The 115,343-nt window shown below is 59.4% G+C and carries 90 protein-coding genes and 6 pseudogenes (2 of these 96 cut by a window edge); 57 read left to right on the forward strand and 39 right to left on the reverse strand.

What is annotated here, in order from left to right; genetic code table 11:
- The 9 genes from NFG57_RS08160 to NFG57_RS08200 all read right to left on the reverse strand — a co-directional run.
- Positions 1 to 378, reverse strand: the 5' portion of a protein-coding gene (locus tag NFG57_RS08160; protein WP_348815865.1) for a hydroxymethylglutaryl-CoA lyase. Its footprint begins 537 nt before the window's first position; 378 of the gene's 915 nt are visible here — the first part of the coding sequence; the start codon lies at positions 376 to 378; its stop codon lies beyond the left edge, outside the window.
- The gene (locus NFG57_RS08165) at positions 378 to 2,528 is read right to left on the reverse strand and encodes an acetyl/propionyl/methylcrotonyl-CoA carboxylase subunit alpha (RefSeq protein WP_348815866.1); all 2,151 of its coding nucleotides are present in this window, start codon (positions 2,526 to 2,528) and stop codon (positions 378 to 380) included. Before NFG57_RS08165 ends, NFG57_RS08160 begins: the two co-directional genes overlap by 1 nt.
- Entirely contained in the window at positions 2,525 to 3,391 is an 867-nt protein-coding gene (locus NFG57_RS08170; protein WP_348815867.1) for an enoyl-CoA hydratase-related protein, read from the reverse strand. The genes NFG57_RS08165 and NFG57_RS08170 overlap by 4 nt, the downstream gene beginning before the upstream one ends.
- Before the next feature lie 20 nt (positions 3,392 to 3,411).
- A complete protein-coding gene (locus NFG57_RS08175) occupies positions 3,412 to 5,019 on the reverse strand; it encodes a carboxyl transferase domain-containing protein (RefSeq protein WP_348815869.1) in 1,608 nt (535 codons plus the stop codon).
- Between the two features lie 12 nt (positions 5,020 to 5,031).
- Positions 5,032 to 6,201: an isovaleryl-CoA dehydrogenase gene (locus NFG57_RS08180; RefSeq protein ID WP_045994997.1), complete on the reverse strand. Its 1,170-nt coding sequence runs from the start codon at positions 6,199 to 6,201 to the stop codon at positions 5,032 to 5,034.
- 445 nt (positions 6,202 to 6,646) lie between these two features.
- The gene (locus tag NFG57_RS08185) at positions 6,647 to 7,150 is read right to left on the reverse strand and encodes a cupin domain-containing protein (RefSeq protein ID WP_045994996.1); all 504 of its coding nucleotides are present in this window, start codon (positions 7,148 to 7,150) and stop codon (positions 6,647 to 6,649) included.
- A 172-nt stretch (positions 7,151 to 7,322) separates the two neighbouring features.
- Positions 7,323 to 8,171 (reverse strand): substrate-binding domain-containing protein, encoded by an 849-nt coding sequence (locus NFG57_RS08190; protein WP_348815871.1) that lies wholly within the window; start codon positions 8,169 to 8,171, stop codon positions 7,323 to 7,325.
- A 50-nt stretch (positions 8,172 to 8,221) separates the two neighbouring features.
- On the reverse strand, positions 8,222 to 8,947 hold the full coding sequence (locus tag NFG57_RS08195; RefSeq protein ID WP_045994994.1) for an ATP-binding cassette domain-containing protein: 726 nt from the start codon (positions 8,945 to 8,947) through the stop codon (positions 8,222 to 8,224).
- Positions 8,944 to 9,642: an ABC transporter permease gene (locus NFG57_RS08200; protein ID WP_108132752.1), complete on the reverse strand. Its 699-nt coding sequence runs from the start codon at positions 9,640 to 9,642 to the stop codon at positions 8,944 to 8,946. The genes NFG57_RS08195 and NFG57_RS08200 overlap by 4 nt, the downstream gene beginning before the upstream one ends.
- 158 nt (positions 9,643 to 9,800) lie before the next feature.
- Here NFG57_RS08200 and NFG57_RS08205 point away from each other — a divergent pair, with 158 nt between their 5' ends.
- Entirely contained in the window at positions 9,801 to 10,691 is an 891-nt protein-coding gene (locus tag NFG57_RS08205) for a helix-turn-helix transcriptional regulator (protein WP_348815873.1), read from the forward strand.
- Positions 10,692 to 10,858: 167 nt separating this feature from the next.
- Here NFG57_RS08205 and NFG57_RS08210 read toward each other — a convergent pair whose 3' ends face one another.
- A complete protein-coding gene (locus NFG57_RS08210; RefSeq protein WP_253556070.1) occupies positions 10,859 to 12,175 on the reverse strand; it encodes an HlyD family type I secretion periplasmic adaptor subunit in 1,317 nt (438 codons plus the stop codon).
- Positions 12,172 to 13,944, reverse strand: a complete 1,773-nt coding sequence (locus NFG57_RS08215; RefSeq protein ID WP_348815874.1) for a type I secretion system permease/ATPase — start codon at positions 13,942 to 13,944, stop codon at positions 12,172 to 12,174. Before NFG57_RS08215 ends, NFG57_RS08210 begins: the two co-directional genes overlap by 4 nt.
- Positions 13,945 to 14,703: 759 nt before the next feature.
- On the opposite strand from NFG57_RS08215, the gene NFG57_RS08220 reads away from it, so the two are divergent.
- The gene (locus NFG57_RS08220) at positions 14,704 to 29,442 is read left to right on the forward strand and encodes a carbohydrate-binding protein (RefSeq protein WP_348815875.1); all 14,739 of its coding nucleotides are present in this window, start codon (positions 14,704 to 14,706) and stop codon (positions 29,440 to 29,442) included.
- Between the two features lie 677 nt (positions 29,443 to 30,119).
- On the opposite strand, the gene NFG57_RS08225 is transcribed toward NFG57_RS08220, so the two are convergent.
- Positions 30,120 to 31,490: an HlyD family type I secretion periplasmic adaptor subunit gene (locus NFG57_RS08225; protein ID WP_348815876.1), complete on the reverse strand. Its 1,371-nt coding sequence runs from the start codon at positions 31,488 to 31,490 to the stop codon at positions 30,120 to 30,122.
- Positions 31,487 to 33,295 (reverse strand): type I secretion system permease/ATPase, encoded by a 1,809-nt coding sequence (locus tag NFG57_RS08230; protein WP_348815877.1) that lies wholly within the window; start codon positions 33,293 to 33,295, stop codon positions 31,487 to 31,489. The genes NFG57_RS08225 and NFG57_RS08230 overlap by 4 nt, the downstream gene beginning before the upstream one ends.
- Before the next feature lie 522 nt (positions 33,296 to 33,817).
- Between NFG57_RS08230 and NFG57_RS08235 the strand changes: the two genes are divergently transcribed.
- The 13 genes from NFG57_RS08235 to sodC all read left to right on the forward strand — a co-directional run bounded on the left by NFG57_RS08235 (position 33,818) and on the right by sodC (position 51,357).
- Positions 33,818 to 39,955 (forward strand): carbohydrate-binding protein, encoded by a 6,138-nt coding sequence (locus tag NFG57_RS08235; RefSeq protein ID WP_348815879.1) that lies wholly within the window; start codon positions 33,818 to 33,820, stop codon positions 39,953 to 39,955.
- Between the two features lie 181 nt (positions 39,956 to 40,136).
- A complete protein-coding gene (locus tag NFG57_RS08240; RefSeq protein ID WP_045994856.1) occupies positions 40,137 to 40,319 on the forward strand; it encodes a hypothetical protein in 183 nt (60 codons plus the stop codon).
- A 19-nt stretch (positions 40,320 to 40,338) separates the two neighbouring features.
- Positions 40,339 to 40,632 (forward strand): hypothetical protein, encoded by a 294-nt coding sequence (locus NFG57_RS08245; protein WP_108195016.1) that lies wholly within the window; start codon positions 40,339 to 40,341, stop codon positions 40,630 to 40,632.
- 154 nt (positions 40,633 to 40,786) lie between these two features.
- Positions 40,787 to 41,551 (forward strand): AraC family transcriptional regulator, encoded by a 765-nt coding sequence (locus tag NFG57_RS08250; protein WP_348815880.1) that lies wholly within the window; start codon positions 40,787 to 40,789, stop codon positions 41,549 to 41,551.
- 370 nt (positions 41,552 to 41,921) lie between these two features.
- On the forward strand, positions 41,922 to 42,974 hold the full coding sequence (dctP, locus tag NFG57_RS08255) for a TRAP transporter substrate-binding protein DctP (protein ID WP_045994863.1): 1,053 nt from the start codon (positions 41,922 to 41,924) through the stop codon (positions 42,972 to 42,974).
- A gap of 64 nt (positions 42,975 to 43,038) precedes the next feature.
- Positions 43,039 to 43,683, forward strand: a complete 645-nt coding sequence (locus NFG57_RS08260) for a TRAP transporter small permease (protein ID WP_348815881.1) — start codon at positions 43,039 to 43,041, stop codon at positions 43,681 to 43,683.
- Positions 43,680 to 44,957, forward strand: a complete 1,278-nt coding sequence (locus NFG57_RS08265; RefSeq protein ID WP_108132764.1) for a TRAP transporter large permease — start codon at positions 43,680 to 43,682, stop codon at positions 44,955 to 44,957. Before NFG57_RS08260 ends, NFG57_RS08265 begins: the two co-directional genes overlap by 4 nt.
- 41 nt (positions 44,958 to 44,998) lie before the next feature.
- Complete coding sequence (locus NFG57_RS08270) at positions 44,999 to 46,033, forward strand: histone deacetylase family protein (protein WP_045994862.1); 1,035 nt, start codon at positions 44,999 to 45,001, stop codon at positions 46,031 to 46,033.
- Between the two features lie 91 nt (positions 46,034 to 46,124).
- Complete coding sequence (locus tag NFG57_RS08275; RefSeq protein ID WP_108132815.1) at positions 46,125 to 46,481, forward strand: RidA family protein; 357 nt, start codon at positions 46,125 to 46,127, stop codon at positions 46,479 to 46,481.
- 8 nt (positions 46,482 to 46,489) lie between these two features.
- On the forward strand, positions 46,490 to 47,701 hold the full coding sequence (locus NFG57_RS08280) for a class II histone deacetylase (protein ID WP_348815882.1): 1,212 nt from the start codon (positions 46,490 to 46,492) through the stop codon (positions 47,699 to 47,701).
- On the forward strand, positions 47,698 to 48,741 hold the full coding sequence (locus tag NFG57_RS08285; RefSeq protein ID WP_348815883.1) for a branched-chain amino acid transaminase: 1,044 nt from the start codon (positions 47,698 to 47,700) through the stop codon (positions 48,739 to 48,741). Before NFG57_RS08280 ends, NFG57_RS08285 begins: the two co-directional genes overlap by 4 nt.
- Before the next feature lie 450 nt (positions 48,742 to 49,191).
- On the forward strand, positions 49,192 to 50,550 hold the full coding sequence (locus NFG57_RS08290; RefSeq protein WP_306168734.1) for a Na+/H+ antiporter family protein: 1,359 nt from the start codon (positions 49,192 to 49,194) through the stop codon (positions 50,548 to 50,550).
- A gap of 273 nt (positions 50,551 to 50,823) precedes the next feature.
- Positions 50,824 to 51,357 carry a superoxide dismutase [Cu-Zn] SodC gene (gene sodC / locus NFG57_RS08295; protein WP_348815884.1) on the forward strand — a complete coding sequence of 178 codons (534 nt, stop codon included), beginning with the start codon at positions 50,824 to 50,826 and terminating at the stop codon, positions 51,355 to 51,357.
- 64 nt (positions 51,358 to 51,421) lie between these two features.
- Here sodC and NFG57_RS08300 read toward each other — a convergent pair whose 3' ends face one another.
- The 8 genes from NFG57_RS08300 to NFG57_RS08335 form a co-directional block, all read right to left on the reverse strand.
- A complete protein-coding gene (locus NFG57_RS08300; protein WP_348815886.1) occupies positions 51,422 to 52,243 on the reverse strand; it encodes an RNA methyltransferase in 822 nt (273 codons plus the stop codon).
- A 103-nt stretch (positions 52,244 to 52,346) separates the two neighbouring features.
- On the reverse strand, positions 52,347 to 53,633 hold the full coding sequence (locus NFG57_RS08305) for a GNVR domain-containing protein (RefSeq protein ID WP_348815887.1): 1,287 nt from the start codon (positions 53,631 to 53,633) through the stop codon (positions 52,347 to 52,349).
- Positions 53,630 to 53,839 carry a hypothetical protein gene (locus NFG57_RS08310; RefSeq protein ID WP_108132770.1) on the reverse strand — a complete coding sequence of 70 codons (210 nt, stop codon included), beginning with the start codon at positions 53,837 to 53,839 and terminating at the stop codon, positions 53,630 to 53,632. The genes NFG57_RS08305 and NFG57_RS08310 overlap by 4 nt, the downstream gene beginning before the upstream one ends.
- Before the next feature lie 650 nt (positions 53,840 to 54,489).
- Positions 54,490 to 55,779, reverse strand: coding sequence for a Wzz/FepE/Etk N-terminal domain-containing protein (locus NFG57_RS08315; RefSeq protein WP_348815888.1), 1,290 nt, complete (start codon positions 55,777 to 55,779; stop codon positions 54,490 to 54,492).
- A 680-nt stretch (positions 55,780 to 56,459) separates the two neighbouring features.
- Complete coding sequence (locus NFG57_RS08320; RefSeq protein WP_348815890.1) at positions 56,460 to 57,398, reverse strand: homocysteine S-methyltransferase family protein; 939 nt, start codon at positions 57,396 to 57,398, stop codon at positions 56,460 to 56,462.
- Positions 57,399 to 57,587: 189 nt separating this feature from the next.
- Positions 57,588 to 59,231 carry a chaperonin GroEL gene (gene groL, locus NFG57_RS08325; RefSeq protein ID WP_045994578.1) on the reverse strand — a complete coding sequence of 548 codons (1,644 nt, stop codon included), beginning with the start codon at positions 59,229 to 59,231 and terminating at the stop codon, positions 57,588 to 57,590.
- A gap of 69 nt (positions 59,232 to 59,300) precedes the next feature.
- Entirely contained in the window at positions 59,301 to 59,594 is a 294-nt protein-coding gene (locus NFG57_RS08330; protein ID WP_045994577.1) for a co-chaperone GroES, read from the reverse strand.
- Positions 59,595 to 60,099: 505 nt separating this feature from the next.
- Complete coding sequence (locus NFG57_RS08335; RefSeq protein ID WP_108447762.1) at positions 60,100 to 60,645, reverse strand: FxsA family protein; 546 nt, start codon at positions 60,643 to 60,645, stop codon at positions 60,100 to 60,102.
- 464 nt (positions 60,646 to 61,109) lie between these two features.
- On the opposite strand from NFG57_RS08335, the gene NFG57_RS08340 reads away from it, so the two are divergent.
- Together NFG57_RS08340 and NFG57_RS08345 are read left to right on the forward strand one after the other, a co-directional pair.
- On the forward strand, positions 61,110 to 61,871 hold the full coding sequence (locus tag NFG57_RS08340; protein ID WP_045994575.1) for an SDR family NAD(P)-dependent oxidoreductase: 762 nt from the start codon (positions 61,110 to 61,112) through the stop codon (positions 61,869 to 61,871).
- A gap of 42 nt (positions 61,872 to 61,913) precedes the next feature.
- The gene (locus NFG57_RS08345) at positions 61,914 to 62,996 is read left to right on the forward strand and encodes an Rpn family recombination-promoting nuclease/putative transposase (protein WP_348815893.1); all 1,083 of its coding nucleotides are present in this window, start codon (positions 61,914 to 61,916) and stop codon (positions 62,994 to 62,996) included.
- 120 nt (positions 62,997 to 63,116) lie between these two features.
- On the opposite strand, the gene NFG57_RS08350 is transcribed toward NFG57_RS08345, so the two are convergent.
- Positions 63,117 to 63,476 carry a ComEA family DNA-binding protein gene (locus NFG57_RS08350; RefSeq protein WP_308812428.1) on the reverse strand — a complete coding sequence of 120 codons (360 nt, stop codon included), beginning with the start codon at positions 63,474 to 63,476 and terminating at the stop codon, positions 63,117 to 63,119.
- Between the two features lie 317 nt (positions 63,477 to 63,793).
- Here NFG57_RS08350 and pyrF point away from each other — a divergent pair, with 317 nt between their 5' ends.
- Positions 63,794 to 64,495 (forward strand): orotidine-5'-phosphate decarboxylase, encoded by a 702-nt coding sequence (pyrF, locus tag NFG57_RS08355; RefSeq protein ID WP_348815895.1) that lies wholly within the window; start codon positions 63,794 to 63,796, stop codon positions 64,493 to 64,495.
- A gap of 100 nt (positions 64,496 to 64,595) precedes the next feature.
- Here pyrF and lapB read toward each other — a convergent pair whose 3' ends face one another.
- The 3 genes from lapB to NFG57_RS08370 are packed head-to-tail and all read right to left on the reverse strand — an operon-like array spanning position 64,596 to position 66,431.
- A complete protein-coding gene (gene lapB, locus NFG57_RS08360) occupies positions 64,596 to 65,774 on the reverse strand; it encodes a lipopolysaccharide assembly protein LapB (RefSeq protein WP_348815896.1) in 1,179 nt (392 codons plus the stop codon).
- Positions 65,775 to 66,080, reverse strand: coding sequence for a LapA family protein (locus NFG57_RS08365; RefSeq protein WP_045994572.1), 306 nt, complete (start codon positions 66,078 to 66,080; stop codon positions 65,775 to 65,777).
- A 54-nt stretch (positions 66,081 to 66,134) separates the two neighbouring features.
- Complete coding sequence (locus NFG57_RS08370) at positions 66,135 to 66,431, reverse strand: integration host factor subunit beta (protein WP_045994571.1); 297 nt, start codon at positions 66,429 to 66,431, stop codon at positions 66,135 to 66,137.
- Between the two features lie 238 nt (positions 66,432 to 66,669).
- On the opposite strand from NFG57_RS08370, the gene NFG57_RS08375 reads away from it, so the two are divergent.
- Together NFG57_RS08375 and NFG57_RS08380 are read left to right on the forward strand one after the other, a co-directional pair.
- On the forward strand, positions 66,670 to 66,972 hold the full coding sequence (locus tag NFG57_RS08375) for a succinate dehydrogenase assembly factor 2 (protein WP_045994570.1): 303 nt from the start codon (positions 66,670 to 66,672) through the stop codon (positions 66,970 to 66,972).
- 28 nt (positions 66,973 to 67,000) lie between these two features.
- Positions 67,001 to 67,549 carry a hypothetical protein gene (locus NFG57_RS08380; RefSeq protein ID WP_348815898.1) on the forward strand — a complete coding sequence of 183 codons (549 nt, stop codon included), beginning with the start codon at positions 67,001 to 67,003 and terminating at the stop codon, positions 67,547 to 67,549.
- On the opposite strand, the gene dinB is transcribed toward NFG57_RS08380, so the two are convergent.
- A complete protein-coding gene (dinB, locus tag NFG57_RS08385; protein ID WP_348815899.1) occupies positions 67,535 to 68,593 on the reverse strand; it encodes a DNA polymerase IV in 1,059 nt (352 codons plus the stop codon). The two genes, NFG57_RS08380 and dinB, sit on opposite strands and share 15 nt — an antisense overlap.
- Before the next feature lie 39 nt (positions 68,594 to 68,632).
- Positions 68,633 to 69,298, reverse strand: a complete 666-nt coding sequence (gene lexA / locus NFG57_RS08390) for a transcriptional repressor LexA (RefSeq protein ID WP_108132779.1) — start codon at positions 69,296 to 69,298, stop codon at positions 68,633 to 68,635.
- A 309-nt stretch (positions 69,299 to 69,607) separates the two neighbouring features.
- Between lexA and NFG57_RS08395 the strand changes: the two genes are divergently transcribed.
- From NFG57_RS08395 to NFG57_RS08430, 8 genes and pseudogenes are all read left to right on the forward strand, one after another.
- Positions 69,608 to 70,288 carry a TetR/AcrR family transcriptional regulator gene (locus tag NFG57_RS08395; RefSeq protein ID WP_045994566.1) on the forward strand — a complete coding sequence of 227 codons (681 nt, stop codon included), beginning with the start codon at positions 69,608 to 69,610 and terminating at the stop codon, positions 70,286 to 70,288.
- Positions 70,289 to 70,309: 21 nt separating this feature from the next.
- Positions 70,310 to 70,828 (forward strand): L,D-transpeptidase, encoded by a 519-nt coding sequence (locus NFG57_RS08400; RefSeq protein ID WP_348815900.1) that lies wholly within the window; start codon positions 70,310 to 70,312, stop codon positions 70,826 to 70,828.
- A 273-nt stretch (positions 70,829 to 71,101) separates the two neighbouring features.
- Positions 71,102 to 71,974 carry a decaprenyl-phosphate phosphoribosyltransferase gene (locus NFG57_RS08405; RefSeq protein WP_348815901.1) on the forward strand — a complete coding sequence of 291 codons (873 nt, stop codon included), beginning with the start codon at positions 71,102 to 71,104 and terminating at the stop codon, positions 71,972 to 71,974.
- Positions 71,971 to 72,942, forward strand: a complete 972-nt coding sequence (locus tag NFG57_RS08410) for a lysylphosphatidylglycerol synthase transmembrane domain-containing protein (protein ID WP_348815902.1) — start codon at positions 71,971 to 71,973, stop codon at positions 72,940 to 72,942. Before NFG57_RS08405 ends, NFG57_RS08410 begins: the two co-directional genes overlap by 4 nt.
- A complete protein-coding gene (locus NFG57_RS08415) occupies positions 72,939 to 74,240 on the forward strand; it encodes an FAD-binding oxidoreductase (RefSeq protein ID WP_348815903.1) in 1,302 nt (433 codons plus the stop codon). The genes NFG57_RS08410 and NFG57_RS08415 overlap by 4 nt, the downstream gene beginning before the upstream one ends.
- A complete protein-coding gene (locus NFG57_RS08420) occupies positions 74,237 to 74,992 on the forward strand; it encodes an SDR family oxidoreductase (protein WP_348815904.1) in 756 nt (251 codons plus the stop codon). Before NFG57_RS08415 ends, NFG57_RS08420 begins: the two co-directional genes overlap by 4 nt.
- A complete protein-coding gene (locus tag NFG57_RS08425; RefSeq protein ID WP_348815905.1) occupies positions 74,989 to 75,120 on the forward strand; it encodes a hypothetical protein in 132 nt (43 codons plus the stop codon). The genes NFG57_RS08420 and NFG57_RS08425 overlap by 4 nt, the downstream gene beginning before the upstream one ends.
- A 57-nt stretch (positions 75,121 to 75,177) precedes the next feature.
- Positions 75,178 to 75,444, forward strand: a pseudogene (locus tag NFG57_RS08430) (transposase); the annotation flags it as partial.
- Positions 75,445 to 75,456: 12 nt separating this feature from the next.
- Here NFG57_RS08430 and NFG57_RS08435 read toward each other — a convergent pair.
- Positions 75,457 to 76,348: pseudogene (locus NFG57_RS08435) on the reverse strand (IS30 family transposase); the annotation flags it as partial.
- Between NFG57_RS08435 and NFG57_RS08440 the strand changes: the two are divergent.
- Positions 76,331 to 77,011, forward strand: a pseudogene (locus NFG57_RS08440) (IS3 family transposase); the annotation flags it as partial. The pseudogenes NFG57_RS08435 and NFG57_RS08440 sit on opposite strands and share 18 nt — an antisense overlap.
- On the opposite strand, the gene NFG57_RS08445 reads toward NFG57_RS08440, so the two are convergent.
- The 4 genes from NFG57_RS08445 to pilB form a co-directional block, all read right to left on the reverse strand.
- Positions 76,977 to 77,678, reverse strand: a complete 702-nt coding sequence (locus NFG57_RS08445) for a transposase (protein WP_348815906.1) — start codon at positions 77,676 to 77,678, stop codon at positions 76,977 to 76,979. The pseudogene NFG57_RS08440 and the gene NFG57_RS08445 sit on opposite strands and share 35 nt — an antisense overlap.
- A gap of 338 nt (positions 77,679 to 78,016) precedes the next feature.
- Positions 78,017 to 78,346, reverse strand: a complete 330-nt coding sequence (locus NFG57_RS08450; RefSeq protein WP_348815908.1) for a DUF1153 domain-containing protein — start codon at positions 78,344 to 78,346, stop codon at positions 78,017 to 78,019.
- 354 nt (positions 78,347 to 78,700) lie between these two features.
- Entirely contained in the window at positions 78,701 to 79,840 is a 1,140-nt protein-coding gene (locus tag NFG57_RS08455) for a type II secretion system F family protein (protein WP_348815910.1), read from the reverse strand.
- 389 nt (positions 79,841 to 80,229) lie between these two features.
- Complete coding sequence (gene pilB / locus NFG57_RS08460; RefSeq protein WP_348815911.1) at positions 80,230 to 82,035, reverse strand: type IV-A pilus assembly ATPase PilB; 1,806 nt, start codon at positions 82,033 to 82,035, stop codon at positions 80,230 to 80,232.
- A gap of 377 nt (positions 82,036 to 82,412) precedes the next feature.
- Here pilB and NFG57_RS08465 point away from each other — a divergent pair, with 377 nt between their 5' ends.
- From NFG57_RS08465 to NFG57_RS08570, 22 genes and pseudogenes are all read left to right on the forward strand, one after another.
- A complete protein-coding gene (locus NFG57_RS08465) occupies positions 82,413 to 82,847 on the forward strand; it encodes a prepilin-type N-terminal cleavage/methylation domain-containing protein (protein ID WP_348815912.1) in 435 nt (144 codons plus the stop codon).
- Positions 82,848 to 82,943: 96 nt separating this feature from the next.
- A complete protein-coding gene (locus NFG57_RS08470; RefSeq protein WP_348815913.1) occupies positions 82,944 to 84,302 on the forward strand; it encodes an MBL fold metallo-hydrolase in 1,359 nt (452 codons plus the stop codon).
- Between the two features lie 96 nt (positions 84,303 to 84,398).
- Complete coding sequence (locus NFG57_RS08475) at positions 84,399 to 85,673, forward strand: oligosaccharide flippase family protein (RefSeq protein WP_348815914.1); 1,275 nt, start codon at positions 84,399 to 84,401, stop codon at positions 85,671 to 85,673.
- Between the two features lie 64 nt (positions 85,674 to 85,737).
- A complete protein-coding gene (gene pseB, locus NFG57_RS08480) occupies positions 85,738 to 86,736 on the forward strand; it encodes a UDP-N-acetylglucosamine 4,6-dehydratase (inverting) (RefSeq protein WP_348815915.1) in 999 nt (332 codons plus the stop codon).
- Positions 86,736 to 87,899, forward strand: coding sequence for a UDP-4-amino-4,6-dideoxy-N-acetyl-beta-L-altrosamine transaminase (gene pseC, locus NFG57_RS08485; protein WP_348815916.1), 1,164 nt, complete (start codon positions 86,736 to 86,738; stop codon positions 87,897 to 87,899). The genes pseB and pseC overlap by 1 nt, the downstream gene beginning before the upstream one ends.
- A 5-nt stretch (positions 87,900 to 87,904) precedes the next feature.
- Positions 87,905 to 88,609 carry a pseudaminic acid cytidylyltransferase gene (gene pseF, locus NFG57_RS08490; protein WP_348816164.1) on the forward strand — a complete coding sequence of 235 codons (705 nt, stop codon included), beginning with the start codon at positions 87,905 to 87,907 and terminating at the stop codon, positions 88,607 to 88,609.
- Positions 88,606 to 89,742, forward strand: a complete 1,137-nt coding sequence (gene pseG / locus NFG57_RS08495; protein ID WP_348815917.1) for a UDP-2,4-diacetamido-2,4,6-trideoxy-beta-L-altropyranose hydrolase — start codon at positions 88,606 to 88,608, stop codon at positions 89,740 to 89,742. Before pseF ends, pseG begins: the two co-directional genes overlap by 4 nt.
- The gene (pseH, locus tag NFG57_RS08500) at positions 89,739 to 90,260 is read left to right on the forward strand and encodes a UDP-4-amino-4,6-dideoxy-N-acetyl-beta-L-altrosamine N-acetyltransferase (RefSeq protein ID WP_348815918.1); all 522 of its coding nucleotides are present in this window, start codon (positions 89,739 to 89,741) and stop codon (positions 90,258 to 90,260) included. Before pseG ends, pseH begins: the two co-directional genes overlap by 4 nt.
- A gap of 6 nt (positions 90,261 to 90,266) precedes the next feature.
- Complete coding sequence (gene pseI / locus NFG57_RS08505) at positions 90,267 to 91,319, forward strand: pseudaminic acid synthase (protein ID WP_348815919.1); 1,053 nt, start codon at positions 90,267 to 90,269, stop codon at positions 91,317 to 91,319.
- 355 nt (positions 91,320 to 91,674) lie between these two features.
- Positions 91,675 to 92,721 (forward strand): polysialyltransferase family glycosyltransferase, encoded by a 1,047-nt coding sequence (locus NFG57_RS08510; protein WP_348815920.1) that lies wholly within the window; start codon positions 91,675 to 91,677, stop codon positions 92,719 to 92,721.
- 1 nt (position 92,722) lies between these two features.
- Entirely contained in the window at positions 92,723 to 93,946 is a 1,224-nt protein-coding gene (locus tag NFG57_RS08515) for an O-antigen ligase family protein (RefSeq protein ID WP_348815921.1), read from the forward strand.
- Between the two features lie 169 nt (positions 93,947 to 94,115).
- Entirely contained in the window at positions 94,116 to 94,247 is a 132-nt protein-coding gene (locus NFG57_RS08520) for a DUF1153 domain-containing protein (RefSeq protein WP_348815922.1), read from the forward strand.
- A gap of 27 nt (positions 94,248 to 94,274) precedes the next feature.
- Positions 94,275 to 94,421, forward strand: a complete 147-nt coding sequence (locus NFG57_RS08525; protein ID WP_348815923.1) for a hypothetical protein — start codon at positions 94,275 to 94,277, stop codon at positions 94,419 to 94,421.
- Positions 94,422 to 94,456: 35 nt separating this feature from the next.
- Entirely contained in the window at positions 94,457 to 94,765 is a 309-nt protein-coding gene (locus NFG57_RS08530; RefSeq protein ID WP_348815924.1) for a hypothetical protein, read from the forward strand.
- 53 nt (positions 94,766 to 94,818) lie between these two features.
- A complete protein-coding gene (locus NFG57_RS08535) occupies positions 94,819 to 95,130 on the forward strand; it encodes a DUF1153 domain-containing protein (protein ID WP_045995248.1) in 312 nt (103 codons plus the stop codon).
- A gap of 5 nt (positions 95,131 to 95,135) precedes the next feature.
- Positions 95,136 to 95,945 (forward strand): IS3 family transposase, encoded by an 810-nt coding sequence (locus tag NFG57_RS08540; protein WP_348816165.1) that lies wholly within the window; start codon positions 95,136 to 95,138, stop codon positions 95,943 to 95,945.
- Between the two features lie 41 nt (positions 95,946 to 95,986).
- Positions 95,987 to 96,445, forward strand: coding sequence for an integrase core domain-containing protein (locus tag NFG57_RS08545; protein WP_348815925.1), 459 nt, complete (start codon positions 95,987 to 95,989; stop codon positions 96,443 to 96,445).
- 87 nt (positions 96,446 to 96,532) lie between these two features.
- On the forward strand, positions 96,533 to 97,285 hold the full coding sequence (locus tag NFG57_RS08550; protein ID WP_348815926.1) for a WecB/TagA/CpsF family glycosyltransferase: 753 nt from the start codon (positions 96,533 to 96,535) through the stop codon (positions 97,283 to 97,285).
- Between the two features lie 3 nt (positions 97,286 to 97,288).
- Positions 97,289 to 98,671, forward strand: a complete 1,383-nt coding sequence (locus tag NFG57_RS08555; RefSeq protein WP_348815927.1) for an undecaprenyl-phosphate glucose phosphotransferase — start codon at positions 97,289 to 97,291, stop codon at positions 98,669 to 98,671.
- 526 nt (positions 98,672 to 99,197) lie between these two features.
- Positions 99,198 to 100,741, forward strand: a pseudogene (locus tag NFG57_RS08560) (IS3 family transposase).
- A 1,271-nt stretch (positions 100,742 to 102,012) separates the two neighbouring features.
- Positions 102,013 to 103,326: an O-antigen ligase family protein gene (locus NFG57_RS08565; RefSeq protein WP_348815928.1), complete on the forward strand. Its 1,314-nt coding sequence runs from the start codon at positions 102,013 to 102,015 to the stop codon at positions 103,324 to 103,326.
- A gap of 233 nt (positions 103,327 to 103,559) precedes the next feature.
- Positions 103,560 to 104,432, forward strand: coding sequence for a decaprenyl-phosphate phosphoribosyltransferase (locus NFG57_RS08570; RefSeq protein ID WP_348815929.1), 873 nt, complete (start codon positions 103,560 to 103,562; stop codon positions 104,430 to 104,432).
- Between the two features lie 193 nt (positions 104,433 to 104,625).
- Here NFG57_RS08570 and NFG57_RS08575 read toward each other — a convergent pair whose 3' ends face one another.
- Positions 104,626 to 105,645 (reverse strand): IS30 family transposase, encoded by a 1,020-nt coding sequence (locus NFG57_RS08575; protein ID WP_348815025.1) that lies wholly within the window; start codon positions 105,643 to 105,645, stop codon positions 104,626 to 104,628.
- 87 nt (positions 105,646 to 105,732) lie between these two features.
- On the opposite strand from NFG57_RS08575, the gene NFG57_RS08580 reads away from it, so the two are divergent.
- The 5 genes and pseudogenes from NFG57_RS08580 to NFG57_RS08600 all read left to right on the forward strand — a co-directional run.
- Positions 105,733 to 106,065, forward strand: coding sequence for a hypothetical protein (locus NFG57_RS08580; protein WP_348815931.1), 333 nt, complete (start codon positions 105,733 to 105,735; stop codon positions 106,063 to 106,065).
- Positions 106,062 to 106,817, forward strand: coding sequence for an SDR family oxidoreductase (locus NFG57_RS08585; protein ID WP_348815932.1), 756 nt, complete (start codon positions 106,062 to 106,064; stop codon positions 106,815 to 106,817). Before NFG57_RS08580 ends, NFG57_RS08585 begins: the two co-directional genes overlap by 4 nt.
- Positions 106,817 to 107,455 carry an HAD family hydrolase gene (locus NFG57_RS08590; RefSeq protein WP_348816166.1) on the forward strand — a complete coding sequence of 213 codons (639 nt, stop codon included), beginning with the start codon at positions 106,817 to 106,819 and terminating at the stop codon, positions 107,453 to 107,455. Before NFG57_RS08585 ends, NFG57_RS08590 begins: the two co-directional genes overlap by 1 nt.
- A 59-nt stretch (positions 107,456 to 107,514) precedes the next feature.
- A complete protein-coding gene (locus NFG57_RS08595) occupies positions 107,515 to 109,116 on the forward strand; it encodes a hypothetical protein (protein ID WP_348815933.1) in 1,602 nt (533 codons plus the stop codon).
- Between the two features lie 118 nt (positions 109,117 to 109,234).
- Positions 109,235 to 109,401 (forward strand): annotated as a pseudogene (locus NFG57_RS08600) (transposase domain-containing protein); the annotation flags it as partial.
- A 552-nt stretch (positions 109,402 to 109,953) separates the two neighbouring features.
- Here NFG57_RS08600 and NFG57_RS08605 read toward each other — a convergent pair.
- Genes NFG57_RS08605 through NFG57_RS08620 form a run of 4 tightly spaced genes read right to left on the reverse strand, consistent with a single transcriptional unit; the run spans position 109,954 to position 112,504 of the window.
- Entirely contained in the window at positions 109,954 to 110,805 is an 852-nt protein-coding gene (locus NFG57_RS08605; RefSeq protein WP_348816167.1) for an IS3 family transposase, read from the reverse strand.
- A complete protein-coding gene (locus tag NFG57_RS08610; RefSeq protein WP_045995248.1) occupies positions 110,769 to 111,080 on the reverse strand; it encodes a DUF1153 domain-containing protein in 312 nt (103 codons plus the stop codon). The genes NFG57_RS08605 and NFG57_RS08610 overlap by 37 nt, the downstream gene beginning before the upstream one ends.
- A 48-nt stretch (positions 111,081 to 111,128) precedes the next feature.
- A complete protein-coding gene (locus NFG57_RS08615; RefSeq protein ID WP_348815935.1) occupies positions 111,129 to 112,016 on the reverse strand; it encodes an IS3 family transposase in 888 nt (295 codons plus the stop codon).
- Complete coding sequence (locus tag NFG57_RS08620) at positions 112,013 to 112,504, reverse strand: transposase (protein ID WP_348815936.1); 492 nt, start codon at positions 112,502 to 112,504, stop codon at positions 112,013 to 112,015. The genes NFG57_RS08615 and NFG57_RS08620 overlap by 4 nt, the downstream gene beginning before the upstream one ends.
- A gap of 71 nt (positions 112,505 to 112,575) precedes the next feature.
- Between NFG57_RS08620 and NFG57_RS08625 the strand changes: the two are divergent.
- A pseudogene (locus tag NFG57_RS08625) lies at positions 112,576 to 113,220 on the forward strand (IS66 family transposase); the annotation flags it as partial.
- Positions 113,221 to 113,584: 364 nt separating this feature from the next.
- Here the strand turns inward: NFG57_RS08625 and NFG57_RS08630 are convergent.
- Entirely contained in the window at positions 113,585 to 114,916 is a 1,332-nt protein-coding gene (locus NFG57_RS08630; protein ID WP_348815937.1) for a PIG-L family deacetylase, read from the reverse strand.
- Positions 114,900 to 115,343, reverse strand: partial view of a glycosyltransferase gene (locus tag NFG57_RS08635; protein WP_348815938.1) — the 3' end only. 744 nt of this gene lie beyond the right edge of the window; only the last 444 of its 1,188 coding nucleotides appear in the window; its start codon lies beyond the right edge, outside the window — the gene reads right to left on this strand; it ends in the stop codon at positions 114,900 to 114,902. The genes NFG57_RS08630 and NFG57_RS08635 overlap by 17 nt, the downstream gene beginning before the upstream one ends.

Genomic DNA, 115,343 nt, shown 5'->3' on the forward strand with positions numbered 1-115,343 from the left:
ATCGAGCGACTCGGCGATGGAGCAGTTGATGTTCTTTTGCGAGAACGACTCCGAGGCCGCACCGAACACCGCCACCTCATCGACGCCGCACTCGATGGCCGCCTCCAGTCCCTTGAGGTTGGGGGTCAGCGCCGAATAGCGCACCCCTGGCTGGCCTTTGCCCTCTCGCATCAGGGCGGTCATCACCTCGCGGTGGTCGGCCATCTGCGGCACCCATTTGGGCGACACGAAGCTGGCCGCCTCGATATGGCGGTGGCCGGCCTTGGCCAGGCGTTCGACCAGCTCGAGTTTGGTCGCCGTGGTGATCGGGTCCGGCTCGTTCTGCAGGCCGTCGCGAGGCCCGACTTCGACGATGCGAACGCTGGCGGGAAGGGCCATCAGCGGGACTCCTTTTGCTCGGTTTCGGGCTGTGTCTCTGACTGCGCCTCTGTTGGCGACGCGCCGGCGTCGAACTCCAGCAGCACGTCGCCCTGGCCGACGGTGTCGCCGGCGGCGAAGTGGAAGCTGGCCACGGCGCCGTCGGCCGGGGCGGTGAGGGTGTGCTCCATCTTCATCGCTTCCATCACCATCAGGGCGTCACCCTTGGCAACGGCAGCACCGGGCGCAACCAGCAGCGCCACCACGGTACCGTGCATGGGCGCGGTCAGGGTCGACTCAACCTCGTGCTGGCCGTGGTCGATGGCGTCGATACGCCGCCAGTAAAGGCGGACCTCGCCCTCGGGGCTCGACAGCACGATCTCGTTGCGCTCCTTGCCTTCGCCCACCAGGCGCGCCTGCAGGCGGCGGCGGTGGCCGTCCAGGGTGATCGCCACGGCGTCGCCGGGAAGATCGGTGAGGCTCGCCGATACCTGCTGGACCTCGTCGCGATTGGCCCCGCTGATGCTGAGCTGCCAGGCGTCGTCACTGGCCCCATGACGTCCCTCGACCAGCGCCAGGCTCGCAGGCTCGGCGTCCAGCGCCTCGCGCGGGTCGCACAGGGCGATACGGATCTGGCGCGGGCCGTTCAGGCGAAAGCCGTCGTGGCGGTCCCAGGGCGAGTCGCTCTCGCACTCCCGAGACAGCTGATGCAGCGCCACCAGAGCGGCGCTGGCCAGGCTGTCCTGGTCGAGGCCGCGGGAGGCGAACAGGCTGTCCTCGTGGCGCTCGATAAAGCGGGTATCGAGGTTGGCCGCCTGGAAGTCCGGGTGGGTGGCCAGGCGCTGCAGGAAGCCGCGGTTGGTGACCACGCCACGCACGTCCAGGGCCGCCAGGGCGCGGTTCAGGGTCGCCAGCGCCGAGGCGCGGTCGGGGCCGTGGGTGATCAGCTTGGCCAGCATGGGGTCGTAGTGCATCGACACCATGTCACCGCTTTCGACCCCGCTGTCCAAGCGCACCCTGGTCGGGTCCAGCGAGGCGCCCTCGAGGTCCAGCGAAAAGTGGCTGAGCAGGCCGGTGGCCGGCAGGAAGTCCTGGTCGGCGTCCTCGGCGTAAAGCCGCGCCTCGAAGCTGTGGCCATTGATGGTCAGCTCATCCTGGCTCAGCGGCAGGCGCTCGCCCATGGCCACGCGCAGCTGCCACTCGACCAGGTCCTGCCCGGTGATCATCTCGGTGACAGGGTGTTCCACCTGCAGGCGGGTGTTCATCTCCATGAAATAGAAGGAGCCGTCCTGCCCCGGTGAGGCGTCGAGCAGAAACTCCACCGTGCCGGCGCCGACGTAACCGATCTCCTGGGCCGCGCGCACCGCCGCCTCGCCCATGGCCTGGCGCAGTTCCAGGGTCATGCCTGGTGCAGGGGCTTCCTCGAGCACCTTCTGGTGACGACGCTGCACGCTGCAGTCGCGCTCGAACAGGTAGACGCCGCCGCCGTGGCTGTCGCAGAACACCTGGACCTCGACGTGGCGAGGCTGGGTCAGGTACTTCTCGATCAACATGCGGTCGTCGTTGAAGGCTGCGCGGGACTCCCGTCGGCAGCCGTCCAGGGCCGCCTGGAACTCGTCGGCGTTCTCGACCACGCGCATGCCCTTGCCGCCGCCGCCGGCGCTGGCCTTGAGCAGCACCGGATAGCCGATGGCGTCGGCCTCGCGCTTGAGCAGGTCGTCGTCCTGATCATCGCCGTGGTAGCCCGGCACCAGCGGGACCCCGGCGTCCATCATGCGGGCCTTGGCGGCGGACTTGTCGCCCATGGCCTTGATGCTGGAGGCGGGCGGGCCGACGAAGACGATACCGGCGTCTTCGCAGGCGCTGACGAAGGCCTCGTTTTCCGACAGGAAACCGTAGCCGGGATGGATGGCGCCGGCGCCGCTGCGGCGGGCCGCCGCGATGACCTTGTCGACATCGAGATAGCTTTCCCGGGCCGGCGCCGGACCGATGCGGATCGCCTCATCGGCTTCGCGCACGTGGCGCGCGCCTTCATCGGCGTCGGAGTACACCGCCACCGTCTTCAGGCCCATGGCCCGGGCGGTGGCCATGACACGACAAGCGATCTCGCCACGATTGGCCACCAGCAGAGTGTCGAAGCGCGGCTGGCGGTCTGACGGATTCGAGCTCATGAGGCGCTCCCTTTTTTGCTGGTGGATGAGGGGGGGCTGGCGGATGAAGGGGGGCTGGTGGAAGAGGCGGTGTCGGCCCAGGCCGGACGGCGCTTCTCGAGGAAACTCGCCAGTCCCTCCTGGCCTTCGGCGCTGGTGCGCAGTTCACTGATGACCTGACAGGTGCGCTCGCGGGTGGCGTCGCTGTCGGTGTCCCTGGCGACTTCCGCCAGCAGGCCCTTGGTGGCCCGGCTGGCCTGGGGCGAGGTGGCCAGCAGGGTGTCGAGCATCGCGTCGATGGCGGCGTCGAGTTCCTCTGCGGCGACCACCCGGTGGACCAGGTCCAGTCGCTGGGCGGTGTCGGCGTCCATGACTTCGGCGCTGAGCGCGTAGCGGCGCATCTGACGGCTGCCGATGGCGCGCTGCACGTAGGGGCTGATGACCGCCGGCGACAGGCCGATGCGCACCTCGGACAGGCAGAACTTGGCCCTGTCGGAGGCGATCACGATGTCGCAGCAGGCGGCCAGGCCCACCGCGCCACCGAAGGCCGCTCCCTGGACCCGGCACACCGTCACGCAGGGCAGACTGTCGAGGCCGTGCATCAGGCGAGACAGCTCACGCGAGTCGGCCAGGTTGTCGTCGACGCTGTAGTCGACCATGCGCTTCATCCAGTTGAGGTCGGCGCCGGCGGAGAAGCTCTTGCCCTCTGAGCCCAGCACCAGCACTCGTACCTCGCCGCTGTCGGTGGCCTGGCGTACCTGATCCAGGTGGGCGTTGAGCTCGCCGATCAGGGCGTCGTCGAAGGCGTTGTGCACCTCGGGGCGGGTCAGGGTCAACCAGGCAACCCCCCGGGCGTCGATCCGTAGTTGGGACATGTCTGACATGGGATCCATCCTTGAGGGCATTACATGCGGAAGACGCCGAAGCGCGTCTGTTCGATCTCGGCATTCATCGCGGCGGCCAGCGACAGGCCCAGTACATCGCGGGTCTGGGCCGGGTCGATCACGCCGTCGTCCCACAGTCGGGCGCTGGCGTAGTAGGGATGGCCCTGGTGTTCGTACTGTTCGCGGGTCGGCTTCTTGAAGGCCTCTTCGTCCTCGGCGGACCAGGACTCGCCGGCGCGTTCGATCTGCTCGCGCTTGACCTGGGACAGCACGCCGGCGGCCTGCTCGCCGCCCATCACCGAGATGCGGGCGTTGGGCCACATGAACAAAAGGTTGGGCTCGAAGGCGCGGCCGCACATGCCGTAGTTGCCGGCACCGAAGCTGCCGCCGATCAGCACCGTGAACTTGGGCACCTTGGCGCAGGACACCGCGGTCACCAGCTTGGCGCCGTGCTTGGCGATGCCCTCGTGCTCGTACTTCGAGCCGACCATGAAGCCGGTGATGTTCTGCAGGAACACCAGCGGAATCTTGCGCTGGGCACACAGTTCGATGAAGTGGGCGCCCTTGACCGCGCTCTCCGAGAACAGCACCCCGTTGTTGGCGACGATGCCCACCGGATGACCGTGGATATGGGCAAAGCCGGTGACCAGGGTATCGCCGTAGTATCGCTTGAACTCGTCGAAGTCGGAGCCATCGACGATCCGCGCGATGACCTCGCGCACCTCGAAGGGCTTCTTGAGGTCGGTACCGACGATACCGTAGAGCTCCTCGGGGTCGAGGCTGGGCGGGCGCGGAGCGGCCATCGCCAGCTCGCCGCGCTTCTGCCAGTTCAGGCGGGACACGCAGCGCCTGGCGATCTGCAGGGCGTGGGCGTCGTTGTCGGCGTAGTGATCGGCGACCCCGCTGATCCGGGTATGGACGTCGGCGCCGCCCAGGTCCTCGGCGCTGATGGTCTCGCCGGTCGCGGCCTTGACCAGCGGCGGGCCGCCGAGAAAGATCGTGCCCTGCTCGCGCACGATGATCGATTCATCGGCCATGGCCGGCACATAGGCGCCACCGGCGGTGCAGGAGCCCATCACCACGGCGATCTGGGGAATTCCCTCCGCCGACAGGGTGGCCTGGTTGTAGAAGATTCGGCCGAAGTGGTCGCGGTCGGGGAACACCTCGTCCTGGCGCGGCAGAAAGGCACCGCCGGAGTCGACCAGGTAAACGCAGGGCAGGCGATGCTTGCGCGCGACTTCCTGGGCGCGCAGGTGCTTCTTCACCGTCAGCGGAAAATAGGTGCCGCCCTTGACGGTGGCGTCGTTGGCGACGATCACGCACTCGACGCCCGAAACGCGGCCGATGCCGGTGACGATGCCGGCCGCCGGCACTTCGGCGTCGTACACCTCATGGGCGGCCAGCGTCGACAATTCGAGGAAGGGCGAGCCCTCGTCGAGCAGGTGGTCGATGCGGTCGCGCACGAACAGCTTGCCGCGGGATTCGTGACGGCTACGGGCCTTGTCGCCACCGCCACGGCGGATGGCAGCGGTCAGTTCGGCCAGTTTGCCGACTTCGGCGCGCATAGCCGCGTCCCGGGCCTGGAAGTCCTCGGAGCGCGGGTTGATCTTGGTGTCCAGAATCGCCATGACCGGCTCCCCTTACTTGGATTCGTTGAACAGCTCACGCCCGATCAGCATGCGCCGGATCTCGCTGGTGCCGGCACCGATCTCGTAGAGCTTGGCGTCACGCAGCAGGCGCCCGGTCGGGTACTCGTTGATGTAGCCGTTGCCGCCGAGCAGCTGGATGGCGTCCAGCGCCACCTGGGTGGCCTTCTCGGCGCAGTAGAGGATCACCCCGGCGGCGTCCTTGCGCGAGGTCTGGCCGCGGTCGCAGGCGGCGGCGACGGTGTAGAGGTAGGCGCGGCAGGCGTTCAGGGTGGTGTACATGTCGGCAACCTTGCCCTGGACCAGCTGGAACTCGCCGATGGACTGGTTGAACTGCTTGCGCTCGTGGATGTAAGGCACCACCACGTCCATCGCCGCCTGCATGATGCCGATGGGGCCAGCAGCCAGCACGGTGCGCTCGTAGTCCAGCCCGCTCATCAGCACGCGCACGCCCTTGCCGACCTCGCCCAGCACGTTCTCGGCGGGGACTTCACAGTCCTCGAACACCAGTTCACAGGTGTTGGAGCCGCGCATGCCGAGCTTGTCGAGCTTCTGGGCGGTGGAGAAGCCGGCAAAGCCCTTCTCGATGATAAAGGCCGTCATGCCCTTGGAGCCGGCGTCAGGATCGGTCTTGGCGTAGACCACCAGCACGTCGGCGTCGGGGCCGTTGGTGATCCACATCTTGTTGCCGTTGAGGATATAGCGGTCGCCGTCCTTGCGGGCGCGCAGCTTCATCGACACCACGTCGGAACCGGCGCCCGGCTCCGACATGGCCAGCGCGCCCACGTGCTCGCCGGAGATCAGCTTGGGCAGGTACTTGGCCTTCTGTTCGGCGGAGGCGTTGATCTTCAGCTGATTGACGCACAGGTTGGAGTGGGCGCCGTAGGATAGGCCCACCGATGCGCTGGCCCGGGAGATCTCTTCCATGGCGATGCAGTGGGCCAGATAGCCCATGCCGGTGCCGCCGTCCTCGTCGGACACGGTGATGCCGAGCAGGCCCATGTCGCCGAACTTCTGCCACAGGTCGGCGGGGAATTCATTTTTCTCGTCGATCTCGCCGGCGCGGGGGGCGATCTCGTCGCGGGCGAAGGCATTGACCTGGTCGCGCAGCATGACCAGGGTTTCGTCGAGGCCGAAATCGAGAGGCGTGTAGGGGCTGAACATGATGGGCTCCGGGGCATCCTTGATGGTCGATACGGCGCCAGGAGGGGGCCGGACCATCTTTATTGATGGTGTTGGTGACGAGGTGAAACGGCACCGCAGGCGGTGAGCGTTCACGGGATGACAAGAAGACTAGGCAAGGTTTACGTTAACGTAAAGTGCAGCTTGTGATGCTTGCGACCAAAGTTGGTAGATAGGTGCGGGTAGTCGAGCGGCAGGTGCCCGGCAGTGGGTAGCCACCAAAAGCGCCAGACAACGCCTTCGGGTCAGGGCGATGGGGTGAACAGGGGGGCCGTGCGGTTCAGGTCGAGATCAGGATAATGGCAGTGGTTCAATGCCAGGCCAGATTCAGGGACGAGACCGGCAACGTCTGAGAAAGCGCGCCTGGCACGAGGCATGGAGCGATACGGCAAGGGTGAGCCGTCTGCCTCCAGGCACGCCCGTCCCATCAACCTTCGTCCTGCCAGTAGTCCACCGCGTCCTGGCGCATGCCGTAGTGTTCGAAGCTGCGCTCGGCCTTGTCGCCGCCCGGAGCGCTGCCGGCCAGTACACCAAACTTGCCTGAGTCGGGATACTCCATCACGTCCGGTGCGTTCATGCTGCTGATACACAGGTAGGTCAGGGGTTCGTCGGAGTCGTTGATGATCTGGTGGGCGCAGTCGGCGTCGCCGGCGGGGGCCGCGATCAGCTCCCCCTCGACGATGGGGTAGCGTTTCTCACCCAGACGCACGCTGCCCTTGCCCTTGAGCACGATGAACATCTCGTCATTGTTGTGATGGAAGTGGAAAGGCCAGGCGTGGCAGCCAGGTGCCAGGGTGACTCGGCGACAGCCGAGGTCGCGCATGCCCAGCACCGGCGTCAGGTTGATGATCTTGGCATCGACCTTGTCACCGTGCTGGTGGTCCTGGCGGGGGATCGGGCAGTGGCAGAGAGAGAGGATGCGAGCGCGCATTGAGGGTCCTTGTCGGTCATGGGGACGAACGAAGCACGCCGATCGCGTGCCTTCGCCCGTCTCGCGTCAATCCATGTATCAGCCTAGACCGAGATATATGACCCCGCTACGACCCTGGTCAGTTGACGTTGCTGCCTCGGGCGCGGCCGCCGGCTTCAGCGCAAGCCAGCGATTACTCGCTGTCGGCGTTGGGAAAGAACAGCTGCTGTCCCTTGACCTCGAAGTCGCCGATGGCCTGCTCGCCCGCCTCGGACAACAGCCAGTCGTGCCACTGGTCGGCCAGGTCGTGCTTGAGCTCCGGATGGCGCTCGGGTGACAGCTTGAGGCTGCCGTACTGGTTGAACAGCACCTCGTCCCCTTCGAACAGCAGTTCGAGATCCTGACGGTTGTCGAAGGCCACCCAGGTGGCACGATCCGACATCACGTAGGCACCCATGCCCGCCGCGGTGTTGAGGGTGGCCCCCATGCCGCTGCCCAGTTCACGGTACCAGTCGCCGCCGGGTTCGACCCCCGCCGACTCCCACAGCCGCAGCTCCGCCCGGTTGGTGCCGCTGTCGTCGCCACGGGAGGCGAAGGGCGACTCGTTGTCGGCGATCAGGTTGAGCGCCTCGGCGGCGCTGTCGGCGTCACGGATGCCTGCGGGATCCTCGGCCGGGCCGATCAGCACGAAGTCGTTGTACATGACGTCGGCGCGCTCGGTGGCGTAGCCGTCCGCCACGAAGGCTTCCTCGCCGGCGGTGTCGTGCACCAGCAGGCTGTCGGCGTCCCCGCGCCTGGCGATCTCGAAGGCCTGTCCGGTGCCCACGGCGACCACACGGACGTCGATGCCGGAGTCCTCGGTAAAGCTCGGGATAATGGCATCGAACAGCCCCGAGTTCTGGGTCGAGGTGGTGGAGGCCAGGGTGATAAAAGGGGGCTCATCCTCGGCCTGGGCACTGGTGGCGCACACCGCCAGACCGGCGACCAGCAGGGCGCCGGAGAGCAGAGCACTGGCAGGAGTGGAGTCTGGATATCTTGTCATGGGGGCCTTCCTTGCGTGGGTTGATCGGACTTCTGGATGGGGCAGGCCGCTCAATCGAGCAGCTCGCCGTGGACAAAGGCGTGGCCCTCGGCGGTGACCGGGGCGTCGAAGAAGGTCGCTGCCGGGCTCTGTTCGACCAGCCTGCCGTGGTGCAGCAAGATCACCTCGTCGGCCAGTCGGCGCGCCTGATGAAGGTCATGGCTGGTCATCACGATGCGTACGCCCTGGCGGTGAAAGTCGCCGATAGCGGCCTCCACGGCGCGAATGGCGGCGGGGTCCAGGGCCGAGGTGGGCTCATCGAGAAACAGCACCTCGGGCGACAGCAGCCAGGCCCGGGCCAGCGCCAGGCGCTGCTGTTCGCCGCCGGACAGCACCCTGGCCGGTCGCCGGGCGAGCGCCTCCAGACCAAACCGCGCCAGCGCCTCCCTGGCCCGTTCGCGGCGCTGACGCCGGGGCACCCGCTGCACCGCCAGGGCATACTCGAGGTTGGCCAGGGCCGAGCGTCTGAGCAGCACCGGGCGCTGGAACACCATGGCCTGGCGTGGCGCCGCGCCCTCCCACACCAGGCGCCCCGACGTCGGCTGCAGCAGACCATGGGCCAGGCGCATCAGCAGGCTCTTGCCGGCGCCGTTGGGCCCCATGATCAGGGTGCGGCGATGGCCCTCCAGGTTCAGCGACAGCGGCCCCAGCAGCGTCTGCCCACGGGATGCGTAGCTGACGCGATCGAAGTTCAGGCGTGGCGTCGTGGCCGGCACCGAAAGAGTCAGATGGGTCATCCGAGCTGCCTCCGCGTCGCTTCGCCCAGCAGATGCGCCAATGCATTGATGACCCCCACCAGTGTCAGCAACACGATACCCAGGCCCAGCGCCAGGGGCAGGTTGCCCTTGCTGGTCTCCAGCACGATGGCCGTCGTCATGACCCGGGTGACGCCGTCGATGTTGCCGCCGACGATCATCACCGCCCCGACCTCGGCGCTGGCGCGGCCAAAGCCGGCCAGCACCACAGTGATCAGCGACAGCCTGGCGTCCCACAGCAAGGTCGGAATACGGCGCCGCCGAGAAACCCCGATGGAGGCGAGCTGTTCGGCGTACTCGCCGTGGAGCTCCTCGACCTTCTGACGGGTCAGGGCCGCCAGGATCGGCAGCACCAGGATGACCTGGGCCACGACCATGGCGGTGGGGGTAAACAGCAGGCCCAGAGAACCCAGCGGCCCTGCCCGGGACAGCAATAGATAGACGGCGAGGCCCGCCACCACCGGCGGCAGGCCCATCAGGGCATTGAGGGTGACGATAAGAGGGGCTCGGCCTGGAAAGCGAAACAGCGCCAGCGCCGCCCCCAATGGAAAGGCCAGCAGGGCAGCGATGGCGACAGCGGTCAGCGAGATCTTCAGCGATAACCCGACGATATCGAGCAGGTCGGCGTCCAGACCGATGACGAGTTCAAGGGCAGTAAGGAAGGCAGAGTCGGTCATCGTGTCTCGGTCGATTTGGGGGCGTCGGGTGCTTGCCGTTTTCCGGTCTACCGGCATGATGTGATGATCTACTGCGGCGCGCACCCCATGGCCGTAATATATGCAGCCATAGATCACTTCCTGCAAAGTGACCCTCTACACCTTTTGGAGGTGACCCGATGGTCGAACCCGTCCTGCCTCGCTACCTCACCACCGCAGAGGTGGCCGACTATCTGCGGTTGAAGCCACGCAAGGTCTACGATCTGGTCCGCCAGGGGCAGATTCCCTGCACCCGTGCCACCGGCAAACTGCTGTTTCCACGTCATGCCATCGACCTGTGGCTGATGAATCACCTGGAGGGGGATCAGTCTTCCGCGACCGAGCCGCTGGAGGTGATGGCCGGCAGTCAGGATCCGCTGCTGGACTGGGCGATGCGCGAGAGCGGCTGTGGCCTGGCGAGCCTTTGCCTGGGCAGCGGCGACGGCATCCAGCGGCTGCTGGCGTGCAAGGCCATGGCGGTGGGTGCTCATCTGCTGGACGGGGCGGGGCGCTACAATGTGCCCTCGGAGCTTGGCCTCGGTGGCATGCGTGACCTGGTGGTGGTGCACTGGGCCAGACGTACCCAGGGGCTGATGCTGGCGCAGGGCAACCCGCTTGGCCTCAAAGGCCTGGGTGACCTGGCAAGGCCGGGGCTGCGTATCGGTCGGCGCCCCGAGGGCGCCGGCGCCCACCGCTTGCTGGGTTGGCTGCTGGAGCGGCAGGGCATCGAGATGGAGCGGCTGGATATGGTGGAGCATCCGGCGACAAGCGAGGACGACCTGGCGCTTGCCGTTGCCCAGGGCAGGGCGGACGTGGGGCTTGGTGTGGAGGCCGCAGCAAAGCGCCAGGGGCTTCATTTCCTGCCCCTGCACCAGGAGTCCTTCGACCTGCTGTTGCGGCGACGCAGCTATTTCAGCGATGCCCTGCAGCGGCTGTTCGCCTTCGCCCGGGGTGAGCGTTTACGCGACCAGGCGGAAAGCCTTGGCGGCTACGAGGTGTCGCGGATCGGGACGATTCGCTTCAACGCCTGATGCGAGGTCGTGTTCCGCCTTTTACGCGCGCAAGGGTGTCGCGTGAAAAGGCGGTCTCCTTTCTTACTCTTCCCGCATTGCCCGGGCGAGCATGTCGCCGATGTGCAAGTGGCTTGGCCACTTGTGGCGCCAAGCGCCAGCCACCAGTGACGCTTGCTTCCGCTTCGTTATTCCTCCCGCATTGCCCGGGCGAGCATGTCCACGATCGGCTTGGCGACGTAGCTGGCGAAGCTTCTTTCGCTGGTGCGGATCATCACCTCTGCCGGCATGCCGGCCATCAGCCGCATATTCTCGGTCATATCCTTCTCGCCGAGTTCGGTGACCTGGATGCGTACCTTGTAGTAGCGCTGGCGCGTCGCCTCGTCCTCGAAACTGTTGGCGCTGACGTGGACGACCTCACCGTCGATGACGTTGGACAGCCGCTGGTTGAAGGCGCTGAAGCGGATTTCCGCCGGTTGGCCAAGGTACAGATGGTCGACGTCGTGGTTGGCCACCTTGGCCTCGACGATAAAGCCGTCGCCAATGGGCACCAGGTCCATCAGCGGGTCGCCGCCGCGCACCACCGCGCCCAGGGTATGCACCTTGAGCCCGACCACGGTGCCCGCTACCGGGGCGGTGATCTCGGTGCGCTTCAAGGTATCGTTCAACGCCACCAGGCGTTCTTCAGCGTCGGCCACCTCGGCCTGCACCTGGCGCAGCGCCTCGCCGACCTGCTGCTGAAACTCCTGCAGGCGAATCTGCTTGTTCAGGGTGTTCTCGCTGATCTGGGCCCTGAGCCTGGCCACCTCGGAGACGTGACGAGCGTTGTCGCTCTGGTACTCCAGGCTCTCGCGCTCCATCTCGCGCATGCGCTGGCTGCTGATCAAGCCATCACGAAACAGCTTGCGGTGGTTGGCGACATCGCCGTTGAGGGAGTCGATTCGTCGCTGGGTGATGACCTGGGTCTCCTCGAGGCCGGTGATCTGCTCCTCGAGCTGGAGGATCTGCTGGTCGAGCGCCGCCAGGGTGCCCTCCAGCGAGTCGCGGCGTACCTCGAACAGCCGTCGTTGAACCTCCAGCACCGCCTGTACCCGGGCGTTGTCCGAATCGATCAGGGCCTGGGGGAAGACCAGCGTTTCGGCGCCGGACTGTTCGGCCAGCAGGCGTACTTCGCTGGCGCGGGCGATCAGGTACTCGGTCTCGACGATACGACTCTGGGCCATCGCCTGGGTGTCATCCAGGGTGATCAACGGTGCTCCGGCCTCGACCTGGCTACCATCCTCGACGTGGATCTGCTCGACGATGCCACCCTCGAGATGCTGCACCGTCTTGGTGAAGCTCTCTACCGACACCGAGCCTGGAGCCACCACCGAGACCGCCAGGCTGGCCATTACCGACCAGCTGCCGAAGCCGCCGAAGGCGACCAGCAGGATGATCAGGCCCATGCGCCGATAGCGAGTGTCCTGCAGCGGCAGGTCGTCCTGGGAAGGGGAGGGGCTGTTCATGATGAGGTCTCCTCACCGCCGCTGCGGCGGTTGACGGGGGAGCGCCCCCGGGCGCTGGGGTGCAGTGTGGTGACGCCGGGCGAGCGCCGTCCAGCGGTGGCCACGGCGGCCGCCGGCGTATTGCGGCGGGGCGGCGTCAGCGAGGCGATCTGGCCGTCCTTGAGCACCAGGATACGATCGACGTTGCTCAGCAGGCGTTGGCGATGGGTGATCACCAGCGCGGTGGTGCCCTGCTGGCGCAGTTGGAGCAGGCACTCGGCCAGGGCGGCCTCACCGGCATCGTCCAGATTGGCGTCGGGTTCATCCAGCACGATCAGCGCGGGGTCGCCGTAGAGCGCTCGGGCCAGGCCGATACGCTGGCGCTGACCGGCGGACAGCGCGGTGCCGCCGTGATCCAGATAGGTGTCATAGCCTTCGGGCAGCTTCAGCACCAGTTCATGCACGCCGGCACGGCGGGCGGCACGCACGACCTGCTCGGGGTCGACCTCCTGGAAGCGGGCGATGTTCTCGGCCACGCTGCCGTCGAACAGCTCGATGTCCTGGGGCAGATAGCCGAGGTAGGGGCCCAGCGCGGTGCGATCCCACTTGTTGATATCGGCGCCATCCAGGCGCACACAGCCAAGCTGAGCCGGCCATAGCCCGAGCACCACCCGGGCAAGGCTCGACTTGCCCGAGGCGCTGGGGCCGACCACGGCCAGGTGTTCGCCCTTGGCAAGCTTCAGGTCGATGTTGGTCAGGGTCGGCAGGCGCACGCCGGGAGGCGCGGCGCTGACGCCTTCCAGGCTGAGCTGACCGCGGGGCCGGGGCAGCGGCATGGTCGGCGGATCGGCGGGCACCTCGTCGAGCAACGCCTCGAGTCGTCCCTTGGCCGTGCGTGCCCCGGAAAAGCCCTTCCAGCCGTTGATCATCTGGTCGATGGGGGCGAGGGCGCGGCCCATCAGGATCGAACCGGCGATCATCATGCCAGGGGTCAGCTCGCCCCTGAGCACCAGAAAGGCACCGATGCCCAGGATCAGCGACTGGAACATCAGCCGCAGCACCTTGGAGGTATTGGTCAGCAGGCCCGAGCGATCGCTGGCCTGGGATTGCAGCACCAGGTATTCACGATGGCGCGCCGCCCAGCGGCCCTGGATGCCGGGCAGCATGCCCATGGCGTGCAGCACCTCGGCGTTGCGCAGGTTGCTGTTGGCCAGGTCCTGGGACTGCACGTGGCGACCGTTGGCCTCGGTCAGCAGTTGCTTGGTCATACGCTCGTTGATGACCGCGATGGTGGCCAGGATCACGCCAGCGCCCAGGGCAAACAGCCCAAACCACGGATGAAAGAGTGCCAGCACCCCGATGTAGACCGGTACCCAGGGCGCATCGAAGAAGGCAAACAGGCCGTTGCCGGAGAGGAACTGACGCAGGCTGGTCAGGTCGTTGAGCGGTTGGGCGGAGGGCTTGCCGGGACTCGCCAGGGTGCGCTTGAACATGGCGCTGTAGAGCCGGGGACTGATCAGCGCATCGAGGCGATTGCCGACCCGGACCAGGATGCGTGAGCGCATCAGCTCGAGCCCACCCATCACCAGAAACAGGAACACCACCACCAGCGTCAGCATCCACAGGGTTTCCTGGCTGCGGGTGGTCAGCACCCGGTCATACACCTGCAGCATATAGAGTGGCGGCACCAGCATCAGCAGGTTGATGAACAGGCTGAACAGGGCCACATAGCCAAAGCTGCGCCGGCAGAAGGCCAGCACCTTGCGCAGATCGTTGTGTTCCGCAGACATCTTCCCTCTCCCCCTGGACGTTACGTCATTTTTCTTGTTTGGCGAACATTGCGCCGTTTTTTTGAAAATCGGTTGGGCCATTTGCCTATAGATGGTGAATGTCGTGGGTCAACGCGGGCGTCGAATGACTAAAGATGTTATGCGGATTTTTCTACCTTGCAACTACTTTTCAGGGGCTTTTGCCTAGTTATTCTTTGGATTTTATTCCCCAGTTATCTGCGGGCTGTATCTCTGATTTTTTAATAGTGGAAATCTGAATATATATCCGATGTTGGCATAATAAAAGTCTCATATTGGAGTGTTGTTACGCTGGACTTCAAGGTGCCTTGTTTTTGGTTTTGGGGTGGTGGGTATACTGCACGCGTAAAGGTTAATAATTTAATAAAACGATTAAAAACAACTAGATATAGTACCGTTGATGAGGGTTTTTCTACCGTTTATTTCGCATGGTTAGCGCTGTCAAAAAAATCTTGATGTACCTCCGTCGGGTTATAGAATCAGAGAGAGCCATCTCTTTCTGGCTGCCGGTTCGTTTGTTGTCTCAGCGGAAGTTGGGGATTCGTCTGGGCGGACTGTAAAGCGGCGAGAGAGATCTTCGAAGAAAGTCGATGGGTTCTTGTTGGTAGTTGGTGGCAATCACTATCCAAAATAATCGTCAGGGGGCAGGCCATGTTTTCCATGTCATTTGTGAGCCGTGGGCAAAAGTCATTTCAAAAGCGTCTGGCAGATAAGGCGGAATTTCGGACAAAAGATTTCGAGATGCATGATCTGGTGGTCGCACCGCATCCTGGCCAATGGCGGGACGCGGTCGAAGCCGTGCGGATGACCTGGAAGGATGCCGCCGGCGCACAAAGCGTCTTCGAGCGTTTCGAACGGCCCTTTGTGTTTGACCATCTGCCGACGCCGCAACCGGGCAAGCTGGCCATGGTGATCGATGCCCTCGATGGGCAAGGGCAGGCTCTGGGCGGACTTCGTGCCGCCTTCGATGTGCTTATCGAGGACGCCGAGGCTGCCAGTGACGAAGAAGTCGCAGGCCCGAGTGGCCAGGTGGAAGCGGGGCAGGACGGTGAAGGTCTGGAAGCATCGGAACAAGCGTCTGGTGATCAGGGTATCCCGGCAGATGCAGCGCCGGCGTCGGCACCAGGCGCGCCTGCTGCGTCCGATAGCACAGCGCCTTTGGCAACCCCAGCATCAAGCTCGGCAGCAACCCCAGCAGCGCTTTCTACCACCCCAGCCGCAGCGCTTTCAGCCACCCCTTCAGCCACCCCCTCAATAGTGGCCGCGGCCGCACCGATCGGCTTTTCGCTGCGTATCCAGGCCGAGGACGATGACGCCAGCGACGGCGCCTCGGCCAGTATTGCCGGCGATACCGGAATCGCCGTGGTCAGTGATCCGGCTAACCCTGACGCCGCCGACGCCGAGGGCAACGCCTACGTGGACTACGGCAACGGCGTGGCCGGTGGCGAGAGCCTGACCTTCACCTTCGAGGCGCCGGAGGCCGGTGAATACGACCTGGTGCTGCGCTACGCCATGGGCGACGGCAACCGTCCACTGCGACTGGACGTCAATGGCGAGCTGTTCGACCGCATGTTCGACCTGCCCGCCACCGGCGATGATTTCACCAACTTCGAGCTGACCCAGCCGGTACGGGTGACCCTGGCCCAGGGCACCAACACCATTACGCTGACCTCCAACGGGGCCAGCGGGCCTAACATCGACTATCTGGAAATCACCGCCCCGGACCCCGATCGCTACGTGGTGCAAGGCGAGGACATGCTGCTGTCGCCCGCCGAGGACGTGAACGACAGCGGCACCAACCGGGTGGCGACGCTCGACAGCATCGCTGACTTCACCAACGGCAACGAGACCTTCCGGGTCGGCGCCGAAGGCGCAGGCTACCTGGACTGGGCGTTCGACAATGCCAATGCCACCGCTGACTTCACCCTGGACGTGGCCACCGCCGGCACCTACACGGTAAGCGTCACCTACGCTACCTCCAGCCCCCGTCCGCTGGACCTGATACTGGTGGACGGCGCGACCACCACCACCCTGGGCACCTTTGCCTTCGCGACAACCACGGCGCCGGACTACTACCCCGACGATGTCGAGTCCGACCTCGACGCTGCCAACCGGCCCAATCAGAGCAGCCAGTGGGAAGGCTGGACCGTCGAGACCCTGGAGGTCGACCTGGCTGCCGGTTCCAATACCCTGCGTCTGGGCGGCGGCTATACCAATGGCCCCAATATCGACAAGATCGAGCTGGCCCTGGTCAGCGCTGCGGCAACCAATCCAGTGATCGACCCGCTGGTGGTGCAGGCCGAGGACGCCGAGCTCGGCGTCGACAACGGTGCCGCCACCCTGGTGCGCGACGCCGAGAACCCCGAGAGTGGCGGCTTTGTCGGGCTGCGCCCGGACTACTCCGGCACCGGCTATGTGGACTTCGGCAGCGCACCCGGTGACAGCCTGACGTTCACCGTCAACGTGGCCGAGGCGGGTGACTACGACCTGAACTTCCGCTACGCCAGCAACGGGGCGCGCCCGCTGGATCTGTCGATCAACGGGGGAGACGCCTCGACCCAGGCCTTTGCCACCACCGATCCCAACGCCAGCAATGTCGATCCCGAGGGCTTCGATGTCTGGGGTTATCAGACCCTGACGGCGAGTCTGCAGGCCGGCGACAACACCATCACCCTGGCGATCCCGGCTGGCCGCAACAATGGACCCAACGTCGATCGTCTCGAGGTCACCACGGCGGGTACCGGTCCGGTCGGCGATGTCGAGGGCGACGAAGGTGACGACCTGTCGTTCGGCGCCGCTTCCGCCCTGATCAATGCCGACGCCGCTGCCTCGGCGGGTTTCAACGTAACGGGGCTGGATGATGACATCGTCTTCGTCGGCGTCAGCTTCGATGGCGGCGTCAACGTCGAGGAGGTCACCCCGGACGCCAACGGTGACTTCAGCCTCGACCTGTCCGGCCAGGCCGATGGGCCGCTGGCGGCCAGCCTGATCGCGATGGATGCCTTCGGCAACCGTGCGACTCGCGAGCTGTCATTGACGCTGGATACCACCGCCGACGAGGGTGCTGACCTGGCGCTCAGCGGCCCGGTCGATCCGGTAGCCGCGGATGACAGCGACGCTGTCACCTTCAACCTGGCGGGGATGGACACCGACGCCGATGTCGTCGAGGTAAGCTTCGACGGCGGCACCACCCGCACCCCGGTGGGTGTCGATGGCGGCAGCTTCCAGCTGGACCTGTCCGGCCAGGACGCCGGCACCCTGGACGTCACCCTTTACGTCACCGACGCCGCCGGCAACGAAGCCAGCACCAGCACCCAGGTCACCCTGGAAGCCGACGATGCCCCGCTGACGGTGGACTTCTCGGCGGGGGCGATCTCGTCCTACGGCGGCAACCAGGACAACCCGTCCCAGGGCACCGGTGCGGCGGTGGAAGACGCCGGCGCGACGCTCGCCCTGACCGACAACGTGTGGAAGCGGGTGGCCCTGGGCGAAAGTTACGAGATCACCGCCGACACCCGCCTGATGCTCGAACTCAGCGCCTCTGACACCCCGGTGTCGGAGATCATCGCGATCGGCTTTGACCTCGACGACAACCCCTTCAACGGTGGCAACAGCGCCTACCAGCTGGCCGGCACCCAGAGCCAGGGTGGTTTTGTCGACCTGCGTGGCCAGGGCGTCGATGACGACGGTGATGGCGTCGTCAGCTTTACCATCGATCTGTCGGCCCACGCGGGCACCACCATCGATTCGCTGGTGTTCGTCAACGACGACGACCTGGGCGCCAAGGGCAGCGCGCGCTTCTCCAACGTGACCCTGAGCGAGGCCACCACCGGCGACGTCAATCAGGCGCCGCAGGTGGTCGGTGGTGGCGTCGCCGACCTTGCCCTCGATGAAGGTTCCACCCTCGAGGTCGATCTGGCCTTCGAGGACCCCGACGGCGACGACCTGAGCTACCGCTTCGAGGTGGCCGACGCCGATGGTGCGCCTGTCGACGCCGCTGGTCTTGCCATCGACGGCAGCGTGCTGAGCGGCAGCCTGGATGGGCTGGAGCCCGGTGATTATACCGTTACCTTGTTTGCCGATGACGGTCAGATCGAGACCTCCGACAGCTTTGTGCTGACCATCGACAACGTCAACGACGCCCCGGTGGCGGAACCGGCGGCGCTGGAGCCGTTCTTCGGTGAAGTCGGCGAGGCCTTCGGTCAGGTGGCGATCGCCGACTTCGCGCCGCTGTTCTCCGACCCCGACGGTGACGACCTGACCCTGACGGTCGAAGACTTGCCGGCAGGACTCGAGGTGGTCAATGGCGTGATCCAGGGCACGCCCTCCCAGGGCGGCAACTTCAGCGTGACCCTGCGCGCCACCGATCCCGGCGGTCTGTCGGCGACCCAGGTGCTGGAGTTCCAGATCGAGGGCACCGATATCGGTGACGTCGTGACCATCGAGGCCGAGGCCTTTACCGACCTGGACGCCGACAACGTCATCGCCACCGGTAACGCCAGTGCCTCGGGCAATGAGCTGATCCGGGTGACCAGCAACGCGCCCGCCACCGTGGGAACCGAGCTTGCCGCCGCAGGCGTCGAGCCGGGCTGGTATCGCGTTACCCTGTACGTCTTCGACGAGACCGACGGTGAGGGTGAACTGACCCTGTCCATCGACGGCAATGCCCTCGAGGCGCGCAATCTGTCGAGCGACAGCCTGACCTCCGACGTCGTATTGAGCGACGACTTCGGCACCCTGGTGGGTAGTGGTGGCCGGGGCAACGCCGGTCAGAGCGGCAACCGCAAGGAGATCGTGTTCGAGACGCCGGTGGAGATTACCGCCGATTCGCTGCTGTCGCTGGAGCTTAGAGGCGAGGGCGGCGAGCTGATGCGCATCGACTCGCTGGACCTCCTGCGCATCGAGGAGCCGGTCAACAACGCCCCGACGATTGACGGACTCGACGACAGCGTCAGTGTCGATGAAAACACCAGTGCCGTGGCGACCCTGACACTGGACGACCTGGACGGTGACGCCCTGACGGTGACCCTCGAGGGAGCCGATGCCGCGCTGTTCAGCTTCGACGCCAATACCGGCGTATTGAGCTTCGTCAATGCCCCGGACGCCGAGCTCGCCGCTGACGCCAACGAAGACGGCGTCTATGAGCTGACGGTCATCGTCAGCGACGGCGAAGACAGCGTGTCCCAGGCGACCCTGGTCACGGTCAACGATGTCAACGAGAGTCTCTCGATCGGTGCAACCGCACTTGCCATCGACGAGAACCTGACCGAGATCGGGTCCATCTCGGTGCTCGATGAGGACGGTCAGCCGGCCACCCTGACGGCGCCGGTGTTTGCCATCACCGGTGGTGTCGACGCGCCGCTGTTCACCATCGACCCTGATACCGGAGCGCTGGCCTTCACCTCGGCGCGTGACTTCGAGCTGGCGGCGGACGCCAACGAAGACAACGTCTACGAGGTCGAGGTCAGCGTCAGCGACGGTGATCTTTCCACCACCGAGCTGGTGTCTGTCACCGTCAACGACGTCGACGAGGCGCCTTTCTCGCCCTTGAGCCTGCAGGCCGAGGACGGTGTGGTCGAGAGCTTCGATACCGACCCCAACAACACCGACACCCAGGTCCGCGACCCGGACAACCCCGAGGCGAACCAGCCCACCGGACTGCGTCCGGGCTTCAGTGGCACTGGCTATCTGGACTTCGGTGACACCCCGGGAGACAACGTCCGCTGGCAGATCGACGTGGCCCAGGCCGGCCAGTACGACATCAGCGTGCGCTACGCCACCAATACCGATCGTCCACTGGATCTGGTGATCAATGGCGGTGATCCGCTCGCCCTGGCCATGGTCAGTACCGACCCGGACGGCACCGGGCCTGAGGAAGGCTTCGACCACTGGCTGTTCGAGACCGTCACCGTGACCCTGGAGGCGGGCAGCAATACCATCGCCCTGGCGATCCCGGCAGGTGCCAATACCGGTCCCAACATCGATCGCATCGAGGTGACCGAGGGCGGCAGCGGCCCGATTGCGGAAGACGTCAGCGCTGACGAGGATGGCGATCTCGCCATCGTCGCCGACGACGATACCCTCGACGCCAGCCAGCTGGCGGCGGCGGTGTTCAATGTCTCGGGTGTCGATGACGACGTTACCACCGTCGAGGTGTCCTTCGACGGTGGCGCGACCCGCACCGAGGTGACGCCGGATGCCTCGGGCAACATTACCCTGGACCTGAGCGGCCAGCTCGACGACCAGAGCGGTGATCTCACCGTCACGCTGTTTGTCACCGACGCCGCCGGCAACGAGGCCAGCGCCACCGAAGTGGTCAGCTTCGAGGACGACGACGTGGTGGTGGCGCCGATCACCCTGCAGGGCGAAGACGCCGACATCGTCGACGTGGGCGGTACCGCCCAGGGCGAGGTCACCCGGCCGGTGGATGCGGACAATCCCGACGACTTCGGCAATCATCGTCCCGGCGCGGTGGGTGACGCCTACCTGGACTTCGGCTCCAACCCCGGCGACCAGATCACCTTCAACGTCAACGCGGTGGAGGCCGGCAGCTACACCGCCACCGTGCGTTATGCCAATGGAGGTGATGCCCCGCGGCCGCTGGATCTGACCGTCAACGGCGATGATCAGGGCCAGCTCGGCTTCCCCAACGCCACCGGCGCGGACGCCTGGAACGAGTGGCAGACCCTGGAAGTCGAGGTAGAGCTGGTCGAGGGCGCCAACACCTTCACCCTGACCATGCCCGCGGGCGCCACCGGCGGTCCCAACATCGACCAGGTGGTGTTCGACTTCAACGAGGCCGACGTCGGCACCCCGGCGTTCAACTTCGCCATCGAGGGTGAGGCGCTGACCATCGTCGACGCCGACGGCGACACCCAGGTGCGCGACGCCGACAATCCGGAAACCAACACCGCAGCCGGCCCCGACGGTCTATGGAATGGCTTCTCCGGTAGCGGTTACCTGGACATGGGCGCCGACGCCGGTGACGCCGCCGAGTTTCAGGTGAGCGTCGATGAGGCCGGCACCTACACCCTGGAGGTGCGTTATACCAACGCCGGCACCAACGGCGCCGACCGTCCCATGGATATCCTGGTCGACGGCCAGAGCCAGGGCAGCCTGGCCTTTGCCTCCACCGGAACCGACGCGGCCGGCTGGGAGAACTGGACCACCACCACCATCGAGGTGGAGCTTGAGGCCGGCGACAACACCATTCGTCTGGCCAATATCGGCAACGCTGGCCCCAACATCGACAGCCTGACGGTGAGTCGTGACGGGGTGGCACCGGATCGTCCGGTGGAGCCGGGCGATCGCTTCTCGGTCAAGATCAACTTCCAGCCCGAGGGCACCGCGGTGCCGGATGGCTACATCGCCGACAACGGCAAGGCCTTTGGCACCCAGTCGGTCACCGTCGACGGCCAGACCTACCAGTACGGCTGGGTCACCGAGGAGTCGATCTACGATGGCGATCCCGGCACCGAGCCGCTGGACATCAGTTCGCTGACCAGCGTCGCGGTCAATGATCGCACCGATGACATCGCCGGCCTCGACCCGCGTCAGGGAACCTACGCCCACTTCGACCAGCCGGGACCCAACTATGTGCGGGCCGGCTGGGAGATCGAGCTGGAAGACGGCTTCTACGAGGTCACCATCTCCATCGGTGATACCAGTGGGCCCTACGACAGCAACAACGTGCTCCATGCCGAGGGCGAGCTGTTCAACGACCCCTTCACCCCGTTCCGCCCGGATGACTTCCCGGCCGACACCAACCCGTCCAACGACACCGACGGCGTGCGCTCTGACCTGGTCACCCGCATCGTCCAGGTCACCGACGGTCGTCTGACCCTGGATTCGATGGGGCTCAACAATGAGAACACCGAGATCCAGTACATCGAGATTCAGGCCCTGCCGGACCTGACCCCTGGGGACGATCGCGACGCCGCCGAAGACTACGCCTTCTTCACCGACGCCCGGGCGATCGCCGGGGTCGGCCAGAACGAGGTGGAGGTGGATCTCGATCCGGATGACGGTGCCATTCCCACCGGGGTCGATCCGACCTCCGACATCTTTGTCGGCATCTCGGTGGTGGACGGACGTGGTGGAGCCCTGCTCGAAAGCCTCGGCGACGGCTCGATTCGGTTGTTCGAGACCGTTACCGGCCAGGAAGTCAGCTTCAACGCCAACACCACCGGCGGCTTCGATTCGCTGACCATCTCGCCGAGCCAGACCCTCAAGCCATTTACCAGCTACACCCTGGTGATCGACGGCTTCCAGGACCGTGGCCCCAACGACGATGCGAGCGCGCCGACCCGCGAGTTCCAGAAGTACACCAACACCTTCGTCACCGGCGCCGAGCCGGAGGTGGTCGCGCGCGACGTGGCCTTCAACGACGTGGTGGAACTCAACGGCGCCGCCGACGGAGCCTTCGGCTTCACCTCGCTGGAGATGAGCCCGGATGGCGCCTACATGTACATCGCCACCATCAGCGGTGAACTGTTGCGCTACGATGTCGACCCGGTCGACGGTTCGCTGTCCAATCGCCAGGATCTGAGTCTGCCCAACGACTATTTCGACCAGCCGGGACAGAGTCAGCAGCGCGGCATCATCGGTCTGGTGGTGGACCCCACCGATCCCAATGTGCTGTGGATCACAGACAACTATCCGATCCCGCTGACCGGACGCGACAACGGTGTGCCGGACTTCAGCGGACGGATCACCAAGATCACCCTGGACGATGGACCCGGCTTCTCCGGTACCGCCGAGGCCTATATCACCGGCTTGCCGCGCTCCAACGGCGACCACGTGACCAACAGCCTCGAGTTCCGCGAGAACCCGGACTACGACCCGGACACCAACCCGGACGTGCCGAGCCATCTGCTGTATCTGATCCAGGGCTCGAATACCGCCATGGGTGAGCCGGACAGCGCCTGGGGCAACCGTCCCGAGCGTCTTCTGAACGCCGCGGTGCTGGAAATCGATCCGACCCGCGACGTGTCCAATGGCCCCTTCGACGTCAGCACCGAACCGCTGCCCGACGATGGCCTGAACCGGCGCTTCGATGACCCCGATGGTCATCCCAAGGATGATCCCATCCCCATGGGCAACGGCGAGTTCCTGGTGTTCGACGATCGCGGCGTAGCCACGGTCCAGGACGCCAGTGGCAACGTGCTGGAAACCTACTACGACCCCTACGCCCCCGACGCGGTGTTGACGATCTTCGCCACCGGGGCGCGTAACGCCTACGACCTGGTGTGGCACTCCAACGGCTTCTTGTACGTGCCGACCAACGGCTCGGCGGCCGGTGGCAACGTGCCGGATGATCCCTCCACGCCGGAGAACGAGCGCTACACTGGTGTCGAGAAGCAGGATGACTACCTGTTCCGTATCGAAGAGGGCGGCTACTACGGCCACCCGAACCCGCTGCGTGACGAGTACATCCTCAACGGCGGCAACCCCACCGGTGCCAATGACCCCAACCAGGTCGACAAGTACCCGACGGGCACCAATCCCGAGGGCACCTACGACATCGCCGGGGTCTATTCGCTGGGCGAGAACCGCTCGCCCAACGGGGCGGTGGAATACACCAGCGGCGTGTTCGGCGGCAACCTACAGGGCAACGTGCTGTTCACCGAGTACTCCGGCGGTGACGACGTGCGCTCCATCACCCTGGACGCCAACGGCAATGTTATCGGCGACGATGTGCTGCGTGATCCCGACGGTAACGTCATCACCTACGTCGACCCGCTGGACATCATCGAGAACCCGGCTACCGGCCAGCTCTACCTGCTGACCCTCAACCGCGGCAACGGCCAGAGCCAGATCATTCGCCTCGACCCGGCCCCGGGTGGCACCACCGGTCCCGTCGATCCGGATCCCGATCCCGACCCCGTCGATGATCTGGTCATGGTGCTGGCCATCCAGGCCGAGGACATGACCCCGGATGACGGCACCTCGGTGGTCGTGGCCTCCGGTGCTGGCGCCGAGATCGAGATCCGCGACATCAACAATCCCGAGCCGAACCAGGCAGATCTGCCCAACGGCCTGCGCCCCGGCGCCTTCGGGGTCGATGGCAATGACGTCGACGATGACGGTGTGCCCGGCGGTTACGCCGACTTCGGTAGCACCAATGAGGACTTCATCACCTTCAGCTTCGAGCTGGACCCCGACCAGGCGGGCGACTCGGTGCTCAGGGTGCGCTACGCCAACGGCGGCAATGCCGATCGTCCTCTGGAGGTATTCGTCAACAACGTCTCGGTGGGCGTCGTATCCTTCCCGCCGCCCCAGGACCCGGCACTTGATGACGCAGACTCGCGCTGGGCCGAGTGGCTGACGGTGGATATCGATGCCGATCTGGCAGCCGGTCTCAACACGGTGCGCTTCCAGGCCACCGATAACACCGGGCCCAACATCGACCAGCTGGCGATCCTTCAGGAAGAAGGGGATGCAACGCCCGGCTTCACCCTCTACGAGGCCGAGGACGCCGCGCTCGGCGGGGCGGTAGTAGTCCCCGAGAGCCAGGACGACCGTAACGCCTCCGGTGACGGCTTCGTCGACTTTGCCGGTGCCGGGGACCAGACCATCACCTGGACGGTGAACGTGGACGAGGCGGGCAGCTACGAGATCGGCTTCCGCTACGCGCTGGCCGCGAGCAAGGCCGACCGTCCGCTGGGCCTGACCATCAACGGCAATGACCTGGGCCAGCTCAATTTCGTCGGCCAGAGCAACGACGACGAGACCGACTGGTTCTTCCAGGACGTGCTGGTCAACCTGGAAGCCGGCAGCAACACCATCGTGCTGACCGCGCCGAATGCAGTGGGCCCCAATATCGACCTGCTGCGGGTGCCGGACGACAGTGGTGACATCTTCATCCCGGTCTACGCCGATGTCTCCGATGGTGGCCGCATCGAGCTCGAGGATGGCAACAGTGCGCGTACCGTCAATGAGCTGACCGCCGACTTCTACTTCACGGTGGACAGCGACGGTCTCTATCGTCTGGACCTGGCGGCCAACGCCGGTGCCGATGACGGTGGCTCGCTGGCGCTGACCCTCAATGGGCAGACCATCGATAGCCTGGCCTATCCCGGGGTGGGTGACGCCGGCGAGCAGGGCGTCTACGTCGAGCTTCAGGCCGGCGTCGAGTACAACCTGCGCGCGGTATCCAGCGCCGATGGTGCCGATGACCTCGACTACCTCGACGTGTCGCCGCTGACCGGTAACGACAACGCCGATATCGAGGTGCAGAGCGGCGATGCTGCCTACTTCGCCAACCGCCTGCACTTCAGCTACCTGGAGAACAACAGCGCCTCGAACGACGATCGCGAGTTCAAGGACAGCGCCACGGTGACGATCTCCAATAGCGGCAGCGAGCCGCTGGAGATCCTCGAATCCGATATCGACGGGCCCTTCGTGCTGGCCGATCCGGGCGCGTTCGACGGCCTGACCCTCGCTGCCGGTGAGTCGCTCACGGTCACGGTGCTGTTCGACCGGGACGCCTATACGGCGCCGACCACCGACGCCGGGGATGGCGTGTTCGAGGGTCGCATTCGACTGGTGACCAATGACCAGGACTCGCCGGTGGCCGAGATCCACATGGCCGGCTTCTGGCAGGCTCGTGACGAGGGTGGCTGGGAACCCAACGTCAACGAGGTCTGGGAGGTGTTCGGCTTCGGCAACCAGATCGATGGTCTGGCGACCACCGGTGGCGGCCAGAACTCGGTGCTCAACGACTTCGACCTGTATCGGCCGGTCAACGACGACGAGGTGCTGTCGCGCTACTGGTCGCTGGCCGACGGCGTAAGCGAGGCCAAGATCACCCAGATCGCCGCCTACCACGGTGGTGGCGGGGCGACGCTGGGTATCCATGCGCCGGGCAACAAGAACCAGGACATCATCTTTACCAACCACCAGGGAGACAACAACCAGACGCTGTTGCCGCTGGTCAACAACGGTGACTTTGCCACCGCGACGTTCAGCCGGGATACCATCCCCGATGGCTGGGCCGGCGAAGAGGTCTTCGGCATCGAGATGGCCGGCCTTTCCACCGATCCGTCGCTCAACCCCCAGGGTGGAGGCACGCCGCCGGCGGACGCCGACGGTATCGAGCGGGGCTACACGGTGCGCATGTTCCGGGCGCTGGACGCCGACGGCAACGTGATCCCCAATACCTACCTGGGGATCATGGACTACACCGGCATCAACTACGACTACAACGACAACATGTTCGTGATCGAAGGGGTCAAGCCGGTGTCCGGTGGCTCGCTGACCGTGACCAACAACGACGGCGTGCCTTCCGACGAGCGGCTGGTGATGTCGCGCATCGAGAACCCGGTCAATGATGCCCAGGAGGTCCACGACGAGGTCACCATCACCCTGTCCAACGACGGCTTCGATGCCCTGACCATCGACGACGTCGAGGTCAGCGATACCTCGCTGTTCGAGCTGACCGAGGCGTTCAGTGCGGTGACCCTGGCGCCGGGCGAGTCGGTGGAGGTGACGGTGCGCTTTATCGCCGATGACCCCAACGACGGTTCGCTCTACGAGGCCAGCCTGATCATCAGCTCAAGCGACGCCGACGAAGCCGAGAAGGTGATAGAACTGGCCGGCATCAGCCAGAACCAGTCCGAGAGCGGCCAGGAGCCGACGGTGCAGGAGATCGTCAACGCCTTCGGCTACTCCACCGACGTGGCCCAGGGACAGATGAACCAGGGCGGCCTGGTGGAGGCCAACGGCGACGAGGTTCTGGCGCCGTACTTCCAGCGCGCCGACGGGGCCTCGCCGATCACCATCACCCAGCTGGCGGCCTACCATGGCCAGGGTGACATCGCCCGGCTGTTCATCCACGACGTCGACAGCCGCGACATCGACGAGATCATCGCCCATGACGAGGCCGACGGTCAGACCCTGCTGCCGCGTACCCTGAATGACGGCGACAACCTGGCGGTGGCGACCCTGGATCGTGACGACCCCTTCGGCTTCTATGCCGAGATCTCCGATCGTCCGGGATACATCTCCTGGTCCGATCCCGATGCCAACCTCTACGAGGACACCATCGATGCCATCGGTATCCCGGGGGCCAATCTCAACTGGGACGAGAACGACGGTCACCTGATCCGGGTGTACGTGGCCAAGGACGCCGACGGCAATGTGATCCCGAACACCTATATCGTCATCCAGGACTACGCGGGGGTGAACTACGACTACAACGACAATATCTTCCTTGTCGAGAACGTCACCACCTATGATCCGACCGGCGCCGAGGACGCCGACGGCAATGGCCGCGTGGACCTCTACGACGACGATGATGGCGACGGTACCCCGAACTTCCTCGACGATCCGACGCCGGTGGAACAGACCGCCTTCAACGACGACCAGAGCGCCTGGGCCGTCGGAGCGGACGGCCTGACCCTGGAGGCGAGGTTCTTCGACAACGGGGGTCAGGGAGTGGCCTACAACGACACCACCGACGCGCACCAGGGCGATGGCTTCCGCTCCGACGAGGCGGTGGACATCTCCAACGGTAGCCTGGCCATCGGCTATGTGGCCGACGGCGAGTGGCTGGAGTACACCCTGAACGTGGAGACGGCGGGCACCTATACGCTGAACTTCTCCACCTCGGCGGTCTCAGGTGGCAAGTCGATCACCGCGGCCTTCGAGCAGGATGGCAGCTTCTACACCGATGCCCAGACGCAGGCGTTGCCCAACACCGGCAGCTTCACCAGCTTCACCGAGGTGGGTCCCCTGACCTTCGATCTGGAAGAGGGTGAGCAGGTGCTCAGGCTGACGTTCAACGGCGGTCAGCTCGATCTGGCATCGTTCAGCCTGGATCTGGTGGAGCCGGTGGACGACGGTCAGGACCCGTTCAACGACACCCAGACGCCGTGGCTTGTGGACGCCGACGGTCTGACCCTGGAGGCGCGGTTGTTCGATAGCGGCGGTCAGGGGGTGTCGTACAACGACTCCACCGCGGCGCATCAGGGCAATGGCTTCCGCTCGGACGAGGCGGTGGACATCTCCACGCCGTCACTGGCCATCGGCTACATCACCGAAGGCGAGTGGGTCGAGTACACCATCAACGTGGCCGAGGACGGGCTCTATGATCTTGGTTTCCTGACCTCAATGGACACCAATTTCCCCGGGCCGCGCACCATCACCGCAAGCTTTGCCAAGGGCGGCGACAGCCCCTACGTGAGCGCCTCGCCGGTGGCGGTGAACGACACCGGTAGCTGGAGCAACTTCGTGCCGACCGAGACCACCCAGGTGGCGCTGGAGGCGGGCGAACAGGTGGTACGCCTGACCTTCAACGGCGGCTCCATGGATCTGGCGAGCTTTACCCTGGCGCCGGTGGGAGCGGTGGACGATGGCCAGCAGGCATTCACCGACGATGGCCAGCCCTGGCAGGTGGGCAGCGAGTTCAGCCTCGATGCGGTGAACTATGACGAGGGCGGACAGGACGTCGCCTACAACGACACCAGCGAGGCGCAGCTCGGCAGCAACGTGCGCGGCGAGGGGGTGGATCTGTCCAACGGCGGCAGCGCCATCGGCTGGATCGAGGATGGCGAATGGGTGGAGTACACCCTGAACATCGAGCAGGCGGGGACCTACGACATGGCCTTCCTGGCCTCGCTGGGTACCACCGGCGGTGGGCAGCGCTCGATTACCGCCAGCTTCACCAAGGACGACGGCACGCCCTACGCCACCGCCACGCCGGTGGGGGTCGAGCCCACCGGTGGCTGGACCAACTATGTCGAGACCGAAAGCACCCAGGTGACGCTGGAGGCCGGTGAGCAGGTGCTGCGCCTGACCTTCAACGGCGGGTCCATGGACCTTGAGGGCTTCTCGCTGTCACGGGATGGCCAGCAGGCGTTCAACGCCGGTGGTACCCCCTGGCTGGTGGACGCCGACGATGGCCTTGCGCTTGATGCGGTGCAGTTCGACGAGGGCGAGCAGGGCGAGGCCTTCAACGAGCTGAGTGCGGCGCAGTTCGGCAGCGACTTCCGCGATACCCCGGTGGATATCGTCGGCCAGGGTGAGGCCGTGGGCTGGATCGAGGATGGTGAGTGGCTCGAGTACACCATCAACGTCGAGCAGGCCGGTAGCCACACCCTGTCCTTCGTCACTTCTGGCCCCAATGGTGGACGCAGTATCACCGCCTCGGTGGAGCAGAACGGCAGTGTCTACGAGCAGGGCAGCGTCGACACACCGGTGACCAGCGACTGGGGCGTGTTCGTCGACACGGCGTCGATGACCCTGGATCTGGAGGCAGGCGTGCAGGTGCTGCGACTGACCTTCAACGGCGGTTCCCAGGACATCGCGTCCTTCGAACTGACCCGTGATCCGGACGCGGCGGCGGCCAACGCGGCCAGCGCCAGTCTGCTGCTGGCGGACGATCCGCTCGCCAGCCAGGCCGACGATGGTATCGACAGTCAGCCGATGAGCGACGATGTCGGGGTCCAGGGCGTTCAGCAGGACGACGCCGGCTTCTGAGGCTGAGGCTTGGAGAACAAGCCAAGGCGGAACAGAAAAACGAGGGAGGAAGCCATGTCAGGCCTCGGCAACGGGGTCTGACGACAAGAAAAATGGAGGAGGGAGGATGGCCGGGGGGCCACCCTCTGCTCCAGAAAGATGCAGCAGAGTCGCTGTCATGGAGTCCCGTGCCGGCAGGGAGCTGGCCCTGCGCGGACCGTCCCCCCCCTGAACCTTGGTCCGCGCAGTTCTTTTTCTTGCCATCATCGAGCCGAGTGGTCCAACTCGGTCCTCGTCATTTTGTTCTGCTTGATCCCAGTACTTGATCCTACTGCTTGATCCCTCTGGGGGGGGGCCTTCCTGGAACTGGCAGTCTGCGCGTGCGCATGGCGCCATCGAACCAGCGGTTTGGTGATTGCTCTTTCGTCATTCCTCACGCATGGCCCTAGTGAGCATATCGCCATTGAATCAGTGGTTTGGTGATTGCTCTTTCGTCATTCCTCACGCATGGCCCTAGTGAGCATATCGCCATTGAATCAGTGGTTTGGTGATTGCTCTTTCGTCATTCCTCGCGCATTGCTCTAGCGAGCATGTCGCCATTGAATCAGTGGTTTGGTGATTGGTCTTTCGTCATTCCTCACGCATTGCCCGGGCTAGCATGTCGCCATTGAATCAGTGGTTTGGTGATTGGTCTTTCGTCATTCCTCGCGCATTGCCCTAGCGAGCATATCGTTGATCGGTTTGGTGATATAGCTGGCGAAGCTTCTCTCCCCGGTGAGGATCATCACCTCTGCCGGCATGCCTGCGACAAGACGCATGTTGTCGGTCAGCTGGGATTTTCCCAGGTCGGTCACTCCGACACGGACCTTGTAGTAGCGCTGGCGGGTGGCTTCGTCCTCGAAGCTGTCGGCGCTGACGCGGACCACCTCGCCGTCGATGACATTGGACAGGCGCTGGTTGAAGGCGCTGAAGCGGATTTCCGCCGACTGGCCGGGGTAGAGGTGATCCACATCGTGGTTGGGGACGCGGGCCTCGATCACGAAACCGTCGCCGGCCGGGACCAGGTCAAGCAGCGGGTCGCCACCACGTACCACGGCGCCCAGGGTGTGCACCTGCAGGTCCACCACGGTACCCGCCACAGGGGCCGTGATTCGCGTGCGCGCGAGAGTGTCATTGAGGGCGACCAGGCGCTCTTCGGCGTCGGCAACCTCGGCCTGGACCTGACGTAGCGCTTCGCCCACCTGCTGTTGAAATTCCTGCAGGCGAATCTGCTTGTTCAGGGTGTTTTCACTGATATGGGCGCGCAGTCGGGCGATCTCCGAGGCGTGTCCCGCGTTGTCACTCTGGTACTCCAGGCTCTCGCGTTCCAGCTCACGCAGACGCTGGCTGCTGATCATGCCGTCACGAAACAGCTTGCGGTGGTTGGCGACCTCACCCTCCAGCGAGTCGATGCGTTGCTGGGTGATCGAACGGGTTTGCCCCAGGCCGGTGATCTGCTCTTCCAGTTGAAGAATCTGCTGGTCCAGGGCGGCCAGCGTATCGTCCAGCGATTGCCGGCGTACCTCGAACAGGCGCCGCTGCACGCCCAGCACCTCCTGAACCCGCGAATTGCTGGACGCGATCAGTTCCTGTGGAAAGACCAGGCTGTCGCTGTCGGCCTGTTCCGCCAGCAGTCTCACCTCACTGGCCCGAGTGATCAGGTACTCGGTCTCGGCGATGCGCTGTTGCGCCAGCGCCTGGGTGTCGTCCAGCACGATCAGTGGGTCGCCGGCTTCCACGTGATCACCGTCCTCGACCAGCACGTCGGCGACGATGCCGCCTTCCAGGTGCTGGATCGTCTTGGTGAAGCTTTCCACCGAGACCGAACCGGGGGCGACCACCGACACCGCCAGGTGAGCGGTGACCGACCAGACCCCGAAGCCGCCGAAGGCCACCAGCAGGATGGCAAGGCCCCAGCGTCGATAGGGCCGAAGGTCCACCGGTACTTGATTCTCAGGACCGGCGGTGGCCGAGCTCGAGTCGATGGCGGCGGTCTCGACGGGCACCGAAGTAGAGACTTGAGCGCTCATCGTGGTGTCCTCGAGCTGTTGGATGAAGGGGGATCCGTTGGCAGCGGGTTCGATGGCGCAACGCCGGACGGGGCTCGTTGAGAAGAGGGCGTGCCGGCACCGGCGACTTGCTTCACCACCCGTGCCGAGGACACCGTTCCCTTGAGTCTTGCCCCGCCGGCCGGGGAGGGAGGAGCCAGGGACGTCACTCGGCCGTTGTCGAGGAACATTACCCGGTCGACCTGGGCCAGCAGGCGCTGTCGGTGGGTGATCACCAGGGTAGTGGTGGCGAGCCGGCGCAGGCGGACCAGGGTTTCCACCAGGGCTCGCTCACCGCTTTCGTCCAGATTGGAATCGGGTTCGTCCAGCACCACCAGCGATGGTTCGCCGTACAGGGCTCTGGCAAGGCCGATGCGTTGACGCTGGCCGGCGGATAGACCCGTGCCGCCGTGTCCGATGGTGGTGTCGTAGCCTTCGTCGAGCTTGAGGATCAACTCGTGGACGCCGGCCAGGTGGGCTGCCTTGAGTACTGCGTCGGCGTCGACCGGGCCGAAGCGAGCGATGTTGTCTGCAATGCTTCCGGCCAACAGCTCCACGTCCTGGGGCAGATAGCCCAGGTGGGGCCCCAGCGTGCTGCGTTCCCAGCGCAGGATGTCGGCGCCATCGAGGCGTACGCATCCGTCGAGACTCGGCCAGATGCCCAGGGCTACCCGTGCCAGGGTCGATTTTCCCGAGGCACTCGGGCCGACGATGGCGAGTTGTTCGCCAGCCTTGAGGTCGACGCTGATCGCGTTGAGTGAGGCGACGGTCGCTCCAGGCGGGCCGGCACATACCTGCTGGAGGGAAAGCTGGCCCTTCGGGGCGGGAAGCGGCATCGGTGGTGATGGCGCCTCGCTGTCGATGAGTTGGCCCAGGCGTTCACGGGCGTTACGGGCGGCGATAAAGCTCTTCCAGCCATTGATCAGTTGATCGATGGGGGCCAGAGCTCGCCCCAGCAGGATCGAGCCAGCGATCATCATTCCTGGGGTCAACTCCGCCTTCAGTACCAGCCATGCCCCCAGGCCGAGGATCAGCGACTGGGACAGCAGCCTTAGTATCTTCGAAAGGTGGGTGAGTACACCTGAACGATCACTGGCCCGGGATTGCAGTGCGAGGGAGTCACGGTGCTGCGACTGCCAGCGTCGCTTTACGCTCTCCAGCATGCCCATGGCATGGAGCACCTCGGCGTTGCGCAAGTTGGCCGCGGTTTCGTCGCGGCTGGCGACCTGGTGGGCGCCAGCCTGTTTCAGCAGACCCCGGGTGCAGGCCTCGTTGATCGCGGCCAGGGCCAGCAACAGGATGCCGGCGGCCAGGGCAAAGAGCCCGTAGAGCGGATGAAACAGCGTCAGTACCCCCAGGTAGAGGGGGATCCATGGCGTGTCGAAGAAGGCGAGCAGGGCGGGGCCGGAGACGAACTGGCGCAGCGTGGCCAAATCATCCAGCGCCTGGGTCGAGGCGGCACCCGGACGGCGCAGGGCCTGATCGTAGATGGCCTGATGGACAGCCGGCTGGAGCCGTTCATCCAGGGCATTGCCGATGCGCACCAGCAGTCGCGAGCGAACCCACTCGAGTCCGCCCATGACGGCGAACAGGAACACCACGACCAACGTCAGCATGACCAGGGTCTCGACGCTGCGACTGGCCAGCACCCGGTCATACACCTGCAGCATGTATAGCGAAGGCACCAGCATCAACAGGTTGATGAACAGGCTGAACAGTCCGACGTCGAAGAGGCCGCGTCGGCAGCGAAGTATCGCCTCCCGAATATTGTAACGGGTGGGGGTCATGTAAAGGCGTCTCGTTTTCTGGATTTGCGGCGAAGTTCTGGTGGTGTTGGCAGCCGGAGCGAAGAGCGATGCCTGATGTCGTTTAGCACCTTGTCGTGCAGGGTGTCCGAAATCTGATGGAATGAAGTATGGAGTTGGCAGGGAGTGAGAGGCTAGGGAGAAGTTCGCCGAAACGACTTTTTTAGAGCTTACAAATCTATGTAAAACGGCATAAAAATGAAGAATCTCAATAGATGTTTCCGTATTCTTTTGTTGAATTTTTGAAGAATTCTGTGCTGTTTTTGTCGACGATTATTGTGAGGAATATTGAAGTCATTGTTTTTAGAGGGAGTAAATAGGTTTTCGGCCGCTTTTAGATGCGTCAAAAAAGTTCTGTTGTGGAAGGGCGAGTTGATCAAGACGAAGTAGTTGGATCAAAAAAAACCCTCAACTTCTGATGTTGGTGTAAGATATTTGCTATTTGTTTCCGAATGTAAAACGGTTTTCATGGGGTATGACATGTAGAAAATATATGGAGTCACCATGAGCAGTAACGATGAGATGGTCAGTCCGATCACGGGAAGAACCGCCCAGATGTTGGTGGTGCCACAGGATGCCGATCTTCTGGTTTGGCAGGCGGAAGAGGGCACCATCATCGACGTTGGCGGTAGACCCTCCGGCGCTGTCACCGAAGTGGTGTCGGGTAGCAACGCCAGGCCCGGTGCTGTCGACAATGCCTATGTGGATCTTGGCAGGGATCCCGGTGATGGTGTCCAGTATGACATCAGTGTCGATACGGCAGGCAGCTACCAATTGACCCTGCGCTATGCCAACGGCAGCAACAGTGATCGTCCGTTGGCGCTTCAGGTGGATGGCGGCGTCACGACGTCGGTGAGCTTTCCTGGAACCGGTGGCTGGAGCAGCTGGCAGGAGGTGACGGTCGAACTTGAGCTTGAGCCGGGTTCGCATCAGCTGTTTTTGTCGATCCCCACGGCGGAACAGGGTGGCGTGGGCCAGGGACCCAACCTGGATCAGCTGACACTGGTAAAGGTGGAAGACGAACCAGATCCCGACCCTGACCCAGATCCTGATCCTGATCCCGATCCCGATCCCGATCCTGATCCCGATCCCGATCCTGATCCCGATCCGGAGCCGGAAACAGGCATCATGTCGTTCGAGGCGGAAACCTTTACCATCGACGATCAGGAGTCGGATCCAGGCAGCCCGGCCGATACGACGGCGCGCCTGGAAGCCGATGGCGTGGATTCGCTCAGGCCTGGCTACAGTGGCGAGGGTTACCTTGACCTGGGCAACGATGTCGGCGATGCCGGGGTATTCGAAGTCACCGTGGAGGAAGGCGGCAATTTCCGACTGGACGCCCGCTACGCCAATGGAGGCAACGCTGATCGCCCCATGGCGCTCTACATTGATGGCGTCAGGGTAGGCGAGTTCGAGTTTGCTTCCACCGGGGCTGGTGATGATGGTTGGCAACGCTGGCGGGAAGAGTCGCTTGAACTCAAGCTCGAAGCCGGGACCCATTCTGTTCGCCTTGAGAATCTCACGTCAGGGGGGGCCAACCTTGACCTGGTCAAGCTGTCTCCGCTCGTCGTCGAGCCCGGCGAGCGTCCGACACTGAAGATCAACTTCCAGCCACAGGGGGCCGACGTTCCCGAGGGCTATGTCGCGGACACCGGCCAGGCCTTTGGAACACAGATGCTGGAAGTGGACGGCAAGACCTACCGCTACGGCTGGGTCACCGAGCAAAGCATTGCCGACGGAACTGAGAACGGCACCGATCCATTGTCGCTGGCGAGTCAGGGTGCTTTTACCCTGGTGGATCGCTCCGAGCGCTTCGTCGGCCTGGACCCGCGCCAGGCGACCTTTGCCCAGATGACCAGCGAGCGCGACGGCTTCGTCGATGCAGGCTGGGAAATTGAGCTGGAGCCCGGCTTCTACGAGGTGACCCTGTCGGTGGGCGACGCTTCCGGCAACTTCGACGCCTTCTACGGGGTCAATGCGGAGGGTGTTGCCTTCACCGATGCCTTTGCCCCAGGGCGTCCAGACGACTTTTCCATCGATGCGACGCCGACCAATGACACCGAGGGCCTGCGTTCGGATCTGGTCACTCGGGTGGTTGAGGTGACCGATGGTCGTCTGACGCTGGATGCGCTCGACGTCGACAGCAAGAACGTCAAGCTGCAGTATCTGGAGATCCGACCGCTGCCGGACCTGACTCCGGAAGATGACCAGCCAGCGAGCCTCGACTATGCGCACTTTACCGATGCCCGGGCCATCGCCGGTGTTGCTACCAATACCGTTGTCGTGGATCTGGACAGGGAAGACGGTAGCCTGCCCACCGGAGTCGATCCCACCTCCGATATCTTCGTCGGCGTTCAGGTGGTCGAGGGCCGAGGAGGCGCACTCCTGAAGAGCCTGAGCGATGGTTCGGTACGGTTGTTCGAGACCGTCACCGGCATCGAGGTGGCGTTTGATATCAACACCACCGGCGGTTTCGATTCACTGACCCTTTCCCCCAAGGAAACGCTGAAGCCTTTCACCAGCTATAGCCTGGTGATCGATGGCTTTCAGGATCGTGGCGACAACAGCGACAGCAGTTTGCCGACCCGGGAATTCCTGAAGTACACCAATACCTTCGTTACCGGGCCAGAACCGGATATCCTGCCCAGTGATGTGGCCTTCGAGGGAACGGTGGAGTTGAACGGTTCCGTCGACGGAGCCTTCGGTTTTACCTCCCTCGAGGTCAGCGCCGGGGGTGATGCGCTGTACGTGGTCAGCATGGGCGGCCAGATCGTGCGCTACGCGCTGGACCCTGAGGACGGCTCGCTGGGCCCCGGGGAGGCCCTGTCGCTGGCCCTGGATCCCTTCATGGAGCCCGACGCCGACGCCTTCAACAATCGGCGGGGTATCATCGGCATCGCGGTGGACCCGACCGATCCAAAGGTGTTGTGGGTGACCGACAACTATCCGATCCCGCTGTCCGGACGCGACACCTCGACCCCCGACTTCAGCGGGCGCTTGTTGAAGATTACCCTGGACGAGGGAGGCGACTTCAGCGGTAGTGCCGAAGTCTACCTGACCGGACTTCCCCGTTCGGTGGCGGACCACGTCACCAACAGCATCGAGTTTCGGGAAAATCCGGCGTTTGATGCAGAGGCGTCGCCCACTGAACCCTCGCATCTGCTTTACCTGACCCAGGGGTCCAATACCGCCATGGGGGACGGCGACAGTGCCTGGGGCAATAGGCCCGAACGTCTGCTGTCTGCGGCGGTGTTGGAGGTGGATCCGACGCGCTCGCCGCCCGCTGGTGGCTTCGATGTCACCACCGAGCCCCTGCCGGAAGACCAGACACGCTTCCTCGACGTCGACAATGACCTGAAAAATGCCCCCATTCCCATGGAGGAAGGGCGCTTTCTGGTGTTTGACGACAAGGGTGTCGCCAGCGTCCAGGACGCTGATGGCCTCGTGCTGGAGAGCTTCTACGATCCCTTCGTCGATGATGCCGTGGTCAAGATCTTCGCCACCGGGGTCCGCAACGCCTACGATCTGGTCTGGCACTCCAATGGCTACTTGTACACGCCGACCAATGGCTCGGCGGCGGGCGGTGCCGTGCCGGATGCCCCCTCGACGCTGATCGACGAATCGGCGACCAACGTGGTCAAGCAGGATGACTATCTGTTCAAGGTCGAGCAGGGGGGGTACTACGGCCACCCGAATCCTCTGCAGGACGAGTACATCCTTAACGGCGGTAACCCCACCCGGCTGGAGGACATCAACGAGGTCACGTCCTACGATCCAGGCATTGAGCCCGACCCCAACTATCGCATCGACGATGCCTACTCGCTGGGGGAGAACCGCTCTGCCAACGGCGCGACCGAATACGTCGGTGATACCTTCGGCAATGCCTTCAAGGGCAGTCTGCTGATCACCGAGTATTCCGGAGGAGACGACATTCGCTGGATCACGGTGAATGCCGAAGGCAAGGTCATCGGTGACGACGTTCTTCGGAATGCCGCCGGCAAGGTCATCACCTATACCGATCCTCTGGATATCATCGAGAACCCCGCCACAGGGCGCCTGTATCTGGTCACCCTGAACCGCCGGACCGGCGAGAGTCAGCTGGTCCGCCTGGATCCCGTCGAACCCATGTCGTCCGGAGGGGCCGGCACTGACTCGATGAGGATACTGGCAACCATCCAGGCCGAGGACAACACCCCTGACGACGGCACCAGCGCCACCATCAGCGAGGGCGGCGCTGCCGAGATCATCATCCGTGAAGGGATCGCCAGTGAGGTGCCGGGGCTACAGCCGGGCAGCTTTGGCAATGACGGCAATCTGGATGACAACGACGGGGTCGGTGGCGGTTACGCTGATTTCGGCAGGAACTCGGACGATGCCATCACCTTTGGCTTCACCCTGGAAGCCGGTGATGGTGGTGACACCGTACTGCGGGTGCGCTATGCCAATGGTGGCTTTTCGGATCGACCTCTCGAGGTCTTCGTCAATGGCCTGAGTGTGGGTATCGCCGACTTTCCACCGGCACCGGACAGCCTCGAGGGTTCCGACCGCTGGCGTTTCTGGATGACCCAGGATATCGAGGTGAACCTGACGCCGGGCGATGTCGAGGTGCGTTTGCAGTCGGTGTCCCGGGCTGGGCCTAACGTGGATCAGCTGGAAGTGGTGCACGAGCCTTCGCCCGGTTTCGGCATCTACGAGGCCGAGGATGCACTGCTCAACGGTCCTCGAGTGATCGAAGTGGGTGACGTGCGCGACGTCTCGGAGAACGCCTACGCCGACTTCAGGGGCACGCAAGACCAGACCATCACCTGGTCGATTCGTGTCGAAGACGCGGGAACCTATGAAATCGGTTTCCGCTACAACCTTTCTCAGACCAAGGCGGATCGACCGCTGTCTTTCAGTATCAACGGTGTAGCCCAGGATGAACTCGACTTCGCAGGGCTGAGTGAGAATAACGCTGACTGGATCTATCATAACGTGCTGGTCAGCCTGAAGGCGGGGATCAATACCCTGGTAGTGACCGCGCCGGCGGCGGTTGGGCCGGACATGGACCTGTTGTGGGTGCCCGACCAGTCGTTGGAAGCGATTCGGGCCGCCGTTCTCGGGCCAGCCGACGCCACCGATGGCGTGCGCATCGAGCTTGAGGATGGCATCTCGGCGCTCAGCGTCGACCCGCGAAGCGCTGACTTCTTCTTCGAGGTCGATACTCGAGGTCTCTACCGGCTCGATCTGGCGGCGAATGCCGGTGTGCTGCGTGGCGAGGATCTGGCCCTCAGTCTCAATGGCAAGCCGTTGACCGTGATGTCCTTTCCCGGAGCAGGAACGGCGGGTGAAGAGTCCTACTACGTCGAGCTGGAGCCCGGGATCGAGTACCGCCTGCACATGGTCTCCGATGATCTGTGCAGTCAGCGCATCGACTACCTGGATGTGACGCCAGTCGCCGTCACTGCCGAGGCCGTGGCCCACCTGGAGAGTGGTGACGTCAACTACTTCAGTGATCGCCTGTTGTTCAACTATCTCGATGAAAACGACTTTGGTGGCCCGGATCGGGACTTCAAGGAAAGTGCTACCGCCGTCATTTCCAATGATGGCAGCGACCCGCTGACCATTCTTGATGTCTCGCTGGATGGCCCCTTCGTGCTTGCTGACGCGGCGGCCCTTGAAGGGGTGACACTGGCACCGGGGGAATCGCTCGAGCTCGATGTATTGTTCGATCGCGCGAATTATCGTCCGCCCGCCAGCAACGCCGATGACGGCAGCTTCTTCGGGAGTCTGAGGCTGGTGACCAACGACGCCGATGCCCCGGTCCAGGAGTTGACGCTTGCCGGGTTCTGGCAGGCTCAGGATGAGGGCGGCTGGGAACCGACCGTCGACGAGGTCTGGAATGTGGCCGGATTCGGCAACCGGATTGGCGGTATTCCGACGGACGGTGGCGCCAGAGGCTCTGCCTTCGATGACTACGGTTTCTACCGCGCCGTCAGCGAGGAGGAAGTGCTGTCGCGCTACTGGACCCTGGCCGACGGGGTCGATGAAGCCAAGGTGAGTCAGATAGTCGCACTGCATGGGGCGGGTGTGGCTGCCTTTGGACTCCACGCCTTCAAGAATACCTCCCAGGATATCAAGTTGATCCGCCACGATGCGGACCAGAACCAGTCCTTTCTGCCGCTGACCTATCTTGATCGTCAGGAACCGGCAGCCACCTTCACCCGAGACGATATTCCTGACAATTGGGGAGGCAACGATCTGTTCGGCCTCGAGGTGGCCACCCTGTCCTCCGATCCCTCGTTGAATCCTCCCGGCAAGGGCAAGCCACCGGCGGATTCGCCGGATCTGGAGCGTGGCTACTATGTTCGCGTGTTCAAGGCGCTGGACGATGAAGGTAACGAGATTCCTGATACCTATCTGGTGCTTCAGGACTATTCCGGATCCAACCTCGACTACAACGACAACATGTTCGTTATCGAGGGTATCAAGCCGATGTACGAAGGCAACGGTGTCCCGCCGGAGGAAACCGACCAGGTGGTGCCATCGTCGCGCTTCACCGTGGCCGCCGAGCAGGGCGAGTCTGCGCAGGAAGTGCCCGATGTGGTCGATCCGCTGGATCTACAGGGCCTGCCCCAGCAGCAACCCGACGAACTGTTCTGACAGGCTTGCCACTGTCAATCGTGTGAATGCCGCTCCCCCGGGAGCGGCATTTTTCTGGGCGCCGGATCCAGAGAGTAGTTGTCGCTGTTGGCAGACACCGGGTGTTGCAGGGCGTCGACAGCGGCGAAAAGGCGACCTTTGCGTTAGGCTGGTGTCAATTTGAACGGAAGGAGTCATGCATATGCGAACCGCTGGATGGATTGTTTTCCTGGTGATGGCTGTGTTGATGGTGGGCTGCAGCTATGACCCCGCACGGGTCTCGCCGGAGCCACTGATCATCATCGATGACGATCATCGCGACCATCGAGATCATGACGGTGGCGACTTCTGTCCGCCGGGACAGGCCAAGAAGGGTCGTTGCTGAAGGTGGCCGGGAAGTGCGCATGAAGACAGTGAGTACAGCCGTACTTTTGCTGGTGCTGATGGGTCTTGCGGGATGCAGTTACGATCCCGCACGGATCAGTGCAGAGCCCTTGATCGTCGTCGACGACCATCGTGACCGCGACTACCACCGTGACCGCGATTACCACCGTGATGACGACTGGCATGATCGCGATTGGGACCATGACCGCCATCGCCACGATGATCACGATCATGACCATGATCGCTATTACGACGACCACGATCGGCGTGGCGACTTCTGTCCGCCGGGACAGGCCAAGAAGGGTCGCTGTTGACAAGACGCCGAGTCTGACAACGGCCGCCATGCCCCCGCCACAAGGATGCCCAGGCGACAAGCGTTGAGGTCGCGTGAAGCCGGGCGTTCGCCCCGGCTTGTCAGGCTGTTCGGTGAGCGGCATGGTAGAGGTATCTTCTTCAGGCGAGGCGATCGTGAGCCGGATCGATCTCAGGACCAAGACCCTGGCCAACGAGCACGTGTCCCACGTGCACGGCTACCACCAGTTGATTCTGCCCACCTGCGGCAGTACCGAACTATCCCTTGAGGGGCGGGAGCAACGGGTCACCGCCGAGCGTGGTTGCCTGATTCCAGGCAACTGCCATCACGACTACCTGGGAGACGGCAACAATCGTACCTTCGTGCTCGACGTGCCGGTGGTCTTCGGGCTGCCGGACGTCGACGTGGCCCGACTGTTCGAGCGACCGCGTTTCTTCGCGGTGCCCCCCGATCTGCAGCGACTTGCCGACAGCCTGATGCGGCAACTGGATCAATTCCCCACCCTGGGCAACGATATCGCAGCGCTTCTGTTACGCGCGCTCTATCTCCATCTGGAGGCTTCCAGCGAAACCTGTGCCCCAACACGATCGACGGGCGTCAGCGGTCGGCTCGATCTGCGTCTGCTGGACGACTGGATCGATAGGCACCTGGCCAGCGACATTCGCGTGGATGACCTGGCGTCCTTGTGCGCGCTCAGCCCCGGTCACTTCCACGCCAGCTTTCGCCAGGCCACCGGGATGACGCCGCAGGCCTATGTTCGCCGACGCCGGTTGAGCCACGCCCAGGCGCTGATCCGTCACAGCGAGTTGCCGCTGGGGCAGATTGGGGCGCTGGTGGGCTTTCGTGACCAGGGCAGTTTTTCCCGAGCCTATCGCAGGGTTCATGGGGTGGCGCCCTCCCAGGAGCGCACAGGTTTCTAAACAGCGATTCAGCCTCTCTCCGCTCTCGCGCTCAGCCACCTGTCACTTTTCTCCTCTCGTCGCGGTGACGTTGTGTCCGACGACACGGTTTGCCTGAGTCCCGGGCAAGGTTTTCGTAGTCTCGGGCAAGTTGACGATGGGTTTCGCGCATAGCCTGAAAAGGAGTCTCTCGGCGCCGGCCTTGATTCGGCGCCATCAACAATGACAACAACCATGACAACAACCGGAGTTACTGATGTCTTCGACCTCCCTTCCTGCCTCCGCCCGCACTGACGACCGCATTGCGGCTGACCGCCGCTCGCACGATAACCACGAGGTAGGCGCCCGGCGTGGCCGTGGCCAACGGGCCAGACAGCGGCGACGAGCGCCGATGCTGGCGCTCGCAGCGTTGCCGCTGGCGCTGATGGCGTCCCAGGCGCAGGCTCAGTCCTACGAGATGGCCATCGCTACCCTGATCCCCGAGAACCTGACCAACAACGCCATCTATCCTGCCCTGGTCCACTTCAAGGAGCTGGTGGAAAGTCGCACCGAAGGCGACGTCACCGTCAGCATCTTCGGTGGCGGCCAGATGGGCTCCGAGGTGGAGACCGGCTCCCAGGTCCAGGCCGGAGGCAGGGCGCTGCAGTCCGCCATTCTGACCTCCGGCGCGATGTCGTCGTTCTACCCCGAGTATCAGGCGGTGACGGCCCCCTTCCTGTTCGATGACTGGCGCCAGGCCTGGGCCTTCTTCGATGGCGAGTGGTTCGCCGACTTCATGCAGGGCGCCATCGAACAGGCGGACATGCGCTATCTGGGGACCTTCGATGATGGTGGCGGCTTTGTCGCCTTCACCAACAACGAGCGGCTGATCAAGACCGTGGATGACCTCGAGGGGCTCAACATCCGCACCGAGGAAAACCCGGCCCACGTCGCCACCATGGAGGCGCTGGGTGCCTCCGCCACACCGCTGCCGTGGGGCGAGCTGATCACCGCGCTGGAGACCGGACTCGCCGACGGTCAGTTCAACGCGCCGGTGATCAACACCACCTTCGGCCTGGATGAGGTGACCGACTACACCACCCTGACCGGGCACGTGTACAACAGCGCCAGCTGGATGGTCAGCGAGAGCTGGTTTCAGGAGCTGCCCGAGGAGCACCAGCGGGTCATCACCAACGCCGCCCGTGAGGCGGTCAGCCTGAGCCATGGCGCTTCCGGCATGCTGGCGACCGCCAGCTGGCAGACGTCCTGCGAGATCTTCGAGGAGTGCTACCTGATGCCGGCAGAAGAGCGCCAGCGCATGGCCGAGGTGGCGCGTCCGGCCTGGAAGAGCTGGATCGTCGATGACTTCGGACTCGACGCCGCCTTGATCGACGACCTGCTGGCCGAGGTCGATGGCCTGCGCCAGTCGCTGCCGCAAGAGGCCTACAGCCGCTACGGCCAGTGATTGTCGCGGCGGGGCGGCCAGGCCGCCCCGCCAGTGCCCACCGCCTTGCCCGAGTTCTCCTGTCATGTCATCACTGCGATCTCTTCAGGCCTGGCTCCAGCGCCTGAGCAACGGCGTCAATCGCCTCGCCATCGTGTTCTGCGTCGGCTGCGTCCTGGCCATGCTGGGTATTTCGTTCACCGGGTTTCTGTACACCCTGTTTACCGGCGGGGCGCTCAGCTGGACCTATTCCCTGGCCCGCCTGTTCCTGCCGTGGATCGGGCTCATCTCCTCGACCATCGCGCTGCATTCCGGCGAGCACGTGGCCATGACACTGCTGGTCAAGCTGCTGCCGCGCCCGCTGGTGGTGCCGGCAGCCGGCGCGACCCTGGCCGTCATCGGCGCGCTGGCGGTGCTGATGATGTTCTACGGCTGGGACTTCTTCTCCAACGCCCGCCAGAGCTACATGGTGTCCGACAGTATTCAGATTTCCTACAAGTGGACCACCTTCGCGGTGCCGCTGACCGGCGCCATCATCGCGCTGCATCTGGTGCACGGCTTTGCACTGCTCGAGCACTTCATCGACAGCGACGCGGTGATCGAGCAGGCGATCCATTCCAATGACAATGGCACCGGCAGCAATGCCGAGCAGGCGGTCGACAGCCGTGTCGAATCCTCCGATCCCTCTTCACCACAAGGCGACGCTGTCGCCCGGGAGCCACGCTCATGACCGCCGCGATTCTGGCCTTTATCCTGGTGTTGGCGATCGGCGCCCCGGTCGCCGTGGTCATGGCGATCTCGGGAGTTGCCGGGGTCTATGAGCTGGGCGGCGAGCGCCTGGTGGGGATCATCGCCGATCGCATGTTCTCCGGTGTCTCCGGCTACATGCTGATCGCCGTGCCGTACTTCATCTTTACCGCCGAGTTGATGAACCAGGGCGGGCTGACCCAGAAGCTGATCGCCTTCAACAATGCGCTGTTCGGTCGGGTGAGGGGGGCGTTGTCTCACGTCAACGTGACGGTGTCGCTGTTCTTCGCCGGGCTGACCGGGGCCGCCATCACCGATACCGTGGCGATCGGCAAGATCATGATTCCGGAGATGAAGAAGCAGGGCTACGACGCCGAATACGCGGCGGCGATCACCGCCTGTTCCTCGATCATCGGGCCGATCATTCCCCCAAGCGTGGTGATGGTGGTGTACGCCACCCTGCTGCGGGACGTCTCGGTCATCGACCTGTTTGCCGGAGGCATCGTGCCGGGCATTCTGATGACCGTGGCGCTGCTGGCCACCAGCATCGTGCTGGCCTGGCGGCGGGGCTACCCCAAGCAGGCGCCGACACCGCTGAAGATGGCTCTGCTGGCATTTTTCTCGGCGCTACCGGCCATGCTGGTGCCGTTGATCATCCTCGGCGGGATACTCTCGGGCATGACCACCATCACCGAAGCTTCAGGCTTTGCCGCAGTGTACGCGATCCTGATCGGCATGCTGTTCTATCGCAACCTGACTCTGGCCAAGGTGGCCCAGGCGCTCGTGACCACGGTCAAGTTTTCCGGTGTCGTGTTCTTTCTGCTGGCGACCTCGGCGGTACTCGGCTGGTTTGTCACCCGCTCTGGCGTCGCCCGGGAGGCGGCGAGCCTGATCACCTCCCTGAGCGATGTCGCCTTCGTGCAGATCTTGCTGGTGTGCCTGTTGCTGATCGTCATCGGCACGGTTATGGATGTACTGCCGGCGCTAGTGGTCATCGGCCCTGTGGTGGTGCCGGCGATGGTCAGCCTGGGCTTCGATCCACTGCACTTCGCCATCGTCATGATCGTCACCCTCAACATCGCCAACGTCACGCCACCGGTGGGCATGACGCTGATGACGGCGGCAAGAATCGCCCAGGTCCCCTACGAAAAGGCGATCCTGGCGTCGCTGCCGTTTTATACCGCCTTTATCCTGGTAGTGGTGTTGCTGGCGGGTTTTCCGGCACTATCGACATGGATCCCCTCGCTGCTCGACTGATGTGAGCAGTGACGGAGCGTCATCACCGGAGACAGATGCAGATGAAACTTTTCTACCATCCTGACCAGGAACGTCACGCGCCGCCTCAGTTCCTGAAGCGTGGAGCCCTCACCGATTCCCCCGAAGGGCCCCGCCGGGCGGAGCTTCTGAGCGAAGGCCTGGCCGAGGTCGGCCTGGCCCTGACCGCGCCGGCCGAGGTCGACAGTCCCACGCTCAGGGAGCGTCTCAAGGAGATCCACAGCGAGCGCTACCTGGATTTTCTCGAGACCATCCATGCCCGCTGGCAGGCGTTGCCGGACGCCACCGAATTCGTGGCGCCGAACGTCCATCCCTGCGGCGGCGGCAAGCACTACCCGCGCCATCCGGTGGGGCAGGTGGGCTGGCACATGCACGACATGGCCTGTCCGATGACCGAGACCAGCTTTCAGGGCATCCTGGCCAGTGCCGCTACCGCCCAGGCCGCCGCCGAGAGCATCGTCGCCGGCGGCGGCACCGCCTACGCTCTGTGTCGTCCGCCGGGGCACCACGCCGGCCCCGATCGTGCCGGGGGCTTCTGTTTTCTGAATAACGCGGCCCTCGCGGCCACGGTGCTGCGCGAGCATGTGTCCCAGGTGGCGATTCTCGATATCGACCTCCACCACGGTAACGGCACCCAGGACATCTTCTACGACCGTGGCGACGTCTGGACAGGATCGCTGCACGTCGATCCCAGCGACTTCTATCCCTACTACTGGGGCGGAGCCGGCGAGACCGGTATCGGTCCTGGACTCGGCGCCAACCTCAATGTGCCGCTGGCACTAGGCAGCGGTATCGAGGCCTTTCAGGCCGGTCTCGATGAGCTGCTCGACGCCATGGCGAGCTTCAGCCCGGACGCGCTGGTTGTGGCGCTGGGACTCGATGCCCACAAGGACGACCCGCTGGCGGGGCTGACGCTTGAAACCCCGGACTTCGTCGCCATCGGTCGCCAGATCGGTGAGCTGGGCCTGCCCACCGTGCTGGTGCAGGAGGGCGGCTATCCGACCGCGGCCTTGAGCCATAACCTGGCCGCCTTCCTGCGCGGATTCAACGACGCCTGACCATAGCTTGATAACGCCTGATACAGCCCTGAACAGCTCAATACTTAGCCCAACGATCATCCCGCGGATGATCTCCCACAAGGAAAACACCATGAGCCCGACCCTTCACGACAGCAACGACCGCATGAGCCAGATCGCCGTTCACAATGGCACCGTCTACCTCTCCGGCCAGGTACCGGCGGACGCCAGCCAAGGCATGCGCGGCCAGACCGAGCAGGTGCTGGCGCGAATTGACGAACTGCTGGCCAAGGCCGGGACCTCCAAGGATCGACTGATCTCGGCCCAGGTGTGGGTTACCGACATGGCCGAGTTTGACGAGATGAATGCCGCCTGGGACGCCTGGGTCAGCCCCGGTCGTCCGCCGGTGCGTGCCGCGGTGGAAGCGCGCCTGGCCCGGCCGGAGTGGAAGGTCGAGATCATGGTGGTGGCCGCCTTGCCCCAGGCCTGAGGTCACCCATGAGCCACAGCAAGACGACCGGTTTTTATTGGCACGAGCGCTGCTTCTGGCACGACCAGGGGGCGATCGGGGTATTTTCGGCGCCAGGGCCCTGGCTGCAGCCCCAGCCGGCCTCGGAGAGCCCGGAGAGCAAGCGCCGTCTCAAGAACCTGCTGGAGGTCAGCGGGCTGATCGACGAGCTTGAGGTGGTAAAGCCGCCGGCGGCCGGCCGCGAGGACCTGCAGCGCTTCCACACGAAAGACTACCTTGATGCGCTGGAGGCGGGTGATGCGGGCCTGGGTGGCGATGCCGGCGAGGCTGCGCCCTATCGCCCGGGCAGCCTTGCCAGCGCCCGGCAGTCCGCCGGGCTTGCCATCGCAGCGGTGGAGGCGGTGGCCCGTGGCACCCACGCCAGCGCCTATGCGCTGTGCCGTCCACCGGGGCACCACGCCGAAGCCGATCGCGGTCGCGGCTTCTGCCTGCTCGGCAATATTCCGGTGGCGGTGATGCGAGCGAAGGCACTGGGGCTGGTGCGGCGGGTGGCGATCCTCGACTGGGACGTGCACCACGGCAACGGCCAGCAGAGCGCCTTCTGGGACGACCCTGAGGTGCTGACGGTATCGCTGCACCAGGCCGGCAACTATCCGCTCGAGACCGGTGGCTTCGACGAGCAGGGCGGTGAGGGCGCGTCGGGGTCCTGCCTCAACCTGCCGTTACCGCCGGGCTCGGGGCTTGGTGCCTACGATTATGCGTTCGAGCGCCTGGTGCTGCCGGCCATCGAGGCCTTCGCGCCGGATCTGATCGTGGTGGCCTGTGGCTATGACGCCTGCGCCAAGGACCCGCTGGGCAAGATGCTGCTCAATAGCCATGCCTTCGGGCGCATGGCCCAGTCGGTCAAGGCGCTGGCTCAGCGATGTTGTGAAGGGCGCCTGGTGGTCGTCCACGAAGGCGGCTACTCGGAAGGCTATGTCCCGCTGTGTGGCCACGCGGTGATTCAGGCGCTGGCCGACAGCGACATCGGCGTGGATGACCCACAGAACGACGAGATCGCCGCCTGGGGCTATCAGGCACTGCAGCCCCACCAGCGTGAACTGATCGATGGCTGGCGGCGCGACTGGCCTGGGCAGATCACCGAGGCCCGCGTCGACAGCCAGGCTGAAGAGGCTATCGCCTGTGTCTGTGGCAGGGACAGCGACGCAAACAGGAACAGGGACAGGGAGCCAGGCACATGAGTGGACTGCACCAGCGCGACGGCTGGATCTGGAAGAACGGCGAATGGCTGCCCTGGCGGGAGGCCACGACCCATCTGCTGACTCATTCGCTGCACTATGGCATGGGCTGCTTCGAGGGCGTGCGCGCCTATCGTGACGACAACGGCAATGCCCGGCTGTTTCGGGTCCACGAGCATACCCGACGCCTGCTGGACAGCGCCCATATCCTCGACCTCGAGGTGCCCTGGAGCCATGGAGAGCTGATCGAGGCGCAGAGCCAGTGCCTGGTCCGCAATGGGCTGACCGATGCCTATCTCAAGCCCACCGTGTTTCTCGGTCCCGAGGGCCTTGGGCTGCGCGCCAAGGCGTTGAGCTGTCAGATGATGGTGGTGGCCTGGGACCTGGGACCCTACGTCAGCGCCGAGACCGCTGCCGTCGGGCTCAGGGCCCTGACCTCGTCCTGGGCGCGCCATCACGTCAATATCAGCGCCTGTCGGGCCAAGACCAGCGGCCACTACGTCAACAGCATGCTGGCATTGAATACCGCGGTGAAGGCGGGCTTTGACGAGGCGATCATGCTTGACGCCGAAGGCTACGTGGCCGAGGCCAGCGCGGCCAATGTCTTTCTCTATCGAGACGGGGTGTTGCACACCCCGGAGGTCACCTCCTGCCTGCAGGGGATCACCCGGGACAGCGTGATCCGATTGGCGCGTGAGGTGTTGGGCGTGGAGGTGCAGGAGCGCCGCATCACCCGCGATGAGCTGTACATCGCCGACGAGGCCTTTGTTACCGGCACCGCCGCCGAGATACTGCCGTTGCGGGAGCTCGATGGTCGCCATATCGGCGCCCGCGCAGGGGCACCCGGGGTCGCTGAGCCGATAGCCGCCGATAGCCTGACGGCAAGACTGCAGCGCCTGTATCGCGACGTCTGTCGAGGTCGGTTGTCGCCGGCGACCAATGGAGATCGCCATGACCTGGCGCGCTACGCCGACTGGCTGAGCCTGGTCCCGACGGATAGCGAAGTGGATATCGACACAGACAGCGATACGGACAGCGACTAGGTCGGTTTACACAACCAGGCGGCTGCACGATGGCCACAAAGAAAGGCGCCACGACCCTTGAGTCGTGGCGCAGCTAGCCGTCTTTCCTCCCTGGGGCAGCTTCCCTGTGCCCGTGTTGCTCCCTTGGCGCTTCCCGCGCCGTCGCCTCCGTGACGCTCGAGGGGCAGTGTCCCTTGCCCGGTGTCGCCTGAACACAGAGGTAGTATCGGCCAGGCGTGTGTCAGTCAGATAACCGCCTCATGACCCTTTGGTGACATCCCGGCCACAGGACTTTTCTGGTACCATTCGCGCCGCCTGTTACCGGCGAAATGCCCAGGCGCCGTCGCGTACGGCAGTCGAGGCCGTCTCGCCAGGCACCAGGCTTGGCACGAAAAGCCGGCGAGCGCCGGTGCTTTTCCGACAAGCCTCGATTGCGCAAACCCTCTCTCGAACATAAACCTGGATTCGTCTATGAACGCTGTAATCCTTGCCGTGCTGGTGATGGTGGGACTGTCGCTGGCGCGGGTCTCCGTGGTGCTGGCCCTGGTGGTAGGGGCGCTGGTGGGCGGCCTGGCCGGTGGTCTGTCCATCGAGGACACCCTGGCGGCCTTCAACGACGGTGTCGGTGGCGGTGCCAAGGTGGCGCTGGCTTACGCCACCCTCGGTGCCTTCGCCGTGGCGATCTCTCGCTCGGGCCTGCCGGACCTGCTGGCACGCCGCCTCATCACTCTGCTGGGGCAGGAGTCCAGCGCGTCCCGTCAGGCCACGGTCAAGTACCTGCTGATCGGTAGCGTGCTGCTGGTGGCGATCTCCTCCCAGAACCTGATCCCGGTCCACATCGCCTTTATTCCGATCCTGATTCCGCCGCTGCTCAAGGTGATGAATCAGCTCAGAATGGACCGCCGCGCGGTCGCCTGTACTCTGACCTTCGGCCTGACCGCGCCCTACATGTTGCTGCCGGTAGGCTTCGGGGCGATCTTCCTCAACGACATCCTGCTGGCCAACATCAACGAGGCTGGCGCCGCACTGGGCCTCGAGATCGACCGCGCCATGGTCCCCATGGCCATGGGCGTGCCGGTCGCCGGCATGTTCCTCGGGCTTCTGGTGGCGGTGTTCCTGTCCTACCGCAAGCCTCGGGTCTATGACGAGGTGGAGCTTGGCAATGCGCCGGCCCACGGCCATGGCCACGACCACAGCGAGATCGAGGAGCCTCACACCCTGGGCCTGATCATGTCGGTGATAGCGATCGTCGCTGCGCTCGGCATCCAGCTCTATACCGGCTCGATGATCCTGGGTGGCCTGGTGGGCTTTTCGCTGTTGTCCATGGGCGGCATCTTCCGCTGGCGCGAAGCCGATGATCTGTTCACCAGCGGCATGCGCATGATGGCCCTGATCGGCTTCATCATGATCTCGGCCTCCGGCTTCGCGGCCGTGATGACCGCCACCGGCGAGATCGAGACCCTGGTCAGCGCCAGCGTCGAGGTGATCGGCGACAACCGTGGCCTGGCGGCACTCCTGATGCTGCTGGTGGGGCTGTTCATCACCCTGGGCATCGGCTCGTCGTTTTCGACCATCCCGATCATCGCCGCCATCTTCGTTCCGCTGGCGGTACAGTTCGGCTTCTCCGATCTCGCGACGGTGGCCCTGGTCGGCACCGCCGCCGCCCTGGGTGACGCCGGCTCCCCGGCGTCGGACTCCACTCTCGGGCCGACCTCCGGCCTCAACGTGGATCGTCAGCATGATCATATCTGGGACAGCGTGGTGCCGACCTTCGTGCACTACAACATCCCGTTGATCGGCTTTGGCTGGCTGGCGGCGATGACGCTGTGATCGCCCACCGGAAAGCCCAGACGCCCGCGCTATTCGCGCGGGCGTTTTTTTGTGCGCCAGGCCCGGCCCGAACATCGACGTGTGAGCCGCCGCAATAGTGAAACATGAGTGCTACGGGTTGTGCAGATCCGTCGATATGGTCCACGCTGGGGGAGACTCATCGACCGGTGGGTCGTGGCGCTCCCGGGAAGATGAAGGAGTTATCGAGCCCAGGGCGCAGCAAGACACTTGTTCACAGATGGAGAGGATCGACACATGGACAGGAGCGACAAGATGTTGAAGGCACGCGTGTTTGCCGGATCGTGCTTGCTGGGGGCAGGCCTGCTGGTAACTGGCGCCGCCCACGCCGCCACGGAGGTGGAGATGCACAGCGTCAGCACCGACGGTATTGGCGACTCCCTCGGCACCATCAGTTTCGAGGATAGTGAGCATGGTCTCAGGATCACGCCCGACCTCGAGGGTCTGGACACCGGCATCCACGGCCTTCACGTTCACGTGAACCCGAGCTGCGAGCCGGCCGAGAAGGATGGCGAGACGGTAGCGGCGGTTGGCGCCGGAGGCCACTTCGACCCGGAGGACACCGGCACCCACCAGGGTCCCTACGGTGACGGCCACCTGGGTGACCTGCCGGCGCTGGCGGTGGGACAGCAGGGCGAGGCGACACTGCCGACCCTGGCGCCGCGCATCAGCGAGGATGACCTGGCAGGCCACGCCATCATGATTCACTCCGGTGGTGACAACTACTCCGACGAGCCCAAGCTCGGCGGTGGCGGTGCCCGCGTCGCCTGTGGCGTCATCGAAGGCTGATCGACACCACGCCCGACATGGCCATCCAGGCCCCGCTCAGGTGGGGCCTTTTGCTGTAGTGACGTCAGTCCTGGCGATCGTCGCTGGAAGTGGGCAGGTGTGTCTCGAGGGATGACAGCAGGCCGCGCAGCAGCGAGAGTTCCTTGCGCGTGGGCGTGGCCCGGGCGAACAGCGCCTGGAGCTGTTCCTCGGTGCGAGCGTGGGGCTGGGTAATAAAACCACTGTCGCGCATTACCCGGCCCAGATGTGCCTGAAAGTGGGCGACCTGCTCGCGGGTGGGCTGGCGCAGTCGGGACGGTGTCCCCGAAGTGGCGACGCTGTCGGTGTCGGTATCCGTGTCGGTATTGCTATCGACGGCGACATCGATATCAGGGCAGGGGAGTCGGCGCCAGGCCCGGCGCAACTCGTAGGCCAGCACCTGCACCGCCTGGGACAGGTTCAGGATGCCGTAGTCGGGATTGGCCGGAATGCTGACCTGATGCGAGCACAGGCGGATTTCGTCGTTGGTCAGGCCGAAGCGCTCGCGGCCGAAGACCAGTGCCACCGGGTCATGCACCGCGTCCTTCACCAGCGCCTGGGCCATCTCGTCCGGTTCGTCATAGTGGGGCAGTGGCAGGCTTCTCAGCCTGGCGCTGGCCCCGACCACCCTGACACAGTCATCGATGGCGTCCTCGAGACGTTCCACCACGCGGGCGTTTTCGACCACATCTGCCGCACCTGCGGCCAGGCGGGTGGCCTCTTCATCGGGAAAGACGCGTGGATTGACCAGCACCAGATCGGTAAGTCCCATGGTCTTCATCGCGCGAGCGGCGGAGCCGATGTTGCCGGGATGGTAGGTCTGGACAAGAACGATGCGCAGATTGGCGAAGGGCAAGGCTTGAGTCATGGAGCACGGCAACCGTCGATGGGAAAACGAGCGACACCATACCGCCACTTTCGCCCAAAGCGAAGGGGCCGCGATGGCGGCCCCTGAGACGGTGGTGGAAAGATCAGGCTGTCTGTGAACGATACCGCCTGAGGCTGCGGCTGAACGCCACCAGCATCACCAGCATCACGCCGAGCATACCCCCGAGGATCACGGCGAGCGCCATCACCAGGGCCTTGCCGGGGCCCTCGGGCTGCATTGGGCGATAGGCCACATTGACCACCTCGACGACGTGGATGTCGTCGGCGGTGATGCGGTTGGCCCTCAGCAGAGTGTTTTCCTGGCGTAGCTGGTTGTAGGCGTCAATGAACGCCGAGTCGCTCTCGCGAGACTTGAAAGCCTCGATACGTCGCTGGTGCTGCAACTGTTCGAGCTGCTTTTCGATCTGACGGATGGCCGGCGAGGAGATGGGCTGGTCGAGCCCCTGCTTCAATACCTCGCGCTCGGCCGCCAGGGCTTCGGTACCCAGGAAGTACAGTGGTAGATCATTGCCGATGCTGACGTTGTCGTAGACGATACGGGCGGCGTCATCGGCGTCTCCCAACGATAGTGGGGACGTCGGCTTGGTGATGCCGAGCATGCCGGCGATCTCTTCTGCTACTTCCAGGGTGCGAATGCGCTCTTCGCGGGAAGCGCGCTCCGCGGCGCGTTCGGCGGCAAGCTGATCCTGAAGCTCGAGCCGGCGAATCGAGTGCTCCTCGCTCATCCGCGTGACGGTCGCGTCAAGCTCGGCGTCGTAGGCCTCCAGGTGGGCTTCCATGTCTGCCTCATTGCGTGAAATGGCGCTGGCCAGGCTACGATCGACGCGCGCGAGCAGGTCTTCGGTGTACTGCCGCTGCGACCACTGGAAGTACTGGTTCAGCAATGCAGCGCCGTCGATATCTTCACGATAGGAGAAGCTAACCTCCCCGGGGCTACCGGAGGCGAGGTCGCCAGGCGCGACCTTCAGCTCTCGGAACTGCGTGCGAAGCACCGTGCCTTCGAGTTCCGGAGCGCTATCCTGCATCAGCATGTCGGCGTAGTCGGGGTGCTGGTCGAGGAAGCCGCGGAAGCGCTCGTAACTCCCCAGGCGGATCTCCAGTTCGGAAACGGCCTGCTGGGGAGTGATGGCAATCCCCGGAATGCGGTTGATCACATTGAGACCATCACTGGTCTCGGTGTAGGCGAGCGAAGAATGGTATGACGGTGTGGATGCCACCAGATAGAGCGTCGCCAGTGCGAGGCAGGTTGCCATGCTGACGGCGATCCAGCGCCATCCGTTGATCAGCATGATGGCAATGTCTCGCAGGTCAATCTCGTCAGAGGAAGGATGCTCAGGTTGATCGACGGCTTGGTGGTTGAAAGAGTTCATGTGTGAGGATTCCAGACAGCAAGCCTCGCCGTCAGAGCGAGCAGGTGAACGAGCAGGACAGACACTTCCGCAAGAAGAAAATGAGAGGTATCGACCAGGTCCAGATACAGCAGGAAGATGGGCGCAAGTGCCGCGGCGAGCATGATGGCCGCCGAGATATAGCGTCGTTCGCTGAACGCCAGAGCGCCCGGAAGCAGCAGCATCATGGGGGATGCCACCAGGTGTTTAAGTGTTGACATGGCGTTTATCAGCCCTGCGTGAGCCAAGGGATAGTGCTTATATGCACTTTATATTGCGGTTGAAAGTAGCAGGGCGAATGTAAGTATGTAAGTCTATGTTAACTTGAAATGCGCATAAGGACTGGTCGGTTTATTAAAAATACAACGTTTATATGCTGATATGAGTTTAATTGATTTTTTATGTGCTGATTCGATTGATCACCGAGGTGCTCTGTAAAACATGACCAACCAAGGTCTGACAACACGAATGGCACTGAGGCAGCGTGGTTTCCAGAGTGGGGTAGGCATATTGTTCCCACTTGATGCCAGCTTGACGTTCGCAGGCGCTATGCAGGATAAGCCATGATGCCCAGGTTGGCGCGCACCTGTTCAGGGAACCAAGGGTAGTGGGTCAAGCCGGGGTGGTGTCCAGCACGGTCAATGGTGCAAGGAGTGATCCGTTGTTCCCTTTGGCTCCTGAATTCAACCAATGAGCGTGACAGGCAAGGTGGGTAGGGACGAGGCGCTTCCCCGAGTCAGGCCATGATCTGACTCGGGGCTAGTGCTGGAGGACGGTGAGAGCCAGCGGATCGTGGCTAGGGGTGCAGCGCTGGCGCTGCCAGGTCGGGTTGGCAAGATCAAGCCCGCTGGGCCCTGTAGCGCTTGAGGCTTCGGCTGAACGATACACACATCACCAGCATGACGCCCAGCATGCTCCCCAGTATCACGGCAAGTGCCAGCACCAGGGCCTTGCCCGGGCCTTCCGGACGGTTAGGACGATAGGCCAGATTGACCACCTCGATGATGTCGATATCGTCGGCGGTGACGCGGTTGGCGCGCAGCAGGGTATTTTCCTGGCTCAACTGATTGTAGGCGTCGACAAACGACGAGTCGTCGGATCGTTGCTGCAACGCTTCGATTTGGCGCTGATGCCGCAATTGCGCGAGCTCTTTCTCGATTTCGCGGATGGCAGGCGTGCTGGCTTCCTGCTCCAGGCTTTGCTCGACGACCTCTTTTTCTGCGGCCAGTGCCTGGGTGCCCATGAAGTAGAGCGGCAGGCTTGTCGCGTTGCCGCTGTCACCGTGGCTAACTTGGGTTTGTCCGTTTTCGCCGAACGCCGGCTGTGAGGTGGGCTGGGTGATGCCCAGCCTCTGTGCGATGGCCTCTGCCTGGGTCAGAGTGCGAATGCGCTCCTGGCGAGACTTGCGCTCAGCATTCTTTTCGGCCTGAAGCTGGTCATCGAGTTCGGCAAGCTGAACGTCATGTTGCTCTTGCAGCCGTGTGATCTCGACGCTCACGCTGTCCCGGTAGGCTTCCAGATGTGCCTGCATCTCTTCACTATTGCGCGCCAGCGCCGTTTCCAGTGCGTGTTCGGCGCGCTGCGCCAGAACCTGGGCATATTGCCTCTCCGTCCATGCCAGATAGTCATTGAGTAGAGCAGCCCCCTGCAGCGACTCTGGATACACAAGGCTCAACTGGTGCGGACCTGTCCCGTCTTTGCCGGGACGTGTGATCGTTAGCTTGTCGAAGTAGTGAAGGCGCAGATGCTCATCCAGTGTCACGTCCTGTCCGTCGGCCTCCGACTGGGCGATGGACTGCCATTCGGGATGGTCGTCGATGAAGTCGCGCAGGTTGCCGAAGCTACCGAGCTTAAGTTCCAGTTCTGTCTGAGTGGAGGCCGCTGAGTAGTCGATGTCGGGCATCTCGTTGAGAAGACGCAGTCCTTCCGACGAGGGCGTGTAACTGGTCGACGCACGGTAGCTTTGCGGGGCTATGGTGACAAACACCAGGGCCAGCACCACGGCGGTGGCCACGCTGCCAAGGATCCACTTCCAGCCGTCAAGCAACATCAGGGCGATGTCGCGCAGGTCTATCTCATCATCGCGCCGATAGGAAAGCGCGGGAAGTTGGCTGTCGTGATCGGTCATCGCTGCGGCCTCCACAGTGCCAGATGCATGCTGTGGACCAGGCCATGGGTAACAAGATTGAAAGACTCCGCCAGGCGGGCGACGACCAGGCTCATCAGCCCCAGTGCTGATGCGACCAGCGGTGACAGCCAGGCAAGGAAGACGAGGGCGGCATGCAGGGAACGCCCACGTAACAGAGTAAAGCCCCCGGGAAGCAACAAGGCGATGGGGCCGAGAAGTAGTAGCCGAGAGGGTGACATCGGAAAGTCCTGATCGAGCGTTGAGGAATTGGCGGTCGATGAGTCATCGGTGTGCCACAGGGGCAACCTTCAAGGGCGGAAAACCACGGGCTATCTGCTGGGCGAACAGCCTAGCGACGTGGACGCGGCGCGACGCTGCTGTAGATCAGGAAGGGGGAAAGTACAGGTCGCCACGCTGCGTCGTCCTGACGAAGATCAAGGACGTCGCAGCCGTGGTCTGGGCTCTTGGGTGTCGTGCCGCTGACAGGGCGGAGCGAAGGGGAAGCGCGGCAGAACTCGTTGCTAGGCGCTGTCCGAAAAGTCGACGAGCGAAGGTTAGACAAGGCAAAAATCGGTGAGAAAGCGCAGTTTACGGGGTGTAAATGAGCATTTTGACCGGGCTGGCGCACCAGCCGATTTTTAACGCCGTATTACCGAGCGCAGGCACTTTTCAGACAAGCCCTAGTGATGGGCGGCCTGTTTCCAGGCATCTAGTGTTTCGATATGAGTCGGATGGATGCCGCAGCATCCGCCGATCAGGCTTGCTCCCAGGGAGTGCCAGCGCTTGGCGTAGTCCAGGTAGCCTGCCGGGGTCAGCTCCCGGTCTGCCGTCAAGGTGGTGTTGGCCCGGTGAGCATCGCCGATCGGCGAGAAGCTGTTGGCGTAGGCGCCCAGCGGGCGCGATAGCTTGAGTCGTTGCATGGCGTCGCCGGCGTCGACCAGTGCCTGCGCCATGACCTCCGGAATCGAGCAGTTGAACAGGATGGCGTCGGCGCCGCCCTGACATAGCTGTTGGGTCGCCTCGGCAACGGACTCTCCGGAGCGCAGGCGTGCGATGTCGGACACCTCGTCCTGAAGGGTGAGGGCGTACCAGCGAGGCTTCTCGGATGCCGCCAGGACCTCCTGCATGACCGAGATCTCGGCAAGACTCGACAGCGTCTCGGCGAGCCACAGATCCACGTGTGGGTCCTGCGCATGATACAGGGCGGTGGTGATCTCTCTGGCGCGGCCGGGGTCGAACAGATCGGGACGATAGCTGCCCAGGGCGGGAGGCAGGCAGCCCGCGACGCTAAGCGAGGCTTCTGGGGCATTGGCTTGCGACGGTGGCTGGACGGATTCATCCTGCCAGCAGCTTGCCGCTTGCGCTGCCAATCGTGCCGCAAGCGAAGCGAGTGCCGGCCCCTCTTCCCGATAGCGCCGCTCGCCAAGATGGAACGGCACGCAGGCGTAGCTGTTGGCAGTAATCACTCGGGCGCCGGCCCGAATAAAGTTGAGGTGGGCCTCGATGACCCGGTCGGGAGCTTCGATCAGCGCCTGGGCGCTCCACAAGGGCTGTGAGAAGGGGGCGCCGATACGCTTGAGCTCGCGCCCCATGCCGCCGTCCAGTAGCGTCAAATCCATGATGTTGCCTGCAAGTTGATCCAGCCGATAGTGAATCATGTCCCGGGGGCGGGAATAAATTGAAAAGTCCTCAACCTCTGGATGAGGCGGCTCGATGAATGGTGAAGAACAAAAAAGCCCTGCCATAAGGCAGGGCTTTGTGCGCTTGGGGTGCGCGGGTCGGGCAGCCGGAGCTGCCCGGGGCAGGCGTTACATCATGCCGCCCATGCCGCCCATTCCACCCATGCCGCCCATGTCCGGAGCAGCGTCCTTCTCGTCCGGATCGTCGGCGATCATGGCTTCGGTGGTGATCAGCAGGCCAGCCACGGAGCCAGCGGACTGCAGCGCGCTGCGAGTCACTTTGGCCGGGTCCAGCACACCCATCTCGAACAGGTCGCCGTACTCGCCGGTCTGGGCGTTGTAGCCGAAGTTGCCTTCACCGTCCTTGATGCGGTTGACGATGACGGAGGCTTCCTGGCCAGCGTTGGTGACGATCTGACGCAGCGGTGCTTCCATGGCGCGCAGAGCGATGGCGATACCGTGGGTCTGGTCTTCGTTGTCACCCTTGAGGCCAGCGATCTTGGTCAGGATGCGGATCAGGGCAGTACCACCGCCAGGCACGACACCTTCTTCGACCGCGGCGCGGGTAGAGTGCAGGGCGTCCTCGACGCGGGCCTTCTTCTCCTTCATCTCGACTTCGGTAGCGGCACCGACGCGGATGACGGCAACACCGCCGGCCAGCTTGGCGACACGCTCCTGGAGCTTCTCGCGATCGTAGTCGGAGGAAGTCTCTTCGATCTGGGCGCGGATCTGGTTGACGCGTGCTTCGATGTCACCGTCGTTGCCGGCACCATCGATGATGGTGGTGTTTTCCTTGGACATGGTCACGCGCTTGGCGGTGCCCAGGTGGTCCAGGGTGGCCTGCTCGAGGTTCAGACCTACTTCCTCGGAGATCACGGTGCCGTTGGTCAGGATCGCGATGTCCTGCAGCATGGCCTTGCGGCGATCACCGAAGCCAGGCGCCTTGGCGGCGGCGACCTTGACGATGCCACGCATGGTGTTGACCACCAGGGTAGCCAGCGCTTCGCCTTCGATGTCTTCGGCGATGATCACCAGCGGCTTGCCGGCCTTGGCGACGGCTTCCAGGGTCGGCAGCAGTTCGCGGATGTTGGAGATCTTCTTGTCCACCAGCAGGATGAACGGATCTTCCAGTTCCACCGCCATGGTGTCCTGGTTGGTGACGAAGTACGGGCTCAGGTAGCCGCGGTCGAACTGCATGCCCTCGACCACGTCCAGCTCGTCTTCGAAGCCACGGCCTTCATCGACAGTGATGACGCCTTCCTTGCCGACCTTCTCCATCGCCTCGGCGATGATCTCGCCGATGCGCGAGTCGCCGTTGGCGGAGATGGTGCCGACCTGGGCGATGGCCTTGGAGTCGGTGCAGGGCACGGACAGAGCCTGGATTTCCTTGACCGCAGCGATGACGGCCTGGTCGATGCCGCGCTTGAGGTCCATCGGGTTCATGCCGGCGGTCACGCCCTTCAGGCCTTCGGCGACGATGGCCTGGGCCAGCACGGTGGCGGTGGTGGTACCGTCACCGGCCACGTCGGAAGTCTTGGAAGCCACTTCCTTGACCATCTGCGCGCCCATGTTTTCGAACCGATCCTTCAGTTCGATTTCCTTGGCGACGCTGACGCCATCCTTGGTCACGGTCGGCGCGCCGAAGGACTTCTCCAGCACCACGTTGCGACCTTTCGGGCCCAGGGTAGCCTTGACGGCATTGGCCAGGACATCGACACCACGCGCCATGCGCTTGCGGGCATCATCAGAGAACTTGACTTGTTTCGCTGCCATTTTCTGTACTTCCTTAGAATCTAAGCGTCAAAAGTGAACGTTGAAACGAGTGAGTCTGCGGGGCAGGGCTTAGCCCTCGACGACCGCCAGGATGTCGGACTCGCTCATGATCAGGACTTCCTCGCCGTCGATCTTCTGCTTTTCGACGCCGAAGCCATCCTTGAAGATCACGGTGTCGCCGACCTTGACGTCCAGAGGACGCACGTCGCCGCTCTCGAGAATCCGGCCGTTACCGACGGCGAGAACTTCGCCACGAGTCGGTTTTTCCTGGGCGTTGCCCGGAAGCACGATGCCGCCTGCGGTCTTCTGCTCTTCCTCAACGCGACGGATGACGACGCGATCGTGCAAGGGACGGATGTTCATTGCTCACGTTCTCCTGATGGTTTTGCAAGGCCGGGGCATCCACCCCGGCGGTTCATTGTTCACTCTCGTCGTGACGCCCTGCGACTCGGCGAGAGCTGGAGGTCATTGCCGGGCTGCCGATGAAGTGGCAGGCCCTTGTCGGCCCTCCTGTCAATGGCGGGGGAGCGTGCTCCCTCACCGAAGCTTGGTGCTGCTCTGGTAAGTGGGGCTGGAGTGGGGGCTTTCAAGGGCTTGGATGAAAATTTTTTTGTCTTCTTGCATCCAAGGCTGACGGGGCCCATGAAACGGCATCGGCACCCCGAAGGGTGCCGATGCGTGGGACAAGACGATGATGCGGCAAGGGTGGGCCCGCCGCGCAAGCCTCGGGCTCAGTCCGAAAAGTCGACGAGCGAAGGTTAGACAAGGCAAAAATCGGTGAGAAAGCGCAGTTTACGTGGTGTAAATGAGCATTTTGATCCGATTTTTAACGCCGTATTACCGAGCGCAGACACTTTTCAGACAAGCCCTAGCGGCGTCGCTCATCCTTGCTGATAAATTCGCCCTCCAGCGGTTCTTCATCGCCGGCCGAACTTTCGCGCCAGCTGGTGTCATCCCGGCGGCGGCCGGAAGCCTCGTCCCATCCATCGGCATTGGCCTTGGGGCCCGCAAAGCCCCCTTCTTGGGTACCGCCGAAATGGGTGCCGCCCATCTGGAAGCCCTTCATGCGCACCCCGACCTTGGCCAGCGCCTTGCCCAGCAGGCGGCGAGCGTTGGGAATCAGGCACATGAAGCCGAGTGCGTCAGACAGAAAACCCGGCGCCATCAGCAGGGCGCCACCGAAGATCAGCGCGGCACCGGTCATCAGCTCCGAGGAGGGGATCTCGCCGCGTGACATCCGCTCCTGGGCGCGTGCGAAGGTGGCCACACCTTCGCGACGGATCAGGTGCAGACCGATAAAACCGGTGGCCAGCACCAGCGCCAGGGTGGACAGCAGACCGATTTCGCTACCCACCGAAAAGAGTACAGCGAAGTCGAGCAGGGCGAAGATGGTGAAGATAAGAAGAAAGGGCATGTCAGCTCCGCGTTGTGATCTCCGTTCAAGATGGGGGTGGCCACCTCGGAGTTCAAGCGTTGCTGTGGCTTTTGCTGGCCGCGCCTTTGTTTTGCTGGTGGCGCCTTCCTTTTGCTGCTGGCGGCGGCTTTCATTTGCTGGCAGCGCCTTGCCGACTCTGGCGCGGCCACTCGCGCAGTCGTGCTTACGGTTTCAGCCGCTCGGCGTGGCAAAGATCTTCTTTTTTTGCCCGATTCGGTCGCAGGGGGTTGCGCAGGCTTGCGCTAGACCAAGGAAGAGTGGCGGGGGTTTTGAAAGGTTGTCATGATGCGGTGCACCAATGGTTAGTGGGCTCATATGTGGTGCTTTGGTGTATCACGCGGCCGCTTTGCCTGGCGGCAGGTGCGGCCTGTCACGCCTTGGCGCCTTACCAAAAAACCATCTGAAAACGCGCGTGTATGACGCGTCTTGCAAGGGGAAACCGCATGCAACTCAACGATGCCCTGATCGCCATCACCGGCGGAGCCCGTGGACTCGGCCTGGCCATGGCGCACCATCTGGGACGCCGTGGAGCGCGGGTCGCGCTCATCGATACCGACAACGACCAGCTGGACCAGGCCGTCAATGGTCTGTTCGATGCCGGCATCACCGCCAGAGCGTTCGTGGCTAACGTGGCAGACGAGGCCTCTGTCACTGAAGCCTTTGCGGACATTCGCGAGCACATGGGGCCGCTCGACGGTCTGGTCAACAACGCCGGTATCCTGCGTGACGGCCTGCTGGTCAAGGCGCGCGACGGCAAGGTCGAAAAGACGCTGGGGCTGGACGAGTGGCAGGCGGTCATCGATGTCAATCTGACCGGTGTATTCCTGTGCGGGCGTGCCGCCGCCACGGCCATGATCGAGGATGATCGTCGGGGTGTTATCGTCAATATCTCGAGCATCTCGCGCGCCGGCAACATGGGGCAGAGCAACTATGCCGCGGCCAAGGCCGGCGTTGCCGCTCTGACCGTCACCTGGGGCAAGGAGCTGGCCCGTCATGGTATTCGCGTGGGCGCGGTGGCACCTGGCTTCATCGAGACCGAGATGACCGCCTCCATGCGTGACGACATGCTCGAAAAACTGACCGCAGGCGTGCCCCTGCGCCGCCTTGGCGCCCCTGCCGACATCGCCGAGAGCGTTGCCTTCATCTTTGACAACGACTACTTCACCGCCCGTGTCATGGAGGTGGACGGGGGGCTGCGGCTCTAGGTCTAGCCAAGGGAAGAGGCCGGCCGCCTGGCCGGGCACGCCATGAAAAACCAGCATGATCAAAGCTACAAGTTGCTATTCAGCGAGCCGAGGGTGATCCGAGACCTGCTGACCGGCTTTATCGGTGAAGACTGGATCGAGAAGCTGGACCTCGACTCGCTGGAGCGGGTCAGTGGCAGCTTCGTCACTGATGACCTGCGTGATCGCGAAAACGATGTCATCTGGCGCGCGCGCTTCGGTGATGAGTGGTGCTACGTGTACCTGTTGCTGGAATTTCAGAGCACGGTGGATCGTTTCATGGCGCTTCGCACCATGACGTACGTCGGGTTGCTCTACCAAGATCTGGTCAAGCAGAAACAGCTGACTCGGTCGGGCAAGCTACCGCCGGTGTTGCCTATCGTGCTCTATAATGGAGAGCGTCGCTGGAGCGCGCCTGTCAACGTTCGGGATCTCATTCAGGCAGGGCCTGGCAGCCTGGCGCAATACCGACCGGATCTGTCCTTTCTGCTATTGGATGAAGGTGCCCTCGTTGCCGACCAGCAGTTCTCCAGCGAAGCGCGTAATGTGGTGTCGGCCATCTTCCAGCTGGAGCATCACCGGAGTCCCGCAGATGCGGTTGAGCTGATCGGGTTGCTGGTGAAATGGTTGCAGACACCAGAGCAGGCAGATTTGCGTCGACACTTCGTCATCTGGATCAAGCGAGTACTATTGCCAAACTGGGTGTCAAATGAGGAACAGGGCGGATGGCAGGCCCTGAATGAATTGAGCGAGGTGCACAATATGCTGGCAGAAAGAGCCAAGCGGTGGCCTGAGCAGTGGAAGCAGCAGGGGCTGGCGGAGGGCCGTCGGGAAGGTCGCGAGGAAGGGCGTCAGGAAGGTCGCGAGGAAGGACGCGAGGAAGGTCGCGAGGAAGGTCGTCAGGAAGGGCGTCAGGAAGGTCGTCAGGAAGGGCGTCAGGAAGGTCGTCAGGAAGGGCGTCAGGAAGGGCGCGAAGAAGGCAAGCTAGAGGTAGCCCGCAATATGATTCAGCAGACTTCGCTGGATGATCAGACGATCGCGCAAGTGGCCGAGATTTCGATAGAACTGGTCAGCGAACTGCGAGAGCAAATCGAGCGCTCCAGCTGATGGTCTATCATGGCCTGTTGGTTGCTAACAGAAATCCCGTTGCCTGAAGTGTTGATTATTCCTCACCCCCACAAGCCCTCCGCAGCACTGCGCGGCGGAGGGCTTGGTTGCAGCCGGTGTCTAGCGCAGGCTGATTTCATCCTTGAGCCGAGCGACGGTGGCGTCACCGATGCCCTTTACTCGAGTCAGGTCCTCGATGGTGGTGAAGGGGCCATTGGCCTGGCGGTCTTCGACGATGGCCTGAGCCTTGCCTGGGCCGATGCCGGGGAGTTCCGCCAGCAACTCGACGCTGGCCTCGTTGATGTTGATCGGCTCGATACTCAGCTGCTCTTCGGCCATGACTGGCTGTGCCAGCAACATCCAGGTCAGTGCCAGTAGTGCGATAGTCCATAACCTGGACCGCTTGCTTGCGGAAAGGGTGCTCGAGTTGTCGTTCATCGATGGATGGCGAACAGCCTGTTGTGCGTTGTGGGTCTGCATCGGACATCTCCTTGGTGTTGAAAGTCGTCTTCATGACGTAGGGGGCTTGCCCCTTCGAGTCCGTTCGACGTGATGCCGTTGGGTCTCGACTTTCACCTTAGGCGCCGAGCGACGAATCCAGTTATAAGAAATTACTTATAAAAATATCAGTGGAATTAGATATTCAGATGAAGCCATAGGGCCGCGCGGAAGTCGCTTGGGCTGATATACTGCGGCGTTTTGGCGCTCCGGGTCCTGTGTCTCGCGACCGGGCCGGCTTGGCTCACGTCATGCAGGCCGCAGGTGCGCCCTTCGATTCCACTGTGCCGGAGGCCTCCGTGACTACCTCATCGCCCTTGATCATCGCACTCGATTATCCCTCCATGGACGCCGCGCTGTGCATGGCGGACCGACTGGACCCCGAGCGCTGTCGTCTCAAGGTTGGCAAGGAGCTGTTCACCCGCAGCGGCCCCAATGTGCTCGAAGCGCTGCATGGCCGGGGTTTCGAGGTCTTTCTCGACCTCAAGTTTCACGATATTCCCAATACCGTGGCGGCTGCCGTTCAGGCGGCGGCAGAGCAAGGCGTGTGGATGGTCAATGTTCATGCCAGCGGCGGCGCCCGCATGATGGAAGCGGCGCGCGAACGGCTCGATAGAGAGGGCCTTGCGACCCGCCTGATCGCGGTGACGGTGCTGACCAGCATGACCGCCGAGGAACTTGCAGCTACTAATGTTTCGGTAGCCCTGGACGAGCAGGTGGAGCACCTGGCGCGACTGGCCAAGGCCAGCGGGATGGATGGTGTGGTGTGCTCGGCGCAGGAGTCGGCGCGTCTCAAGGCAGCCTGTGGCGAAGACTTCCTCAAGGTCACCCCGGGCATTCGCCCGAGCTTTGCCCAGGCCGGCGATCAGCGCCGAATCATGATCCCGCGCGAGGCCATGGACGCCGGTAGCACGCACCTGGTGGTGGGAAGACCTGTCACTCAGGCAGAAGACCCGATGGCGGCGTTAGAGGCGATCGAGAAGGAGCTGAAAGAGGCGTAACCCAGTCGGAGTCGGCTGGTTACGATCCGGATCAAGTCAGGCAGAAGATCCGATGACGGCGTTAGAGGCGATCGAGAAGGAGTTAGAGGCCAAGTGACCGCTACTCTCCCTCTATACCGGTGATGGGTTTGGTGGTGCCCCAATTCCTGCATCTGGGGCACTGCCAGTGCAGGTGTTCACCTGAGAAGCCGCAGCGCCGGCAGCGGTGGCGGGGGAGCGCCTTGATCAGCGGCTGGGTGTGCTGGCGCAGCAGGTCGAAACGGGGATCGCCTTCGCTTGCCTCGCTACGCTGGTATAGCCCCATCAGGTAGTCCACCCCACCAAGGCTCGGCTCCTTCCTGAGCTGTTCGGTGATCAGCGCTATCGCCTCCTCATCACTCCCTCGCACCTGGCGCAGCGTCTGCGCCAACAGCAGCATTACGCTGGTGCAGGGATTCAGCTCCAGCAGCCGGTGCAGGTGCGCGATCAGTCCCTCTGCGTCGTCAAGAAGCTGATAGGTGCGTTCCAGCGGCTCAAGCAGCGTCGGGATAAAGTCGGCGTCCTGCTGGGGAATACGATCCAGATGCTTGAGCGCCTGGCGGTACTGGCCGGTGTCGTGGCACAACTCGGCCTGGATCATGTTGGCGCGGATGCAGCGTTCGTCGATGGAAAGCGCCTGCTTCAGGTGCTTTCTGGCGATGCCGTGGCTATTGGATGCTCGCGCCTCTGCGGCCAGTTCGCAGTGCCAGTGGGCAGCGGCCCGACGCAGGTCATCATGGCGTCGGGTCAACTGGGGAACGGCCTCGTCGATCGCCTGCTGCCATTCACCCTCGCGCTCGAACAGGTCCACCAGCAGCCGCTTGGCATGGTGGCGTACTTCGGCGTGGGTTTCTTCCTTGACCAGCCCCTTCAGCAGCCGTTCGGCGCGATCGTGCAGACCCAGCTGCAGAAAGTCCCGGGACAGCTCGAGCTGAACCCAGGCTCCCTGGAGGCCGTCCAGGAAAGGACGTGCGAGCAGGTTCTGGTGAATCTTGACGGCGCGGTCGGCCTCACCGCGAGAGCGAAACAGGTTCCCCAGGGTGACGTGAGTCTCGATGGTATCGCTGTTGACCTCCAGCGCAGAGATGAAGGTCTCGATGGCCCGGTCCTGCTGATCGTTGAGCAGGTAGTTCAGACCGACAAAGTAGTCGCGGTGAAGACTTGGGGCGGGGCGTTCTTGCTGTCGACTCTCCCGCCGGCCGAGCGCCCAGCCAATGGCGAGGGCGACGACCAGCAGGCCCAGCAGCAGAAGATCGGGCATTCAGGGAAGTTCCTTCATCTCCTGCACGCGAAGACGATCGAGTTCCTTGCGCTGCTGCTGGTTGTGGCGTTGGGCGCGAGTCAGCAGGGCGCGCAGCCGAATGTAGACGCCGCTCATCGCCAGCATGCCAAGCAGCACGCCGACAGCCAGGGAGGCCAGCAGCCACACCGACAGGGAGGCCTCGGGCAATTCGAACCAGATGAGGTTCAGCGGCAGGGCCTGTTGGTTGTTGGTCGCGAACAGGATACCGATGACCAGTACCGCCAGCAGAATGATGGCCATGATCAGGCCTTTTAGCCAACGCATGTGTGACTTCCCATAGTAAGACAAAGAGAACGGAGAGAGCGGTTGTCAGCGAACTCAGTAGCCCAGCGCACGGCTGGCGTCGACTTGTTCGCGCAACTCCTTTCCGGGCTTGAAGTGTGGCACGAACTTGCCTTCCAGCTCCACCGCTTCACCTGTCTTGGGGTTGCGGCCGACCCGGGGCTCCCGATAGTGCAGAGAGAAACTGCCAAAACCCCGTATCTCGACCCGCCCACCATCGGCGAGGGTATCGGTGATGTCATCCAGAATGAGGCGCACCGCGGCCTCGACGTCCTTGATCGACAGCTCCGGCTGCCGCATGGAGATCTGCTCTATCAGTTCGGACTTTGTCATCGGTTGTCTCCGTGAGTCCCACCTGGGTGTTGAGCGCTGGCCAAGCCAGTGGCGAAGGCCGTATCCGTCACAGCCTCTTGTTTTTAGATAGCATACTTTTCAAGTCTTGAGAAAACAACGCACTACATTCGTGGCAATGATCTTGCGCCGGGTCACCTTCGGGATACGCCGGCGGCTGCCTGGCGGATCGTGCTGCGGTATACTGAGGCCACACATTCCATCCCTGACGAGGTTCCCCTTGGATCAACCGTCTTCCGTGGCCTCCCGCCTCGAGGCCGAGCGCAAGCGACTGCACTGGCACTCCCGCCGTGGCATGTGGGAGCTGGACCTCTTGCTGCTGCCGTTTCTCGAGCATTGCTACGATGAACTCGACGAGGCCGATCAGGCCGCCTATCGCCAGCTGATCACCGAAGAGGACCAGGACCTGTTCATGTGGTTGATGCGTCGCGAGTGGCCGGAAGAGCCCAGCCGTCGCCGTATCGTGCAGATGATCGTGGACTATGCCGAGACCAGCGGTCACGGTCACAATCGGGGCCTCTGAGCAGCAGCATCTCTTCCAGGGGGCGCTGGTGGCGACCATCGCGCTGGTCGTCGCCGGCGCCACTCCCTCGCCGGTGGGGGCGCTACTCACCGCAGCTCTCTGCAGCAGACTGATTCACGCCCACCGCCATCCGCTTCAGGGTCAGCTAAGGTGCCTGGTCGAGAGTGAGCCAGCAGTGGCATCTGGGGTAACGCTGGTCGCCGTGGATGACGAGCAGGCCGAAGATACGGGCCTTTCCGTATGGCAGCGTCGGCAGCGACGCCTTCTGCGGGCCCTGAGTCAGGCGCTTATGCGCTGGTGGGGCAAGCCCAGGGCCCCGGTGCCTGGGCGTTGGCAGTGGTGTCCGTTGGCGTCATCTGCGGACAAATCCGTGAGGCTTTATTCGGATGACGCTGACTGGCGCGAGATCGAGCTGACCTGCGAAAGCGTCGGCGCCAGGCTGATTTCCCTGCGCTGGCAGGGGCATACCCACTGGCTGTGGCCCGATTCGATGACACCCGAAGAGCACCGCGTGCTGCGACGCTACCTGCTTGGCATGCCAGTGGCGTTGGGTTCTCAGACGTCAAAACGGCAATGACAGCTGTTGCCTGGCTTCCTGTGGCACCAGGCGCACGCCGACGCCGAGCAGGCGCACCGGGCGGTGGGCGCGTTGCCAGGCCTGGTCGAGCAGTTGGCGGTAGCTGGCGAGATCCGGCTCCAGGCCCTTCGACTCCAGGGTGGTGGTGGTGAAGTCGTCAAAGCGCACCTTGACGAACACGCCGGCCAGGGGCGGGCGACCATTGCGGTCGATGCGCGCCTTCAACTTCTCGCAGAGGGTGACCAGCGCCTGCTGGGCCGCGGCCAGATCCGGCAGGTCCCGGCCGTAGGTGCTTTCGACGCTGATCGACTTGCGTTCGCGCTCCACCTTGACCGGGCGCTCGTCGATGCCGCGGGCGAGTTCATAGAGGCGTCGCCCGAATTTGCCGAACTCGTCCAGCAGCTTGTCGATGGGCTGTTCGCGCAGCTCCTCACAGGTGGTGATGCCCAGCGCGTCCAGGCGGGCGCCGGTGGCGGGCCCCACGCCGTGAAGCTTGCGCACCGGCAGGGCCAGTACGAAGCTTTCTACCTGGTCGGGTGGTATCACCGTCAGCCCATCCGGCTTGTCCCAGTCGCTGGCGATCTTGGCCAGGAACTTGGACGGTGCCGCCCCCACCGACACCGTGATGCCGGTGCGCGCCAGACACTCCTCCTTCAGCCAGCGGGCCATCCAGGTGGCGCTGCCCTTGAACCCCTCGACATCGCTGACGTCCAGATAGGCCTCGTCCAGCGACAGCGGTTCGACCAGCGGCGTCAGCTCATGGAAGATCGCCTGAATCTGCCTCGACACCTCGCGGTACTTGTCGAAGTCCGGCGCAACCAGCGTCAGTTCCGGGCACAGGCGCAGCGCGCGGGCGGTCGGCATCGCCGAATGGATGCCGAACTTGCGCGCCGGATAGTTGCAGGTGGTGATGACGCCGCGGCCCTCGCGCGCGCCGCCCACCGCCAGCGGAATATCCTGCAGGGCGGGATTGTCGCGCATCTCGACCGCGGCGTAGAAGCAGTCGCAGTCGGCATGCAGAATCTTGCGTACGGGTGCGGGCATGGGCGGGCAGGCGCTGGCACGACGTCGGTGAAACGGCGACTAGCCCAGGGCCTGGCCGTTGCCACCGCGAATGACCCCAACCCCGACGCCCTCGATATCCAGGCTGTCGCGACGCAGGTCCAGGGTGATGGGCGCGAAGTCGGGGTTCTCGGCCTCCAGGGTGACCTGATGGCCGTCACGCTGGAAGCGCTTGACCGTCACCTCATCCTCCAGGCGTGCTACCACGATCTGGCCGTTGCGGATGCGCTCGGTGCGATGCACCGCCAGCAGGTCACCCTCCAGGATGCCGACGTCCTTCATCGACAGCCCGCGCACGCGCAGAAGATAGTCTGCGCGGGGGGTGAAGTAGTCCGGCGGCAGCGGGCAGTAGCGGTCGATGTGCTCGGCGGCGAGGATCGGGCTGCCGGCGGCGACCTCGCCGATGATCGGCAGGCCCTGCGAGGGGCTGGCTTCCTGGGGCGACTCGTTGGCGGCGCCGGAGTCGGCCTCCTGGGCCGGCAGGCGGATGCCGCGAGAGGTGCCGCGAATCACGCGAATCGCGCCCTTGCGCTCGAGCGCCCGCAGGTGTTCTTCGGCAGCATTGGGGGAGCGAAAGCCCAGGGCGCGTGAAATTTCCGCGCGGGTGGGCGGGTACCCCAGCTCGTTCATGGTCTTGACGATAAAGTCATAGACGTTTTGCTGGCGAGGGGTCAGGGGACGTGTCATGCGGCCTCCCACGGGCGGCGATGGAACAGGGTGGCTTGGCGGCGGCTTGCTGCCGACGCTTGCCAGTGCTAGGGGCGTCAATGCTCGCCCTTGGTGAAGTGTACAGTATGGATGTACATCCAGTAAAACCGCGAAAGGCCAGGAATAGTGTGCCAGGGCACTGGTGTAGTGGGCCGCCACCTGATGCATTCGTTTGAAACAGGGTGGAGCCAGGGTTGATTGTGCGAGAAGGGCGGCTCCCTTACACTCAAGCCAGTATTCAAACAATTGTTTCCAACTGCCCTTGACAAGACTGGACGGAGCCCGCGAATGGCCCAGACCGATACCGTGACGCGCATCCTGGACACCGCCGAGGTGCTTTTCGCCGAACGCGGCTTCGCGGAAACGTCGCTGCGCAACATTACCGGCAAGGCCAAGGTCAACCTGGCCGCCGTCAACTACCACTTCGGCTCCAAGAAGGCGCTGATCCAGGCGGTGTTCTCCCGCTACCTGGATCCCTTCTCCGATCGCTTTCATGCCGCCATCGATGAGCTCGAGCGCGGCTACGGTGATCGCGTGATTCCGCTGGAGGTGCTGCTCGAGACCATGGCCCGCACTGTGCTCGAGGTACCGGCCGAACGGCACAGCCTCAAGGTGTTCATGCGCCTGCTGGGGCTGGCCTACAGTCAGGCCCAGGGGCACCTGCGTCGCTATATCCAGGACCAGTACGGCACCGTGTTCACCCGTTTCGTGGCGCTGGTGCGCAAGGCCACGCCGGAGCTGCCGGACTCCGAGCGCTTCTGGCGTCTGCACTTTGCGCTGGGCACCGTGATCTTTACCCTGTCTGGGCTCGATGCCCTGCGCGACATCGCCGAGAAGGACTACGACGAGCATGTCTCGGTACGCGACCTGGTGCGCCGCATGATGCCGGTGGTGGTGTCAGCGCTGAAGGCGCCACTGCCGGAGCCGGCGCCGACGATGCCACCGGCGACCCGCGAGCCAACTGCATAAGCTGAGAAGGGAGTCAGGGTCATGCATACCCCGCAATTGGCAGCGCTTCCCCCCACCGAAGGTGTGTGGGTGGAGGTCGACACCGCGCGTCAGCAGCTGACGCTATGGCGGGGTGAAGACCCTGCCTGGCAATGCCTGGTGTCCACCGGTGCTGCCGGTACTGGCCAGCAAGAGGGCAGCGGTCAGACCCCGCTGGGCTGGCACCAGATCCGTGCGGCCATCGGTGAGGGGCAGCCTGCGGGCTGCGTCTTTCGTGGCCGTCGTCCCACCGGTGAGGTCTACAGCGAGGCGCTAGGCCAGGCCCAGCCAGAGCGCGACTGGATCCTGACCAGAATCCTCTGGCTCAGTGGTCTGGAGCCGGGCTTCAATCGTGGCGGCGACGTCGATTCCCAGCGCCGCTATATCTATTTTCACGGCACCCCGCCGGACAAGCCCATGGGGGTGGCCGACTCCCATGGCTGTATTCGCCTGCGTGACGACGACCTGTTGCGGCTGTTCGACGAAGCACCGCCTGGCACGGCGGTGTGGCTGCACGACTAGGTGGCTCGATATGAAAGGTCTAACGAACGGACGCCACTTCAGAAGCTCTTGGTGGAAGGACTCTTCGACTGGCTTTGCGAACAGTGATTTAGTTCATGCTCTGGTCTCGCTGACAACCCTGATCCTGAGGCGAATGATCTAGCTCGTGCGAGGCATCGCTGGGATCGAATTCTCTTAGAATTATCGCTATTATGCTGCACTGGCTACGTCTGTGCTAGGTGGTCGAAAGAAAAGTGCCTGTAAAATTAATGCTTTACGATATGGTTGCCGTGTATGCGTTCCTTTGTAAGTTTGGCGAGGCCCCACCAGTATCTCAAGAATGGCTTTGTGCTGGTCGGACCGCTGTTTGCACACCAGTGGGATCCGGTGACTCTCTCTCAAGCGCTGCTGGTCTTTCTGGCGTTCTGCTGCATGGCCAGCGGGGTTTATGTGCTCAACGACATTCTAGACGTCGAGGCTGATCGCGCGCATCCCGTAAAGTGTCGCCGTCCTTTGCCGAGCGGTACCATCTCGGTTGCGGCCGCGAAGCGGTTTCTATTGGGTTTGGTGGTGGGTTCGGTGGCGCTGGCAGTACTGGTCAGCGGCTGGGTCGCTCTATTCGTGGCTGCTTACTTCGTCATTAACATCTTCTATTCATGGTACTTCAAGCATGTGGTGATCCTCGATGTGTTCCTGATCTCATCTGGCTTTATGCTGCGCATTTTGGCCGGCACTGTGGGGCTGGGTATCGAGCCGTCCGCTTGGTTGCTGCTCTGCGGCCTGATGGTCACGTTATTTCTGGGTTTTTCGAAGCGCCGTGCGGAATTGCTTATGTTAGAGAGTAACGCGCAGACCAACGGAGGCCTTACTCGACGAGTGCTTGACGATTATAGTCCGGCGATGCTTGAGCAGTTCATAGCAGTTACTGCTGCTTGCACCATCTTGGCATACGGCATGTATACAGTTTCGCCAAGTACGATTGCCATGCACGGTAGTGATGGTCTGATCTATACCTTGCCCTTCGTGGTGTACGGCATCTTTCGCTATCTCTATCTGTTACATCACCGGTCTAGGGGTAATGATGCGGCCAAGGATTTGGTCACTGATCGCCACTTGCTGGCGACCGTCGTTGGCTGGGTGGGGTCGGCACTGTGGGTCCTCTCATGACGGCGAGCAAAAATCACCTTGAGGGGTGGCGGCTGCGAGCGCTAGTGATTTCCATTGTGGTGGCGGCAATAGGCTACCTTGCGTTTTCCCTATGGGGCGGCTGGAAAGAGGTATTGTCTGCCTTCGCGGAGATTGGTTGGCTGGGAACTCTGATCGTCCTGAGCCTATCGCTGTTGAACTATGCGCTACGTTTCGCTCGCTGGCAGCTCTACCTCAAGCAATTGGGCCATCGCGTGGCCTTTAAACCGAGCCTGCGGATCTACCTCAGCGGCTTTGCCCTGACCACTACACCGGGCAAAGCGGGTGAGGCCTTCAGGGGCGTGCTTCTCAAGCAGCGCGGGGTGCCATTTCCAACGACCTTTGCTGCTTTCGTTAGCGAGCGTCTATCTGATCTTGTTGCCATTGTACTGCTCACACTGTTGGGGTTGACCCAATATCCCCAGGCGCGCGGCATTGTACTTGCCGGAGTGCTGGGGATCCTGGTGGTGCTCGTCTGTCTGTCTAGCCAGTCGCTGTTAGACTGGCTGTACCGGTGGGCTGCAGATCGCGAGGGAAAGTTAATGGCCTTGGTAGCCCATATCAGTGAGACTCTTCATGGTGCGCGTTTGTGTCATCGTCCCCGTCTGCTGGGCGTGGCCACAGTGATTAGTGTGATTGCCTGGGGGGCCGAGGCACTGGCCTTCTATTGGATGCTGGGCTGGTTAGGCGCTGATATCTCGTTGTCGTTTGCCATCTTCGTCTACGCGCTGGCGATGCTGGCCGGCGCGCTGAGCTTTCTGCCGGGCGGTCTCGGCGGCGCGGAGGCGGTGATGGCCTCGTTGCTCGTCCTGAAGGGCATGACAATGCCCGCTGCCATCGCAGCGACGGTGTTCATCCGATTGGCGACGCTGTGGTTTGCTGTAGTTATCGGTCTGGTGGCGCTGATCCGCAGCCGGCACGGGGAAGTGCTGGCGGAGGGGGGGGCATGAGAGTCCCGAATTCCTGGAACCGCCTGCCGAGAGTGGAACCTGAGGCGATACATACCCTAACCCAGCGCAGTCGCGGCGTGCCGGACCATCTGCCTAGGCCGCTGCTGGCCCACGGCAATGGCCGAAGTTACGGCGACGTGTGTCTAACCGAGAGAGGGACTCTGCTGTTGACCCGAGGGCTCGACCGCTTCATGGAGTTTGACCCACAGCGAGGTGTCGTGCGCTGTGAGGCGGGAGTGACACTGGCCGAGATCCTCGCCTTGGTGGTGCCACGAGGCTGGTTCCTGCCCAGTACGCCAGGAACGCGACTTGCCACCGTTGGCGGCGCCGTTGCGAACGATGTACATGGCAAGAACCACCATGCCGTGGGCAGTTTCGGCCACTCTGTGCGTGCACTGGAGTTGTGGCGCAGCGATGGCAGCGTAGTCGAGTGCCGTCCGGAGGATGACAGTGGCTGGTTTGAGGCCACCATCGGCGGTCTGGGCCTGACCGGATTGATTCGCTGGGTCGATCTTCAGCTAATGCCCATCCAGAATCCCTGGATGTGGGTCGAGTCGCAGCGCTTCACCAACCTAAACGAGTTCTGGACGCTCAACCGTCGCGCCGAGTCCCGCTGGCCTTACACCGTGGCCTGGATCGACTGTCTGGCTAAAGGCAAGGCCCAGGGCCGGGGCATCCTGCTGGCCGGCCAGCATGCGGCGGCACAGGCCGAATTGCCGACTTTCAAGGAAGGCGGCAAACGCTTACCCATCGATCTGCCGTTCTCGCTGGTCAACGGCCTGAGTCTGCGTGCCTTCAATACCCTCTACTACCGCCAACCGGTAAAGCCCCAGGGGGCGCTGACCCACTATGTGCCGTACTTCTATCCATTGGATGCCATTCAGGGCTGGAACCGGATCTATGGGCGGCGGGGCTTCTACCAGTACCAGTGTGTGATCCCGCCCCTTGAGGCCGAGGCCGCCACGGCAGCGCTGCTCGACACCATCGCCAGGCGCGGCGAGGGCTCGTTTCTTGCCGTACTCAAGACCTTTGGGCATACGCCCTCACTGGGTATGCTGTCGTTCCCGCGCCCCGGCACTACCCTGGCCCTTGACTTCCCCAACCGGGGTAACAAGACACGGCGCCTTTTCGAGGAGCTGGATGCCATTGTGCGTGAGGCCGGTGGCGCTCTCTACCCCGGCAAGGACGCCCGCATGCCGGCGAGTCTTTTCAAGTCCGGCTTTCCTCATTGGGAGGCCTTTAGCGAGTACGTCGACCCTGGCTTTTCTTCCCGATTCTGGCAGCGTGTAACCTCATGAACTCCCTCAAACGTGTAATTCTCTTCGGGGCGACCTCCGCCATTGCCGAGCAGACCGCCCGGCAGCTGGTCGCCCAGGGTGCCTCTCTCTACTGCGTGGGGCGCAATCGCGACAAGCTGGTGGCCCTGATCGAGGACCTCAAGATCCGAGCGGGCGATCAGCAGCACATCGACGGTAGCGTAGCGGACCTTACAGACTGCTCTCAGCATGCTCAGTTCATCGATACCGCCGAACAGCAGCTGGGCGGCATCGACGGCGTGCTGATCGCCCACGGCACCCTGCCGGACCAGCAGGCCTGCCAGGCAGATAGCGCTCTGACTCGGCAGGAGATCGAGACCAACGCCTTGAGCGTGATCAACCTGCTGACCCTGCTCGCCAACCGCCTTGAACAACAGCAGCGTGGCGTGATTGCCGTGATCAGCTCGGTGGCCGGCGACCGGGGGCGGCAGAGTAACTATGTATACGGCGCTGCCAAGGGAATGATCACTCTGTTCCTCCAGGGGCTGCGCAACCGGTTGGCCAAGGCTAACGTCGACGTGGTTACCATCAAGCCTGGTTTCGTGGATACCCCCATGACTGCTGAGTTCGATAAAGGTGGGCCGCTGTGGGCCAAGCCCGAGCAGGTCGCCAAAGGCATCATCCAGGCGATGCAAAAGGGCAAGAACGAGGTGTACCTGCCGTGGTTCTGGTGGAGCATTATGCTGATTATCAAGCATATCCCCGAGGCTATCTTCAAACGGATGTCGCTATGAGCAAGAATGATGCCTCCAACGCCCGCCCCGTAGCTTTCTTCGACTTCGACGGTACCCTGACGACTGGCGATACGTTGATGCCGTTTCTCAAGTGCGTTGTCGGCACGCCAACTTACTACGCCAAATGATCTTGCCCACCAACAGTGGACACCCCGTTAAGGCAGTACACTGAACGAGGTGACCCCATGGCAAGGCAAGCAACGTCGATGAAGAAGACTCGCACCCGTTACTCCCAGGTCTACAAGGACGAGGCCTTGGCACTCGCTGACCGTGTTGGTACCAGTGCCGCCGCCCGCGAGCTGGGTCTTCAACCCAGCCAGCTCTACCAATGGCGAGCCAAGGCTCAGCAGCAGCAGAGTGCCTCGGCTCGCGAGCAGGCCTTGGCGGAAGAGAACGCGAGGCTCAAGCGTCAGCTGGCTGAGAAGTCGGAAGAGCTTGAAATCGCAAAAAAAGCCGCCTTGCGCTCAACCGGTCAATGCAACGGTGGTGGATAAGACTTCGGCAGGTGTCTTGTATCCCAGCGTTTTCCTGGGGCGCTCGTTAAGCCGCATGGCCACCTGATCAAGGTCTTGCTGGGTGAACGTGGATAGATCTGTCCCTTTTGGGTAGTACTGTCTTAGCAGGCGGTTGGTATTCTCGTTGGTTCCCCGCTGCCATGGGCTCTGAGGGTCGCAGAAGTAGACTTGAATATCGGTCGCAACCGTGAAGTCCTTATGTGCCGCCAGCTCTGTGCCCCGATCCCATGTCAGATATCCTCTCAGACCAGCCGGCAGCCGCTGGGCCTCTCTTATCAAGCCAGCGATCACACTGGTCGTATCCTTGCCATCCACCTGAACTAGCATGGTGAAGCGAGAGTGACGCTCGACCAACGTAGCAATGTGGGAATTTTTGGCACCGGTGATCAAATCTCCTTCCCAGTGCCCCGGAATCGCCCGGTCCTCCGCCTCTGGAGGACGTTCTCGGATGGACACCGCATCCCTGATCTGTCCCGCGGCTGACTCGTAGCAAGCTTGGAGCGGCGCATCATGCGCTTATAACGCAGATGCTGCATCAGTTCCTTCTTCAGTACACCGCGCGCTTGGATGTAAAGGCTGCGGTAAATCGTCTCATGTGACACCTGCATGCGCCGGTCTCTCGGGAAACGGAGTTTCAGCCAGCCCGAGATCTGCTCAGGAGACAACTGTAGTGCAAGCTTTTCCGCCACTAGCTGCCGCAGTTCGGGGACACAGTTGCCAGATGGCACACCTTAGGGCGTTTGGCATGCTCCCATGCAGCCTCATCAGTAGTACTGGCCCGATACTGGTCGCGTCCTCCATGGCGAGCGACTTCCCGGCTCACCGTGGAAACGTAGCGCCCAGGCTGACCCATGACCTGAACGATGCAGGCGTAGCCATCTGCCTCAATACCGTGGCCGCCAGCCAACGTCGGCAAAACTTGCGGGCGAAAGCCGCGCGTAAGTTCAAGGCCACGACGAACTCACGGCATGGCCTGCCCGTCGCACCGAATCTGCTGGAGCAAGACTTCAGTGCCACGGCGCCGAACCAGAAATGGGTCGGCGACATCACTTACCTGGCGACGGGTGAGGGCTGGCTCTACCTGGCGGTACTGATTGACCTGTATTCACGCAAGGTGATCGGCCGGGCGATGAGCGAGCGCATGACCGCTGACCTGGTCGGCGACGAGCTTCAGATGGCGCTGTGGAGCCGCAAGATGCCCAAGGGCGTCATCGTGCATAGCGACCGTGGTAGCCAGTATTGTTCGTCCCTGTACCAGTCGTCCCTGACCCGGCACGACCTCCGGTGCAGCATGAGTGCCAAGGGCAACTGTTACGACAATGCCTGCGCCGAGAGCTTCTTTCACAGTCTCAAGGTCGAGGCCATTCACGGCGAGCGACTCACGACCCGAGAAACTATGCGACGGCTGGTGTTCGAGTACATAGAGTTGGACTACAACCGGCAACGCCGGCACAGCGCGATCGGGATGATCAGCCCAGAGGTCTTCGAGGCTCGAATGATCGCTTACACCGGTGTCCACCAGTGCTGGGTAAGATCACCTTCATGCACACCCTTGGGCATAGGCGACGGGCGGCATATAGCCCAGTGAGCTGTGCGGTCTGACTTGGTTGTAGTGGGCTTGTCAACGTTAGTGAAGTTTGTCCGGATTTCATCAATTCAGATTGTCCGGTTTTTATCAGTGCTCTTTCATCGGCAAACCAGAGGGTCTTGGGCTGATCCTTGAGTAGATACGTCGTGGTCAGTGACGCATTGGCCGCCAGCAGCTCTTCCAGCTTCACCGCCTGCTTAGGTTTGAGGTTGTTGGCATTGCGCAGCAGCAGCCAGCGGCTGCCCTTGATGATCTTGCGGGCCGCCTTGTCATCGCGCAGCTGGTTGGCCTGGTCGACGCGCACCCGATCCATCACCTCGCGCCCGTATTTGGCCATCACGTGGAAGCGGTCATAGACCACCTCGGCATTGGGACATTGGTCCTTCACCTCGAGATCGAAGGCCGAGTTCATCTCCATGGCGACGGCCTCGATCTGCTCTCGCGCCTCGCCCAGCCACGCGAAGAACGGTCGGATCGCTTCATGGGAGCGGCCTTCCCCGATCCATACCACCTGTTGGGTGTCAGCGCAGGCGACCACGGTGGCGTAGCGCTGCCCCTTGTGAAGGGTGAACTCGTCCATCATCAGGCGCCGCAAGCGTGTCCAGTCACAGACCGGGCAGCGTAGGCGTCGCACCGGGACGTCGAGCTCTACTCGGTAGAGCAGCAGCGGTGCCTCACGGACGCGCCGGCGATACACGTCGTGTACCAGGAAACAGGCGTGGTCGCAGCCGCTACAGACAGGCAGAATCCGGTCTTTGGGCTCCAGCTAGAGCCGCAGCGTTTGAGCGTCCAGGAACTCGTGGTGGGTGACGGTGAAGCCTTTCCAGATCAGGCAGAGCGGGGTAGTATCCATAGCAACGGCGGTGTCCGTAGGCTGACGTTTTGGCGAATATCAGCTTACTCGGATTTACTGCCGTTTCTCTATCCTGCCTGTCTCACGCGCCTTGCCCGTTTCACGCTAATCTGCGATGAACCTTTTTTTAGCGCGTAGATCTGTAGGTGGGCCTCGCCCAGCGCCTCCTTAGTCTCCCGCAGATCGGACGCATACTGCTTGCGGATGTCCTTGGGGCGGGCCCGGAAACCGTTTTCCATGCTGCGCTGGGCCTCCTCGATCCAGCCTTCGACCTCGGAAAAGGTGAGGTCATGCTGCCGAGCCACTTCAGCGACGGTGATCTTGCCCTTGAAGATGTCCATGACCACGGCGGCTTTGCGCTTCGCAGTCCAGTGTTTGACGGTGGGTTCGTTGCTCATTGCGTCCTCTTGATTGCTGCACTATAGCCTGTGTAGCTCTGGAGGGGGTCATTTCAGTCCACCGCTACTGGATAAGATCAAACCCTTTACAATTGGCGGAAACAGGCAGAGCAAGGGGGCAGGTTTTGCCTTCACGTTCCTCCACACCCGATCAATGGACCAGACAGGAAAAGTTCCAGATCGTCCTGGAGACAGCCCCCATGAACGGGGCCGAGGCCCCACTGTCAGGATAAGTATCGTATCGTCTGACACCCTATTCCGATAACCCGTCAGGGGGCGAATGGAGACACCCGTGCGTCAACGTAGAGGGGTGAGTCGCATCGAGAATTGGCGCGCAGAAATGGCCTGCGTCGTTTAGATGACGTTGCCCAACTGGAAGATCGGTAGATACATCGCCAGCACTAGGCCACCCACCACCACGCCCAGCACCACGATGATCAGCGGCTCCAAGAGGCTTGTCAGGGTGTCGACGCGATCGTCCACCTCGCGCTCGAAGTGATCCGCCACCCGCGTCAACATGCTGTCCAGGGCGCCGGCTTCCTCGCCGATGGCCACCATCTGCAGTGCCAGTGGCGGGAATCGCCGCGTCGCCCGCATCGCCAGGTGGAGTCGCTGGCCACTGGCGACCTCGTTCTGCACTGCCGCCACCGCCTGTCGGTAGACGTCATTGCCGCAAGCGCCGGCGGCGGTCTTCAGCGCTTCCACCAAGGGCACGCCAGCGGCGAAGGCGGTGGCCAGGGTACGACAGAAGCGTGCCACCGAAGCGTTCTCCAGAATCGCCCCCACCACCGGTAGTCTGAGCGCCAGGCCGTGAGCGCCGAAGCGCGCCCTGGCCGAGCGCTTGATCCACCATTTCGCCGCACCGGCCATCACGCCTGCGCTTCCCAGCAGCACCAGCCACCATTGCTGGGCGAACTCCGAAAGCTCGATGGTCAGCCGAGTCAGCGGGGGCAGGCTTGCCCCGACGCCCTCGAACATCTGTTCGAACTGAGGCACCACCTTGATCAGCAGGATGGCGCTGACCGCGATGCCTACCGCCACTACGGTGGAGGGATACCACAGCGCCTTGCGAACCCGCGCCTTCAATCGCTCGCGCTTTTCCAGGTGGCCGGCCAGTCGCTCGAGCATGCGGTCCAGCGTACCCGACTGCTCACCGGCGGCGACCAGATTGACGTACAGCGCATCGAAGGTGAGCGGGTGGCGGGACAGCGCCTGGGCCATGCTGGCCCCGGCGCTGACGTCCATGCCCAGTGCCTGGACGACTAGCCGCATGGCTGGCTTTGAAAGGCTTTCGCCCAGCACGTGAAAGGCCTGCAACAACGGCACGCCGGCGGTCAGCAGGGTCGCCAGCTGGCGCGAGAACAGGGTGAGATCCCGGGGCGATATCTGGCGCTCGAAGCGCGCAAGCGTGCCGCCCTGGCGCAGCTTGCGCGGGATCACACCAAGCTGATGCAACTGGCGCTGGGCCTCGGGACGGCCGGTTGCCAGCAGCACCCCGCTGCGCCGCTGGCCCTGGCGATCCTCGCCTTTCCAGTGCCAGCACCTCTGGCGCGGATGCGGGGGTGCGGAACGGCGTGCACTGCGCAGGTGGTCGCGTGACCCGTTTGACTCGCTTGATCCGTTGGACCCAGTCGATCCCGCTGAAAGGTGGCTGTGGCCAGCGTGAGAACCCGATCCACCGGAGGCAGAAGAGGCTGGCTCCCCCGGCGTTGCATCAGGCGTGTAGCCACCCACCTGCCCGGGGGGCCTAGGAGGCGAGGCCGGCGAGGACGACGACATGGACGAAGAGGCAGGCGGAGCCGTAGAAGGCGAGCGATGACGAAAGGGCACGTGTCGGTGGACTCAAATGGTGGAGGTAAGGGCGGCGGTTTCATGCGGAGGTCTCATGCGGCGGTGATGCGGCAGACCTCGGCCAGACTGGTCACGCCTTCGAGCACCCGGTTAAGGCCGCTGCGACGAAGATTCGGGTAGCCCTGGGCGCGGGCCAGGGCGTCGAAGTCATCGGCGCTGCCCCCTTCCAGGATCAGCCGGCGCATGTGTTGGTCCACGGGCACCACCTCAAATAGCCCGACCCGCCCCTTGTAGCCCTGGGTGCAGTGACGACAGCCCACGGCCTCATACAGCTGGGCGCTGTCGGCCTCGGCCTGGTTCAGGCCCCGCTGCACTAGTACCTCGGCAGGAAGGGTGACCGGGGATCGACACTGGCTGCACAGGCGCCTCGCCAGGCGTTGGGCCACGATCAAGCTGACCGCACTGGCGATATTGAAGGCTTCGATGCCCATGTTCGAAAGCCGTGACAGGGTATCGGCGGCGGAATTGGTGTGCAGCGTGGACAGCACCAGGTGGCCGGTCTGGGCGGCCTTGATCGCGATCTCGGCGGTTTCCCGGTCGCGCACCTCGCCGACCATCACCACGTCTGGGTCCTGGCGCAGAAAGGCGCGCAGTGCATTGGCGAAATCCAGGCCAATGCGGGGCGCCACATTGACCTGATTGATCCCGGACAGCTTGATCTCCACCGGGTCCTCGGCGGTACAGATATTGCGCTCGACAGCGTTGAGCTGGTGGATGCCGGTGTACAGCGTCACCGTCTTGCCGCTGCCGGTGGGACCGGTGACCAGAATCATCCCCTGGGGACTTGCCAGGGCAGCCTCGAACAGCCGGCGCTGGTCCGGTGAAAAGCCGAGCTGCTCGATACCCAGGCGTGCCGACCTGGAGCCCAGCAGTCTAAGCACGATCTTCTCGCCGTAGACGGTAGGCAGCGAGTTGACCCTAAAGTCGATGTCCTCGCCATCGTCGAGCTGGACCTTGATGGTGCCGTCCTGGGGCAGGCGGCGTTCCGAGATGTCCATCCGCGCCATCACCTTAAGGCGCGAGGCGATGCGACCGCGAAGGTTAAGCGGCGGCTGGGCCACCTCGTGGAGTAGGCCATCGATGCGAAAGCGCACCCGAAAGGACTCCTCGAAGGGCTCGAAGTGGATGTCAGAGGCACGCTTTCTTACCGCGTCACGCAGGATGGTATTGACGAACTTCACCACCGGCGCGTCATCGGCCTGGTCGTTCAGACTGGAGCTGAGCCCGGAACCCAGCCCGGCATGGAGCTCCTCGTCTAGATCTGCATCCTGTTCAGTGTCGAAAGCCACGCCTTGGCCAGAAGCCAGATCCGATTGCCGTGACGGATGTATCTTCCCCGACCGTTCGTCGGCGCCCGCACTGTTTGCGCCTGAGGCACCAAGCGCGCCCAGAGCGACGGCGATGGCGCCATCATCGGGGCGATCGGCACCCAGGTAGGCGTCGAGCAGCATTCTAATCTGATCCAGCGGCGCCAGAGCCGGCTTCAAGCTCTTGCCGGTGACGAACTGCAGCTCACCCAGGCGAGCAAGAGTAGAAGGGTAGGGTACCGCCACGTGCAATTGATGATCATCGAGGCTAAGTGGCAGCACCGAATGCTCGCGCAACAGGGCTTCGGGGAAGTAAGAGAGCGCCGGCAGTTCGCTCGGTTCCAGCTCCTGTAGATCGACAAACGGCAGATCGTATTCTTCTGCCGCTGCTCGGGTCGCCGGCCCTACGCTCACCAGTTCATGCTCCACCAGGTAGCGCAACAGCGTGCTGTGGCGGTCCTGGGCCTCCCGCTCGGCCCGCAGCGCCGCCGGAGGACTCAATAACCCCTGTGACACCAGCCGTTGGGCCAATCCATTGTTTGGCCCCTTCGGCAAGCCGTTTCCGAACCCCTGGTCAAATGGCACAGCACCCTCCCTGGAAGTGGGCCCCATGATGGGCCCGATCACTCCCGTCGGCGACATCCTGAATCTAGCCGTCAGTCTACCCCGCGATAGAACGCCCATAGAGGCCGCACAGGCGGTTTTGTTATCCGAACCCGAATCGGCGTCAAGGTTTGGTCGTATAGCCCTCAGAGGCGCTCGCAGCGCCAAGTAAGATGCTCCGAACGCGGTAGGGCGGGGTTACGGGGGGTGATGGCCTCGCTCAGCGCCATTTTCGCCAAGCCGCGCCACCGGTCAGGAAGTGCACCACCGTGAAACGGCAAAAAAGCCAACAGGGAGCATCAAACATGGAAGACAGCAAAAGCAGTACCAGTACCAGTACCAGTCATTCAGAGCAGAGCGGTACCGTGATACCGGCAGGGCAGGGCGGCTTTACCCTGATAGAGCTGTTGGTGGTGGTGGCCATCATCGGGCTGCTGTCAGCCATCGCCATACCGCAGTACACCAACTTTCAGAAGCGTGCCGCGGTGAATGCCTGCAAGGAAGAGCTGGCGGCGGCCAGGACGGCGTTGGCGGTTGATGGCACCTTTGATGAAGCCTCGCCCGACATGGCTAATGCGTACGCGTGGTCTGCATGTCTGGATTCAAGTATTGCCTATACCGCTCCCACCACAACGGAAGAAGGTTCGCTCCTGGGCTGGCCATCCCCGAGCCAATTCGCGGTAGCAGAGAATGCCGCCACACTCGTCCTGCCAAAGGTGATTGATATCGATAGTCCTTGAGACCAGGCGGGGAAGCTCCAATCGCGTGTTCTCAAGCGCCCGGTAGCGGGCGTCGGGGCTTGTCACCCTGATTCAGGCAACAAGGAGCAGGTTCCATTGGAATATCCGTCCATAGTCCACCACGGTGGCGCCGATGGCGTCACCGGAAGCTGCCACCGGCTACAGATTTCTCCTGACCATGCCATCCTCATCGATTGCGGGCTATTTCAGGGAGAGGACCTCAAGGGCCAGTCCAGCTTCGAGCGACACCAGATCGAATTTCCGATCGACGACGTCATCGCCCTGGTGGTGACTCACGTACATATCGACCATATCGGTCGCCTGCCCTACCTGAAGGCAGCAGGGTTCAAGGGCCCCATCATCTGTACCCCGCCGAGTGCGCGGCTGCTGCCGCTGGTGATCGAGGATGCCCTTAAAATCGGCTTTACCCGTGACCGCAGGCTAATCGGGCGGTTTCTTGATACCGTTCAAATGCATCTTGATCCAAGTCCCTATGGCGCTTGGAAAAGCTTGCTGAACGATGAGCGTTACAAGGTCAAGGTGCGTCTACAGAACGCGGGGCATATACTCGGTTCAGCATACGTCGAAATTGATGTTGAGGACGAGCGCGCGAGTCTGGATAATCGCTACGTCTTCTCGGGGGACCTTGGGCCGCCCGACACTCCGCTATTGCCGGATCCCACACCATTGGAGCGGGCAGACGTGCTGGTGCTCGAGAGCACCTACGGCGATAGAAGGCATGAAGGTCGCAGGACGCGGCGCGCACAGCTCAAGGAAATGATTTATCGTGCACAGCGCGAGGGCGGTAGCGTGGTCATTCCAGCCTTCAGCATCGGCCGCACCCAGGAGCTGCTCTACGAAATCGAAACCCTCTTGCACGAGCGACAGGAAGGAGAGAAAGGCGAGCGCCCCCTGATCATTGTCGATTCCCCGCTGGCTGCCCGCTTCACCGAAGTATACCGAGACCTCAAGCCCTGGTGGGACACCGAAGCCAAGGCACGGCTCGACCAGGGCCGCCATCCCCTCAGCTTCGATGGCCTCGTCACCGTAGACAGCCACGACGACCATCTCGCCATGGTCGAGCACCTCGCCACCACCAACACCTGGGCCATCGTCATCGCCGCAAGCGGCATGGCCACAGGGGGCAGGGTGGTCAACTACTTGAAGCGACTCCTTCCTGATCCTCGCCACACCGTATTGTTTGTTGGATACCAGGCAGAGGGCACGCCAGGAAGGCAGATTCAGCGAGCGAAAAGTGGAAGCGAAGTTGTTCTTGACCGGGAGAGCGTGCTGGTGAGTGCCTACGTCAAGAGTATTTCGGGATTTTCCGCACATGCTGACCAGCAGGGTTTGGTTCAGTTTGTTTGTGGGGCAGAGAATAGGATTGGCCAAATTAGATTGGTGCACGGAAGTTCAGCAGCCCAAGAAAGTCTACGAAAACATTTGAAGCGCTAGATTTATTGCTAAAGGTTTCTAATCTTATGGACCGGGATTCTTAGCTTAAAATAGCGGCATAGTCTTTTCTTTTTCTGAAAATATAAGTGGGCCAGTATGCCTAGCGGATCAAACCTATTCTCAACCACCGTCTTTATACGGTTGGTGAATATTGGGCTACGAGGCAGCTCGCTTCTTGCAAAATTTCTCTTAATCTTTCTTATTGCTTATTATCTTGCTCCAAAAGAAGTGGCAATATATGGCCTATTGGTCGCTACAATATCGTATTCTATCTATGTAATTGGTTTCGATTTTTACGTATATACCACGCGAGAGCTTTTAGGTAGTAGATCCGATGAGTGGCTAAGATTGCTCCGTGATCAAAGTGTTTTCACGGTAATCGTCTACAGTATTATTCTCCCGCTGTTGTTTTTTTTGTTTATTGCAGATCTTTTGCCGTGGAAGGTTGCTCCATGGTTTTTTGTCTTGCTTGTGTTCGAACACTTAGCTCAGGAATTAAATCGATTGTTAGTCGCGATGTCGCGGCAGTTGTATGCGAGCATAGCCCACTTTCTGCGTTCTGGCGTTTGGGTGTTGGTTGTAGCAGTAATTTTCTGGTTGTATCCAAAGTTTCGCACCCTTGAAGTGCTGCTAATGGCGTGGGCGGTAGGTGGGGCACTCGCATGTAGCATGGGATTTGTGGCAATCGCCAGACTGGATCGAGCCTGCTTAAAGAATTCAATTGATTGGAGGTGGTTGGCTCAAGGTGTCAAAGTTGCCTTGCCCCTGCTTTTTGCAACGCTGGCAATACGAGCACTGTTTACGGTTGACCGTTACTGGTTGGAGGCAGTGGGCGGAGAAGAAGCACTTGCAGCTTATGTATTGTTTGCTGGGGTTGCTAATGCTGTGACGTCATTTTTAGATGCAGGCGTGTTTGTTTTCTTGTATCCGAAAATCGTAAGAGCTTTCCAAATAAAAGATTTGACGATGTTTGAGTCTGGAATGAAAAGTCTTTTTCGCCAGACGGTTATTGTTGCGTTGATGATGTGCGTGGCGGCCGCAGTGTTGATTCATCCGGTTTTAATGGTCTTAGGAAAGGAAGTGTATTTTAATCATGTGGGGATGCTCTACTTTTTGCTTTTTGCCACGTTTCTATTTGCAGTAAGCATGATTCCCCATTACGGGCTTTATGCTATGGGAAACGACAAGTCTATTATATGTAGCAATGTCGTTTCCGTCTTTGTATTCTTGGGGCTTGGCTTTATGCTTACAGAGACTTTTCCCGTCCTAGGGATTCCGGTCTCCCTCTGTGGTTCGTTTTTCGCTATGCTGGTACTAAAGGCCTTTTTCTATTACCGGTTAAAAAGACTGATGACTGTACGCTTTGGCTGAAAATGCGTTGCTAGGTTGAAATATAAAAAATCACTTTTTGATGGAACCAATAGAGTAAATTGCTATGTTCGATAATTCTTCAATTCTTGTGACAGGCGGAACTGGATCTTTTGGGCATACCTTTATCCCAATGCTTCTAGAGCGCTATAATCCCAAGCGCGTGATTATCTTTTCTCGTGATGAGATGAAGCAGTGGGAGATGGCCAAGAAATTCGAAGGTGACCCACGGGTGCGTTTCTTTATAGGGGATGTGCGAGATAGAGATCGTATTTATCGTGCACTAGATGGTGTCGACTATGTTGTGCATGCTGCCGCGACCAAGATTGTACCCACGGCTGAGTATAACCCATTTGAATGTGTGAAAACAAATGTCCAAGGTGCAATGAACCTGATTGATGCCTGTATCGATAAGGGCGTGAAAAAGGTGGTGGCACTATCTACAGATAAGGCAAGTAGTCCAATCAATCTCTATGGTGCGACTAAACTAACGTCAGATAAATTGTTTGTGGCCGGAAACTCATATGCTGGTGGACATAGTACCCGATTTGCAGTAGTAAGGTACGGGAACGTAATGGGTTCGCGGGGATCTGTGATTCCTTTCTTTATGTCGATTAGGGATAAGGGGGAGTTGCCTATCACCGACGAGCGCATGACTAGGTTTATGATTTCGCTCGAACAGGGCGTGGAGCTGGTCTGGCACGCGTTTGATGATATGGAAGGTGGTGAAATCTATGTGAAAAAAATTCCGTCAATGAGAGTTACCGATCTAGCGCGAGTTGTTGCCCCGGGTGCCAAGCAAAAAGTGGTGGGTATTCGGCCTGGGGAGAAATTGCATGAACAAATGATTGGTGCGGAGGATGCTTATTATACATATGAGTATCCCGAGCATTATAAAATTCTTCCGGCTATTAACAGCTGGGACATGGATGCTAACCGTATAAAAGATGGGAAACGAGTCCCTGAGGGATTCGTGTATGCAAGTGATAATAATGAAGAGTGGATGGCTGAGGAAGAGCTTCAGTCTTGGATTAACAATAATTGGGAAAAAATCGGAGCAATTTGATGATACCGTACGGGCGCCAAGATATCCGGCAGGATGATATAGATGCAGTGCGCGAAGTACTGCAATCAGATTTCTTGACTCAAGGGCCTATGGTCCCAAAGTTCGAGAATTTGCTCTCGGAAAAAGTTGGTGCCCGCTATGCTTTGGCGGTAAATAGTGCTACTTCTGCCTTGCATATTGCATGTATGTCATTGGGGCTGAGAGAAGGCGATTGGCTTTGGACTTCGCCCATCACTTTTGTCGCATCGGCAAATTGTGGTCTATATTGTAACGCTAGAGTGGATTTTGTAGATATTGATCCTAAGACATATAATATTTGTCCATTGGCTCTAGAAAAAAAACTGCAAAAAGCAGAGCTTTCCGGCTGCCTTCCGAAAGTCGTTGTGGCTGTTCATTTGTGCGGACAGCCATGTGACATGAAAGCTATCTACAGCCTGAGTCAAAGATATGGGTTCAAGGTGGTTGAAGATGCATCGCATGCCGTTGGTGGCCGGTATAAAGACGAGGAAATAGGAAGCTGCAAGTACTGCGATATTACTGTGTTCAGTTTTCACCCAGTCAAAATCATCACTACTGCAGAAGGTGGGATGGCCCTGACGAATAATGATAAACTTGCGGAGCGAATGAGCCTTCTGCGTAGCCATGGCGTGACCCGTGATCCTAAACTGATGACGCATGAAGCCGATGGTCCTTGGTACTACCAGCAAGTCGACTTAGGCTTTAACTATAGGATGACGGAGTTACAGGCGGCTTTAGGAGTGACACAGTTAGAGCGACTAGATTCCTATGTGGCGGCACGGCATTCACTAGCGGTTCGTTATGACCGATTGCTTTCTGCACTGCCTCTGACCACGCCCTGGCAGCACCCTGACAGCTATTCTGGGCGCCATCTCTACGTCATCCGACTGGAACTTGCGTCGATTAACAAGAGTCAACGGCAGGTTTTCGAGACGATGCGGGCGTTGGGTATAGGCGTTAATATCCACTATATCCCGGTGCACACCCAGCCCTATTATCAGGGACTCGGGTTTAAGTCAGGTGACTTTCCGGAAGCTGAGCGCTATTACGCTGAAGCCATTAGTCTGCCCCTGTACCCGACGATGACAGAAACCCAGCAGGATGAGGTGGTCGAGGCTTTGCGGCGGGCGCTTGAGGAGGCTTGAGTGATATGACGCAGTGCATAGCGGTACTTCCCGCTCGTGGCGGCAGCAAGCGTATTCCGCGAAAGAACATTCGTGAGTTCGCAGGAAAGCCTATGATTGCCTGGTCAATTGAGGCTGCCCTCAAGAGCGGGTGCTTCGATCGAGTGATTGTGTCCACTGATGATGACGAGATCGCCGAGGTGGCCGTAGCATGGGGGGCTGAGACTCCCTTTCGACGGCCTGCATTCCTCTCTGACGATCACAGCGGTACTATTCCAGTCATTGCTCATGCAATTGACTGGCTGGGGGAAGAGGAAAGGGTGAGACCAGAGGCGGTGTGTTGTCTCTACGCCACGGCACCATTTGTGAAAGCAAGGGACTTGCATAGGGGCTTCATGGCACTGAAAAGCGAAGACGCTGACTATGCCTTCTCTGTAACCAGCTACGCCTTTCCGGTTCAGCGGGCTTTGAGAATTGATAAGGATGGCTACGTAGCCATGTTCCAGCCTGAGCATTTCCTCACACGCTCTCAAGACTTAGAGGAGGCTTACCACGACGCTGGCCAGTTTTACTGGGGGCGAGCAGCTGCATGGTGCGCTGGCACGCCAATCTTCTCTGAAAGGGCTCGGCCGGTATTTCTGCCGAGACATCATGTGCAAGATATCGATACCCAGGAAGACTGGGAGCGAGCTGAGTGGCTATTCCGTGCCATGTTGGCGGAAGATGCATGACAGCATCCACTCAGAAGGTACACATTGTTGCTTTTCGCGTTGATGCCTCGCTCGAAATTGGCACTGGGCACGTAATGCGCTGTCTGACGGTCGCCAAGACTCTCCAGTCCGCTGGTGCGCAATGCTATTTCTTGAGTCGCGAACACTTAGGACATCTCTGTGATCTAATTGAGGAGCATGGTTTTTTTACGTATCGCCTCCCCACACCCGGCCTAACTGATAGAGCCACGACTAGCGGCAGGGAGGGGCCAACTCATGCAAGATGGTTGGGCACTACATGGGAGCAGGATGCCGTGCATTGTCGATCCATTTTGACGGAGTTATCTCCAGATTGGCTGGTAGTTGATCACTATGCACTAGACGTGCGCTGGGAAGCTGCTGTGCTCCCGTTACAATCACGTCTCTTCATCATCGATGATCTAGCTGACCGGCCTCATTGCGCCGACCTTTTATTGGATCAGAACTTGGGGCGTCGTGCTGCGGACTACTCCAGACTACTAATGAAAGACTGTCAATTACTTGTCGGACCAGCGTTTGCGCTTCTGCGATCCGAATTTTCAGAGCTTCGTAAGTTTAGCCTTGCTCGGCGGAACAGGGAAACTCGCCTCAAACGCCTATTGATAACTATGGGGGGGGTCGACAAGGACAATGTGACCGGTTTAGTAATTGACGCTTTGAAGTTTTGCAAGCTGCCAGATGATATCGAAATTACAGTGGTATTGGGCGCCACCGCACCTTGGTTGAAAGAAGTGAATGCCAGTGCAGATCAACTACCTTGGTCAATAAATGTAGTAAGCAACGTGCCAGATATGGCAAGACGCATGGCTGAAGCGGATCTCGCCATCGGTGCCGCTGGCAGTACATCTTGGGAGCGATGTTGCTTGGGTCTGCCCACTTTAATGCTTGTATTAGCTGAAAATCAGCGCCCTATAGCCCGGGCTTTGAATGCTGCTGGGGCGGCAATTAGCCTGAGTACTACAGATCGTCTATTCTATGAGCTGCCTGATTGTCTATATAAGGTGCAGGCACCCGGCGTCCTGTCGAAAATGAGTAGCTTATCAGCTAAGCTTACGGATGGAGAGGGCGTGAAGAAGCTTTTTCACATCATGCAGCAGGAGAATTCGTTGACATGAAATCGCTTTTAGTTCATTTGCGTCCAATAGAGGAGGCCGATTTAGCTAAAGTTCGTCGATGGCGTAATCATCCTGAAGTAAGCCGGTATATGTACACCCAGCACGAGGTCAGTCAGGCAGAACATTTGGCTTGGTTCCAAAGGTCTCAGGAAGACCCGTTTAGGCACCTTTTAGTGTGTGAATATGGGGGGGAATCTTTTGGCTTCGTGAATATCCATCTTGAGAACCCTGACGCGCAGCGTGCGACATGGGGTTTCTATCTCGATCCCCTTTCACCTAGAGGAAGAGGGCAGGCGATGGGTCACGCAGCTTTAGTATATGCTTTCGAAGAGCTGAAGCTTCACAAACTGTGTGGCGAAGCACTAGCTTACAACGAGCGCTCGCTGAAATTTCATAGAAGTTTAGGGTTCACTCGTGAATCTCACCTTCGCGATCATCATTTCGATGGTCAGTACTATCATGATGTCATTGGCTTCGGCTTGCTCCGCAGCGAATGGCTAGCCCATCGAGGAGCTTGACTAGACATGACGCTACCCAATATCGAGATAGCGGGTCGTAGAATCGCAGCCGATCAACCACCCTATATCATCGCCGAACTCTCTGCTAACCATAATGGCAAGCTTGAAACGGCTATGCGTATAATCGAAGAGGCTGCCTCGGCCGGGGCAGATGCAATTAAGCTCCAGACATACCGTCCTGAGACCATTACTCTTGACTGTGATAGCGATGACTTCAAAATAAGTGATGGATTGTGGGCTGGGCGTACCCTTTATGAGCTTTACCAAGAAGCGCACATGCCCTGGGAATGGCATCATCCACTCTTCGAATATGCCAAGAAGCTCGGTATCACAATTTTCAGTTCGCCGTTTGATAACACCGCAGTAGATCTTCTTGAAGACCTTGGGGCTCCCGCCTACAAAATTGCCTCTTTTGAAGCTGTGGACCTTCCTTTGATTGAGTACGTAGCCAGAACAGGCAAACCAATGATTATATCAACTGGGATGGCTGACTGCGACGAAATCCAAGAGGCAGTTGATGCCGCCCGCGGTGCCGGGTGCCAACAGTTGGCTATTCTTCAGTGTGTCAGTGGTTATCCGGCTCCGTCCGAAGACTATAATCTGCACACCATAACCGATATGATGGGGCGTTTTGGGCTGGTCACAGGGCTTTCCGACCATACTCTCGACAACACTACTGCAATTGCCAGCGTAGCACTCGGTGCTAATTTGATTGAAAAGCATTTTACGTTAGATCGAAATGGTGGAGGGCCCGATGATAGCTTTTCACTCGAGCCTGCGGAGTTGGAGAAATTGTGCGTTGACACTAAGACCGCTTGGCATGCTCTTGGTAAAGTAAATTATGGTCGAAAATCCAGTGAACATGGGAATGCGAAGTTTCGAAGGTCGCTTTACTTCGTCAAAGATATGAAGGCAGGAGAGCGAATTGATGAGAGCGCAGTCCGAAGCGTTCGTCCCGGATACGGTGTTGCTCCAAAGTTTTTGACTGATGTTTTGGGTAAGAAACTTAAAAATGATATTTCTAAAAATCAGCCGGTTCGCTTCGATGATTTAGCATGATAGGCATTGGGGGGTTGAATGTTATGTGTGGTTGTGGTGCCTCGCTTAGTCCGTTGACGAGAGGAAGCTATCTTTCCTTGGTTCATAGAATAACTGTAGTGTCTCGGATGATCGCATAGCCCGGTGTCCACATTTGTTGGGCAAAATCACCCCCAAAAACGACTGGGATATCGGACGCCGACACAGGTGTTCCTAGGGTGTATTCGGGAGTCGTGGATACCGCAAGTGCTGCGCTTATTGCTTGAAATCAAGGGAAAAAGTCAGCCCATAATTGTTGAGTAAAGTTAATATGATTATTGGAAGAGACTTCTGGCCCTAGTCATAAAAGTCATGTTTATTTAGAGTTCAAGTAGTAGTGAAAAAATTTTATATTTTTGATATCATCACGACATTCCATTTGATAAGCGCCTTGGCTTTTTGTTTTTCTAAAGCTAATAGAGGTGATGTCGTAACAGCCTATTACGTTAAAGATATGGATAGTAAATACCAACTGTCCGACTTTGAGTTTGTTGATGAACAGGGGGTTTTTATTAGAATAAAGAAACAAGAAAAGCATACCGGAGTGTTAACAATTATAACGCCAATTTGGAGAAGGTTTAAAGCGTGTGGGGAACTTGATTTAACTGTCTATTTGGGGCATCACACCTACTATAAACCTTCAGTAACTCAGATGATAGAGGATTTTTATTTGTTACCGAGGTGTAACTTTAAGTCTTTTAGTTTTGAGGAGGGTATTGGAACTTACAACAGTTACGCGCAAGAAAGAGGAGTCGCTATTCGAGAAAAGAAAAGATTTTTTGCAGTAAAGTTTATTCTAAAAAAAATCCTTAAGTCGAAACTTTTTTTAGATTATGAGTGGGGGATTTTTTCGCGGAAAAATGGTGCCAGGCGCTATTATCAAAAATCCGTAGATGCTATTCTGAATTATTACTACCTTCCGCGAAAAAAAATAGAAGAAATTAACAATTTGATCAATATTAATATCTCCGATAGGGTTTTATACTTTACTAGTCCCTTTGTTCGTGTTGGTGTCATGTCAGATCATGAATATAGGTTGTTTTTTAAAGATGTCGTCGACTACTTTAAAAGGAGAGGTACACTCTTAGCTATAAAACCACACCCACTCGATAATTTCTGTTATTCTGAAGTTGCACCTGAAGCACTAGTTGTTGATATAGATATGCCTGCCGAGTTAATGATCAAAAAATTTAATATTACTAAGGTTGCAGGGATTAATTCGACGGCTCTTTTAACAGCGAGTCTAATTTTTAACTGTTCTTCCATAAACTTGGTGGAGCTTCTTCCTGAGAGTGTTAAGAAAAATATAGCTCTGGGGAATAATTTAGAAGAAATATTTGAAAGGGTTGTTATCAAAAGTGATGATTGGGATAAAATGCTATAAGTTGTCTTTTTCCTTTTTTGTGGCTGCATTGTCAGCTTTGTTACTTTACGTGTCTGGATTCTTAGAGTTAGCCACATATTTTGATCAAAGAAGTGCAAGGGCTTTAATGGTTAGTATGATCTGGTTGCTGTCCCTTGTTGTTTTTATTTATAATATTCGTAATATTAATGAGATATCACCGTTCCATATTATTTTTATTATTTTTACTGTTTATGCAACCCTAGTCGCGGTAGTAAGGGGGGGTACGGTTGATGCTATATCACCTCTTTTACGTCTTTCAACATATATGATGTTTTCATTGGTATTCTTTAATTTACTTAATAAAGAAGAAAAAAGAGTAATTGTAAAGCTTCAGGTGTTCTTCTTGGTATTTGCTTTATGCTGTATATGCCAAACTATATATGACTATATATTTGGGCGTAGTATTTTAATGAACGGGGCAAATAGATATTTTGGAAGTGTTGGTAGCCCTGTAGGCTTTGCTGCGATATGTTTTGTTAATCTCTGTGCGTCCTGTTACTTCTGGATTAATCTAAGAAAAAACAGCTGGTTGATAGTTTCAATATCTTTAGTTCTTGTTGTTTTTATGACTGCTACAAGAGCAACTTCAGTTGTTGGTATTTTTGTGTTGTTATTCGCTGTTTTTATTTATTTGAGGAAGCCCTATAAGATTGTTTTTTGTATTCTTACTCCGTTCTTTATAGTGCTTGTATATTATTTTTTTGATGTGTTTTTCAGGGTCGAAGATATTGGTGCTATAAGTAGACTGATGAAAACATTAGATGGAGATGCATTAGATAATTCTTCGTCTTTCAGGATGTTTATTCTAGACACTGTTTCTGATAACATAACTATTGATGAGCTTCTTTTTGGCAATGGATTGGGAAGCTTTAATTCTTGGTTTCTTGATAAAACAGGTATAAATGGTGTCGCACCACACTTTGAAGTTTTGTGGATTGTCTTCGAATTTGGCCTTGTTCCATTTGTTATTGTGTTTATATATTCTCTTTCCTTGTTATTGATATCTTTTTTAAACTACGTGGAGGGGGTAGTTCGCTCAGATAATTTTTTTATTATTTTGATGGCGTTGCTTATTCCTCAAGTTTTCTTACAGCTTTCCAACCCGTTTTATTTTTACCAGTTTGTTGTGCTATATTCATTGATTTCCTCACTGGCCCTGTCGAAATTAAATATAGAATGTTTCCGTATAATTAGGAGCAGGTGAGGTGACCTCCTCAAGACCTGCACAGCCTATAGCGCAGCCATCATGAGAACAGAATGAGTGACGGCCCCCTGGCCGCAAATTCTGAGTGCAACACCTGACTGAATCCGTAAGGCTGAAGTGATCCCCTCCATAGCTGCACAGGGTATAGTGCAGTCATCAGGAGGACAGGATGAGCGACAACAACTCCATCAAACGATGGACCGCGAAGCGCAAGGCCGCCGTGGTGATGGACATCTTCAAGGGCAAGACTACGACGGCTGAAGTTGCTCGCCAGTACGATCTCACTGTCTCTGAGATCTAGGGCTGGATCGATGAGGCCCAGCGCAGCATGGAAAACGGGGTTAAGGCCCGCCCCAAAGACATCCGTGAGCTGTATGAGTCCGAGCTCCGGGAGACCAAGGAGGCAATGGGCGAGGCCCATCTGCAGATCTATGCGATAAATAAATTCAAGCGCCTGCTCGACGAGAACTCGTAAGGTCGCTGCGGGCGCAACTGGCCGAGGAAGGCCATGTGGTATCGCTCATCAAGCTCTGCCGCTGGCTGGGATTCACCCGGCGCAGCCTGTATTACCGGCCCAAATCGCGGAAGCGTGCCATCAATGCCGTCTTGGCGGTGCGGGTGAAACTGGCCCTGGAGGGGTTCCTCTCCTATGGCTATCGCCGCCTGGCGTGCGTCTTAGGAGAGAACCGCAAGCCGATCCAGCGCATCCTGAAAATGAAAGGCTGGCAGGTACGCAAGCGGCCACAAGGCTTCCGACCGCGTGCCAGGAGCTTGCCGTCAGTCACGTCACGGCCAGATGACCGCTGGGCGACGGATTGAAGTGACCCCCTCCATAGCTGCACAGGGTATAGTGCAGTCATCAGGAGGACAGGATGAACGACGACAACCCCATCAAGCGATGGACCGCGAAGCGCAAAGCCGCGGTGGTCATGGACATCTTCAAGGGCAAGACCACCGTCGCTGAAGTGGCTCGCCAGTATGACCTCACCGTCTCCGAGGTCGAAGGCTGGATCGATGAGGCCCAACGCAACATGGAGAACGGGTTCAAAGCCCGCCCCAAGGACATCCGTGAGCAGTACGAGTCCGAGCTCCGGGAGACCAAGGAGGCACTGGGCGAAGCCCATCTGCAGATCTATGCACTAAAAAAATTCAAGCGCCTGCTCGACGAGGACGAGAACTCGTAAGGTCGCTGCAGGCGCAACTGGCCGAGGAAGGTCATGTGGTATCGCTCGTCAAGCTCTGCCGCTGGTTGGGACTCCCCCGGCGAAGCCTGTGTTACCGGCCCAAGCCGCGGCGCCGTGTGATCAATACCGAACTGGCTAGCAGGGTGAAGCTGACTCTGGAACGATTCCCTACCTATGGTTATCGTCGTCTGGCGTGCGTGTTGGGAGAGAACCGCAAGCCTATCCAACGCATCCTGCAGTTGAAGGGCTGGCAGGTGCGCAAACGACCCCAAGGCTTCCGGCCACGTGCCAGGAGCTTGCCGTCAGTCGCTTCAAGACCTGATGAGCGATGGGCAACTGATCTGACTCACGTGTGGTGTGGAAAGGATCGACGAGCCAGCTTGGCGGTGATTATCGACTGTTGCACTCGGGAGATCCTCGGCTGGCGATTATCGGACAATGGCAGTAGCAAGACCGCCGAGGCCGCGTTGGAAGAGGCCCTGGTGCATCGATTCGGCGCCTTGGGCCGAATTCATCAGCCCTTGGCACTGCGGTCCGATAACGGCCTGGTCTTCAGCAGTCGCCACTACACGGGCACGGTGAAGGCCTACGGACTCACCCAGGAGTTCACGACACCGTACACGCCGGAACAGAACGGGCTCGTAGAGCGCTTCTTCCGCTCCCTGAAGGAGGAGTGTATCTGGCTGCATCGGTTCGAGTCGCTGGGACAAGCCAGGGCAGTGATCAACCACTGGATCCGGTTCTACAACGAAGAACGGCCACATCAGTCTCTGGGCTATGTGGCACCCCGAGCACACCCTGCATTAGCTGCGTAGGGTGTGCAGAAACTAGGGGGTCATTACAGGATCTCACGCACGTGTGGTGTGGAAAGGATCGGCGAGCCAGCCTGGCGGTGATCATCGACTGCTGCACAAGAGAGATCCTCGGCTGGCGATTGTCGGACAACGGCAGTAGCAAGACCGCTGAGGCCGCTCTGGAGGAGGCGCTGATCTATCGACTGGGAGCGCTGGGGCGCGTTCAGCTACCGCTACGCTCCGACAAAGGTCTGGTCTTCAGCAGCCGGCACTACACGGGCACGGTGAAGGCCTATGGTCTCACCCAGGAGTTCACGACGCCGTATACACCGGAACAGAACGGACTCGTGGAGCGCTTCTTCCGATCCTTGAAAGAGGAGTGCATCTGGCAGCATCGCTTCGAGTCGCTGGGCCAAGCCAGAGTCGTGATCGATCGTTGGATCCGGTACTACAACGAAGAGCGACCACATCAGTCTCTGGACTATGTGGCACCCCGAGCGCACCTCGCATTAACTGGATGAGGTGTGCAGAAACCAGGGGGCATTACATACCAGTCTAAATATTAATTGATAGATCGCTTTGGTTTATAACGAGATCGGTTTGTCGTAGTGAATCACTTTAAAATATCTACTATGAGCAAAATAGAAAACATTTTTGAAAAAATTAAAAACTCAAACAGAGAAAGTTTAAACCCACCTGCAGAAGGGTTGATAACTTTTTTGAACAACTTTTCTTACCTAAAGGCTAGGGAGAATTTAGGGACTTACAGTGATTTTGATAGAATTTATTGTGATGGTTTCTTTTTGTGCTTGTTAATTAGAATAATTGGAGTTGAATGCAAAAGGGTAAGCTTCGATATGACGTCGCTGGCACCATTGGTTTTCGGCGATGCTGAACGGAAACGAAAAACCGTGTACTTAGTGGGGGGGGAGCCTGGAGTTGTTGAAAGAGCTAACCAAGTGCTTTCTCGCGAATTTCCTAGAATATTGGTGGTTGGTACCAGGCATGGTTATTTCAACGACAACTCAGAAAGAATGGAAGCTCTAAAAAATATATGCAGTATTAAACCAGACATTGTTGTAGTAGGCATGGGTGCAGTGATTCAAGAAGATTTTTTGAAATCGCTAAAAACATGTGGGTGGCGTGGTGCTGGTTATACTTGTGGTGGTTTTTTTCACCAAACTGCCAAGTCTGGAATCGAATATTACCCGAAATGGGTTGATAGGCTTAATTTAAGGTGGCTTTATAGAATAATAGACGAGCCTAAATTGTTTAAAAGATATTTTTTCTATTATCCACTTTCTCTAATTATGTTTTTTTATGACGTTTCTTTGTTCTCTTTCAAGAGTGGTGGTAAATAACTCATGTTTTTAAAGAGAAGATCATTTTCATATCAATTTCCACCACAGTTTTTTGCACCCATCGTTGATGGTTTAATTGTTGTTTTTAGTTCTCTGCTTTCGTACTATCTAAGATTTTCTGAAATATCTCTACATGATAGATATGTTTTGGCGACTGCAGTTATTACTTTGTTGGTGATAATTTTTAACAATGCGCTAGGAATTTATGAGAAATGGCGTATTCCCCAGATATTTTCGACTGTAGGTAATTTAACATTTGTTTTTTTTATTGTTGGTGTTGTTGTCTCCTCGATTATTTTCTTTGCTGATGCTTCGACGCGCTACTCGCGGCTCTGGGTGGGCTTGACGTTATCCATAAGCTTCCTCATTATTGTTAGCCTTCGGATTGCACTGCAATATCTACTTAAAAAAGCAAGATTACGGGGGCGTGCACGACGTTCGGTTTTTTTAATTGGACCTGGGGTAAATCTTCTCGAAATAGCCCGTGGAATGAGAGCATCGCCTGGAGAGGGATTCTCAATTGCTGGTGTCGAGCGAATAGTTAACACACTGGATGAAAAATGTTTAGATAGAATCGTTAGACGTGTTGATAGTACTAACGCTTCTGAGGTTTGGATTTGCGTTCCCTTAGAAATGGGAAGTGCAGTACGAAAAATACTTTATGCGCTGCGAAACAACACATCTGACGTCAGGTTCTTGCCCAGCTTTCGTGATTTACATTTGTTGAACCACCGGATTACTGAAGTTGCTGGAAGGGCTTCAATTGACCTCAGTGTAACTCCCATGAGTGGGCTTTCGCGTATTGCTAAGCGAACAGAGGACATTTTTTTAGGGACTATTATTTCAATTTGTATAGTCCCCTTATGTATTGTCATAGCTTTATTGATCAAAACTACATCAACAGGTCCTGTTCTTTTCAAACAGTATAGAACAGGCTCTAATGGTAGAAGATTTAAAGTGTATAAGTTTAGAACTATGGAGGTTCATTCCGAAACCTCTGGTGTAATCACTCAAGCTGCAAAGAATGATCCTAGGGTCACCAAATTAGGCCGTTTTTTAAGGAGAACGTCGCTTGATGAGCTTCCTCAGTTCTTCAATGTCCTCCAAGGGCGGATGTCGATTGTTGGGCCCCGCCCACATGCTTTAGAACATAATGATTATTATAAAGAACTTGTTGAGTCCTATATGCGAAGGCATAAGGTTAAGCCGGGAATAACTGGCTGGGCTCAAGTAAATGGTTTTCGCGGTGAGACTGATACGATCGTAAAGATGGAGTCAAGAGTTCGCTATGATCTATGGTATATTGATAATTGGAATATTTGGCTAGATCTTAAGATAATTTTCATCACCATTTTTAAAGGGTTCTTTGGCAAAAATGCTTATTGAGTGTATAAACCTTAGCAGTAGTAGTAAGGAGATGGACTCGTGTGGCATCAACTAAGTACACTGGTACAATGAAACAAATCTCCTATTCCATAGTATGACTAACTTAGTGCGAGCACTCTAATACCCGTTCTACCTCACTTATTTGTAGTTGGCTGATGAAATTATATTGGGGTAATGACCAGTAAGATGAGACGCTGTTTTTTAAATTATTTATGGAGGCAGCCCGCTTGTCTGAATTGAACCACTTCAGAGCTATAGTGTAGCCATGACGAGGACTGAATGAGTAACGAAAATCCCTTCAAGCTATGGATCAAAAAACGCATGATCGCTGGGGTCATATACATCTTCTTGGACAAGTGTCGACGCCGGAGCTACAAGCCCGTAGATGATTAAAATAGATTGTCGCCCCCGACCCGCATGGCCTTCTCTATGTTGGTGACGAAGCCTCCAAGACCCCCACTGCCAAGCTAGTTGGAGCCTCAGCAGCTGTTAGACTCTGAACCATGTGGGGCGTGATGAGGTTCCAATGAAGTACTCCGACGAGCGCCGAGAAGCCATCCTCAAGAAGCTGCTCCCGCCACATAACCGCACGGTGGCGGAGGTGGCCCAAGAAGAAGGTATCTCAGTAGCCACGCTATACAACTGGCGTAAGAAGGCTCGCCAAGCGGGCCGTTTGCTACCTGACCAGAGCGATGATGCCGAGGGCTGGAGTTCGCAGGACAAGTTCCACGCAGTGCTGGAGACGGCGGCCCTCAGTGAAGCCGAGCGTGCCGAGTACTGCCGGCAGCGCGGCCTCTATCCTGAACAGATTCAGCGCTGGCGGGCGAGCTGCGAAGGCGCCAACGACCGGAGTGAAGTCGCCTCCAAGCAGCAGAATGAAGCCCGCAAGGCGGACCGCCAGGAAAACAAGGATCTCAAGCGTGAGCTGCGCCGCAAGGAGGCCGCTCTCGCGGAAACCGCAGCCCTCTTGGCGCTACGAAAAAAGGCCCGAGCGATCTGGGGGGACGAGGACGAATGATCAGCACTTCAGATCGCCAGGACGCCGCACAGCTGATCGATGAGGCGCGTGCCGAGGGAGCCCGCCTGCAAACCGCGTGCGCAGAGCTCGGCATCGGTACCAACACCTACCGCCGCTGGGGTTGGGGCGGTCAAGATCGACGGCCTCAGGCCGTGCGACCTGTCCCGCGCCATGCCCTGTCACCTGAAGAGCGTCAGCAAGTGCTGGAGATTTGTCATCGTCCCGAGTTCGCCAGCCTGCCGCCTGGGCAGATCGTGCCGCGGCTGCTGGACGAGGAAGGACTATACGTGGCGTCAGAGTCCAGCTACTACCGCATCCTCCGGGCGTGCGGCGAGCAGCACCAGCGTGGCCGCGCTCGTACCCCACGCCCAAAGGGGGATCCTCAGCGACACCGCGTGACACGCCCCAATGCCTGTTGGAGTTGGGACGTGACGTACTTACCGACCCGGGTGCGTGGGCAGTTCTACTACCTCTACATGATCGTCGACATATACAGCCGCAAGATCGTTGATGCCGAGGTCTTCGACCAGGAGTCCATGGGCAACAGCAGCGAGGTCATCCAGCGCGCCGTGTTGCGCGAAGGCTGCATCAACAAACCATTGGTGTTGCATGCTGATAATGGCTCCGCCATGAAAGGGTCGACGCTTCAGGCGACCCTGCAGCGACTGAACATCACCCCGTCGTACAGCCGCCCCCGAGTCTCTAATGACAACGCCTTCTCGGAGTCGCTGTTCAGGACATGCAAGTACCGGCCTGACTACCCGCCGGACGGCTACGAGAGCCTGTCAGCGGCGCAGCAGTGGGTGACCGACTTCTTGCGCTGGTACAACCACGAGCACCGCCACAGCGCCATCCGCTTCGTCACCCCAGAGGAGCGGCATGCCGGCCAGGATGACGAGGTTCTGGCAAGGCGGGATGCCATTTATGATGAGGCGAAACGGCAACATCCCGGACGGTGGAGCGGCGCTACCCGCAACTGGACGCCACGTCGGACGGCCTGGCTGAACCCCGATCAGGAAGATCCAATCTTCATGCAGGATCAGCGGTTATAAGCCGCGTGATCCCGTGTTCCAACAAGCTTGACAGGCATCGGATACCTTCTTCTTGGGCCACCTCCGCCACCGTGCGGTTATGTGGCGGGAGCAGCTTCTTGAGGATGGCTTCTCGGCGCTCGTCGGAGTACTTCATTGGAACCTCATCACGCCCCACATGGTTCAGAGTCTAACAGCTGCTGAGGCTCCAACTAGCTTGGCAGTGGGGGGCCGGGCGGTGCCGAACACCTTCACCACCCGCGCCAGGGCGGTATCGGGACCGGCGCGCATATCCAGCGGCTCGGTGGCCAACCAGATCTCATCGATACGGATCATGACAGCAGATCGCGAAGCATCGTCAGACAGCTCTCGGCGGCTGACACGGGCCACTCCACGGTCACTGGCCCCCGAGAGTGCGGGATCGTGAGTCGGATATACTTCGTCTCCTGATGCTGGGTGGCCGAAGGGGCCAAGGGGCTTGCCATAGGTAGCAGGTCAAACGGTGGGGTGTCGCCCCCCGGCTTCCGCCGACGAGCATCACGGATCCACTTGTGTACCAGGTTGGCGCTCAGGCTATGTTCCAAGGCAACCCCAGCCACGGAGGCATCGGATTGCTGGCAGGCTTCGACGACCTTGGCCTTGAACGCAGCGGTGAAGCGGCGACGCTTCCGGGGCGTTGCCAACACGCTTAACTCACTCATGATAGGTGTCCATTTATGAATAGGTGGACACTTACCGTCTCGGAATTCGGGGCTCAGCGGTAGATGGGTTCACCGGACGCTTACGTTTAGCAGTCATTCCTACAAAGGAAAGGTAATGGCCTCTGGTCTAAGTCAGGAGTTCACGACGCCATTAGACCGTTACAGAATGGTTTTGTAAGGCGCTTATTTCGGTCTTTGAGGAGGAGTGAATCTGACTCCATCGCTTCGAATCTTTGGTCCAAGCGTAGGCCATCATCAATCGCTGAATTAGGTACTATAACGAAGTATGGCCACACCTGCTTCTGGGCTATGGGGCACCCCAAGTACACCTAGTGTTAGCGAATAGCGTGTGCAGAAACCAAAAAATGTATTACTCCGTTCCTGTATACTTAGAGTGTTTTAGATCGTAGCAGAAAATTCTGGAGGTCAGGCTCGTGCTCTGGAATCATGAGGGATGCTGTGCTTGAAAGAGCAGCATCAGATCTAATACCAGTTATCTTTTTTCATTTTAGCAGGAACCGCTGGGTGCTTGCTAGATTAAGCTTTTAGACAAATCCTTTATAGGGTCAATAGGGAATAGGTGGTAACTTAATGTTAGATTTTCCTAGGTCATGGTATTGTCCAAAAAAATTATATAATATTGGTGTTTTTTTACTATTCCTCTATGCGTTCTTTGGAATTCTTTGGCACGAAGTCGGTGGTAAGGCTGGTACCTTAATGGCAGTTATTGGCCTAGTGGCATTAATTAAATATGCCAAAGAAATTCGTGGATCGTATGTTTTGTTACTGTTTTTGTCCGCAATAGTTCTGCAGTCTGCTTCATGGTTATCGGGATATATACACCACCCAGAGTGGGTTTCTGAGATGCCGCAAATTGACCGGCTGGGGAAGCTTTTTATATTTATTTCGGTCGCTTGGTGGCTCGGTGGTAGTACGAAATATACTTTAACGGTTTGGCTGGTTTCTTTTCTTGGTTTCTTAACTGCAAGCGTATGGCACCCAGGGATTGAGGAATGGATACGTGGTATAAATGGCGAACGCGTCGGTTTCGGTATTAGAAATAACCAGCATGGTTCAATGTTGTTCGGTACTTGCCTAATAGGCTGGGTTGTATTTTCTACGAGAATCTGTAATTTCGGTGAGAAAGGTTGCGTATTGAGATTTTCTATTTGGCTAATAGTGTTTGTCATTTGCGCAACCGCTGTTATTATTGGTCAAACTAGAGCAGTTTGGCTTGCCTTGGTATTGTCTGCATTATCCTCTATTGTTGTTTTCTTTGTGTATTGTATCTCCTATAAGAATGTATCGATTTGGCGATCGTTTATATGGTTAAGTTTTGCTCTAATATTTGTCTTTATAGTTGCATTTATCTTCAGGGACCTTTTTATTTCTAGGTTGAGTGACGAGTCTTGGATTGTTAAACAGGTGATGGATGGTAACGTTTCTAGTATACCTGCTACTAGCATCGGCACAAGACTACATAGTTGGATTGCTGCTCTAGAATGGTTTAAAGATAGGCCTTTACTTGGTTGGGGAGGCCAGGCTCGTGGGCTAGTAATAGATCATAGTCCCAACCTTCCTGACTTTATTAAAGAAAATTATGGTCATTTACACAATTTTACAATCGAAGTGGTGGTTGCTTATGGTGTTTTAGGGTTTCTTCTTATGATGCTATTGGCTTTGTGGATGGTATATGCGGTTTGGTGTTCTTGGAAAGCGGGAATAATGCCGAATGATATGGCATTATTTTTAGTGACCTTTTTTGTGTATTGGGCAGTGGTTAACCAGTTTGAGTCATACAATTCTTTTAGTACAGGCGTGTATGTACATAACGTGATATTAGGTGGGGTGGTTACACACTATTGGAAGTATAAATATGGTGGAGTTCCTCTAAAACATTGTTAATGCTTTGAAGATTTGCTTAATCATCATGTGGCGAAGTATTTCGCTGGAGCTATTCAATAAGATGAAAAAATTAGGCATAATTAAATTCATTAAACGTTTTAATACTGCTTCTGGAAAAAATTTCATATTATGAGTATTAAATTTCACATGAAATTTACCACCGTAGATACCCACATTAATGTCGTGAGCTGTCTAATCGCCACGAAAGCTGCTATGTCGTTGGTAGTGGTTTGATGCGTTCGTTGATTCAGCTCCTAAGGCCTCACCAATACATTAAAAATGGTTTTGTTCTGGTGGGGGCTCTATTTTCTCACCAATGGGATATAATTACTCTTTTTCATGCATTGTTAGCATTTTTTGCTTTTTGTTGTATGGCTAGTGCAGTTTATATTCTTAACGATATTTTGGATATAGAGGCCGATCGAATACATCCGGTTAAGTGTCACCGACCATTGCCGAGTGGAGCTATATCGAGAGATGCTGCAAAGCGTGTATTGCTGGCACTAGTCGCCATGTCGCTGGTGATTTCCCTTTTTGTTAGCTATTGGGTTGTTTTTTTCGTAGTAACATACTTTGTGATAAATATTTTTTATTCGTATAGCCTTAAACATGTGGTAATACTTGATGTTTTCTTAATATCTACAGGGTTTATGCTTCGTATATTAGCTGGCACGCTTGGGCTAGACATTGCACCTTCTGTTTGGCTTTTGCTGTGTGGTTTAATGGTTACTCTGTTTTTGGGATTTTCTAAGCGTCGAGCAGAACTATTGATGCTGGAGAGCAATGAGAATAGCAGTAGTCGTCTAGCTCGGCGAGTCTTGGATGAATACAGTCCAGTTATGCTTGAGCAATTCATTGCTGTTACGGCGGCATGCACAGTTCTCTCTTATGGATTGTATACAGTTTCTCCGGAAACTATAGCTATGCATGGAAGTGATGATCTGATCTATACTTTACCATTTGTCGTCTATGGAATCTTTCGCTACGTTTATTTACTGCATCATCGATCAAGAGGTAATGATGCTGCAAAGGATCTTCTCACTGATCGTCACCTTTTGATCACCGTAGTCTTCTGGGTAATATCGACACTGTGGGTGCTTTCATGACTACGGCGGGGTATCAAATATCGGGCTGGCGTTTGAGGGCGCTTATCCTGTCCATTGCAGGTGCAACTATATGCTACTTAGCTTTCTCGCTTTTTGGAGGATGGCGGGATGTCTTGTCTGCTTTTGTCCAGATTGGTCTCCTGGGAACTGTAGTTGCACTAGGCCTTGGCGGTCTCAACCTACAAGCGCAACACTATTGGAGTGCCGGAGATCCGGGCACTGACTTCTGGAGAACCTCCGCGTATACCTCCAGAGGCGTCTTGGCGTTCAACGTCTCTCTAGGCCTGGTATTGAGTGAGTCTGCGATCTCATCGAGCTCCTCCTGGGTGTAGGTCGATAGGTCCGTTCCTTTGGGCAGATACTGTCGAAGCAGACCATTGGTATTCTCGTTAGACCCACGTTGCCACGGGCTGTGTGGATCGGCGAAGTAGATGGCTGTCCCGGTACGTTGGGTTATTTCGGCATGCTTGACCATCTCGCTCCCTTGGTCGTAGGTCATCGACAGCCGTAGTGAGCGTGGAACACGGTTCAATTTGTCACTAAAGCCGACCATCGCATCCGTCGCGGTCGTACCGTCCATTTTCACCAGTATGACGAAGCGTGTCGTGCGCTCAACCAACGTGCCTACGGCAGAACGGTTGCTGGCCCCCATGATGAGGTCGCCTTCCCAATGCCCGGGCATCAACCGATCTTCGATCTCAGGCGGCCGGAGATGAATACTGACCAAGTCAGGAGTTTGGCGGCGACGATCCTTGCCACGACTGCGTGGACGCCGCTTTCCCTTCCCCTGCCGAAGGCAAGCAATGAGCTCTTTTTTCAGCGAGCCTCGGGGCATCACATAGAGCGCGTTGTAGATGGCCTCGTGGGAGACCTGACGTGTAGGGTCATTTGGATACATGCGCTTCAGTGTGATGGCTATCTGCCTAGGAGACCAGTACTTGCGCAACAGGTAGGTCACCAGATCGAAGAGAGGCGTACCAAGGCGCAACTTAGATTGTCGTCGTGCTCGATGTCGCGTCAGCGTGGCCCTGAAACCCGCCAGACTGGCGTCGTAGCCAGCATGAGAAGGTACCGCATGCCGAGCCAGTTCTCGAGAAATCGTGCTGGCAGCTCTCCCAAGGAACTTGGCGATGGAGCGTATCGAGTGACCTTCACGCATCAGCATGATGGTGGCACGTTCTTCAGTAGTAAGGTGGTGGTAGCAATGAGTCATAGCGATAGCGTACCTGATCGATCAGGTGTTGCACTTGCTCATTGAGACCGCCGTGTCATACCGCCTAGAGAAGCCAAGGAGGCCACCATGGCTCTTCTCGATACTATCGCACGGCACGGAGAAGGCTCATTTCTAGCCGTACTGAAGACCTTTGGAGGAAAGCCATCGATAGGTATGCTGTCGTTTCCGCGCCCCGGTGCCACTTTGGCTTTGGACTTTCCGAACAGAGGTGAAAAGACCCTACGTCTTTTCAATGAGCTTGATGCTATTGTGCGCGAAAGTGGTGGCGCTTTATATCCTGGAAAAGACGCCCGTATGCCGGCCTATCTTTTCCGGTCTGGCTTCCCACAATGGGAAGCTTTCAGTGAGTACGTCGATCCCAACTTTTCTTCCCGTTTCTGGCAGCGTGTGACCTCATGAATTCTCTTAAACGTGTGATTATCTTCGGAGCGACTTCCGCTATTGCTACGCATACTGCTCGCCAATTAGTTGCCCAAGGAGCGGCGCTTCACTGCGTAGGTCGGAATCCTGAAAAACTAGATGCGCTTATCGACGACTTAAAAGTGCGTGCTGGCGACTCTCAGTATATCGGCGGCACTGTTGCAGATCTCACCGACCGAATGCAACATGATTGCATCATTAGAATTGCCGAGAAAAATTTGGGCGGGATTGATGGCGTACTGATTGCCTACGGTAGCCTTCCAGATCAATTGGCTTGTCAAGCGGATGCTCGCTTGACTATTCAGGAGATCGAGACAAATTCACTTAGTGTGATCAACCTCTTAACACTGCTTGCCAATCGATTCGAATTTCAGGAACACGGTGTCATTGCTGTTATTAGCTCTGTCGCCGGTGATCGCGGGAGGAAAAGTAATTATGTATATGGCGCGGCCAAAGGAATGGTGTCCATTTTCCTTCAGGGACTGCGCAACAGACTAGTAAAATTTAACGTTGATGTTGTCACTATCAAACCAGGTTTTGTCGATACTCCTATGACCGCAGGCTTTGATAAGTCTGGTATACTGTGGGCTAAGCCTGGTCAAGTTGCTGCCGGTATTATTAAGTCGATGAAAAAAGGAAGTGGTGAGGTGTATCTTCCTTGGTTTTGGTGGGGAATAATAAAGGTGTTGAAATGTATACCAGACTTTATTTTTAAACGGATGTCATTGTGATGTGTTGTGACGTTGTTAGTGCCAAGCCTGTTGCATTCTTCGACTTTGATGGGACTTTGACAACGGGCGATACCCTCATGCCGTTCTTGAAGTTTTTGGTCGGCTCTCCAATATACTACACTAAGCTTACTGTTAATAGTCATTATATTTTGGCTTATTTTTTAAAAGTTTTGCGGAATGATGTTGCTAAACGGCTTTTGCTAAAAGGGTATTTGGCTGGTTATAGACTCGGGCATCTTTATGAAAAAGGGCAGAAATTTGCTGATGAAATTATCCCTTTGATGCTTAGGCGAGAAGGGATGGAACTTGTCAAGTGGCATCAATCACAAGGGCATGATTGTGTACTTGTTAGCGCATCGTTCGATATTTATCTTAAAGCTTGGGCAAGGCGCGAAAATTTAAGTTCTGTGATCTGCACTAATTTGGAAGAGAAAGATGGCGGGTTAGTATCTGATACAATTTTCGGTAAAAATTGTCATGGAAACGAAAAATCGGAGAGAATAGCTAATTGGATTAAGAACCATAATCCATCGAAAACCTATGCATATGGAGATACTGCGGGGGACTTACCTATGCTAAGAACTGTCGACTATGGATTTATGTGGAACGAACGAAAGCAACAGTTTGTTCGTGTATAATTTACGTGCTTGTATCGTAGGTTTTTGTGGATGTTAATTTCGGCTGGGCGGACGTAAACATGGCATATGGAAAAATTAAGACATTTAATTGTTTTCTGTTGTTAATAATGTCTTTTTTAGTTGGTGTTTCTTTCTGGATTTTTTCAAGGTTTACAGTGGATGACGCTTTTATCACATGGAGGTATGGTAAGAACCTTGTTGAGCAAGGAGTTTGGGGTTATAATCCTGTGCATTTTGACTTGACTCAGGCATATACAAATCCTATTTATGCTGTCGTAAGTATTATTCCAGAACTTCTGGATTTAGATGTTGTTCTTTTCTTCAAAATATCTTCTTTGGCATGTATAGCTATATTTGCATTCTGGTTTTACCGTAAAACCAAGATGAGTGTTTTTGTTGCTTTCGTGTATGCTATTCCTGCTACTTTTATTCATGCGTTTAGTGGCCTAGAGACATTTCTATATGTTTGTTTGCTGACTGTGTTTTTTGTTTCATTAATAGAAGACGATTTTTTTAAAATAATCCTGTATTCTCTTGCTCTCTTTATGACAAGGCCTGAGTCTTGGATTCTATTAGCTTTGGTCCCGTTTTACTTTGCTCTTCCCAGGAAGTTGGATGAGCTTTCATTAGTAAAGGATTTTCGTTTTTTAACCAGTATCTTGTTATGTTTTGACTGCTATCGCCTCAAGAGGGCTCTTATAGCCTTTTTTCTGCTTGCTGTCCCTATGGCTTTTTATTTCTCGTTTCACAAGATTTACTTTGGTTACGCATTACCTAACACTTTCTATGTGAAGTCGGGGGGCGGGTTCCACTTACTTAATTTTCTATATTTCTCATTTGTGGCTTTTCCGATTTTTGGAATTTTGTTGGTGGGTAAGCACAGGGCTTTTTTAACGGCTTCGTTATTTTTCTTTGCTGTTATTTTTAGTTACTCCACGTCTACTCTTATGATGAACTATATCGATAGATTCGCTTTTCATATAATATTCCCCTCTTGCTTCATTTTAGTCTATATTGGAACCAATTTTTTTGATTACAATAGATCTGATTTTCGTGTTGGTTGTTGTAAATGGTGGAAAGGAATATGCTCTCGTAGTGTGTTAATTTCTATTGCTTTCTTTTGGTTCTTTGTTTTTTTTGTAAAGAATTTCTCTGTAACAAGCCTAGTGCATATTGCTAATTATTATCCCAGAGCTTTAGACGCGCATGCGCAATTGGGAAAAGCTATTGCTGTGGAGGCTGATGAACAGGGAATTGACTCGATGTCAATGGGGGATGCGGGTATGGCTGCTTATCACGCCGGCATTACTTCCTATGATAATATCGGGCTTGGAAGTTCGCTTGTTGCTCACGAGGGAGTCAACCAAAATACTTTAGATGCATATGAGCCGGAAGTTATTGTTTTTCACGCTTGGCCTACATCGATAATGTTTAGTTCCAATGGTCAAGATAAAATCTATTCTTGGGCTGAGGATCGGGGGTATAGGCATATATGCCAAGTTTATTGGAAGTCTAATTATACGCTTAACGTCTACTCGAAATATGAAGTTAATAATATTGAAAGTGTGTGTGAATCCAGCAGAATTGCTAACGATGTAGATGACTCTCTATATATAATACGAAATGCTAGTGTTGCTCCCTGGATCTACTGGAAAGGTTGAATCGGGGAGAGTATCTTTCCCAATATATCCAAAAAAGGCATCTGCTGAGTCTGATCATGTAATGACCCCTTGGGTTTTGTGCACCGTGTTTTAGCCGCGTAGGGTGTGCAGAAACTAGGGGGCATTACACCAGCACGCTGCCAATATCATGAGCCGGACCAGACTGCCAAGCTGAACGGCCATGAACCGCATGACTACCTGAAAGACGTACTGGCCTGGCTGCCAACCCAAACGGCCAGTCAGATCCACGAAATGCTGCCTCAGTACTGGCAGCCAGGCGGCTGATCACATGGTAAGCGATCCACAAACTTCATCTACCGGACTTGGTCACTCCCCATCACACTGAGGTTCTTCCTGCAGAGGAGAGCATCATGATGGAACTGAATGCCACGCAAGCCTTTTGGTTGGGCCATCTGTTTCATGCCTCATCTCGGTAGATGGGGCTTGGTAAGTATGCAAATGAGTAACAGCTCGATCTAGCGGAGCTGTTGGCGTGGGAAGAAGGCTTGGCTGTACAACGGATTCCCACGCCACCACGCCATCGACTTGCCCGGTTCGTCACCGTGGAGGTTTGCCAATGATTCACCCCCGATGCCTGTCAAGCTTGTTGGAACACGGGATCACGCGGCTTATAACCGCTGATCCTGCATGAAGATTGGATCTTCCTGATCGGGGTTCAGCCAGGCCGTCCGACGTGGCGTCCAGTTGCGGGTAGCGCCGCTCCACCGTCCGGGATGTTGTCGTTTCGCCTCAGCATAGATGGCATCCCGCCTTGCCAGAACCTCTTCATCCTGGCCGGCATGCCGCTCTGTAATGACCCCCTGATTTCTGCACACCCTACGCCGCTAATGCCGGGTGTGCTCGGGGTGCCACATAGCCTAGAGACTGATGTGGCCGTTCTTCGTTGTAGAACCGGATCCAGTGGTTGATCACTGCCCTGGCTTGTCCCAGCGACTCGAACCGATGCAGCCAGATACACTCCTCCTTCAGGGAGCGGAAGAAGCGCTCTACGAGCCCGTTCTGTTCCGGCGTGTACGGTGTCGTGAACTCCTGGGTGAGTCCGTAGGCCTTCACCGTGCCCGTGTAGTGGCGACTGCTGAAGACCAGGCCGTTATCGGACCGCAGTGCCAAGGGCTGATGAATTCGGCCCAAGGCGCCGAATCGATGCACCAGGGCCTCTTCCAACGCGGCCTCGGCGGTCTTGCTACTGCCATTGTCCGATAATCGCCAGCCGAGGATCTCCCGAGTGCAACAGTCGATAATCACCGCCAAGCTGGCTCGTCGATCCTTTCCACACCACACGTGAGTCAGATCAGTTGCCCATCGCTCATCAGGTCTTGAAGCGACTGACGGCAAGCTCCTGGCACGTGGCCGGAAGCCTTGGGGTCGTTTGCGCACCTGCCAGCCCTTCAACTGCAGGATGCGTTGGATAGGCTTGCGGTTCTCTCCCAACACGCACGCCAGACGACGATAACCATAGGTAGGGAATCGTTCCAGAGTCAGCTTCACCCTGCTAGCCAGTTCGGTATTGATCACACGGCGCCGCGGCTTGGGCCGGTAACACAGGCTTCGCCGGGGGAGTCCCAACCAGCGGCAGAGCTTGACGAGCGATACCACATGACCTTCCTCGGCCAGTTGCGCCTGCAGCGACCTTACGAGTTCTCGTCCTCGTCGAGCAGGCGCTTGAATTTTTTTAGTGCATAGATCTGCAGATGGGCTTCGCCCAGTGCCTCCTTGGTCTCCCGGAGCTCGGACTCGTACTGCTCACGGATGTCCTTGGGGCGGGCTTTGAACCCGTTCTCCATGTTGCGTTGGGCCTCATCGATCCAGCCTTCGACCTCGGAGACGGTGAGGTCATACTGGCGAGCCACTTCAGCGACGGTGGTCTTGCCCTTGAAGATGTCCATGACCACCGCGGCTTTGCGCTTCGCGGTCCATCGCTTGATGGGGTTGTCGTCGTTCATCCTGTCCTCCTGATGGCTGCACTATAGCCTGTGCAGCTCTGGCGGGGGTCACTTCAGCTCCTCTGGGGTGACGAAGCGGATGGCGCTGTGGCGGTGCTCGTGGTTGTACCAGCGCAAGAAGTCGGTCACCCACTGCTGCGCCGCTGACAGGCTCTCGTAGCCGTCCGGCGGGTAGTCAGGCCGGTACTTGCATGTCCTGAACAGCGACTCCGAGAAGGCGTTGTCATTAGAGACTCGGGGGCGGCTGTACGACGGGGTGATGTTCAGTCGCTGCAGGGTCGCCTGAAGCGTCGACCCTTTCATGGCGGAGCCATTATCAGCATGCAACACCAATGGTTTGTTGATGCAGCCTTCGCGCAACACGGCGCGCTGGATGACCTCGCTGCTGTTGCCCATGGACTCCTGGTCGAAGACCTCGGCATCAACGATCTTGCGGCTGTATATGTCGACGATCATGTAGAGGTAGTAGAACTGCCCACGCACCCGGGTCGGTAAGTACGTCACGTCCCAACTCCAACAGGCATTGGGGCGTGTCACGCGGTGTCGCTGAGGATCCCCCTTTGGGCGTGGGGTACGAGCGCGGCCACGCTGGTGCTGCTCGCCGCACGCCCGGAGGATGCGGTAGTAGCTGGACTCTGACGCCACGTATAGTCCTTCCTCGTCCAGCAGCCGCGGCACGATCTGCCCAGGCGGCAGGCTGGCGAACTCGGGACGATGACAAATCTCCAGCACTTGCTGACGCTCTTCAGGTGACAGGGCATGGCGCGGGACAGGTCGCACGGCCTGAGGCCGTCGATCTTGACCGCCCCAACCCCAGCGGCGGTAGGTGTTGGTACCGATGCCGAGCTCTGCGCACGCGGTTTGCAGGCGGGCTCCCTCGGCACGCGCCTCATCGATCAGCTGTGCGGCGTCCTGGCGATCTGAAGTGCTGATCATTCGTCCTCGTCCCCCCAGATCGCTCGGGCCTTTTTTCGTAGCGCCAAGAGGGCTGCGGTTTCCGCGAGAGCGGCCTCCTTGCGGCGCAGCTCACGCTTGAGATCCTTGTTTTCCTGGCGGTCCGCCTTGCGGGCTTCATTCTGCTGCTTGGAGGCGACTTCACTCCGGTCGTTGGCGCCTTCGCAGCTCGCCCGCCAGCGCTGAATCTGTTCAGGATAGAGGCCGCGCTGCCGGCAGTACTCGGCACGCTCGGCTTCACTGAGGGCCGCCGTCTCCAGCACTGCGTGGAACTTGTCCTGCGAACTCCAGCCCTCGGCATCATCGCTCTGGTCAGGTAGCAAACGGCCCGCTTGGCGAGCCTTCTTACGCCAGTTGTATAGCGTGGCTACTGAGATACCTTCTTCTTGGGCCACCTCCGCCACCGTGCGGTTATGTGGCGGGAGCAGCTTCTTGAGGATGGCTTCTCGGCGCTCGTCGGAGTACTTCATTGGAACCTCATCACGCCCCACATGGTTCAGAGTCTAACAGCTGCTGAGGCTCCAACTAGCTTGGCAGTGGGGGAGGCCCGCCAGGGCAACAGGTAGTCCTGTTTGACTACGATCCCAGCCGTGCCGGCCACGTACCTACGCGTCTGCTGGGAGACTTATGGGGGCGATTGGTGACTGACGGCTGGCAGGCCTACGCCAAAGTTGTCAGGGACAATGGCATCATCCATGGTAGTTGCTGGGCGCATGCTCGGCGCAAGTTTGTCGCTGCTCAAAACGTTCAGCCCAAGGGTAAGACTGGCAAGGCCGACTGGGCTCTGAATCAGATTCCCAAACTCTACGCCATCGAAAAACAAGCCGGAGAGCAGACGCCCGAGCAGCGCAATGCAATACGCAAAGTCAAAAGTGCTCCCCTCATTCGCCAGTTCCGTGACTGGCTCGACACATCTGTCGCCCAGGTATTGCCGAATAGCACCTTGGGCAGGGCAGTACACTATCTGGCCATCCAGTGGCCTCTGCTGGTGCGCTTTCTGGAGGATGACTACCTTCCCTTGGACAACAATCTGGCAGAAAATGCGATTCGTGCCTTTGTTGTTGGACGCAAGAACTGGTTGTTTAGCCAGACGCCACGCGGTGCCCATGCCAGCGCAGCCATCTACAGCCTGATAGAGACCGCTAAGGTCAACGGCCTCTCTCCCTACGACTACCTGCAATTTGTCTTTGCCACTTTGCCACTTTGCCACTTTGCCGACACTCGACCCCGAGACAGACATCGAGGTGTTGCTACCTTGGCGGTGGAAAGAGACCCTGCCGATCTGAGTAACCCTATTGCTGGCACTGAAGGTGGGTTGCTGGAGCGCTTACATCGCTTGCAACGGGTGATGGCCAGCCGCTTACTACCAAGCTCGCTGGTGATCAGACGTCGGCTCATGCTCGGGTAATGACGGGCATATATTTGGTATCGTTAGGTCTGGGTTAGCTATGGGTATCCCATGCTCTGCTTCACTTTGGTCGGTGAGCCGAGAAGAGGTCCGGCGCTGATCCTCTCGTTTCTACCTCGTGGTCCAAAGTGCTGCAGTTATTCTATGAATCCAAGGCAGAAACCAAGGGGTCATTACAGCGGGTCGGTTTAAATTTCAGTGCAATAAACACTTCATGTGATTTGACATGAGTTTGAAAGAAGTCATGTCCGCTGTAAGTTTTCCATTTTATTTTTGGTGCTCCACTAAATAGTTGCTTTGCCTTTCTTTTGAGTTGTCGTTCAAGCCCTGGCTTTCCTCCAAGATCGTGCATGGAGTGCAGTGCCAGGGCTTTTTGTTTCTGGGTTTCTATGCTCAGAGGAAAGCTGGTGATTTTGTCGTCGTTAGATGATGGTGTGCTGGCTTGGGCTGGCCATACGCCCGCACCGGCGTGAGCGGGCCCCCTAGGGAAGCCGCGGGTGCTCTTCAAATGGTTGGCGTAGAGCAGGAGGTGTTTGGGAGAGTGTCCGCAGTGTGCGATGGCGGACTGCAGGTGTCGGGTGCTGGCGATATGGTCGGGGTGAGGGTCGATGTCCGGGTGGGGCGTGATGATGGTTGTCGGTTTGATATTGTTCAGAAGCGATGCGAGGTCGCGCTGAAGATTTTCCCCTGTATTTTGCGCTTGCCCGTCGGTTGGGAGAGACAGGTTGTTCCATTGGCGATAGGCGTCGGGCGTGAGCGTCGGTGCCGAGTGTGAGGGCACGACGGTGTCTGGCTTTTCATGCAGCGCTGCAAGGGTGTCGTTGAAGTAGCCTAGCATGATGAGTTGCTCTGCCGGCACACCGGCGAGGAGCGGGGTGGTGGCGCTATTCCAGGCACGAATAAAGCCTTTGCGTTGTGAAGCCTCTTCGAGTGAATCATCGAGCCCTGGCCAATATTGCTTGTCGAGGCGCTTTAGGCGCTCGCCCGCGGTGATAGTGATGATCCAGGTGTTTTTGGGGTGCTGGCTGTAGACACCAAAGGCAGCGAGCTCAGCGTCATCAGGGTGGGGCGCGATGATAAGGATCGGTCCGCTCGCCAGGTCCGGATTGCGAAAACCCAGAAGGGTGGCATCGCGTTCTAGCGTCAGATGTTTCAGCGTTAGCTGGAGTTGGTCGAGTGACTCGATGCCAGTGAGGTTGATTAATCGCTTGCCGGTCTCGTTGGGCTCGAAGTACTGGGTAAAGAGTTCCGTAGGTTGACTGTTGCTTCGGTCGATGATTGTGACTGCAGGCAACTTCCAGCGAGACGTTGCCCGGTAGCGTATCTCCAGCATCCAGGTGTTGGGTCGAACATCGCCCGTGCTCAGTGCGGCAATGGCTGGGTCAGCCAACTGAATGATGCCATTGTGGTCGACGTTGGCCTTGCATTCCCAGTCGGGGGCAAGCGGCAAGTGGTGGTCACGCTGGATGGGCATAGATGCGTTCCGAAGGGGCTTCTGTCAGTGCCATAAGTTGCGCGATAACGCTTTGCGGTTCAAATGCTTTGATCATCTTCTCGTCGATGATGACAGGGTCTTTAACGGCTTCCAAAAGCTTTTCGGCAAGGCCAGCATCGCTGGGCTCGGCCAGCAATCTAGCCTGTGGGCCCGTCAACACCTCGCTGATGCCGCCTGGTACCTTGCAAGCGACGCACTGGGTGCCGAGGGCCAGGGCTTCGACCAAGACGATACCTAGTCCCTCGAAGTCGGAGCTGAGCACCAGGGCGGTTGCGTCTTTCATCCAAGGGTAGGGGTTGTCCCGTTGCCCCAGAAAGTGGACCCGGGCGGCAAGACCAAGACCCAGCGTCATCTCTTCCAGATGGCGACGTTCGGAGCCATCGCCAACGATGACCAGGTCGTGGTT

This window comes from Halomonas sp. H10-59 (assembly GCF_040070555.1).
GTDB lineage: Bacteria > Pseudomonadota > Gammaproteobacteria > Pseudomonadales > Halomonadaceae > Halomonas > Halomonas litopenaei.

Excerpts from the sequence above, each read along its gene's own strand:
- NFG57_RS08450 (WP_348815908.1), bottom strand. The coding sequence starts at position 78,346 with ATGAGCAACGAACCCACCGTCAAACACTGGACTGCGAAGCGCAAAGCC.
- NFG57_RS08465 (WP_348815912.1), top strand. The coding sequence starts at position 82,413 with ATGGAAGACAGCAAAAGCAGTACCAGTACCAGTACCAGTCATTCAGAG.
- NFG57_RS08420 (WP_348815904.1), top strand. The coding sequence starts at position 74,237 with ATGAACTCCCTCAAACGTGTAATTCTCTTCGGGGCGACCTCCGCCATT.
- NFG57_RS08335 (WP_108447762.1), bottom strand. The coding sequence starts at position 60,645 with ATGCCCTTTCTTCTTATCTTCACCATCTTCGCCCTGCTCGACTTCGCT.
- groL (WP_045994578.1), bottom strand. The coding sequence starts at position 59,231 with ATGGCAGCGAAACAAGTCAAGTTCTCTGATGATGCCCGCAAGCGCATG.
- NFG57_RS08280 (WP_348815882.1), top strand. The coding sequence starts at position 46,490 with ATGAGCCACAGCAAGACGACCGGTTTTTATTGGCACGAGCGCTGCTTC.
- NFG57_RS08520 (WP_348815922.1), top strand. The coding sequence starts at position 94,116 with ATGAGCGACAACAACTCCATCAAACGATGGACCGCGAAGCGCAAGGCC.
- NFG57_RS08215 (WP_348815874.1), bottom strand. The coding sequence starts at position 13,944 with ATGTCTGCGGAACACAACGATCTGCGCAAGGTGCTGGCCTTCTGCCGG.
- NFG57_RS08370 (WP_045994571.1), bottom strand. The coding sequence starts at position 66,431 with ATGACAAAGTCCGAACTGATAGAGCAGATCTCCATGCGGCAGCCGGAG.
- pseC (WP_348815916.1), top strand. The coding sequence starts at position 86,736 with ATGATACCGTACGGGCGCCAAGATATCCGGCAGGATGATATAGATGCA.
- NFG57_RS08400 (WP_348815900.1), top strand. The coding sequence starts at position 70,310 with ATGCATACCCCGCAATTGGCAGCGCTTCCCCCCACCGAAGGTGTGTGG.
- pseG (WP_348815917.1), top strand. The coding sequence starts at position 88,606 with ATGACAGCATCCACTCAGAAGGTACACATTGTTGCTTTTCGCGTTGAT.
- pseI (WP_348815919.1), top strand. The coding sequence starts at position 90,267 with ATGACGCTACCCAATATCGAGATAGCGGGTCGTAGAATCGCAGCCGAT.
- NFG57_RS08535 (WP_045995248.1), top strand. The coding sequence starts at position 94,819 with ATGAACGACGACAACCCCATCAAGCGATGGACCGCGAAGCGCAAAGCC.
- NFG57_RS08445 (WP_348815906.1), bottom strand. The coding sequence starts at position 77,678 with ATGATGGACGAGTTCACCCTTCACAAGGGGCAGCGCTACGCCACCGTG.
- NFG57_RS08275 (WP_108132815.1), top strand. The coding sequence starts at position 46,125 with ATGAGCCCGACCCTTCACGACAGCAACGACCGCATGAGCCAGATCGCC.
- dctP (WP_045994863.1), top strand. The coding sequence starts at position 41,922 with ATGCTGGCGCTCGCAGCGTTGCCGCTGGCGCTGATGGCGTCCCAGGCG.
- NFG57_RS08290 (WP_306168734.1), top strand. The coding sequence starts at position 49,192 with ATGAACGCTGTAATCCTTGCCGTGCTGGTGATGGTGGGACTGTCGCTG.
- NFG57_RS08185 (WP_045994996.1), bottom strand. The coding sequence starts at position 7,150 with ATGCGCGCTCGCATCCTCTCTCTCTGCCACTGCCCGATCCCCCGCCAG.
- NFG57_RS08350 (WP_308812428.1), bottom strand. The coding sequence starts at position 63,476 with ATGCAGACCCACAACGCACAACAGGCTGTTCGCCATCCATCGATGAAC.
- NFG57_RS08180 (WP_045994997.1), bottom strand. The coding sequence starts at position 6,201 with ATGTTCAGCCCCTACACGCCTCTCGATTTCGGCCTCGACGAAACCCTG.
- NFG57_RS08165 (WP_348815866.1), bottom strand. The coding sequence starts at position 2,528 with ATGAGCTCGAATCCGTCAGACCGCCAGCCGCGCTTCGACACTCTGCTG.
- lexA (WP_108132779.1), bottom strand. The coding sequence starts at position 69,298 with ATGACACGTCCCCTGACCCCTCGCCAGCAAAACGTCTATGACTTTATC.
- pseF (WP_348816164.1), top strand. The coding sequence starts at position 87,905 with ATGACGCAGTGCATAGCGGTACTTCCCGCTCGTGGCGGCAGCAAGCGT.
- NFG57_RS08345 (WP_348815893.1), top strand. The coding sequence starts at position 61,914 with ATGAAAAACCAGCATGATCAAAGCTACAAGTTGCTATTCAGCGAGCCG.
- NFG57_RS08365 (WP_045994572.1), bottom strand. The coding sequence starts at position 66,080 with ATGCGTTGGCTAAAAGGCCTGATCATGGCCATCATTCTGCTGGCGGTA.
- NFG57_RS08235 (WP_348815879.1), top strand. The coding sequence starts at position 33,818 with ATGAGCAGTAACGATGAGATGGTCAGTCCGATCACGGGAAGAACCGCC.
- NFG57_RS08205 (WP_348815873.1), top strand. The coding sequence starts at position 9,801 with ATGGTCGAACCCGTCCTGCCTCGCTACCTCACCACCGCAGAGGTGGCC.
- NFG57_RS08570 (WP_348815929.1), top strand. The coding sequence starts at position 103,560 with ATGCGTTCGTTGATTCAGCTCCTAAGGCCTCACCAATACATTAAAAAT.
- NFG57_RS08610 (WP_045995248.1), bottom strand. The coding sequence starts at position 111,080 with ATGAACGACGACAACCCCATCAAGCGATGGACCGCGAAGCGCAAAGCC.
- NFG57_RS08310 (WP_108132770.1), bottom strand. The coding sequence starts at position 53,839 with ATGATGCTGCTGCTTCCGGGCGCTCTGGCGTTCAGCGAACGACGCTAT.
- dinB (WP_348815899.1), bottom strand. The coding sequence starts at position 68,593 with ATGCCCGCACCCGTACGCAAGATTCTGCATGCCGACTGCGACTGCTTC.
- NFG57_RS08630 (WP_348815937.1), bottom strand. The coding sequence starts at position 114,916 with ATGCCCATCCAGCGTGACCACCACTTGCCGCTTGCCCCCGACTGGGAA.
- NFG57_RS08595 (WP_348815933.1), top strand. The coding sequence starts at position 107,515 with ATGGCATATGGAAAAATTAAGACATTTAATTGTTTTCTGTTGTTAATA.
- NFG57_RS08620 (WP_348815936.1), bottom strand. The coding sequence starts at position 112,504 with ATGAAGTACTCCGACGAGCGCCGAGAAGCCATCCTCAAGAAGCTGCTC.
- NFG57_RS08170 (WP_348815867.1), bottom strand. The coding sequence starts at position 3,391 with ATGTCAGACATGTCCCAACTACGGATCGACGCCCGGGGGGTTGCCTGG.
- NFG57_RS08225 (WP_348815876.1), bottom strand. The coding sequence starts at position 31,490 with ATGAGCGCTCAAGTCTCTACTTCGGTGCCCGTCGAGACCGCCGCCATC.
- lapB (WP_348815896.1), bottom strand. The coding sequence starts at position 65,774 with ATGCCCGATCTTCTGCTGCTGGGCCTGCTGGTCGTCGCCCTCGCCATT.
- NFG57_RS08405 (WP_348815901.1), top strand. The coding sequence starts at position 71,102 with ATGCGTTCCTTTGTAAGTTTGGCGAGGCCCCACCAGTATCTCAAGAAT.
- NFG57_RS08220 (WP_348815875.1), top strand. The coding sequence starts at position 14,704 with ATGCATGATCTGGTGGTCGCACCGCATCCTGGCCAATGGCGGGACGCG.
- NFG57_RS08615 (WP_348815935.1), bottom strand. The coding sequence starts at position 112,016 with ATGATCAGCACTTCAGATCGCCAGGACGCCGCACAGCTGATCGATGAG.
- NFG57_RS08175 (WP_348815869.1), bottom strand. The coding sequence starts at position 5,019 with ATGGCGATTCTGGACACCAAGATCAACCCGCGCTCCGAGGACTTCCAG.
- pseB (WP_348815915.1), top strand. The coding sequence starts at position 85,738 with ATGTTCGATAATTCTTCAATTCTTGTGACAGGCGGAACTGGATCTTTT.
- NFG57_RS08585 (WP_348815932.1), top strand. The coding sequence starts at position 106,062 with ATGAATTCTCTTAAACGTGTGATTATCTTCGGAGCGACTTCCGCTATT.
- NFG57_RS08340 (WP_045994575.1), top strand. The coding sequence starts at position 61,110 with ATGCAACTCAACGATGCCCTGATCGCCATCACCGGCGGAGCCCGTGGA.
- pseH (WP_348815918.1), top strand. The coding sequence starts at position 89,739 with ATGAAATCGCTTTTAGTTCATTTGCGTCCAATAGAGGAGGCCGATTTA.
- NFG57_RS08475 (WP_348815914.1), top strand. The coding sequence starts at position 84,399 with ATGCCTAGCGGATCAAACCTATTCTCAACCACCGTCTTTATACGGTTG.
- NFG57_RS08285 (WP_348815883.1), top strand. The coding sequence starts at position 47,698 with ATGAGTGGACTGCACCAGCGCGACGGCTGGATCTGGAAGAACGGCGAA.
- NFG57_RS08415 (WP_348815903.1), top strand. The coding sequence starts at position 72,939 with ATGAGAGTCCCGAATTCCTGGAACCGCCTGCCGAGAGTGGAACCTGAG.
- NFG57_RS08590 (WP_348816166.1), top strand. The coding sequence starts at position 106,817 with ATGTGTTGTGACGTTGTTAGTGCCAAGCCTGTTGCATTCTTCGACTTT.
- NFG57_RS08565 (WP_348815928.1), top strand. The coding sequence starts at position 102,013 with ATGTTAGATTTTCCTAGGTCATGGTATTGTCCAAAAAAATTATATAAT.
- NFG57_RS08315 (WP_348815888.1), bottom strand. The coding sequence starts at position 55,779 with ATGACCGATCACGACAGCCAACTTCCCGCGCTTTCCTATCGGCGCGAT.
- NFG57_RS08265 (WP_108132764.1), top strand. The coding sequence starts at position 43,680 with ATGACCGCCGCGATTCTGGCCTTTATCCTGGTGTTGGCGATCGGCGCC.
- NFG57_RS08190 (WP_348815871.1), bottom strand. The coding sequence starts at position 8,171 with ATGACAAGATATCCAGACTCCACTCCTGCCAGTGCTCTGCTCTCCGGC.
- NFG57_RS08260 (WP_348815881.1), top strand. The coding sequence starts at position 43,039 with ATGTCATCACTGCGATCTCTTCAGGCCTGGCTCCAGCGCCTGAGCAAC.
- NFG57_RS08230 (WP_348815877.1), bottom strand. The coding sequence starts at position 33,295 with ATGACCCCCACCCGTTACAATATTCGGGAGGCGATACTTCGCTGCCGA.
- NFG57_RS08575 (WP_348815025.1), bottom strand. The coding sequence starts at position 105,645 with ATGACTCATTGCTACCACCACCTTACTACTGAAGAACGTGCCACCATC.
- NFG57_RS08305 (WP_348815887.1), bottom strand. The coding sequence starts at position 53,633 with ATGAACTCTTTCAACCACCAAGCCGTCGATCAACCTGAGCATCCTTCC.
- NFG57_RS08330 (WP_045994577.1), bottom strand. The coding sequence starts at position 59,594 with ATGAACATCCGTCCCTTGCACGATCGCGTCGTCATCCGTCGCGTTGAG.
- NFG57_RS08525 (WP_348815923.1), top strand. The coding sequence starts at position 94,275 with ATGGAAAACGGGGTTAAGGCCCGCCCCAAAGACATCCGTGAGCTGTAT.
- NFG57_RS08240 (WP_045994856.1), top strand. The coding sequence starts at position 40,137 with ATGCGAACCGCTGGATGGATTGTTTTCCTGGTGATGGCTGTGTTGATG.
- NFG57_RS08410 (WP_348815902.1), top strand. The coding sequence starts at position 71,971 with ATGACGGCGAGCAAAAATCACCTTGAGGGGTGGCGGCTGCGAGCGCTA.
- NFG57_RS08210 (WP_253556070.1), bottom strand. The coding sequence starts at position 12,175 with ATGAACAGCCCCTCCCCTTCCCAGGACGACCTGCCGCTGCAGGACACT.
- NFG57_RS08270 (WP_045994862.1), top strand. The coding sequence starts at position 44,999 with ATGAAACTTTTCTACCATCCTGACCAGGAACGTCACGCGCCGCCTCAG.
- NFG57_RS08395 (WP_045994566.1), top strand. The coding sequence starts at position 69,608 with ATGGCCCAGACCGATACCGTGACGCGCATCCTGGACACCGCCGAGGTG.
- NFG57_RS08580 (WP_348815931.1), top strand. The coding sequence starts at position 105,733 with ATGGCTCTTCTCGATACTATCGCACGGCACGGAGAAGGCTCATTTCTA.
- NFG57_RS08300 (WP_348815886.1), bottom strand. The coding sequence starts at position 52,243 with ATGACTCAAGCCTTGCCCTTCGCCAATCTGCGCATCGTTCTTGTCCAG.
- NFG57_RS08425 (WP_348815905.1), top strand. The coding sequence starts at position 74,989 with ATGAGCAAGAATGATGCCTCCAACGCCCGCCCCGTAGCTTTCTTCGAC.
- NFG57_RS08245 (WP_108195016.1), top strand. The coding sequence starts at position 40,339 with ATGAAGACAGTGAGTACAGCCGTACTTTTGCTGGTGCTGATGGGTCTT.
- sodC (WP_348815884.1), top strand. The coding sequence starts at position 50,824 with ATGTTGAAGGCACGCGTGTTTGCCGGATCGTGCTTGCTGGGGGCAGGC.
- NFG57_RS08200 (WP_108132752.1), bottom strand. The coding sequence starts at position 9,642 with ATGACCGACTCTGCCTTCCTTACTGCCCTTGAACTCGTCATCGGTCTG.
- NFG57_RS08555 (WP_348815927.1), top strand. The coding sequence starts at position 97,289 with ATGTTTTTAAAGAGAAGATCATTTTCATATCAATTTCCACCACAGTTT.
- NFG57_RS08320 (WP_348815890.1), bottom strand. The coding sequence starts at position 57,398 with ATGGATTTGACGCTACTGGACGGCGGCATGGGGCGCGAGCTCAAGCGT.
- NFG57_RS08195 (WP_045994994.1), bottom strand. The coding sequence starts at position 8,947 with ATGACCCATCTGACTCTTTCGGTGCCGGCCACGACGCCACGCCTGAAC.